Source organism: Cyclobacterium sp. SYSU L10401, assembly GCF_010993705.1.
Lineage (GTDB): Bacteria > Bacteroidota > Bacteroidia > Cytophagales > Cyclobacteriaceae > Cyclobacterium.
In genome coordinates this window covers 1-115,343 of sequence record NZ_WOFO01000011.1, presented here as the reverse complement: position 1 = coordinate 115,343, position 115,343 = coordinate 1, and the positions used below count along the sequence as shown (strand labels likewise).

At 42.7% G+C, this 115,343-nt stretch carries 94 protein-coding genes and 1 tRNA gene (1 of these 95 running past the window's edge); 64 read left to right on the top strand and 31 right to left on the bottom strand.

Annotated features, from left to right (window positions below):
- From GL182_RS20720 to GL182_RS20700, 5 genes are all read left to right on the top strand, one after another.
- Positions 1-2,145: the final stretch of a gliding motility-associated C-terminal domain-containing protein gene (locus tag GL182_RS20720; RefSeq protein WP_163381707.1), read on the top strand. 2,223 nt of this gene lie to the left of the window's left edge; the window shows 2,145 of its 4,368 coding nt (coding positions 2,224-4,368); the start codon falls outside the window, past its left edge; the stop codon is at positions 2,143-2,145.
- Position 2,146: 1 nt separating this feature from the next.
- On the top strand, positions 2,147-3,124 hold the full coding sequence (locus GL182_RS20715; RefSeq protein WP_163381706.1) for a type IX secretion system membrane protein PorP/SprF: 978 nt from the start codon (positions 2,147-2,149) through the stop codon (positions 3,122-3,124).
- Between the two features lie 105 nt (positions 3,125-3,229).
- On the top strand, positions 3,230-5,656 hold the full coding sequence (locus GL182_RS20710) for a YfhO family protein (RefSeq protein WP_163381705.1): 2,427 nt from the start codon (positions 3,230-3,232) through the stop codon (positions 5,654-5,656).
- The gene (locus tag GL182_RS20705) at positions 5,653-6,708 is read left to right on the top strand and encodes a glycosyltransferase family 4 protein (protein ID WP_163381704.1); all 1,056 of its coding nucleotides are present in this window, start codon (positions 5,653-5,655) and stop codon (positions 6,706-6,708) included. The genes GL182_RS20710 and GL182_RS20705 overlap by 4 nt, the downstream gene beginning before the upstream one ends.
- Complete coding sequence (locus GL182_RS20700) at positions 6,692-7,546, top strand: FkbM family methyltransferase (protein ID WP_163381703.1); 855 nt, start codon at positions 6,692-6,694, stop codon at positions 7,544-7,546. Before GL182_RS20705 ends, GL182_RS20700 begins: the two co-directional genes overlap by 17 nt.
- Here GL182_RS20700 and GL182_RS20695 read toward each other — a convergent pair whose 3' ends face one another.
- Positions 7,547-8,005, bottom strand: a complete 459-nt coding sequence (locus tag GL182_RS20695; RefSeq protein ID WP_163381702.1) for a T9SS type B sorting domain-containing protein — start codon at positions 8,003-8,005, stop codon at positions 7,547-7,549. It lies immediately after the preceding gene.
- A 341-nt stretch (positions 8,006-8,346) separates the two neighbouring features.
- Here GL182_RS20695 and GL182_RS20690 point away from each other — a divergent pair, with 341 nt between their 5' ends.
- The gene (locus GL182_RS20690; protein ID WP_163381701.1) at positions 8,347-9,840 is read left to right on the top strand and encodes an oligosaccharide flippase family protein; all 1,494 of its coding nucleotides are present in this window, start codon (positions 8,347-8,349) and stop codon (positions 9,838-9,840) included.
- Positions 9,841-9,844: 4 nt separating this feature from the next.
- Here GL182_RS20690 and GL182_RS20685 read toward each other — a convergent pair whose 3' ends face one another.
- Entirely contained in the window at positions 9,845-11,131 is a 1,287-nt protein-coding gene (locus tag GL182_RS20685; RefSeq protein ID WP_163381700.1) for a glycosyltransferase family 4 protein, read from the bottom strand.
- A gap of 72 nt (positions 11,132-11,203) precedes the next feature.
- Positions 11,204-12,670: an NADP-dependent isocitrate dehydrogenase gene (locus GL182_RS20680; protein WP_163381699.1), complete on the bottom strand. Its 1,467-nt coding sequence runs from the start codon at positions 12,668-12,670 to the stop codon at positions 11,204-11,206.
- A 324-nt stretch (positions 12,671-12,994) separates the two neighbouring features.
- On the opposite strand from GL182_RS20680, the gene GL182_RS20675 reads away from it, so the two are divergent.
- The 17 genes from GL182_RS20675 to GL182_RS20595 all read left to right on the top strand — a co-directional run bounded on the left by GL182_RS20675 (position 12,995) and on the right by GL182_RS20595 (position 36,264).
- A complete protein-coding gene (locus GL182_RS20675) occupies positions 12,995-13,780 on the top strand; it encodes an enoyl-CoA hydratase/isomerase family protein (protein ID WP_163381698.1) in 786 nt (261 codons plus the stop codon).
- An 18-nt stretch (positions 13,781-13,798) separates the two neighbouring features.
- Positions 13,799-15,340, top strand: a complete 1,542-nt coding sequence (locus tag GL182_RS20670; protein WP_163381697.1) for a lipopolysaccharide biosynthesis protein — start codon at positions 13,799-13,801, stop codon at positions 15,338-15,340.
- Positions 15,318-15,749, top strand: a complete 432-nt coding sequence (dut, locus tag GL182_RS20665; RefSeq protein WP_163381696.1) for a dUTP diphosphatase — start codon at positions 15,318-15,320, stop codon at positions 15,747-15,749. The genes GL182_RS20670 and dut overlap by 23 nt, the downstream gene beginning before the upstream one ends.
- 327 nt (positions 15,750-16,076) lie before the next feature.
- On the top strand, positions 16,077-17,822 hold the full coding sequence (locus GL182_RS20660; RefSeq protein ID WP_163381695.1) for a tetratricopeptide repeat protein: 1,746 nt from the start codon (positions 16,077-16,079) through the stop codon (positions 17,820-17,822).
- Positions 17,815-18,558 carry a DUF4292 domain-containing protein gene (locus GL182_RS20655; protein ID WP_163381694.1) on the top strand — a complete coding sequence of 248 codons (744 nt, stop codon included), beginning with the start codon at positions 17,815-17,817 and terminating at the stop codon, positions 18,556-18,558. The genes GL182_RS20660 and GL182_RS20655 overlap by 8 nt, the downstream gene beginning before the upstream one ends.
- A complete protein-coding gene (locus GL182_RS20650; RefSeq protein ID WP_163381693.1) occupies positions 18,527-19,819 on the top strand; it encodes a murein hydrolase activator EnvC family protein in 1,293 nt (430 codons plus the stop codon). Before GL182_RS20655 ends, GL182_RS20650 begins: the two co-directional genes overlap by 32 nt.
- 113 nt (positions 19,820-19,932) lie before the next feature.
- Positions 19,933-20,142, top strand: a complete 210-nt coding sequence (locus GL182_RS20645) for a twin-arginine translocase TatA/TatE family subunit (protein ID WP_163381692.1) — start codon at positions 19,933-19,935, stop codon at positions 20,140-20,142.
- A 4-nt stretch (positions 20,143-20,146) separates the two neighbouring features.
- Positions 20,147-21,580 (top strand): Asp-tRNA(Asn)/Glu-tRNA(Gln) amidotransferase subunit GatA, encoded by a 1,434-nt coding sequence (gene gatA, locus GL182_RS20640; protein ID WP_163381691.1) that lies wholly within the window; start codon positions 20,147-20,149, stop codon positions 21,578-21,580.
- A gap of 5 nt (positions 21,581-21,585) precedes the next feature.
- Positions 21,586-22,992, top strand: a complete 1,407-nt coding sequence (locus GL182_RS20635; protein WP_410492722.1) for a transglycosylase SLT domain-containing protein — start codon at positions 21,586-21,588, stop codon at positions 22,990-22,992.
- 82 nt (positions 22,993-23,074) lie between these two features.
- Positions 23,075-24,169: a DUF4837 family protein gene (locus tag GL182_RS20630; RefSeq protein ID WP_163381690.1), complete on the top strand. Its 1,095-nt coding sequence runs from the start codon at positions 23,075-23,077 to the stop codon at positions 24,167-24,169.
- Between the two features lie 38 nt (positions 24,170-24,207).
- Complete coding sequence (locus GL182_RS20625) at positions 24,208-26,472, top strand: NADP-dependent malic enzyme (RefSeq protein ID WP_317167821.1); 2,265 nt, start codon at positions 24,208-24,210, stop codon at positions 26,470-26,472.
- Complete coding sequence (gene ruvA / locus GL182_RS20620; RefSeq protein WP_163381689.1) at positions 26,469-27,071, top strand: Holliday junction branch migration protein RuvA; 603 nt, start codon at positions 26,469-26,471, stop codon at positions 27,069-27,071. The genes GL182_RS20625 and ruvA overlap by 4 nt, the downstream gene beginning before the upstream one ends.
- Positions 27,072-27,153: 82 nt before the next feature.
- Positions 27,154-34,260, top strand: a complete 7,107-nt coding sequence (sprA, locus tag GL182_RS20615; RefSeq protein ID WP_240469911.1) for a cell surface protein SprA — start codon at positions 27,154-27,156, stop codon at positions 34,258-34,260.
- 50 nt (positions 34,261-34,310) lie between these two features.
- Complete coding sequence (gene gcvH, locus GL182_RS20610; RefSeq protein ID WP_163381688.1) at positions 34,311-34,688, top strand: glycine cleavage system protein GcvH; 378 nt, start codon at positions 34,311-34,313, stop codon at positions 34,686-34,688.
- Between the two features lie 48 nt (positions 34,689-34,736).
- A complete protein-coding gene (locus tag GL182_RS20605; RefSeq protein ID WP_163381687.1) occupies positions 34,737-35,075 on the top strand; it encodes a VanZ family protein in 339 nt (112 codons plus the stop codon).
- 72 nt (positions 35,076-35,147) lie between these two features.
- Entirely contained in the window at positions 35,148-35,822 is a 675-nt protein-coding gene (locus tag GL182_RS20600; RefSeq protein ID WP_163381686.1) for an energy transducer TonB, read from the top strand.
- An 82-nt stretch (positions 35,823-35,904) separates the two neighbouring features.
- Complete coding sequence (locus tag GL182_RS20595; protein ID WP_163381685.1) at positions 35,905-36,264, top strand: DUF2237 family protein; 360 nt, start codon at positions 35,905-35,907, stop codon at positions 36,262-36,264.
- A gap of 13 nt (positions 36,265-36,277) precedes the next feature.
- Here the strand turns inward: GL182_RS20595 and GL182_RS20590 are convergent, their stop codons facing one another.
- From GL182_RS20590 to GL182_RS20580, 3 genes are read right to left on the bottom strand one after another with little or no spacing between them, the layout of a single operon-like run.
- Entirely contained in the window at positions 36,278-37,156 is an 879-nt protein-coding gene (locus tag GL182_RS20590) for a YicC/YloC family endoribonuclease (protein WP_163381684.1), read from the bottom strand.
- Between the two features lie 18 nt (positions 37,157-37,174).
- Positions 37,175-40,621, bottom strand: coding sequence for a PD40 domain-containing protein (locus tag GL182_RS20585; protein ID WP_163381683.1), 3,447 nt, complete (start codon positions 40,619-40,621; stop codon positions 37,175-37,177).
- Between the two features lie 31 nt (positions 40,622-40,652).
- On the bottom strand, positions 40,653-41,708 hold the full coding sequence (locus GL182_RS20580; protein WP_163381682.1) for an NAD(P)/FAD-dependent oxidoreductase: 1,056 nt from the start codon (positions 41,706-41,708) through the stop codon (positions 40,653-40,655).
- Positions 41,709-41,764: 56 nt separating this feature from the next.
- On the opposite strand from GL182_RS20580, the gene GL182_RS20575 reads away from it, so the two are divergent.
- From GL182_RS20575 to GL182_RS20555, 5 genes are read left to right on the top strand one after another with little or no spacing between them, the layout of a single operon-like run.
- The gene (locus GL182_RS20575) at positions 41,765-42,418 is read left to right on the top strand and encodes an MBL fold metallo-hydrolase (protein ID WP_163381681.1); all 654 of its coding nucleotides are present in this window, start codon (positions 41,765-41,767) and stop codon (positions 42,416-42,418) included.
- Positions 42,415-43,119 carry a CDP-diacylglycerol--serine O-phosphatidyltransferase gene (gene pssA / locus GL182_RS20570; protein WP_163381680.1) on the top strand — a complete coding sequence of 235 codons (705 nt, stop codon included), beginning with the start codon at positions 42,415-42,417 and terminating at the stop codon, positions 43,117-43,119. Before GL182_RS20575 ends, pssA begins: the two co-directional genes overlap by 4 nt.
- Entirely contained in the window at positions 43,103-46,363 is a 3,261-nt protein-coding gene (porU, locus tag GL182_RS20565; protein ID WP_163381679.1) for a type IX secretion system sortase PorU, read from the top strand. The genes pssA and porU overlap by 17 nt, the downstream gene beginning before the upstream one ends.
- Positions 46,360-47,577 carry a type IX secretion system outer membrane channel protein PorV gene (gene porV / locus GL182_RS20560; RefSeq protein ID WP_163381678.1) on the top strand — a complete coding sequence of 406 codons (1,218 nt, stop codon included), beginning with the start codon at positions 46,360-46,362 and terminating at the stop codon, positions 47,575-47,577. The genes porU and porV overlap by 4 nt, the downstream gene beginning before the upstream one ends.
- Complete coding sequence (locus tag GL182_RS20555; RefSeq protein ID WP_163381677.1) at positions 47,574-48,851, top strand: M16 family metallopeptidase; 1,278 nt, start codon at positions 47,574-47,576, stop codon at positions 48,849-48,851. The genes porV and GL182_RS20555 overlap by 4 nt, the downstream gene beginning before the upstream one ends.
- A gap of 138 nt (positions 48,852-48,989) precedes the next feature.
- Here the strand turns inward: GL182_RS20555 and GL182_RS20550 are convergent, their stop codons facing one another.
- The gene (locus GL182_RS20550) at positions 48,990-49,940 is read right to left on the bottom strand and encodes a glycosyltransferase family 2 protein (RefSeq protein ID WP_163381676.1); all 951 of its coding nucleotides are present in this window, start codon (positions 49,938-49,940) and stop codon (positions 48,990-48,992) included.
- A 98-nt stretch (positions 49,941-50,038) separates the two neighbouring features.
- Here GL182_RS20550 and GL182_RS20545 point away from each other — a divergent pair, with 98 nt between their 5' ends.
- A complete protein-coding gene (locus tag GL182_RS20545; protein ID WP_163381675.1) occupies positions 50,039-50,635 on the top strand; it encodes an IMPACT family protein in 597 nt (198 codons plus the stop codon).
- Here GL182_RS20545 and GL182_RS20540 read toward each other — a convergent pair.
- Complete coding sequence (locus tag GL182_RS20540) at positions 50,628-51,230, bottom strand: 3'-5' exonuclease (protein ID WP_163381674.1); 603 nt, start codon at positions 51,228-51,230, stop codon at positions 50,628-50,630. The two genes, GL182_RS20545 and GL182_RS20540, sit on opposite strands and share 8 nt — an antisense overlap.
- Positions 51,227-52,711, bottom strand: coding sequence for a Na+/H+ antiporter NhaC (nhaC, locus tag GL182_RS20535; protein ID WP_163381673.1), 1,485 nt, complete (start codon positions 52,709-52,711; stop codon positions 51,227-51,229). The genes GL182_RS20540 and nhaC overlap by 4 nt, the downstream gene beginning before the upstream one ends.
- Positions 52,712-52,908: 197 nt before the next feature.
- Here nhaC and GL182_RS20530 point away from each other — a divergent pair, with 197 nt between their 5' ends.
- Complete coding sequence (locus GL182_RS20530; RefSeq protein ID WP_163381765.1) at positions 52,909-53,388, top strand: DUF962 domain-containing protein; 480 nt, start codon at positions 52,909-52,911, stop codon at positions 53,386-53,388.
- 112 nt (positions 53,389-53,500) lie between these two features.
- Entirely contained in the window at positions 53,501-55,516 is a 2,016-nt protein-coding gene (locus tag GL182_RS20525) for a cation:proton antiporter (RefSeq protein ID WP_163381672.1), read from the top strand.
- A 222-nt stretch (positions 55,517-55,738) separates the two neighbouring features.
- Here the strand turns inward: GL182_RS20525 and queA are convergent, their stop codons facing one another.
- Positions 55,739-56,788 (bottom strand): tRNA preQ1(34) S-adenosylmethionine ribosyltransferase-isomerase QueA, encoded by a 1,050-nt coding sequence (gene queA, locus GL182_RS20520; protein WP_163381671.1) that lies wholly within the window; start codon positions 56,786-56,788, stop codon positions 55,739-55,741.
- 114 nt (positions 56,789-56,902) lie between these two features.
- Here queA and GL182_RS20515 point away from each other — a divergent pair, with 114 nt between their 5' ends.
- Positions 56,903-58,150: an ABC transporter permease gene (locus tag GL182_RS20515; protein ID WP_163381670.1), complete on the top strand. Its 1,248-nt coding sequence runs from the start codon at positions 56,903-56,905 to the stop codon at positions 58,148-58,150.
- 30 nt (positions 58,151-58,180) lie between these two features.
- On the opposite strand, the gene recA is transcribed toward GL182_RS20515, so the two are convergent.
- On the bottom strand, positions 58,181-59,242 hold the full coding sequence (recA, locus tag GL182_RS20510) for a recombinase RecA (RefSeq protein WP_163381669.1): 1,062 nt from the start codon (positions 59,240-59,242) through the stop codon (positions 58,181-58,183).
- A 173-nt stretch (positions 59,243-59,415) separates the two neighbouring features.
- Between recA and GL182_RS20505 the strand changes: the two genes are divergently transcribed.
- The 3 genes from GL182_RS20505 to GL182_RS20495 all read left to right on the top strand — a co-directional run bounded on the left by GL182_RS20505 (position 59,416) and on the right by GL182_RS20495 (position 62,125).
- Positions 59,416-60,225, top strand: a complete 810-nt coding sequence (locus GL182_RS20505) for a DUF3108 domain-containing protein (protein WP_163381668.1) — start codon at positions 59,416-59,418, stop codon at positions 60,223-60,225.
- A gap of 142 nt (positions 60,226-60,367) precedes the next feature.
- Positions 60,368-61,057, top strand: a complete 690-nt coding sequence (locus GL182_RS20500) for a response regulator transcription factor (protein ID WP_163381667.1) — start codon at positions 60,368-60,370, stop codon at positions 61,055-61,057.
- Positions 61,058-61,060: 3 nt separating this feature from the next.
- Entirely contained in the window at positions 61,061-62,125 is a 1,065-nt protein-coding gene (locus GL182_RS20495; protein ID WP_163381666.1) for a sensor histidine kinase, read from the top strand.
- Between the two features lie 795 nt (positions 62,126-62,920).
- Here GL182_RS20495 and GL182_RS20490 read toward each other — a convergent pair.
- Complete coding sequence (locus GL182_RS20490; protein ID WP_163381665.1) at positions 62,921-63,244, bottom strand: nucleotidyltransferase domain-containing protein; 324 nt, start codon at positions 63,242-63,244, stop codon at positions 62,921-62,923.
- Complete coding sequence (locus GL182_RS20485; RefSeq protein ID WP_163381664.1) at positions 63,241-63,660, bottom strand: nucleotidyltransferase substrate binding protein; 420 nt, start codon at positions 63,658-63,660, stop codon at positions 63,241-63,243. The genes GL182_RS20490 and GL182_RS20485 overlap by 4 nt, the downstream gene beginning before the upstream one ends.
- Positions 63,661-63,981: 321 nt before the next feature.
- Here GL182_RS20485 and GL182_RS20480 point away from each other — a divergent pair, with 321 nt between their 5' ends.
- Positions 63,982-64,695, top strand: coding sequence for an RluA family pseudouridine synthase (locus tag GL182_RS20480; protein ID WP_163381663.1), 714 nt, complete (start codon positions 63,982-63,984; stop codon positions 64,693-64,695).
- 144 nt (positions 64,696-64,839) lie between these two features.
- On the opposite strand, the gene GL182_RS20475 is transcribed toward GL182_RS20480, so the two are convergent.
- Positions 64,840-66,033: a DUF4221 family protein gene (locus GL182_RS20475; RefSeq protein WP_163381662.1), complete on the bottom strand. Its 1,194-nt coding sequence runs from the start codon at positions 66,031-66,033 to the stop codon at positions 64,840-64,842.
- A gap of 874 nt (positions 66,034-66,907) precedes the next feature.
- On the opposite strand from GL182_RS20475, the gene rplM reads away from it, so the two are divergent.
- From rplM to tsf, 4 genes are all read left to right on the top strand, one after another.
- The gene (gene rplM / locus GL182_RS20470) at positions 66,908-67,351 is read left to right on the top strand and encodes a 50S ribosomal protein L13 (RefSeq protein WP_163381661.1); all 444 of its coding nucleotides are present in this window, start codon (positions 66,908-66,910) and stop codon (positions 67,349-67,351) included.
- Between the two features lie 13 nt (positions 67,352-67,364).
- Complete coding sequence (rpsI, locus tag GL182_RS20465) at positions 67,365-67,751, top strand: 30S ribosomal protein S9 (RefSeq protein ID WP_163381660.1); 387 nt, start codon at positions 67,365-67,367, stop codon at positions 67,749-67,751.
- Positions 67,752-67,797: 46 nt separating this feature from the next.
- Positions 67,798-68,559 (top strand): 30S ribosomal protein S2, encoded by a 762-nt coding sequence (gene rpsB / locus GL182_RS20460; RefSeq protein WP_163381659.1) that lies wholly within the window; start codon positions 67,798-67,800, stop codon positions 68,557-68,559.
- A 111-nt stretch (positions 68,560-68,670) separates the two neighbouring features.
- A complete protein-coding gene (gene tsf / locus GL182_RS20455; RefSeq protein ID WP_163381658.1) occupies positions 68,671-69,501 on the top strand; it encodes a translation elongation factor Ts in 831 nt (276 codons plus the stop codon).
- A gap of 638 nt (positions 69,502-70,139) precedes the next feature.
- On the opposite strand, the gene GL182_RS20450 is transcribed toward tsf, so the two are convergent.
- From GL182_RS20450 to GL182_RS20435, 4 genes are all read right to left on the bottom strand, one after another.
- Positions 70,140-70,556 (bottom strand): NUDIX domain-containing protein, encoded by a 417-nt coding sequence (locus GL182_RS20450; protein ID WP_163381657.1) that lies wholly within the window; start codon positions 70,554-70,556, stop codon positions 70,140-70,142.
- A 165-nt stretch (positions 70,557-70,721) separates the two neighbouring features.
- Positions 70,722-71,219: a hypothetical protein gene (locus GL182_RS20445; RefSeq protein ID WP_163381656.1), complete on the bottom strand. Its 498-nt coding sequence runs from the start codon at positions 71,217-71,219 to the stop codon at positions 70,722-70,724.
- 102 nt (positions 71,220-71,321) lie between these two features.
- Positions 71,322-72,170 (bottom strand): lysylphosphatidylglycerol synthase transmembrane domain-containing protein, encoded by an 849-nt coding sequence (locus GL182_RS20440; RefSeq protein WP_163381655.1) that lies wholly within the window; start codon positions 72,168-72,170, stop codon positions 71,322-71,324.
- Positions 72,151-73,104: a glycosyltransferase family 2 protein gene (locus tag GL182_RS20435; RefSeq protein ID WP_163381654.1), complete on the bottom strand. Its 954-nt coding sequence runs from the start codon at positions 73,102-73,104 to the stop codon at positions 72,151-72,153. Before GL182_RS20435 ends, GL182_RS20440 begins: the two co-directional genes overlap by 20 nt.
- 194 nt (positions 73,105-73,298) lie before the next feature.
- On the opposite strand from GL182_RS20435, the gene GL182_RS20430 reads away from it, so the two are divergent.
- Positions 73,299-74,393, top strand: a complete 1,095-nt coding sequence (locus GL182_RS20430) for a Gfo/Idh/MocA family protein (protein ID WP_163381653.1) — start codon at positions 73,299-73,301, stop codon at positions 74,391-74,393.
- Positions 74,394-74,471: 78 nt separating this feature from the next.
- Positions 74,472-76,136 carry an ArnT family glycosyltransferase gene (locus tag GL182_RS20425; protein ID WP_163381652.1) on the top strand — a complete coding sequence of 555 codons (1,665 nt, stop codon included), beginning with the start codon at positions 74,472-74,474 and terminating at the stop codon, positions 76,134-76,136.
- A gap of 78 nt (positions 76,137-76,214) precedes the next feature.
- Here the strand turns inward: GL182_RS20425 and hpf are convergent, their stop codons facing one another.
- The 3 genes from hpf to rpsU are packed head-to-tail and all read right to left on the bottom strand — an operon-like array spanning position 76,215 to position 77,687.
- Positions 76,215-76,520 carry a ribosome hibernation-promoting factor, HPF/YfiA family gene (gene hpf / locus GL182_RS20420; RefSeq protein ID WP_163381651.1) on the bottom strand — a complete coding sequence of 102 codons (306 nt, stop codon included), beginning with the start codon at positions 76,518-76,520 and terminating at the stop codon, positions 76,215-76,217.
- 31 nt (positions 76,521-76,551) lie between these two features.
- Positions 76,552-77,436 carry a tyrosine-type recombinase/integrase gene (locus GL182_RS20415; RefSeq protein ID WP_163381650.1) on the bottom strand — a complete coding sequence of 295 codons (885 nt, stop codon included), beginning with the start codon at positions 77,434-77,436 and terminating at the stop codon, positions 76,552-76,554.
- A gap of 56 nt (positions 77,437-77,492) precedes the next feature.
- Positions 77,493-77,687: a 30S ribosomal protein S21 gene (gene rpsU / locus GL182_RS20410; protein WP_073095989.1), complete on the bottom strand. Its 195-nt coding sequence runs from the start codon at positions 77,685-77,687 to the stop codon at positions 77,493-77,495.
- A gap of 157 nt (positions 77,688-77,844) precedes the next feature.
- Here rpsU and galE point away from each other — a divergent pair, with 157 nt between their 5' ends.
- Both galE and GL182_RS20400 read left to right on the top strand, forming a co-directional pair.
- Positions 77,845-78,870 carry a UDP-glucose 4-epimerase GalE gene (galE, locus tag GL182_RS20405; RefSeq protein ID WP_163381649.1) on the top strand — a complete coding sequence of 342 codons (1,026 nt, stop codon included), beginning with the start codon at positions 77,845-77,847 and terminating at the stop codon, positions 78,868-78,870.
- A 12-nt stretch (positions 78,871-78,882) separates the two neighbouring features.
- Entirely contained in the window at positions 78,883-81,162 is a 2,280-nt protein-coding gene (locus GL182_RS20400; protein WP_163381648.1) for a GH92 family glycosyl hydrolase, read from the top strand.
- Positions 81,163-81,334: 172 nt separating this feature from the next.
- Here GL182_RS20400 and GL182_RS20395 read toward each other — a convergent pair whose 3' ends face one another.
- The 4 genes from GL182_RS20395 to GL182_RS20380 all read right to left on the bottom strand — a co-directional run bounded on the left by GL182_RS20395 (position 81,335) and on the right by GL182_RS20380 (position 86,486).
- Entirely contained in the window at positions 81,335-82,270 is a 936-nt protein-coding gene (locus GL182_RS20395; protein WP_163381647.1) for a hypothetical protein, read from the bottom strand.
- 277 nt (positions 82,271-82,547) lie between these two features.
- The gene (locus tag GL182_RS20390; protein WP_163381646.1) at positions 82,548-85,073 is read right to left on the bottom strand and encodes an ATP-dependent Clp protease ATP-binding subunit; all 2,526 of its coding nucleotides are present in this window, start codon (positions 85,071-85,073) and stop codon (positions 82,548-82,550) included.
- An 84-nt stretch (positions 85,074-85,157) separates the two neighbouring features.
- On the bottom strand, positions 85,158-85,793 hold the full coding sequence (locus GL182_RS20385) for a WbqC family protein (protein WP_163381645.1): 636 nt from the start codon (positions 85,791-85,793) through the stop codon (positions 85,158-85,160).
- Positions 85,794-85,856: 63 nt separating this feature from the next.
- Positions 85,857-86,486, bottom strand: coding sequence for an L-threonylcarbamoyladenylate synthase (locus GL182_RS20380; protein ID WP_163381644.1), 630 nt, complete (start codon positions 86,484-86,486; stop codon positions 85,857-85,859).
- Positions 86,487-86,703: 217 nt separating this feature from the next.
- Between GL182_RS20380 and mltG the strand changes: the two genes are divergently transcribed.
- The 13 genes from mltG (at position 86,704) to GL182_RS20315 (ending at position 98,950) form a co-directional block, all read left to right on the top strand.
- Positions 86,704-87,750, top strand: a complete 1,047-nt coding sequence (gene mltG, locus GL182_RS20375; protein ID WP_163381643.1) for an endolytic transglycosylase MltG — start codon at positions 86,704-86,706, stop codon at positions 87,748-87,750.
- A complete protein-coding gene (locus tag GL182_RS20370; protein ID WP_163381642.1) occupies positions 87,750-88,178 on the top strand; it encodes an acyl-CoA thioesterase in 429 nt (142 codons plus the stop codon). The genes mltG and GL182_RS20370 overlap by 1 nt, the downstream gene beginning before the upstream one ends.
- The gene (locus GL182_RS20365; protein WP_163381641.1) at positions 88,175-89,125 is read left to right on the top strand and encodes a YihY/virulence factor BrkB family protein; all 951 of its coding nucleotides are present in this window, start codon (positions 88,175-88,177) and stop codon (positions 89,123-89,125) included. Before GL182_RS20370 ends, GL182_RS20365 begins: the two co-directional genes overlap by 4 nt.
- Positions 89,126-89,295: 170 nt before the next feature.
- Positions 89,296-89,380: transfer RNA gene (locus GL182_RS20360), tRNA-Ser, on the top strand.
- A 239-nt stretch (positions 89,381-89,619) separates the two neighbouring features.
- On the top strand, positions 89,620-90,870 hold the full coding sequence (locus tag GL182_RS20355; protein ID WP_163381640.1) for a site-specific integrase: 1,251 nt from the start codon (positions 89,620-89,622) through the stop codon (positions 90,868-90,870).
- Entirely contained in the window at positions 90,830-91,339 is a 510-nt protein-coding gene (locus GL182_RS20350) for a hypothetical protein (protein WP_163381639.1), read from the top strand. Before GL182_RS20355 ends, GL182_RS20350 begins: the two co-directional genes overlap by 41 nt.
- A 57-nt stretch (positions 91,340-91,396) precedes the next feature.
- Positions 91,397-92,368, top strand: a complete 972-nt coding sequence (locus GL182_RS20345) for a hypothetical protein (protein ID WP_163381638.1) — start codon at positions 91,397-91,399, stop codon at positions 92,366-92,368.
- 126 nt (positions 92,369-92,494) lie between these two features.
- On the top strand, positions 92,495-92,779 hold the full coding sequence (locus GL182_RS20340; RefSeq protein ID WP_163381637.1) for a helix-turn-helix domain-containing protein: 285 nt from the start codon (positions 92,495-92,497) through the stop codon (positions 92,777-92,779).
- On the top strand, positions 92,776-93,120 hold the full coding sequence (locus tag GL182_RS20335; protein ID WP_163381636.1) for a hypothetical protein: 345 nt from the start codon (positions 92,776-92,778) through the stop codon (positions 93,118-93,120). The genes GL182_RS20340 and GL182_RS20335 overlap by 4 nt, the downstream gene beginning before the upstream one ends.
- Positions 93,107-94,645, top strand: coding sequence for a bifunctional DNA primase/helicase (locus tag GL182_RS20330; protein WP_163381635.1), 1,539 nt, complete (start codon positions 93,107-93,109; stop codon positions 94,643-94,645). The genes GL182_RS20335 and GL182_RS20330 overlap by 14 nt, the downstream gene beginning before the upstream one ends.
- Before the next feature lie 420 nt (positions 94,646-95,065).
- A complete protein-coding gene (locus tag GL182_RS20325) occupies positions 95,066-95,257 on the top strand; it encodes a hypothetical protein (RefSeq protein ID WP_163381634.1) in 192 nt (63 codons plus the stop codon).
- A gap of 204 nt (positions 95,258-95,461) precedes the next feature.
- The gene (locus tag GL182_RS20320) at positions 95,462-96,436 is read left to right on the top strand and encodes an AAA family ATPase (RefSeq protein WP_163381633.1); all 975 of its coding nucleotides are present in this window, start codon (positions 95,462-95,464) and stop codon (positions 96,434-96,436) included.
- A 3-nt stretch (positions 96,437-96,439) separates the two neighbouring features.
- Positions 96,440-98,950, top strand: a complete 2,511-nt coding sequence (locus GL182_RS20315; protein WP_163381632.1) for a S8 family peptidase — start codon at positions 96,440-96,442, stop codon at positions 98,948-98,950.
- 319 nt (positions 98,951-99,269) lie between these two features.
- Here the strand turns inward: GL182_RS20315 and GL182_RS20310 are convergent, their stop codons facing one another.
- Positions 99,270-100,205, bottom strand: coding sequence for a helix-turn-helix transcriptional regulator (locus tag GL182_RS20310; RefSeq protein WP_240469910.1), 936 nt, complete (start codon positions 100,203-100,205; stop codon positions 99,270-99,272).
- Positions 100,206-100,814: 609 nt separating this feature from the next.
- On the opposite strand from GL182_RS20310, the gene GL182_RS20305 reads away from it, so the two are divergent.
- From GL182_RS20305 to GL182_RS20285, 5 genes are all read left to right on the top strand, one after another.
- The gene (locus GL182_RS20305; RefSeq protein ID WP_163381631.1) at positions 100,815-102,023 is read left to right on the top strand and encodes a reverse transcriptase domain-containing protein; all 1,209 of its coding nucleotides are present in this window, start codon (positions 100,815-100,817) and stop codon (positions 102,021-102,023) included.
- Positions 102,024-103,244 carry a hypothetical protein gene (locus tag GL182_RS20300; protein WP_163381630.1) on the top strand — a complete coding sequence of 407 codons (1,221 nt, stop codon included), beginning with the start codon at positions 102,024-102,026 and terminating at the stop codon, positions 103,242-103,244.
- The gene (locus GL182_RS20295; RefSeq protein WP_163381629.1) at positions 103,241-105,469 is read left to right on the top strand and encodes a response regulator; all 2,229 of its coding nucleotides are present in this window, start codon (positions 103,241-103,243) and stop codon (positions 105,467-105,469) included. The genes GL182_RS20300 and GL182_RS20295 overlap by 4 nt, the downstream gene beginning before the upstream one ends.
- Positions 105,470-105,520: 51 nt before the next feature.
- Complete coding sequence (locus tag GL182_RS20290) at positions 105,521-107,728, top strand: ATP-dependent RecD-like DNA helicase (RefSeq protein ID WP_163381628.1); 2,208 nt, start codon at positions 105,521-105,523, stop codon at positions 107,726-107,728.
- A 265-nt stretch (positions 107,729-107,993) separates the two neighbouring features.
- A complete protein-coding gene (locus GL182_RS20285) occupies positions 107,994-109,229 on the top strand; it encodes a DUF7017 domain-containing protein (RefSeq protein ID WP_163381627.1) in 1,236 nt (411 codons plus the stop codon).
- A gap of 141 nt (positions 109,230-109,370) precedes the next feature.
- On the opposite strand, the gene GL182_RS20280 is transcribed toward GL182_RS20285, so the two are convergent.
- The 3 genes from GL182_RS20280 to GL182_RS24170 all read right to left on the bottom strand — a co-directional run bounded on the left by GL182_RS20280 (position 109,371) and on the right by GL182_RS24170 (position 111,981).
- Positions 109,371-110,414, bottom strand: coding sequence for a DUF1566 domain-containing protein (locus tag GL182_RS20280; RefSeq protein WP_163381626.1), 1,044 nt, complete (start codon positions 110,412-110,414; stop codon positions 109,371-109,373).
- A gap of 651 nt (positions 110,415-111,065) precedes the next feature.
- Positions 111,066-111,803 (bottom strand): hypothetical protein, encoded by a 738-nt coding sequence (locus GL182_RS20275; RefSeq protein WP_205603702.1) that lies wholly within the window; start codon positions 111,801-111,803, stop codon positions 111,066-111,068.
- Between the two features lies 1 nt (position 111,804).
- The gene (locus tag GL182_RS24170; RefSeq protein WP_205603701.1) at positions 111,805-111,981 is read right to left on the bottom strand and encodes a hypothetical protein; all 177 of its coding nucleotides are present in this window, start codon (positions 111,979-111,981) and stop codon (positions 111,805-111,807) included.
- A 364-nt stretch (positions 111,982-112,345) separates the two neighbouring features.
- Here GL182_RS24170 and GL182_RS20270 point away from each other — a divergent pair, with 364 nt between their 5' ends.
- On the top strand, positions 112,346-113,125 hold the full coding sequence (locus tag GL182_RS20270; RefSeq protein ID WP_163381624.1) for a LuxR C-terminal-related transcriptional regulator: 780 nt from the start codon (positions 112,346-112,348) through the stop codon (positions 113,123-113,125).
- 197 nt (positions 113,126-113,322) lie between these two features.
- Positions 113,323-114,081: a LuxR C-terminal-related transcriptional regulator gene (locus GL182_RS20265; protein ID WP_163381623.1), complete on the top strand. Its 759-nt coding sequence runs from the start codon at positions 113,323-113,325 to the stop codon at positions 114,079-114,081.
- A gap of 375 nt (positions 114,082-114,456) precedes the next feature.
- Here GL182_RS20265 and istB read toward each other — a convergent pair whose 3' ends face one another.
- The gene (gene istB, locus GL182_RS20260; RefSeq protein ID WP_163381622.1) at positions 114,457-115,131 is read right to left on the bottom strand and encodes an IS21-like element helper ATPase IstB; all 675 of its coding nucleotides are present in this window, start codon (positions 115,129-115,131) and stop codon (positions 114,457-114,459) included.
- A gap of 94 nt (positions 115,132-115,225) precedes the next feature.
- The coding region (locus GL182_RS24165; RefSeq protein WP_240469620.1) for an ATP-binding protein at positions 115,226-115,343 on the bottom strand (118 nt) is incomplete at its 5' end.

Here is a 115,343-nt window from a genome sequence, read left to right as displayed (position 1 = left end):
ACTCATGAAGGGGTGTATGGAGTAAGACTGAGCGACAGTAATCCGGAAACCTGCCTCAACGAAACCCTGGAGTTTACCATTGACGAGGACAGTCTGAACCCTGAACCGGGGGAAGGACAGGTAGCGACGGTCTGTAAAGGAGAAATCGTCGATCTATTTGATTTTCTGGAAGGGCCCTTCAATGATTATGGCACCTGGTCGGAGATAAGCAATAGCGAAGCCTTGATAGGAAACACCTGGTCAACAACCAACCTGAGCGAAGGTAGCTATACTTTTGAATACAGCATCACAGGCATTTGTTCTGGTGAAAGGTCCACCCGGGTCACCATTAACCTGAGTGAAGTACCTCCACCACCTCAGGGTGGAGCACTACAGGAATTCTGCCTGCCGGGAGCATATACTATTTCATCCCTTTCTGCCACTGGAGAAAATATCAGGTGGTTTTTATCCCCTGAGGGGGGAACCGCCTTGGCTGATAATGAACAGCTAAGCTCAGGGGAAACTTATTATGCGGATCAAACCATAGATGGCTGCCCCTCAGACAGGAGATTGGCTGTGCAGGTTTTCGTTTATCCGGAGGTAAGCGGTTATGATATCGGGCAGGATCAAACCTTATTTCAAATGGAAGTGCCCGACAGGCTGATAGGTGAGGTACCCGAGGGTGGCACCGGTGATTTCACCTTTCAGTGGGAGATTAAAACTGAAGATGGGGATTGGACCAACATAGCCGGCGCAACAGACAAGGATTTTTCGCCACCTCCGCTGATGAACAATACCCAATTCAGAAGAATCACAACAGCGGGGGTCTGTGGGGATTTTATAAGTAATGAAATTACCATTAGGACGGCAGTTGCTCCCATTATAGCAACCAATGATGACTTTGGTCCGCTGATAAATTATGAAAGCCACCTGCTCTCATCGGTTTATGAAAATGATAGCCTGAAGATGTTGCCCGTGGAGGCCGACAAGGTGAGCCTGTCCATTCTATCCATCAGAGATGAAGCCGGAAACGAACAAAGCCTTGTCTATGCTTTGGATGAAAATGGGGTTTTGAGCCTACCGGAGGATACACCCCCCAACACCTATATATTGACTTACCGGCTTTGCCAATCTGATGTTCCAGAAAATTGTGACGAAGCGGAAATGCAAATCCAGGTAGTGGGTATTGAAATGGATATAGAGAAAACTGTCAGTCGCAGGCAGGCAGTTGTGGGCGAAATGGTGGATTACTCCATTTCACTGACCAACAACAGCACTTTTGCTCTTGAGTCCGTAGCAGTAACTGAATTGCTTCCTGAAGGCCTGATACTACTTTCGTCCGATCCTGCCCCCACTACAGGTGACAGCTGGATCCTCCCCCAAATGGACCCGGGTGAAAACATCAGGTTGGAACTATCCGTTATGGCCGCTGCAGAAGGAACCCATACCAATCAGGTCCAAGTCAATGTGGAAAATTTTGACCAAACCATAGCTAGTGAGCCTCTTGAAGTACGCCCCAAAATGATTGACCTGTCGGTTCTTAAAACCACCCCCACAGAGACTGTAAGGGATGGGGATAATTTTGATTACCAAATCCAAATCGAAAATAATGGATTGGATGCCGCAGACAATGTGCGCATAGTGGATTTTCTACCCTCCGGATTGCAATATGTAGGTGCAGAGCTGCTCAGTGCAGGATTACCTGAGGAACCAACATTCAGTCAGGACGGACAGGAACTCCTGTGGGAAATCACCTCCTTTCCGGTGGATGCCAGCCTGCAGATCACATTGACTGTTACTGCCATCAGAGATGGAAGGGTTAGGAATAGGGCTGAGGTAAGCGGGGAAGGTGTAGATACCGAACCAGAAAACAATACATCGATAACAGAAAAAAATATCCTTTCTCTTTTTATTCCCAATGTAATTAAACCGGATTTTGATGGAAGGAATGATACCTTTGTCATAGAGGCCTCCCATAAGTTTGAGCGGGTGGCACTGCTGATCTTTAACCGATGGGGTGATTTGGTTTTTTCTACGGAAGATTATCAAAACGATTGGAATGCAGCGGGTTTGTTATCCGGAACTTATTATTACCAGGTAAAGGGAACTGACTTCAGTGGAAATGAAAAAGAATATAAAGGTTGGGTGCAGGTGATTAAAGAATGACATGAATTTTTCTTACCATACTTATATTTTAACAGCAATTATTGGGTTTTTCTTGTTCCAAAAACCCAGTCAGGGGCAACAAATGCCCCAATATAGTCAGTACGTTTTCAATGCGCTCCACATCAACCCGGCTTATGCCGGCTATAAGGTGGACCCGTTTGTGCAGGCCACTTACCGGAGCCAGTTCATGGACTTTCCCGGATCCCCCAATACCATTTCAATTTCAGCAGACAAAGGAAACCTGGAAGAAACCATGGGCTATGGTTTATCCATCATTGCTGATGAACTGGGACCGTACACCACCCAATCGCTTCTCCTTACCTACGCTTATAAGGTAAGGCTTACCCAGGACAGCTATTTGGGACTGGGGATAAGTTCGGGGGTTTCAGAGCATGCGCTGGATGCCGGAAAACTTCAGCCAGATGATCCATCCGATCCGGGAATTCCCCAGGGCCGTGTCAATGCATTTACCCCCAATTTAAATGCCGGAGTATTTTATTATACCCCCAATTTCTTTTCCGGAATAAGCGCCTTTAACCTGGTAGGACAAAACAGCCTTAAAAACAGTGACTTGTCACTGGCTACAAACAACTATCACTTTTATTTTCAGGCAGGAGGATTATTACCGGTTTCGAGTGGACTGTCCTTCAAGCCCTCAATTTTAGTAAGGGAAGATCTCAATGGGCCCAGCAGCTATGATATCAATACCATGTTTTTATTCAACGAACAATTCTGGCTGGGTGCAGCCTTCAGGTCTGCCGTAATGAAGGGAAATATGGATTTCGGAGACCTTCCTTCCAACAGAACTGCATTGGTCATGCTCTTTGACCTATTTATCACGGAGGAGATCCGTTTCGGTTATGCCTATGATTTCAACCTCAACAGCAAAAACAACTACCGGAATAACAGCCATGAGTTCTCATTGGGTTATTACATCAATAACAAATGGCTGAAAACCCCTTCTCAAAGGGTTTTTTAAGTACCTTCCTCTTCAGCTTATCCCTTCTGTTACCCATTAATCCATTGAAATTTCTTAATTTGCAGCTTATTAAATTAAGCCGACCTAAGACCAATATCCCGGATCATGAATGTTAATTTAAAAGAAGCTGTACTACCCCATTTTTTGGCCATTCTCTCCTTTTACCTGATTGTGATCATTTACTTTTCCCCGATCGTGTTTGAGGGGAAAATGATTTTTCAATCGGATATCCTGCAGTGGGAAGGATCCGCAAAGGAATTATTGGAGCATAGAGCCCGTACCGGAGAAGAAGCGCTCTGGACCAATAGCATGTTTGGCGGGATGCCTGCTTATTTGATTCACCTGGATCCCAAGGGTGACATTACCAATACCCTGATAAAAATATTGACCATTGGGCTTCCGCATCCGGTCAGTGGACTTTTCTTCGGCATGGTTTCCATGTACCTGCTTTTGATGGTGTTTAAAGTCAGGCCAGTCATAGCTGCTTTGGCATCCTGGGCATTCGCTTTCAACACGTTCAACTTTTTGAGTCTGGAGGCGGGACACAATGCCAAAATCTGGGCGGTAAGCATCGTGCCACTGATACTGGCCGGCGTGCATTTGGCATTTTCGAGCAAGAAACTTCTGGGGCTGAGCCTGACCGCACTCGCAGTATTGCTCCAGTTAAAGTTTAATCACTTGCAGATCACCTATTATACCCTGATCCTGGTGTTGATCTATGGCATGGGCCAATTGGTAAAGGCCTTCCGGGAAAAGCAATTGATTAATTTCTCCAAAATAACTGCCCTGCTTCTTGCAGGAGCTATATTGGGAGGATTGGGAAATCTGGCAAGGTTAACCTCCGTGTTGGAATATGGGAAATATTCGATACGGGGAGAGCGTAACCTGCCGCAAGCGGAAGAAAATGACTCCGGCCTGGACCGGGCATATGCTTTCAATTGGTCCAATGGCAAACTGGAAACCTTAACGCTGCTGATCCCCAATTATTTTGGTGGGGCCAGCCAACAGGCCTTGCCTGAAAATTCGGCAGCAGAGAACGCCCTCCGAACCCAGGGAATGGAGCCCCAGCAAATCAACCAATTTGTGAAAAACGCTCCCACCTATTGGGGGGATCAGCCGTTTACCGGGGGCCCCATTTATGGGGGAGCCATCATGATATTTCTTTTTATTCTGGGCATATTGTTTGCCCCTCCCCTCTATCGGAATGTATTGCTGGCCATGACATTGGTTACCTTGATGCTCTCCTGGGGAAAAAACCTGGAATGGTTTAATTACACCCTGTTTGATTACCTGCCGGGGTACAATAAATTCAGGGCTGTATCCATGGCCCTCGGGATCACCTTATTGGTCATCCCCATATTGGGTGCCCTGGGTTTGGAACAATTTTATTTAAACCGGGAAGCGGTTAAAACCAAAGCTACCTTTTTTAAAGCCCTGGGCATTACAGCCGGCTTGATCCTGCTGGCAGTGGTATTTGCCCATTGGTCTGGTTTCGGGGGTACCGATAGTAGCTACCCGGATTGGTTACAAGCTGCTTTAAAAACAGATCGAAAAAGCCTGCTCTATGCAGATACTTTCCGCTCCGCTATGTTTATCGGTGCAACTGCCTTGCTTTTGAGCCTGGCCCTGTTTAAGAAAATGAAAATGGAATATGCCATCATGGCCACAGGCCTTTTGCTGTTGGTAGACCTTTGGGGAGTCAACCGCAGGTACCTGGATCAGGATAGTTTTACGGAAAACCCAAGTGAGCAGCACTTTGCAGCCACTCCAGCCGATGAAAAAATCATGCAGGATCAGGGGTATTTCAGGGTACTGAACCTACAGAACCCTTTCAATGATGCCCGAACCAGTTACAGGTTCAATAGCATCGGAGGCTACCATGGAGCCAAAATGAGCCGGTACCAGGACCTGATTGAGCGGATCCTTGATCCGGAAATAAGTGCCTTTGTAGAAAAAGCACAGGAAGGGAATTTTGACTATGCCGGCATACCGGTTTTAAACATGCTCAATACCCGGTATATCATGGCAGGCCGAGGTGAAAACGCTGTTTTTAGAAATCCGGAAGCCAACGGTGCTGCCTGGTTTCCCGAAGAAATCATTCCGGTAAGCAATAATGAGGAGGAAATCAGCACCCTTTCAGCCCTGGACACCAAAAGTACCGCTACTTACCCTTCCGCCGATGCCGCAAATACACCCGCATCCGGTGCCGGGAAGCTTTCTCTTGAAAGCAATGGCCCTGATCAGCTGGTATATTCCGGACAAGTGGAGAGGAAAGGACTGGCTGTTTTTTCTGAGATTTTTTATTCCGAAGGATGGCAGGCGACAGTCAACGGACAGGAAGCAGAAATCCACAGGGTAAATTATCTACTGCGCGGCCTTGTGCTTCCTGAAGGAGAAGTAAGGGTGGAGATGAGTTACCAGCCTCAGGCTTATTACCTTAACAGGACATTATCTGCCATATTTCAATATGCTGTTTTAGGGTTGGTTTTATTTGCAGGCTATATGGATAGCAAAAAACATCCCCAAACATGAAAAAGATGAAGGTGCTGTTTGTTGCTCCATTTTTTCCTTCCTTTGTCCTGAGCGATATTCAAATTTTAAGAGAAAAGTTTATAGTTTATGTCAATCACTACCCCTGGCAGCACAAGTACCTGGCTCCGCTCTTCTTTTTTCTCCAGTTTTTTTCCATTCTAATAAATTTAATCAGGGTTGAATCATTTGTTATCAGTTTTGGAGGGTATTGGTCGGTTTGGCCAGTGCTGCTGGGTAAATTATTCGGAAAAAAAACATGTATCATTTTACACGGTACGGATTGCGCTTCCATACCGGAATTAAATTATGGGAGCCTCAGGTTACCATTGTTAAAAAAGGCTTGTCTCATTTCTTACCGACATGCCAGCTGCCTGTTGCCGGTAAGTGAATCCCTGACCAGGACTTACCTGGAATTTGATCCGGAAATACAACATAAATCTCAGGGAATTCAAGAGCATTTTCCGGCAATTAATACCCGGATCATTCCGATTTATAATGGATTTGATCCTGAATTATGGCCTTTTGAAGGGTTTGAAAAAAAACCGGCAGGTACTTTTATTGCTGTAATGTCAAGCCCTCAGTACCAGCTAAAAGGAGGAGACCTTATCGAGGAAATCGCCAAAATGTTTCCGAATCTGGATTTTAAAATTGCAGGCATGGATGCCCCTGGCAATTCCTGTCCGGCCAATCTCCACTTTCTAGGAAAAATACCCCAATACAAATTATCCGAAGAGTATCGTAATTGCAGGTATTACCTGCAGCTTTCATCTTTTGAGGGCTTCGGTTGTGCGCTGGCAGAAGCCATGCTTTCCGGGTGTATTCCTATAGGTTCTTCCGTAAATCACATACCCTCCATAATTGCCGGATACGGATTGATTCTAGCTAAAAAAGACAAGCATTTGCTTCAGAAGGTTATCAAGCAATTAATTGCCCTGGATCAACCTGAAGAAATGTCCCGAAAGGCACGGCAACACATCATCAAAAATTACCCACTGTCTCTGAGAAAAGAAAAACTTTCCCATTTGCTCAATTATCATGAGGAACCAATTTGAAAAATTTCTAAGCAGTATTTCCCGTGAACTGTTCCGTATCCCCGGGGGATATTTTGTAGTACTGTTTTTGAAAAATTTATTTCCCAGTCCCGAAATTCCTGATTGGAGAACCTTTAGCTTTCGGGGAATGGTATTCAAAGTAGACCTGTCAAAAGGAATGGGAAATGCCATCTATTGGCGTGGAGCTCACGATTGGGCACCATTATTTGTGTTGGAAAGCGTATTGAAAGCAGGGGATACATTTATCGACATCGGTGCCAATCAGGGGGAATACACACTTTGGGGTCTCAGGAAGGTTGGACCTAAGGGAAAAGTAATCGCCTATGAACCCTCGAACTACCTGTTCCAGCAACTTGAAGAAAACATTCGACTGAATCCCTCCTATAAAGAAGCAGCCATTGGCCGTAAACTAGGCTTGTCCAATCAACCCGGAAAATTGAACCTCTATGCCAAACCCGGAACCAATGAGGGTGTAAACAGTATCTTCCCCTCGGATGAACATGATGTCTTTCTTAATGAAATTGAATTGGCTACCCTGGATAGGGAGGTGGAAACATTGGATTTAAAAAGCGTAGATTGTTTGAAAATAGACGTGGAAGGTGCTGAATGGCATGTCCTCAAAGGAGCTGAACAAACAATAAGAAAGTTTAAGCCCATAATCATTACCGAAATCAATCAGAGTTCCTGCAAAGCCGCCGGTTACGACGCATTGGAAATTCTGCACTTTCTAGAAAATCACCACTATAAATTATTTACCATAGGGATTCGTGGTAAATTGATGCCCCTAAAAATCAAATCCATTCCTGAATTTACGAATATGGTCGCATTCCCTATTTGACTATTTTACTAAAGAAAATGGCCCTGTCTTTTGATTTTCTACCCCTTTCTTATCGGTGTAAATAAGTTTGTAAAGATAATTGCCAACCGGCATTTCAATTCCTTTATGTCGCCCATCCCATCCTCTGCTATTAACGTCCGCAGTAAAATACAGGAGTTCTCCCCACCTGTTAAAAACCCAAAACTGAATGTTGTTTAAATCGGAGAAAACCGGAAAAAAATAATCATTGGAATCATTCCCATTGGGGCTGAAAGCAGTTGGAACCCGAATAAAAAAATCAGTTATTTCCAGGTATTCTTCATAAGTAGCCACACAACCATTTTCATCAGAAAAATCAAGTGTGGCTGATGAACTGTTGACCGTCTCCGGATCGGCATCCACATCTACAAACACCATCATCCCATCATTCATCAAATCCTCCTCATAGTCCAATAATGTCATACTGGTGTTACCAATCATGGCGAAATCACCATTAACACTGTAAATAGACCGGGTAGGTGAGGCAACTGATGTCCTCTTAGAAAAATCAATTCTGACCTGAGAGAATAAACTGCAACAAAATGCAAAAAACAAGAAAATAAAACATCTTAAAAATTTCCTCTTCATACAACCCTTACCCTAAAAATCAAATGCTGTCAATTCAATTTTGATTTACAATAATAATACATATTCTTTCTTTTCTTATCACTTGTTAAATTAATTTTCTAGTACAGAAATAGGTTTACGAAAAAACCACTAATTTGGTCCAAAATTGCGAGATACCGGATACCTTTACCTGAAAACAAATATGCAGTACTTCTTTGAGTAAATTAGCCAAACAAAGCATCCTGACCACCATTTCGGCCTATTTGGGCGTGGTGATTGGGTATTTTAACCTCCTTTGGCTTCTGCCCTATGTGTTGGAACCCGCACAAATCGGTTTGTTCAAAACCATACAGGACATGGCCTTGCTGATGACCCCCTTTGCACAAATGGGTATAGGCAATGGGATTACCCGGTTTTTTCCCCAGGTAAAAGCAGAAAAGTTTTCCTTCTTCACCTTTAGCTTGTTTCTGGGTTTTATTGGTTACACCGTTTTACTATTGGTCTTCCTGCTTTTCAAAGCACCTATCAGTGCCGCATTTGTTGAAAGATCTCCGGAGGTCAATGAATACATTCAGGTGGCGCTGCTCATCACTTTTCTTTCGGTCGTCAATACCTTACTCGAAGCCTTTAGCCGATCCTTTTTGAAAATCGCCATCCCTTCCCTGATCAGGGATGTATTGCTGCGTCTGCTAATGGGTTTGCTGGTAATCGGGTACTTTTTCGACTGCTATCCCTTTTACCTTATGATCTGGGGGATGACCCTGGTCTACTTACTTACCCTCCTGAGCATGGCTTTTTATATGAGGAGAACGGGCATTTTTCAGCTTCATTTCAATTGGAGCCGTATTCCGGGGACATTTAAAAAGGCTTTTTTTCAGTACAATATCATCACCATGCTGGGCACCGCCGGCGCATTACTGATCATGAAAATCGACAGCTTGATGGTCAGTTCCATGATAGGCCTGGACGCCAATGCCATTTATACCATTGGCTTTTCCATTGCTGTGGTCATTGAGATGCCCAGAAGGGCTATTTCCCAGGTGGCAATGCCTGTGATTTCCGAAAAATTTGCTGCCAACCAACTGGAGGAAATAAACAGCCTTTATAAAAAAATTGCCATTCATCAGTTGCTGGTTTGCGGCCTGGTGTTTTTGCTGATATGGGTAAACATCGACAGCCTGTATCATTTTGTACCAAACCGTACCGTGTATGAAGCGGGTAAGTGGGTGGTATTGCTCATAGGGTTGGGCAAACTCAGCGATGTTTTGTTTTCGGTTAACGGCGAAATCATCGTTTTTTCCCGGTTCTATACCTTTAACATTACCGCCACCCTGCTGATGGCGATGGCGGTAATTTTGCTCAACCTGCTATTTATTCCCCTTTACGGAATAGAGGGTGCTGCGCTTGCCTCCTTTCTGGCCATGTTTTTTTACAATCTCATTAAATTCCTATTTGTCAGGATCAAGCTGGGATTTAATCCTTTTACCCCAGAAGTGTTCCTCCTGTTGCTAGCCGGCGGAGTGAGTTGGGCCACCTCCTACTTCCTTCTTCCTGCAACAGATTGGGTAATCATCGATTTGATGCTTCGCAGTGGATGGGTGATTTTGGTCTACCTGGGCATGGTGTATTGGTTAAAGGCAGCTCCGGAAGCCATGGATTGGGTGCTCAACAAAATAAAATCAGTATGGGATTCCTATAACCACAAATAGCCGGCTACCTCTTTTCAAATCTTTCCAGCAATTCCACCAGATTTTGGGTGAGATGCTTTCTGCTGTAAGCCAGAATATTTTCGCTCTTTCCTTTTTCTGAAATTATTTCAGGGATATCGGATAAGAAGTGGAGCAGGCCGGCGTCATCCTCATGCCTGTAGACCTCCCCTGCGCCTGCCTTGTAAATAATCTGGGCCGCATCCCCTTCAGGGTCTCCCAGTGCCAGGATTTTCCTGCCGGTAGCCATGTATTCAAAGAGCTTTCCAGGAATATTCCCTTTGGCATTTTTGGTATGCGTTAGGATCAGCAGCAAAACATGGGCTTGTTCATAGAAACCAAAAACCTCCTGATGACTTACATAGCCGGGAAGGTAAACATGATCCCCTAACCAGTTGTCTGCTTCAATAAGGTCTTTCACCGATTGGCTGACCTTTCCTACAAAGGTAAGCCTTACTTTCCCCGGGCTTTTACCAAAAACTTGCTTCATCGCCCTTAAAACCGGGACAGGGTCCCTGATACTATCAATCACCCCTGAGTATACGATCTCTACTACACCCTGCACAGGTGAAACTGCCGCAAAATCTTTGGGTAAATCCTCCGGGTCAAAGCCATTGGTCAGCAGCTGTACGTTTTTCCCGGACAGCTTTTCCATCTCGGATTTAAAAGTCGGAGAAATGGTAAGCAGGTCATCTGCTTCCCTGAATACAGCAGCTTCCAGCTTTCGGTGCTGCTTCCTTGCCAAAGCAGTAAGTTTCAAGCTGTCTAAAAACTCCCATTCCGTCCAGGGATCCCGAAAGTCAGCCAACCAGGGTAAGCCGGTTTTTCTTTTCAGGCCCCTTCCGATCAGGTGCATGCTGTGTGGTGGACCTGTGGTAATGATGGCACTGAAATCATTTTGCTCGCAGATATCGGCAAGGAATTTAACCGAAGGACGGACCCAAAAAATTCTAGGGTCCGGGATCAGCAAATTCCCCCTCATCCATACAGCCAGTCGGTCCAATAAGGAAGGGGCTTCTCTTTCCAGGATCACAGACGTATCCTTTAAATTTTTTCCTTTAAAGTGCCTGAAAAGCTGGTAGGGCTCCCAAATGGGAAATTTCAGCACCTCTGTTGAAGGAGGTACTTCCTTTTCCAGGGAGGCGTCCAACATGCCAAAATCCGGGTTTTCAGGCGTAAAAATGACCGGTTGCCAGCCAAACTCCGGAAGGTATTTGGAGAACTTCAGCCAACGCTGGACCCCAGATCCTGCACTTGGAGGCCAATAGTACGTAATAATCAAAACTCGTTTCATTCCACAACGCAATAAAAAGACATGCAGACCCAAAAGTAGCCTGCATGTCTGATGCCCCGAAAGCTTACAGATTTATTCCCCCTGTGCAAGAGAAAAGCCCCTTACCCCGTCAAAAGTGTAGAGGTGTTCGGTTTTGATAAAATCAAAACCAAGCTGTTGTACTTGCCGGAGTACCTCTATGACCTGCTCATGCGAAATGGCTGTTTCGTCCGCATTGAAAAACCTCACCCGCCAGTGGTCAGAGCAAAAGGTTTCTTTCATACCATCGGGATAAACCCGTACCCCTCTGTTGGTGATCAACTGCATTTTCAAACCACCTGCATTAACTTCCCTCAGCCTGTCACCAATGGTGTTGGCATTCCGGTCTCCTTCTTTCCAATCTATGAAAACATCCAGTCCGATAAGTACTTTTTCTGCAGGTTTGACCGGCCTCAGTGCCAGGGCAGCCCGGGTTTCCGCCTCACTACGTACGGCTTTGGCAAAAGCTGCTTTTTTCAGGTTGGAAGGCTCCCGACCCAGTCTTTCTATCACTGCTGCGGCAAATTCCTGGGTTCCTACTTTTCGTTTACTAATACCCTCCTGGTAAATATCACCGGTATGGATCCCATCTTCCAGCGTTGCCATCCAGGCATTGCTGATTTTCTCAGCCACCTCCGGCTGCCCGATATGCACCAGCATCATCACCGCTCCATTCAAAAGGCCCGACGGATTGGCCATGTCCATTCCTGCAATGTCGGGAGCAGAACCGTGAATGGCTTCAAACATGGCCACCTCTTCACCCACATTGGCAGAGCCTCCCAAACCTACAGAACCTGTGATCTGGGCTGCCACATCGGAGATGATATCCCCGTACAGATTTAAAGTGACTATCACGTCAAACATTTCAGGTTTGTCTGCTATCAGTGCGGTGCCTATATCGATGATCTTATGGTCCGTTTCAATTTCGGGGTATTCCCTGGCCACCTCGTTAAACACCTGATGGAAAATACCATCGGCCATCTTCATGATATTGTCCTTGGTCATGCAGGTTATCTTTTTCCGGTTATTCATCCGGGCATATTCAAAAGCATACCTGACAATCTTTTCACTTCCTGGTCTGGATATCAGTTTCAGACATTGATAAACTTCATCGGTCTGTCTGTGTTCGATGCCGGCATACAGATCTTCCTCATTTTCGCGAATGATGACCATATCAGTTTTCGGAAAATGGGTCCGGACAAAGGGTGCAAAAGCCTTACAGGGCCGTACATTTGCATACAAGCCCAATGTTTTCCGGGTAGTCACATTCAGACTTTTAAAGCCTCCACCCTGGGGAGTGGTGATAGGAGATTTCAAAAAAACTTTCGTATTCCGTAGAGATTCCCATGCACTGGGAGCGATACCTGAACTAATACCCTTCAAATAAACCTGTTCGCCGATTTCAATAACCTCCGGTTCAATGGCTGCGCCAGCTGCTTCCAGGATAGATAAGGTGGCTTTCATGATTTCCGGGCCTATACCATCTCCGTAGGCAACTGTTATTTTTCTTTTTTCGGACATAAAGACAATCTTTGAATTTTCAATTTAGTTTAAGATAGTACAAAAATAGGAAATATTGGTACACTACCTTTCCATGTCCACTTTAATTATAGAAAGACAAGGGGAAATAAATGAAGGACAAGACAATAGAAAAAAATGGCAACAGGGACTACCTGTTTCATAAAACAATTCCATATTTTATCAAATAATTTTTTATGGATACAAGATGCATTTTAGTAGACATTTTATTCAGAACTCCTTTTTGAACACACATGATTTTTAACCGAATCTTTTGTGATTGTTCGTGCTCCTCGTATATTTGGAGCTAAACATTGTAGAATTGGAATGGCTGAACAAAAAATTATTCTTTCCGAAACCAAAGATGGAATACTTTACCTGACCATCAGCAGAGAGCCCAAACTCAATGCCTTAAACTTTAACACTTTAGAGGAATTGAAAAATATTTTCAATGAGGTGAATGACAACAAGGCAATCAGGGGCGTGATCATTACCGGGGCAGGGGATAAAGCCTTTGTAGCCGGAGCTGACATCAATGAAATTTCCGAGCTCAATGAACTCAATGCAAGAAAGTTTGCTGAATTTGGCCAGGAAGTATTTGAAATCATTGAATCCTGTCACAAGCCGGTGATTGCCGTGGTGAATGGATATGCTTTGGGGGGGGGATGCGAATTGGCAATTGCCTGCCACATGAGAATAGCTACTTCCAATGCGAAATTTGGACAACCGGAGGTTAACCTGGGCATTATTCCGGGCTATGGAGGCACCCAACGATTGACCCACCTGATCGGAAGAACCAAGGCCACGGAAATTCTAATGACAGGGGATATGCTGGATGTCAATGAAGCCAAGGCATTGGGACTCTTAAACCATGTAGAAGCCAGCAAAGATGCGGCTATCGCCAAGGCAGAAGAGGTATTGAAGAAAATCATGAGCAAAGCCCCCCTATCCATAGGGATGATTGTGGACTGTGTCAATGCGGTATATGCAAGTGATGAAAACGGCTACCAGATTGAGGCCAATAGCTTTGCCCGGTGTGTCAAATCTGAAGATTACCGGGAAGGCACAAAAGCATTCCTTGAAAAAAGAAAACCTAACTTTAAAGGGGAATAATCCCCTTTTTTATTTTTTATGGGCCTGTTAAAAAAATTAGCCGGGCAATCCGCAGTTTATGGCATCAGTAGTATCCTGGGCAAATCCATTAATTTTTTGCTGGTACCGCTGTACACCGGCTACCTGGCTAAAGAAGATTTGGGGTCCTTTACCTTGCTCTATGCCTTGATCGCATTTCTAAATGTAATTTTTACTTTTGGAATGGAAACAGCCTATTTCCGCTTTGCCACAGGCAAAGGTTTGGCTCCCCAAAAAGTCTATCAAAACGCACAGTCTCTTGTCAGTCTGGTTTCACTTATTCTGGGTGCCTTGTTATACCTTTCTGCCGAGCCCCTCAGCCAAATATTTGACTTTCCGGGAAAATCCCATTTGTTTCAGTGGACCGCCATGATATTAACCATTGATGCACTCATGGCCATTCCCTTTGCGAAATTAAGGTTGGAAGGGAGGTCGCTTTCTTTTGCCCTGGTTAAATTGCTGAACATTGTTTTAAATGTAAGTTTTAACGTTCTTTTCATTGTTATTACTTTCCATATTATTCAGGGCGACATCCTGCAGCAGTTCCAACCCTGGGTTGCCTCCTGGTTCAGGTCCGATTGGGGAGTAGATTACATTTTGCTTTCCAATGTATTGGCCAATTTCCTGATTTTGCCCCTATTGTGGAAGCTGGTAGGCGGGTGGAAGTTTGAACTTAAGAAAGTAATCCTGCTGCCCATGTGGCACTACGCCCTGCCGCTGCTTTTTATGGGGCTGGCAGGAGTAACCAACGAGGTATTTTCCCGGGGATTGTTTGAATATGCCCTCCCGGAGGATTTCTATCCCCAGCTCAGTCCAAGGGAAGCAGGAGGGGTTTTTGGCGCAAATTTTAAACTGGCCATATTGATGAGCCTGATCATACAGGCTTTTAAATATGCCGCCGAGCCATTTTTTTTTCAACAAGCTGAAAACAAAAACAATCCAAAACTTTTTGCCAGGGTAATGCATTGGTTTATCATATTCTGCTCCACGTTAATGGTAGCAGTGGCCGTAAACCTGGATTTGATAGGGCACCTATTCTTCCAGGCCCCAGGTTATGCCATAGCTTTACCCATGGTCCCGATTCTCCTAATGGGCTATTTAATGCTTGGTGTCTATTATAACCTGAGTATTTGGTTTAAAATCACCGATCAAACCAAATACAGTTTTTACATTACATTTTCAGGCGCAGTCGTCACTGTATTGGTCATCCTTACCCTGGTACCGGTACTTGGATTTATTGGGGGCGCCCTCAGCACGCTGGCATGTTACCTGACCATGGTGGTCATGTGCTATTATACCGGACAGAAATTCTATCCCATTCCCTACCAAACTAAAAAAGGAATCGTTTACCTGCTTATCTCATTTTTATTCAGCTATGCCGGCTTCCTTTTGGACACCGGAAATTTGTTGGTCAATTTTATAGCTCATAACGCTATTCTTATCGTCTATCTGGGGTTGATTTTCCTGATGGAAAAAAAGGAAGTATATTCGCTTTTTCAATCCATTTCAAAACAACGGCATGAAAATAAACGTCATCAATAGGTCCAAGCACCCACTTCCTGCTTATCAAACCCCTCTTGCTGCGGGTCTTGACTTGCGGGCAAACATAGAAAGTACCGTAGTATTAAAGCCACTAGAAAGACAATTGATTGGTACAGGCCTTTTTATTGAACTACCTGAAGGATATGAAGCCCAAATCAGGCCAAGGAGTGGTCTTGCCTTTAAGTACGGTGTGACGGTTCTCAACAGTCCCGGCACCATAGATGCGGACTACAGGGGTGAAATTAAAGTTTTGTTGATCAATAATTCCAGGGAGGATTTTACCGTTCAGGATGGAGAACGCATTGCCCAAATGGTCATTGCCAAACATGAACAAATCAGCTGGAATCCCCAGGATGAATTATCCGAAACAAGTCGGGGAGGTGGAGGCTACGGAAGTACCGGTAGGTAGATCAGGTTGCAAGTCACTGGCTTAACGGCCAGGCATGGGGAACCAAAAACAAAAGTTAATTGTATCTCAAATGAATATCAAACCCAATTTGCCATCAAGTTTGTCGCAAGCAACACCCAGTGGGATGCCCCGATAACTATCGGGGGGAAAGCATGCAAGATTCTCTGTCTGCCGACAAGCAGGCATATGACCGCTAAAAAACGATAATAATCATATGAAACAGCGATCCGTTGACAACACTTTCACCTGCCTGGGGTTTCTACCAGAGAATGAGTCCCATCACCTGTCTCAGTACCTGCTGGGAAAATAAAAAAATGCCCTGAAGTAATGAAAAGCATCTACAGAAAAATTTTTACCTGGCTCCTAATCCTTTTGGTAATCGGCAGCTATGGGCTTGAACCGGCTATGGCTCAGAAAAAGATGAGCCGGAAAGAAAGAAAAGCCAAGAAAAAAGAAATGATGGCCAGCAGGTTATTTATAGAAGGTCAAAAAAACCTGATGCTGGAAGATTTTGAAAAAGCCTATTTTTATTTCAACAAGGCATTGGAGTTCAATGACCAGGAAAGTGCCATTTATTTCAAATTATCGGAAATGATGGTGCGCGCCAATCAGCCTGAAAAAGCATTGGATCTGGGCAAACAGGCTTTGGAACTGGACCCTGAAAATAAATTTTATCACCTGCAAATCGCTGAAATTTATACCAAATTAAACCAAAACAAAGAAGCCGCAGAGGTCCTTGAAAACTTAATGGAAAGGGACGGTAACTATCAGCAATACATTCTGGATCTGGCTTCCATTTATCTCAATTCCAAGGAATTTGATAAAGCCCTGGAAGCACTTGACAAAGCAGAGGACTACTATGGCGTAGTAGAGCAGCTTACTGCTCAAAAGCAAAGGATTTATCTCCGAAAAAACAATTTGGAAATGGCCATCAAAGAGGGAGAGAAATTGATTGATGCCCACCCCGGTAATGCCCAATATGTTTTGGCTTTGGTGGAAATTTTGTTTAATAACAACAAAACCGATCAGGCATTGGACTTGATTCTAAAATCCTTGTCCTCTTATCCCAATCAGCCTGAATTGAAAATGGCAGCCCACACGCTTTACAAGGAAAAAGGTGAATTGGAGCTAGCGGGAAGATACATCAGAGAGGCATTTAAAAACCCGGACCTGGAAGGAGAAACCAAGGTCAGGGCTTTCTCCGGCATAAGCTCTGAAATCAAAAGTTCGTCCAGGGACCAACTCCTTGAAACCCTTGCCAAAGAGATGGAAGCCCATCATCCAAATGATCCCGAGGTACTCCTGGCTCTGGGAGAATGGAAATTACAAAGGAAACTGGTAGATCAAGCCATCTCATTTTTCAGAAAATCTCTCAGCTTAAAAAACGACAACGAAGAGATTTACCAAAAACTTCTTCCCTTAATGTTTGAAAACCAGTACCCATTCACGGAAATTATAGAAGTGGCAGAGATGGCGACAGAAGTTTATCCAGAAAAGCCCGAATTTTGGTTCTTTCTGGGAACGGCACAGTTGGGTGAAGAAGAACATGAGCCTGCCAGGACAGCTCTGGACAAAGCCTTGGAGCTGAATGCCGGGAAAAATTCACAACTTGATCTGATGGCCAACGGTCAGCTGGCTGATGCGCTTTATGCCCTTGGAGAAAAGGAAGCTGCTTTTGATGCCTATCAAAAAGTTTTATCACAAAATGCCAATAATGAACATATTTTAAATAATTATGCCTATTTTCTCTCCCTGGAAAAGAAAGAACTCGATAAGGCCTATAAAATGTCTTCAAAATTGGTGTCACGATTTCCTGAAAACCCAACTTATCTGGACACCCATGCCTGGGTTTTGTTTCAGATGAGCAGGTATGAAGAAGCCAAAACCTACATGGAGAAGGCAATCAAGCACCTGGATACACTTAGTGGGGTGATCCTCGAACATTATGGAGATATTCTGTTTAAACTGGGAGAAGAAGATGCTGCCCTGAAATACTGGAACAAGGCCAAAGAGATGAAAGAAACCTCCGAATTTCTGACGCTAAAAATAAAAAACAAAACATACTATGAGTAAGGGTAAGTTATTGGCTTTCTTATTGGGTATCCTGTTGGTTTGGTCCTGTGCCAGAAAACCCATGTCCTATAGCAGCGGTACGGTCATGGAGCAATTTGAGCCTTCTTATCTGGACTATAACTACCTGACGGCAAAAGGGAGGGTTACGCTGGAAGAGCAGGACGGTAAGATCACCAAGGGCACCCTTAATATCAGGGCAAAAAAAGACAGCATCATTTGGTTCAACATGTCACCGGGACTGGGGATTGAAGCAGTGAGGGGCTATATCAGCACCGATCAGATCAAAATCCGAGACCGTATCAATGGGCAGAAAATAGATATGGGTTATGAAGAATTCCAAAAAAAGTATGGGGTTCCCTTATCTTTCTCCCTTTTCCAAAACCTGCTTTTCGCCAACATCCCACACGAATTCAGCTACCGGGATCGTTTGATTAGGGTAGGTAAAATTTTCGAACTTCGACAGGAAAGGGAAAACATACAGTACAAAACCCTGGTAGATGCCAGTCACGGTAAGGTATCTCAGTTGGAAAGTGAGGCATCCAAAAACCGGTCGGGAAGCCTGTCGGCTTCGTACATGGATTTCAGAGATCTCAACGGGCAACCATTCCCCTATCAGGCCATCATAAAAATGGTACTCAGTTTACCACAAAAACCAAATACCAATTTCTTCATGAATGCAGAAATGGTAAAAGTAGAACTAACGAATGACCCACTCAGTTTTCCATATAACTTTTAAATTAAGGTCTGGCACCTTTTGTTTTTTACTGGTTTTTCTTTTGGTATTTGGTTTAGGCAACCTCCCCCCTGCCCTTTCACAGATTACCGCAGACAGGGCAGAACTTGAAAAAGAGAAAGAAGCTATCCAAAAAAGACTCCGGGAGTTTGACACGGTATTGAAAAAAACCACCAGTGAAAAACAAAATTCCTTAAGCGAACTCAGGGCCGTAAATCAAAAGCTTGAAGCAAGAGAAACCTATATCGCAACCCTTAATAAAGAACTGAGAATTGTAAACCAGGAAATCAAGCAGACCTCCAATCAAATCCAGCAATTGGAAGAAGAATTGGAGACCTTGAAAGCAGAATATGCAGAGATGATTTACACCTCATATAAGCTAAATCAGGGGGTCAATCTCATCACTTTTATTTTTTCTTCTGCTACTTTCAAACAGTTTTACATGCGCTTGAGGTACCTCAAACAATACAGCGATGCCAGAAAAAAGCAAGTGGAGCGAATGGAATTGGTAAGCATGGACCTGACGAAAAAACAGAAAGAACTGGAGCGGCAACGTTCTGATCAAATGGCAGTACTCCAGCAAGAACAAGAACAGAAGAAAGCCCTGGCTGCCCTGAAGACAGAACAGCAACAACTGGTCAATTCGCTCAGCGAAAAAGAGGAAGAATTAAAAAAAGAAATTGCGGCCACAAAAAAACAACAGGAGGAGCTTAACCAACTTATCAAGAGGGTGATAGAAGAGGAAATCAGGCTGGCAAAAGCAGCCGAAGAGGAAAAAGCGGAAGAAAAAACCGAATCAGCCGATGCCCCTACTGAAAGCCTGCCAGCGACCCCTACGGCAGCCGCCCTTTCTGCCTCATTTGCCAACAACCGGGGAAAGATACCCTGGCCGGTCGAATCTGGATTCATATCCAAAAGATATGGCACCTTTCCCCATCCTACCCTCAAAGGCATCACTGAAACCAATGACGGGGTGGATATTCAAACCAACAACAATGCTCCGGTAAAGGCTGTTTTTGCAGGAGTGGTGACTAAAATTACCACCGTGCCAGGTATGGGAGGCACCATTATCATCAAACATGGCGAATTTTACACCATGTACAGCCGTTTAAAAACCATTTCGGTAAAGTCGGGACAGGAAGTCAATACTTCCACCACGATCGGCACTGTATATACCGACAATCAGGGAGTGTCCGCCTTGCATTTTCAAACATGGAAAGGATTGCAAGTAATGGACCCAAGTATTTGGCTTTCTAGCAAATAATGCTTAAATTTTAGTATATTTATAAAAAAAGATTACAACATGCTTTAAATTCTTTGCGTTAGAAAAGCATGGTTATATATTTGTAATAATTTCAAAATCAAAATAAGCAAAACATGAATACATTGGGTTTCATACAAAACATCGGAGGGGGATCGCTAGTGATCATCGTTCTGGTAGTCATTCTTCTTTTCGGTGCCAAAAGAATTCCTGAATTGGCCAGAGGTCTTGGTAGAGGTATCAGAGAATTTAAAGATGCCACCAAAGAAATCCAGGATGATTTGGAGGAAGGATTGAAAGATGACAACAAAAAAGCAAAAAAATAACACGTTGGAAAAATTCCGCTCATTTGATGAGATAAGAAAATCGCTGGAAAATAAGGAAACAGATTGCAAAGCGATAGTAAACCATTACTTAAAAAATATTGAAACGAAGGCGCATTTAAACGCCTTCGTTGAAGTTTATGGCCCTTCTGCTTTACAACAAGCAGCCGCCATTGACGAAAAAATCGACAAGGGTAAAGCCGGTAAGTTAGCCGGCATGGTAGTAGGTATCAAAGATGTACTCTGCTATCAGGGGAATATTGCCAACGCTTCAAGTAAGATCCTCGAAGGCTTTGAATCCCAATTTACTGCCACAGCCATACAAAGGCTTATTGATGAAGATGCCATCATCATTGGCAGGTTAAACTGTGATGAATTTGGCATGGGATCTTCCAATGAAAACTCTGTACATGGAAAAGTACTGAATGCCATTGACGAAAGCCGTGTACCCGGTGGTTCTTCCGGAGGTTCGGCGGTGGCCGTTCAAGCCAATTTATGCACGGTATCCCTGGGAACAGACACCGGCGGTTCGGTCAGGCAACCTGCAGCCTTTACAGGGGTGATTGGAATTAAGCCCACCTATTCCAGGGTGTCCAGGTTTGGACTGATTGCCTATGCTTCCTCTTTTGATACCATAGGTGTTTTTTCGAATAATGTGAAAGACAATGCGTTGGTACTTGAAACCATGGCGGGACCTGACGACTATGACAGCACCTCCTCCAGAAAACCCGTGCCGGCTTACAGTGGGTTATTGCATTTTGACAAGCCCGCCAAAATTGCCTATCTCAAAGAGACCGTTCATTCAGAAGCTTTGCAGGCAGAAATCAAACAAAATACCCTGAATGTACTCGATAGATTGAAAAATGAAGGGCATGTAGTAGAAGAAGTGAATTTTCCCCTCCTTGATTATGTTCTACCTACCTATTACATCCTCACCACCGCCGAGGCAAGCTCGAACTTATCCCGTTTTGATGGGGTAAAATACGGTTACCGAAGCCCAAATGCACACAATTTGGAAAGCATGTATAAATTGAGCAGGTCCGAAGGCTTTGGAGAGGAAGTAAAAAGGAGGATCATGCTGGGTACATTTGTATTAAGTGCTAGTTACTATGACGCTTATTTTACCAAGGCACAAAAAGTAAGGAGATTAATTAAAGAATTTACAGAGGATTTATTGACAAAATTTGATTACATTGTCCTGCCGACAACACCAAGTACAGCATTTAAATTCGGGGAACATTCCAATGACCCGGTTGCCATGTACCTGGAGGATCTTTTTACAGTGCAGGCTTCTGTTTCCGGCGTGCCTTCCATATCTATCCCCAATGGAAAAGATAAGGAAGGACTGCCAATTGGCCTTCAAATTATGGCCAATTCTTTTAAGGAAGCGGAACTCTATGCTTTTGCCAATTATTTGACAGGCTCAGGATTAAATGAATAACTATGATGGATATGATGAGGGATGGATTTTTCTACAAAGTGATGGGGATGATGTGTATGACAGGCTTATTTTTACAGCAAGCCATAGCACAGGATGCCTCAGTATTGCTGGCAAGTGAAGGGGAAGAAGCGCAGGAAGTAGTGCTGCCTTATTACGATTACGATCACATTCCGGATTTTACTTATGAGGAAGTGGAAAAGCGGGTTTCCGAGATGGAAACGGATATGCCGTTCGAATTGAACGAAACCATTTTCGCATTTATTGATTATTTTACCGTAAGAAACAGGGATTACACCCGCATGGTTTTGGCCAGACAGGACATGTATTTCCCCATGTTTGATGAAGCACTGTCCAAACATGACATGCCGGAAGACATCAAATACCTGGCAATCATTGAATCCGGCTTAAACCCCAGAGCCAGGTCCAGGGTGGGTGCAATAGGTTTATGGCAATTCATGCCCGCTACAGGAAAGGAGTTTCAGCTTTATATCAACAGCCATGTGGATGACCGGATGGATCCCGAAAAGTCTACTGATGCCGCTATTCGATACCTTAAGGCTTTAAACAGAAGGTTCAACAGTTGGGAATTGGCATTAGCGGCCTACAACTGCGGACCTGGAAACGTCAATAAAGCCATACGCAGATCCGGCGGGAAGCGGACATTTTGGGGCATATACAGGTACCTTCCCCGGGAAACCAGAAGTTATATCCCTCAGTTTCAAGCCATCATGTATGTATTGAGACATGCGGAAAAACATAATCTGATTCTCGAGGAACCCGCCTATTCCGTAGAACATGAAAAAGTAAATCTGGGCACAGGTTTTACTTTTGACAACCTGTCAAAACATACCGGCCTTTGTTTGGAAGACCTGGAATTATTAAATCCTTCACTGGTGAGAGGTGAAGTGCCCGAATTTGGAAAAAACATTTCTTTGAACATTCCTAAATATCAACACGCCTACATTACCGAGAACATCGATTGGCTGGTAGATTCATTGGAAATTACCAATCAGCGGTATTTGGCTTCCTTACCGGAAAAGGAGGAGAAACCCCTGCATAACATCAACTATAGGGTGCGCTCAGGTGATGTGCTCGGAAAAATAGCCCAGACATATGGGGTGAGTGTGACGCAACTCAAAAGCTGGAATAACCTGTATTCAAACACGATCCGCATCGGTCAGGTACTTCATATTTACCAGGACAGTGACACCTTTGAGAAAAGTATCGCTTCAGCCCAGCAACAAAGCCACATTTCAGAAGGCAATGCAGGTAAAATGTACACGGTACAGCCAGGTGATTCTTTATGGCTTATTTCCAGAAAACTGGATGGGGTAACCATCGATCAATTAAAAAAACTGAACAACCTGAACAACAATCAAATCAAGCCCGGCCAAAAGTTAAAAATAGGTTGATTTAAACTATATTTTTAATTTTATTTTTTCCATTTGGCATTTTTCCCTAAATTAGGCCTGTTACAACTATAAACTAATTAATATGAGTTTAAGATATTGTGTACTGGTCTTACTTACAGGGCTTTTTCTATTTGCATGTGAGAATAGTGGAACTAATGGCTCATCGAGTAATAAACCAAAGGCCCGCGGATCCTTAGGAGAAATATTATTGGTCATTGATTCTGCCAAATATGCAGGCCCGGTAGGAGATGCATTAAAGGAAGTTTTTGAGGCCAGTATTCCGGGTATCATCCGGGATGAATCCATGTTTTATACCCGTAAAGTGGACCCGAGGAAATTGACCCGTATCCTAAAGATGGCCAACAATATGGTCTATGTCACCACCTTCGATGATCAAAAGCCCGGTAGCAGGAACATCAACAGTCAGTTTACACCTGAATCCATTGATATGAGCAGATCAGACTCTACCTTGTTTATGCTTAGAAACAATGATGAGTTTGCCATTGGGCAGGAAGTCTTGTATCTTTTCGGACAGAATGAAGAGGAGTTGATCAGAAATTTAAAATCAAATAAGACCCAACTTCAAAATTTATTTATCAATAGAGAAAGAGAACGCCTGGCCAAAGCATTGTTCAATAGGAAAAGTGGTGAAGCCAGCACCAAATCTCAGGAAAAATTCGGCATTACCCTCAACCTGCCTGCCTCCTACCAGTTAGCAATGGAAGAAGAAAACTTTTTATGGTTCAGGCAACCCACCCCCAGGACTGATAAACCTGACATTAGCCTGTTTTTTTACCAAACGGATTACACCGATGAAGCACAGCTCTTCCCGGAAAACATCATCGAGTTTAGGAATGAAATCACCAAAACAAGGATTTTTGGAGACCCTGCTAAGAAAGAATCCTATATTGTCACCGAAAGGCTGGAACCACCGGTTTTTAAAAATACGCAGATAGATGGGAAATATACTGTCGAAATGCGGGGAGCCTGGAAAACCAATAACCTTTCTATGGGAGGGTCCTTCCTGTCCTACACCATAGTGGATGAAGAACAGGGTAAAATCTTTTATACAGAAGGGTTTGTATACTATCCCAATGAGGCGCACAGGTCTTCCCTGAGAGAGATTGAGACCATTTTAAATGCCACCTCATTTGAAAAAAACGCCGAAGAAAACTAATTGCTGCTTGAACCATTTTTCCCAAGTTATACCCCATCATGAAGATAAGAAAAGAAGATGCCTTACATTATCACCAATTCAAAAAACCGGGAAAAATCGAGGTCATCCCCTCCAAGCCACTCTCCAGCCAGCTAGATCTGGCACTGGCCTATTCTCCCGGGGTAGCCGAACCATGCAAGGCCATTCAAGAGGTTCCGGATGATATTTATAAGTATACGGCCAAAGGAAATCTGGTAGCGGTCATTTCCAATGGAACAGCGGTATTGGGCCTGGGAAACATAGGTCCTGCAGCCTCCAAGCCGGTAATGGAAGGTAAGGGCGTCCTTTTCAAAAAATTTGCGGGGATAGATGTTTTTGATTTGGAAATTGACGAGAATGATCCTGAAAGCCTGATAAAGATTATCCGTTCCCTCGAACCCACATTTGGTGGCATTAACCTGGAAGACATCAAAGCTCCGGAGTGTTTTATCATTGAAAAAAAGCTGAAGGAGCTGATGAATATACCGGTCATGCATGATGACCAGCATGGAACGGCCATTATTTCAGGAGCGGCTCTTTTGAATGCCCTGGAAATGATTGGTAAAAAAATTGAAAACATCAAACTGGTAGTAAGTGGCGCCGGGGCAGCCGCCATCTCCTGTGCCCGGTTTTATGTAGGATTGGGAGTGCGCCTGGAAAACCTCATCATGTGTGACATTGAAGGAGTCATCAGACAGGACCGACCGGGGCTTACTGAAATCCACCAAATGTTTGCTACAAACAAAGACATCCACCATATCAGTGAGGCCATGATCGGGGCAGATGTATTTTTAGGGCTTTCTGCGGGCAATATCATCAGTCAGGATCAGGTACGGACCATGGCAGACAATCCCATCGTATTTGCCCTGGCAAATCCCACTCCGGAAATCAGTTATGAAGAAGCCATGGCTGCCCGTAAGGACATCATTATGGCTACAGGCAGGTCTGACTTTCCCAATCAGGTCAACAATGTGATCGGCTTTCCCTACATTTTCAGGGGAGCATTGGATGTCAGGGCCACCGGTATCAATGAGGAAATGAAACTGGCAGCAGCCTATGCTATTGCCAACCTGGCCAAAGAACCTGTTCCCGACATTGTCAATAAGGCATACGGGGAGTCCAAGCTGGCCTTTGGCAAAACCTACCTCATCCCAAAACCCCTGGATCCCCGGTTGATCACCACCATAGCGCCTGCAGTAGCCAAGGCTGCCATGTCGTCAGGGGTAGCCAAAACCCATATACAGGATTGGGAAGCCTATGAACTCGACCTGCAGGAAAGGATAGGCATTGACCAGAGATTGATGTCACGTGTCATCACCAGGGCAAAGAAAGACCCCAAACGTGTGGTATTTGCAGAAGCTGACAATACCAAAATACTGAAAGCAGCACAACTAATCCGGGATGAAAAAATCGGGGAACCTATACTGCTGGGTAACAAGCAAAAAATCAAAAAGCTAATTCGGGTCAATTCTCTGGACCTGGAGGACGTATTGGTCATAGATCCCAACGAAGAAAAGACCAAAATCAGAGCATTTGGTGAAATTCTCTATGACAAAAGAAAACGCAAGGGTCTAACCCCCTACGAATCCAGAAAATTGATGAAAGACCGGAATTATTTCGGTGCCATGATGGTGGAAACAGGCGAAGCAGATGCCCTGATTTCCGGGCTTACCAAAGATTATCCCCGGACCATCTTGCCCTCTTTACACATCATAGGGGTGAAAAAAGGAGTGGACAAAGTGGCTGGCATGTACATCATGAACTCAGATAAAGGCCCGTTTTTCTTCGCAGATACCACGGTAAATGAGGACCCAAGTCCGGACGAGTTGGTGGAAATCATTGGCCTGACTGCCAATGGGGTACGGTTTTTTGACATTGATCCAAAAATTGCCATCCTTTCCTATTCCAATTTTGGCTCAGCAAAAGGAGATGTCCCCACCAAAACCTCACTCGCCACCCTGAAAGCAAAAGCCCGCTTTCCGGAGCTGGTCATCGAAGGAGAAATGCAGGCCAATGTTGCCTTGGATGAAAGCATACAGAAAGAGAATTACCCCTTCAGCGCATTGATCAACAATAAAGCCAATACATTGATTTTTCCTGATCTAGCTTCCGGCAACATTGCTTACAAGTTGGTCGCCGAAATAGGCAATGCAGAGGCCATCGGGCCCATACTTCTGGGCATGAATAAATCGGTTCATGTATTGCAACTAGGGAGTTCCGTACGTGAAATTGTCAATATGGTCGCCATTGCAGTAGTGGATGCCCAAAGCATAGAATCAACATGATAGCTTACCTAAAAGGAAAATTAGCCCATAAGGACCCGACTTTTGTGATCATTGATATCCATGGTGTGGGTTATGAGGTAAAAATCTCCCTTAGCACCTATGGTATGGTGAAAGAAGAAGAGCAAGTCATGCTGCATACTTACCTGCACATCAAGGAAGATGGACATACCCTCTACGGTTTCAAAGAACTTCCTGAAAAAAGAGCATTTTTAGCCTTGATCTCCATCAACGGTGTAGGGCCAAATACCGGGCTTATGATCCTGTCTTCTCTATCAGTAGAAGAACTGGAACAAGCCATTCTCCACAATGACCATGCGACCATCCAACGGGTAAAAGGTATCGGGGCGAAAACGGCTCAGCGGATCGTACTGGAGCTTAAAGATAAAATCAAAAAAGAAGGCATGACCGGTGGAGAGGGTACAACTGGCGGCTTCATTCCCAACAGCAATAAATTAAAACAGGAAGCGTTACAAGCCTTGATCACACTTGGATTTACCAAAGCTCAGGCAGAAAAAAATATCACAACAGTTTTGAAAAAAAGTGGTCCCGATGTTTCATTGGAAGCATTAATTAAAGCATCTTTAAAGTCATCATCATAAACAATCAACATTGACCTTTACTTTCTCAAATACTTTTTGGAGAATAAAGTCATTTCATCAGCACATCATTCTTTGTGGGGGAATGTTATGTTTGATGTTCGGTCTGCCTTTGCCTGTGGCCCATGCCTTTCAAGAGCCGGCTGCCAGTCCTTCGGACACCTTACCAGGCCGATTGGACACCCTGTCCAAGAGAAAGGATTTGCCTTCATTTTTGCTCTGGGATGACCTGTCTACCAATCCGCTATATCCTTCCCAAAATCCTTTTTTACGCAAACAATCCCCCTTTCTTCTTCGGCCTCAAATGGACCAAAGGATAGAAGTAGAAGTGGATACTGCGGTAAGATACCGGATTTATCAAAACCTGGATTCAGGAGCTTTGGATCCGGGGTATTCCATGGATTATGAAGATTACTCCCGCATGCAGGAAATGCGTATCCGGCAGGAATACTGGAGGAATAGATCCCGGGGCCTTGATGGAGAAAGCGCGGTAGGAGGAAGAGGATTGATCCCTCCTATTACTATGAGTCCTACCTTTGACAGGATTTTTGGGGGCAGTGAGATCACCATTGTTCCCACAGGAAATGTGAACCTGGATTTTGGAGGCATATTCCGGCGCATTGACAACCCCTCCATACCCATCAGGCAGCAAAGAAATGGAGGCTTTAATTTCAACCAGCAAATCCAAATGAGCGTCAACGGCATGCTGGGTCAAAAGGTACGTATCGGTGCCAACTTTGACAGCAATAATTCCTTTGATTTTGAAAATCAACTCAAGGTAGAATATGCGGGTTTTGAAGAAGACATTTTAAAAACCATAGAAATCGGAAATGTCAGCATGCCGGTACAAAACAGCCTGATCCAGGGCGCACAAAACCTTTTTGGGGTAAAAACCCAAATGCAGTTTGGCAAGCTTTTCATGACGACAGTAGCCTCCACCCAAAGGGGACGGAGGGATGAAATCGTATTGGAAGGAGGAAATCAGGGCCGCCCATTTGAAGTAAGGGCCTCTGACTATGATGAAAACCGGCATTTCTTTCTGGGGCATTTCTTTCGCAACAATTTTGAAAATTGGTTGAGAGGCCTTCCACAGGTACTCTCCGGGGTGCAAATTACCCGACTGGAAGTGTATATCATGAACAGGGCCAATAATACACAAACCCTGAGAAACTTCGCTGCATTCATGGACCTGGGAGAGGGGCAGCGAATCTACAATCCTGAAAATCCGGGAATCGGCCAGGGAAATCCACAATCACCTGCCGCCAATAATGCCAACGAACTTTTCAGCACCCTCAATAACAATTCCGCTTACAGGGATTTCGAAACCGCTGCCAGTGCCGTCAGTTCAGATCTGGGGCTGGAAAGAGGTGTGGAATTTGAACAAATCAATGGGGCCCGCAAGCTGGCTGAAAATGAATACAGCTTTAACCGGCAACTGGGGTATTTTAGCTTGTCCAGAAAACTTCAAAATGATGAAGTCATCGCCGTTTCCTATGAATACACCTATAACGGTCAAAGCTATAAGGTAGGAGAATTGTCAGAGGATTACCAAAACCGGCCGGAAGACAATGTGATCTTCCTCAAGATGCTGCGGCCAGCCAGGATCAATACCCGGATTCCAACCTGGGATCTGATGATGAAAAACATCTACAACCTCAATGCCAATCAAATTCAAAAAGAGGGTTTCCAGCTGCAGATCATCTACCGGGATGACAGGACGGGTCTGGACAACCCCAGTTTGCTGGAGGGGCAAAATGTCAAAGATATTCCGCTCATTCGGCTACTGAAACTGGACAAGCTAAACCCTCAAAATGACCCTTCGCCAGACGGGAATTTTGATTATGTGCAGGGCCTGACCATCGTTCCTGAGCAAGGCCTGGTCATCTTTCCGGTGTTGGAGCCATTCGGAAATACCCTGGAAGAACACTTTCTGCCTTCAGAAGTAAACCTCAAGGATAAATTTGTTTACGACACCTTGTACCGCACCACACAGGCAGATGCAGAACTGGTTACCCGCCTAAACAAATACTTTTTAAAGGGCAGCTTTACTTCCGGATCGGCATCTGAAATCATGCTGCCCGGACTCAATATCAGTGAAGGTTCCGTATTGGTCACCGCTGGAAATATCCCGCTGACTGAAGGCGTAGATTACACGGTGGATTACAATATTGGCCGTGTTGTGATCATTAATGAAGGCATTTTACAATCCGGAAAACGGATCAGTGTGAGTTTTGAGAAAGCCGATTTGGTATCCTTTCAGACCCGTAGTTTGCTGGGCACAAGGCTGGATTATATGGTCAATGAAAACTTCAATATAGGAGGTACCTTCCTTTACCTGAATGAGCGGCCCAATATATCCAGAATTGCCACAGGCAATGAAACCTTAAGGAATTCCTTATGGGGCCTGGATGTAAACTATGATGAAGAATCCCTGTTCCTTACCAAGCTGGCGGATGCCCTCCCCTTTACAGAGACCAAGGAAGCTTCATTGGTACAATTCAATGGGGAGTTTGCCCACTTGATTCCAGGCACCTCCAACCAGGTAGATGGAGAAGGGGCTTCCTACATTGATGACTTTGAAACGGCCATCATTCCCTTTAACCTGGGTTCCGCCCCGCAGACCTGGAAACTGGCTGCTACCCCTGCCACTGAAGATAATGAATTTGACGAAAGCCAGATGACCGAAGACCGGCTGGGCAATGCTTACAAAAGAGCCCGGCTTTCCTGGTATAGCATTGACAATGTTTTTTACCGCCCGTCCGGAAGGGGAGTACCATCTAACATCACCAATGATGACCGTAGAAACCATTATGTCAGAAGGGTGCTGCCCCAGGAGATTTTCAGAGGAAGAAACAGGGATGTCCTGATCACACCGGAGCCCCTGTTTGAAATGGCTTTCTTTCCACATGAACGGGGCATGTATAATTTCAACCCCTCACTTGATGCTTCAGGTCTATTGCCCAACCCCAGAGAAAATTATGGTGGGGTGACGAGGGCCATTACTTCTGAAGTAGATTTCGACCGAACCAACATCGAATACATAGAATTCTGGCTGATGGACCCTTTTATTTCAGGTCCAAATGGGAGGGTACTGGACGGAATATTCAATGAGAACAATACCACCGGAGGAAAATTGGTGTTCAATTTGGGAGAAATCTCAGAAGACGTAATCGTTGATGGTCGACATGGTTTTGAAAATGGACTCCCCGCAGACGGATCGGAGGACAGAACGGTTGCCAATGAATGGGGCAGGATTACTAATCAGCAATTTCTGACGCCGGCTTTTGATAATTCACCTGAAGCAAGGGAAAACCAGGATGTGGGCCTGAATGGACTGAGCAGTTCCGATGAGGCCAGCTATTACGAAGACCGGTTTCTCAATAGGTTGAATGTGACTCCTCAGACCATGGAAAGCATCATGGAAGACCCTGCAGCAGATAATTTCCAATATTACCTGGATGAAGAATTTGATCAAAATGATGTTAAAATCCTGGAGCGGTACAAAAAATTCAATGGCCTGGAGGGCAATACCCCCATCACTGATAACACCAATTTATCTTATACACCCTCAGGATCCAATGTTCCTGACAATGAAGACCTGAACAATGACAATACAATCAATGAAGTAGAAAGTTATTATGAATACGAGATAGATCTACGGCCAAATGGTCTGCGGGTGGGGGAAAACAATATTGTTGATCGGGTTACCCATGTTGAAAATGGGGAGGAAGTTGATTGGTACCTGTTCCGTATCCCTGTAAGACAACCAGACGCTTCCTATGGAAATATTTCTGGTTTTAAGTCTATCCGTTTTATTCGAACCTATCTTACTGACTTCCAACAGCCCGTGGTCATGAGAATGGGGCACTTTAGACTGGTAGGCAGCCAATGGAGGATCTTCCAGGAATCACTTTTTGATAAAACCTTTTCTGAAATACCGGAACCAGACAATTCAAACTTTACCGTGGGGGTAGTCAATATTGAAGAAAACGGTCAAGGTGGGGAAAACCAAAGCCCCTATGTTTTGCCACCGGGAATCTTCAGAGACAGAGACAATACCTCTACGGTCGAACGGCAGCTCAACGAACAATCTTTAAGACTCTGTGTAGACAACCTGCAAAGCAGAGATTCCAGAGCGGTTTATAAAAATGTGAGCCAGGACCTGGTGCAGTACGGAAGGCTGAAGATGTTTCTCCACGCAGACAGTCAGGATGCCAATGATGGGGAGCTGACAGGTTTTTTGAGAATAGGGACAGATTACACAGATAATTATTATGAGATTGAAGTACCCCTGAACATCACCCCAGCCGGTACCCGGGATCCCAGGCAGATCTGGCCCCTGGAAAACGAAATCGATATCGCCATCGATGAGATTGTTGGGGTAAAAGCAGAAAGAGACAACAACCAGCGACCCCAAAACCTCCCCTACTCCATTCAGGTCCGGCAATATAAAGTAACCGTTGTGGGCAGGCCCGAGTTAAACTTCATCCAGGGCATGATGATAGGCATCCGGAACCCAGGAGAAACCGGAGGCGCCAGCAAATCGGTTTGTGTATGGGCCAATGAATTGCGTGCAACGGATTTCAATAAATCTTCCGGATGGGCGGCCAATGCCAGGCTAAATGCCCAGATAGCAGATGTGGCAACGGTATCTTCCTCCATCAGACACAATACCTTTGGCTTTGGCGGTTTGGAAACCCGCCTATCCGAAAGGGCCAGAGAGTCCACGACTCAGTATGATATTTCGGCCAATATCAATGTAGACAAAATCCTTCCAAAAGGCCTTGGACTCAGCATCCCCATGTACCTGAGCGTGGAAAATTCCACCACCAAGCCGGAGTTTGATCCTTTAAATCCCGATGTCCCCTTTGAAATAGCCTTGCAGAAATTCCAAAGCGATGCGGAGCGGGAAGCTTATCAAAACCTGGTATTGGACCAGTCCAAAAGAAAAAATTTCAGCCTCAACAATGTAAGGAAAATAAAAAACCCGGATAAGGAAACAAACCGACTTTATGACCTGGAAAATTTTTCCTTTTCTTATGCCTATGGCTCCGTCAGACAAAGCAATATTCAGTTGGAAAGCTATAATTTTGAAACCTACAGGGGAAGTATCGCTTATAGTTTTCAACCTGATCCACTTATCGTAGAACCCTTTAAGCAAATGGGATTCCTGAGAAGTGACCACCTGCAGCTGATACGTGACTTTAACATCAACTTCGCTCCCAGCCTGGTGTCGGCAAGGATGGATGTGGACCGGAGATTTATGCGCACCCAAAACCGGAACGATCAGTTGAGTACGGCAGGAGTGGATCCCCTTTTCCAAAAGAGTTTCTACATCAACCGTTTTTACAGCCTCAACTGGGACCTGACGGAGAACCTGTCGTTTGATGTAAATTCCAGTGTCAATGCCATAGTAGATGAGCCTGAAGGAGATCTGGACACGGAAGGAAAATTGGATTCCTTGAGAAACAACATCAAAAACCTGGGAAGGACCACCAATTACAACCAGCAGGCAGTAGTCAATTACCAATTACCACTGGACAAATCCCCTCTTACTGACTGGATCAGTGCCGATGTACGGTATGAAGCAACCTACAGCTGGATTACGGGAGCCATAGGGCAGCGGGATACCCTGGGAAATGTCATTCAAAATACCAGGGACAGATCCATCTCCGGAAAGGTAGACCTGGTACAGCTTTACAACAAAAACAAAAGGCTCAATGCTTTAAATGCGCCTAAGCGACCGAATATTCCCGGAAGACCTGCTGCGCAAGATACTTCTACTAAAGAAGGGGAAGAGGAGGAAAAGGAAATTTCTACAGAAGGCTTTGGGGCTGAATTTTTGAGGTTTCTGATGATGGTAAAGGAGGTCAATTTCAGGTACCAGATCACTCAGGGAACATTCTTACCGGGTTACCTGCCCAATACGGGGCTATTAGGTATGGATAGGAGTTTTTTAAATCCGGGATTGGGATTTCTTCTCGGCAGCCAAAACAGTGATATCCGGTTTGACCTGGCCAACCGCGGCGTCCTGGCGGCCAGTACCTCCCTTACCCAGGCATTCCGTCAAAATGAATCCAGAAACCTGCAGGTGAGTTCAGTAGTGGAGCCATTGAAGGATTTTAGGATAACGCTGGATTTTCGAAAGAGGGAAAATGGGGATTACAGCGAAATATTTCGCAGATCCGGACCGGGAGATGATGATTTTACCTCAGTCAATCCCAACAGACTGGGATCATACAGCATCAGTTACAATGTCTTGAAAACGGTATTCAAACGGCAGGACACCCAAAATGTATCTCCACTGTTCACAGACTTCGAGAATTACCGGGGCATCATACAGTCCAGGCTGGAACTTGAAAATCCCGGCGGAGCGTACAATATCAATGGACAGCATGTATTGGTACCGGCCTTTCTGGCCGCCTACTCCGGACAAGCGGCCACAGCCATAGACCTCAATCCATTCCCCAAACTTCCTTTACCCAACTGGAGGTTAGAATATCGGGGACTGGCCCGCTTACCCGCATTAAGTGAATTCTTCTCATCTATTAACCTGACGCATAATTATACTTCTCGCTATGAAGTCAGTAATTTTTCCAATGCCCTGATTTACCAGGAAGGATTGGAATTGTACAATACCCTCCAGCAGTTGCCCTTGCCAAGTATGACAGATGAGTTTGGCTCCTATATTCCCATATTTATTTTGAACCAGGTGGTCATTTCCGAGAGATTCGCCCCCCTGATAGGTGTAGATTTATTGACCAAGGACCGCATGAATATCAGTTTTGAATACAATACGGAAAGGAACATCGGTCTGAATTTCTCGAATGCACAGGTAACCGAACAAAACAGCCAGGATTTTCGCTTCGATCTGGGATACACCAAGGCCGGGGTAAAAGTACCATTCAAGATACAGGGAAGGCAGGAGGTGCTTAACAATGACCTGACCATCCGGATTTCCACCAGCATCGTAGATACCAATACCGTGCAAAGAAAAATTGAAGGGGAAAACACCCTTACCAATGGAAACCTTAACATACAGCTGAGACCAAGTATCGGATACGTGGTCAATCAGAAGCTCAACATTCAATTTTACTTCGATCGAACGATCAATGACCCCAAAGTATCCACCGCATTCCGCAGAAGTTCCACCTCCTTCGGCGGGCAATTGACATTTAATTTGAGTGAATAATTTTGTCCTATCCATAATCATCGTATTTTTGAATTGCTAACTGACAACAAATGAATTTTCCAAAAGAACTACAATACACCAAAGACCATGAATGGGTCAGCCTTGAAGGCAATATTGCTACCGTGGGTATTACAGATTTTGCACAGAAAGAACTGGGGGATATTGTTTTTGTAGAAGTGGATACCGTAGGAGACAGCCTGGAAACTGGTGATGTTTTCGGAACGGTAGAAGCTGTAAAAACAGTTTCTGATCTTTTCATGCCTGTTACCGGTGAAGTGATGGAAGTGAACGAGCAACTCGAGGATTCCCCGGAATTGGTCAATGATGAACCCTATGGAGAGGGATGGATGATCAAAATCAAAATTGAAGAAGGTGCCACTCTTTCTCTTTTATCTCCGGAAGAATACGCAGCGGTGGTTGGACAATAGATTGCTTTGAAACATCCATTATTTCCTGCCCTGATTTGGTCATTTGGCATGGCATATGCACTATTTACTCCCGGTAGCGATGTACCTGATATTCCCAAATTTTACGGATCGGATAAACTGATCCACTTTGGAATGTTCGCAGGAATGGTGTTTCTATGGAGCAGGGTGATCAGGCGGAAACTGCCGGAGAAAAGTAAAAAAACTAAAAAATATTTTACTAATTACTTAGTTTTATGGATAATTATCGCTATATTTACAGAGTACTTGCAAATACTTGTTCCAGGCAGGTCCTTTGACTACCTGGATATTGTGACCAATATATTGGGAGGAACTATCGGTACAATAATTTTTGTTTACCTGAATAAGAAGGGTAGCATTCTTGTATAAATAAAAATTATTTGTTATGATTGTTACTTGTAATTTAGAAAACCGAATCAACAAATAAAAAGGAGTTATAACATGGAAGCTAAAAAAACACCCAAAGCTGATCTGACCAAGAAAACAGGCATGTTCCTGAACCTTGGCTTAATGATCAGTGTCGGTCTGGTTCTGTTTGCCTTCGAATACAGGTCTTATGATGATGGCCTACTCAAGGACCTGGGATCGATCGATGATGATTTCGAAGAACTACTGGATATTCCAATTACGGAACAGCCACCACCACCGCCACCTCCGGTAGAGCAACCTGAAATTAAGGAAATCCCTGACGAAGTTGAAATTGAAGAAAAAATTGACGTTAATTTTGACGTAGACGTTCAGGAAGAGACCGTGGTAAAAGAAGTGGAAGTTTCGGAAGCTCCTGTAGAAGAGAAAGCAGATGAAATTTTTGATGTGGTAGAAAACATGCCTACTCCTCCGGGAGGAATGGAAGGCTGGAACAAATACCTGTCCAATAACCTGAAGTATCCTACCCAGGCTAGAAGAATGGGTATTGAAGGTACGGTATATGTAGTCTTTGTGGTAAATACAGATGGTTCCATCCAGGATGTAGATATCCTCAGGGGTATTGGCGGAGGATGTAATGAAGAGGCCATGAGGGTAGTAAGAAATGCCCCCCCCTGGGAACCCGGTAGACAAAGAGGTAGGCCTGTAAGGGTGAAAATGAGACTTCCTATCAGGTTTAAATTGAGCTAAAATTAGTTATACCATTAGATAAGTAAAAATGCCATAGATGAATGATCTATGGCATTTTTATTTTCACAATTAATTTTCACCCATGGCAAATAATGTTTTTGGTCAACCACTCCAACCTTGTTGTTTCGAACCCATGACAGGCTATTTCAGGGATGGGTTTTGCCGGACCGGTACAGGAGATACAGGCACCCATACTGTCTGTGCCATCATGACTGAAGCCTTCCTCGAATTTAGCCAATCGGTAGGCAACGATTTGAGTACCCCAAGGCCAGGCTTTGATTTTCCCGGACTGAAACCAGGTGACCAATGGTGTATCTGCCTGACAAGGTGGCTGCAAGCCTACCATGAAGGAATTGCTCCGAAGGTTGTATTGGAAGCTACGCATGAAAAAAGCCTGGAGCTCATTGATTTGACGGAATTGATCAAGTTTGCAGCCAGGTAAAAAAAATCTTTTTTTAAAGTATATTTAATGCCTGTTCCTTGATTTTTTCCAGTTCGTCCTTCATGTTGATCACATGATGTTGGATGGCTGCATCATTGGCTTTGGACCCTATGGTATTGATTTCTCTTCCCATTTCCTGACTGACAAATCCCATTTTCTTCCCTTCCGAACGACTGGAATCCAACACAGTGGCAAATAGCTTCAAATGGGTATCCAGTCGTACAATCTCTTCAGAAATGTCCAATTTTTCCAAATAATAGATCAGCTCTTGCTCAAACCTGTTTTCATCAAATGCCTGCTCTTTTACCCATTCTGAAAAATTGTTTTTGATCTTACTCATCAGCCGTTCTTTCCTTTTGGGCACCAGGTCCTGAATATGTTCCAGGCTGACCTCAATTAAATTCAAACTCTCCCGGAATTTTCTCATCAACACTTCTCCCTCCTTCTTTCGGAAATCATCACAATCTTCCAGGGCATTTAACAACACTTCTCTTACTTTCTCCCAGGATGCTTTGGAATCTGACTTTTCGTTATTGGATAAAATCACATTGGGCGATTGCAGTGCCAGCTTAAACAATTCCGGTGTATCGACTCCCACGGAATTTGCCATTTCTGCATACTTCTGAAAATACTTTTCAAATAATTCATCCTGAATCACGATAGGCAAATCATCCTCTTTCTTCGAAATGAAATCAACGGTCACATTCACTTTGCCCCTCTCCAGCACAGCCGAAACAAGGGTCTTTACTTCTGTTTCCTTATCCGAAAATTGCTTGGGAGACCTGAAGCTGAGGTCAAGAAACTTGGAATTGAGGGTTTTAATTTCTACCTGTATGGAATAATCCTGGTCTTCATAGGTAGCCAGACCAAAGCCTGTCATCGATTTTATCATTTCAAAAAGAATTGCTAATTAAAAATTATACCCTAAAGTTACATAAAATCTGGTCTTTTCTACCGTATAATTCCTGATAGGCCTGGCGGCATCCACTTTCACATAGTAGTTGAGCAAAACCGTCCTGATACCTGCGCCGTAACTCTGTAACCAGGGATTGTTGAAATTATTCAAAGTGATCACAAAAGGAGAGCCTTCTGTATTGATAATTTCTGTATTCTGGTCATTTACCCTCTCCCAGGGAGCAGAATTGGTCCAGGAAGAACCTGCATCATAAAAACCTACCAATTGAAAGTTTCTGACAAAATTGGAAGTGATATTTCCTCTGGACAGGTAGGAAAACAAAGGAATCCTCAATTCCGAACTGAAAGTTATCACGTTATTTCCCCTTATCTCATCGTAATCAAAACCCCGTAAATCCACAAACTCAGAAAACAATAAGTTGGAATTTTCTACCCCCTCTTCATTGCGGACAGGTGAAACCTCGGGCCGGTTGGTAGGTGGTTGGTGAAACTGATTAAACAGCCAGTTGTCCATGCCACCCACCAGGTATTTTTGCGGGTTATTGCCGAAGAAACTACCTGCAAATAGCCTGGTGGCAAGGGTAATGTTTTTATGAATCTTTTGATAATTTCTGAAATCAAGGTAAACATTGCTAAAAGATCGTTCAGAAAGGTTAAGCCCCTGGTAATGTACCATACCTATTTTACCCTTGAGCCCCTGCTCCATATATAACCCCAGCTGTCTGGTTTTATCAACCACCAATTCGGCCCTGGCCCCGGTATAATTGATATCCAACCGACTTTGTGGTCCGTCGCCTCCTCTCAGAATGGAATCAGGATTTAAATTAAAATATTGAGACTTGGCTACGAAGGGTGACAAACTTATCCTGGTATTGACAGATAAAGGATAGGACACACCGATCTCTGATTTGGAAAGCACATATTTCTGTTCGGTCAGATCACCCTCACTCCTGATCAGAGATCTTCTATCAAATCTACCCCTAAAATCCAGTCGGTATTTCAGGTACTCATATTCAAAATATACATCACTTCCTGAACTGAAATCCATTGCGGTCATAACTCCCCCTCTGATGGAATGATTGTCAAGCAAATCTGTCATTCTGCCATTAAGATTGATACCAAAACCCCGGAGGGGATCTACTACAAATGAGGTATTCAAACTGGTCGTAATAAATTGGGGGATATAATCCCTGGGTCCTTGTACCCTTTTGACCATGTTCTGCTGTCTGAATGCATCCAAAATATTACTCCTCCTCTCGGCCAGGGGGACATCCTCTTGCTCATCCCTGGAAGACTCCTGTCCGTACAAGGGGGGTATTGTATCGAAAGTGTAATTGTCTGTATCTAATCCTCCTTCTCTTTCAAACCGAAGCCTGTCTACATTAATGGCGCCGGTCATGGGTGTTTCTGTTTGGGGCAAGGTATCCACACGGCTTGGCTCCGAGTCCTCCAACGTTGGTGCTGAATTATCCTGTTCAACCCTTCCCAGCATCAGGCCTTCCAGGTTGATCCCCACCAGGCTGGTGTCTGCTTCAGCCACACGGGGATCTGCATCATCATCTTCACTGATGGGATCCGGGGAAAGATCACTTTCCATATCCTCCTCTGCTTCCTCTGCTTCCTCTTCCCGCTGAATTCTGCGGTTCGAAATCCTTTCATTGAGCATCTTGGCCTGCTTCAGCTGAATCCTCGGGGTACTGGGCGTAAACTGGTCCATATTGGGAAAAGTCTCCAGAACCAACCGGCTTTGCCGGCCATCCCTGACGGAATAGGCCCACTTATTGTTTTCCACATCATAGTCAAAAGACTCCAGGCTCTTGTTAAAGGCTGATACCTGGCTGGAAATATTACTTCCCAGCCCCAGTCTCATGATATTGGTGATGCCGCTCTGCTCGCTAAGGTGAAGGATAGTAGCATTATTCAGTTTTCTTGGAAGCAGGTTAATGTGGTTCAGATTGGTTAACCGCTTTTCGGATATGGAATCTCCCAGATTCAATTGAAACAGGTTGTAATAATCCGGAAGGTTGTTCACATCTATCACTCCGGTCATTAAACTATCTGCCAAATCTGCTTTATTGGAAGAATAAATGATGGTGGAATCATTCAGGTAAATGGGGGTACGGTTATCAAATACATCATTGGTGAGTCTCCTTCCCTGTCCCCTCATATTCAGGGTATAGATATCCGTTTGCCCGTTATTGATCGCAGAAAGCACCATGGTCTGACCGTTCGGAGCAAAATCCAGATCCAGAATTTGGGTTATATTTCTCAAAAATATCTTGTCCTGGCTGCTACCATCTATTGCTCTCATCCTAAGGGTCGTCACGCCTCTTTTAAAAGTAGCAATCACCAGGTTCATGGTATCTCTCCAGGCGATGGCCGGGCTTGTATAATCTGCGTCCTGTTCGTAGGAAGAATAGCCACCTCTGAGGATGATTTTTTCCCTGTCATTGGCCAGTTCCCTGATTTTTACCCTGAATTTTCCTTCTGTATTCTGTATGTAGGCAAGGTGTTTTCCATCCGGACTAAAACTTAATCCTGAGATGGCTCCAAATTTGTTTTTGGGGGTAGAAACAATGACATTGCTTTCATTCAGGTCCTTGAAATTTTGAAATACATCGTTGTTGATGTCCGTATAAAACTCATTCCATTCAATAGTAAAATCCCTGAACCTTCGGCCCAGGGTATTGGAAATACTGTTTTCCTCATTCCTATTGATCCTGCTCAGGTTAAGAATACTTGAAATATACCTTTTACCATATTTCTCTACGATATAATTCCAAATGGATTGGCCTACCAAACCCGCCTCTTCATTTTGCAATTTGAAAAGTTTGGGGTTTTCATTGTCCCTCAGGTAATGCCGGACAAAATCATCCATCTCCCGACTCCATCCTTTGGCAAGGTACAAGGCTGCCCCATCGATAAACCAATCCGGGAAATTATTTATCAGGTTTGCCTGAAAAGCATCCGATATACTTGAGCCATACAACATCTCCTCAATGATGATTTTAGAGGTATTGTATAACAACTCCTTCTTAAAGGACTCCCAGGAGCCGGAATAGGCCACCTCTGCCAGCAGTTTACTGAAAAAGGTTTGCCCATCCACTGTAAATGTGTTGTTATTGAGGTTCAGGTTACTCTCCAGTAACTCCTGGTTGGAATTATAAATAAAAATTTTAGGCTTGGTATATGCTACATAACCGATAGATTGTGTCAGATTGTCAAACTCCCCCTCCAAAAAATCAATTGCCCTTCTGGCATTGGTTTGCCCTCCATCATAATAGTAAACCTCAAAATTATTGGAGGTAAAAAAATACCAATCCTTTTCATTGTGTTGAATCCTGTTTTTACCAAATCTTTCCTGATCAAATTGCGCCCATAGCGTTCCGCTATTGCTACAGAAGATCAGTAACCAAATAAGTGCTAGATTTTTAAGTCTCATTTACCTGCCTTAGAAATTATTTGCCAATATCTTAAATATACTTAAAAAATCGATTTATGTTCACTTCTTTTTGAGGTTCCTCCCCTAAAACCAAAAAATCCACCATTTTATTACTGAAATAGGGAGCCAGCGAAACTCCCTTGGCACCCAAACCTCCGAATACATAAACGTTTTCCTCTGATGGATGTTTTCCCAACATGGGTCTTCTGTCTGGAGTCGCCGGCCTGATCCCCACCTGCTGGTCCAAAACCTCCAATACCTTCCCCGGAATCAACTGTTCCAGTTTACTTAGAATTTCATTTCTCCCTGCGGCAGTGGGTATCAGATCTACCTGTTGGTTGTCATAAGTAGAACCTACCTTACCCACACCCTTACCCATATCAATTCTAAAAACTCCCCTGTTAATGATCTCTCTGGAACAAAAGTCCTGCCTTACCGTGAGGATTTCACCTTTGACCGGAGTAAAAGGAAGCCAATTGAAAAAACCGCAATCTTTTGCTTGTATGCCGTTAGTGAATACCAGGTTTTTTGCCTTTAAATGCCGGTACTCCCAGGTACCCTCCCTGGTCCTGTTCAATTGAGAAGCGGAAAACTTCCCCTCCGTCAGCAAACCTTGTTTTTTTGCCCATTCCCTGTACGCAAGGAGCAATACCCTGATGTCCAGGTATCCGGACTTCTTCAATAAAAGTCCACCCAAGGCATCGCTAACTCCGTAAAATTGCGGCCGGCTGTAGACCTTGTTGATAAAACCCATAAATTGTTCGTCGGCACTTTTTGACAGCCATTCATTTTGCTCCTCGAAGGAAATGAATGGCCGGTAGATCCCAAGGGGATGCAGAAACTTTTGATTTAAAAAACGTTCCATTTCCTGATAAAACGGTTCGATTTCTTCAAACAATGTATCTGCCAGCCAGGTTTTCACCATTTTTCTTCCTGTGATAGGGTTATACAAACCGGCAGCCACCCTGCTGCTGCTGGAAGGATGACCATCATCCATCAGATGGACCCTGCAACCGGCCTGAAGGAGTCGATAAGAGAGCACCGTGCCGGCAAGCCCCTGTCCAATAAGTAAAAAATCCGCTTTCATGCCTAAAATTAAATCATTCTTTGTTATTTTGAACCTGGAACTGCTATCAATTTACCATGCTACAGATTAAATCCTTTACATTCAACCCTTTTGCAGAAAACACTTATGTGCTTTACGATGAAACCGGCGAAGCCTTGATCATTGATCCGGGTTGTTATGAAAAGCAGGAAAAAGGCGCATTGTTTGACTTTATTGCTGATAAAGGGTTGCAGCCTGTGAAATTAATAAATACCCATTGCCACATAGACCATGTGTTGGGCAATGCTTTTGTCAAAAATACCTACGATATTCCCCTTTGGTACCACAAAGAAGAAGAACCTATCCTGCGGGCAGTGGGCAGTTATGCGCCGAATTATGGTTTTGCACAGTATCAGGAAAGTAAAGCTGACCATTATATCAAGGAAGGGGAATGGATTAAATTTGGAAACAACCAACTGCTTTGTATCTGGGTACCGGGACATTCTCCGGGACACCTGGTATTTTATAATGAACCCAGCCAGCTTTGTATTGGCGGTGATGCCTTGTTTAAAGGAAGTATCGGCAGAACCGACCTCCCCGGAGGTCATCATGAAACCCTGATTCAAGCCATAAAAAACAAACTTTTCGTACTCCCTGATGAGGTTATCGTTTATCCGGGCCATGGCCCGGAAACAAGCATTGGAGAAGAAAAGAAAACCAATCCCTTTGTAGGGGAAAATTCTGCGAATTGAACATTAAAAAACATATCCCCAACACCCTTACCTGTCTGAATTTATTGTCAGGCATGATTGGTATCCTCTATGTGGTTCAAAATGGACCTTATTATGGTTTTTATTTTATTTTGGCAGCGGCTGTTTTTGATTTTTTTGATGGATTTGCAGCCCGATGGTTAAAGGTCCAAAGTGATATTGGCAAACAACTGGATTCTCTGGCCGATTTGGTTACTTTCGGTGTATTGCCTGCGTTTATTGCCTTTTTTTTAATCCAGTCCGGACAAGGGCACCCCGTCCTACCCTACATTGCCTTCCTGATTGGCATCCAATCTGCCCTCCGGCTGGCCAAGTTCAATATCGATGATCGACAGGAAGACCAGTTTATCGGGCTACCTACCCCCGCCAATGCATTGTTTTTTTCTACCCTGCCATTACTGGCAGAAGCAGCACCATTCCTTAGTGACCTTTTGCAAAACCCCTGGTCGCTGTCAACCATCACCGTAATATTTTCGTTATTACTCACGGCTGAGATTCCTTTATTGGCATTAAAATTCAAGGATTTTAGTTGGAAAAATAACCTGTTCCGCTATCTGCTGGTAATGATCTCTGGCGGTAGCCTCATTTTTTGGGGCTGGGCGGGAATTCCCCTGGCAGTTTTGGCCTATATTCTGCTATCAATGATAAATAACAGATTGGAAAAGAATGAGGTGGAAACATGACCTTTCACAGATAACATTTTTGACGAGTGTACTCTTTTTGCTGAATGCTTTATCTTTATTTTCTCAGCAGTATTATAAATTCCCTGTAACAAAAGAGGGAGTATACCAAATCAGCCAGGAACAGGCACTGGCCTGGGGTCTGGGTGAACTGGAACAGATCAGCATCTACGGGGTCCCGGGAATGCTGCCTCAAAAATTAGATAGCCATTCGTTTGAACTGAAAGAAATCCCTCAAAAAAGGATTGGAAACAGTATTTACTTTTTCCTGAGCCAGGCCGATCAAATTCTAATTGAAGAGGGGCTGACCAAATTCCAGCCGCATCTTTATACCGATTCCCTCTACTTTTTAATTCAGACGGGGTATTCACCGGAGAATTTTGTTAAAAACAGTTCACCAGAAACCTTCCCTGATCCGGAGTCCGCAGCTCATCAGCCATTGTACAGGTACGAGCATTTTAAAATTGAAGAAGACAATATATTGACCTCCGGAAGGGCCTGGTACGGGTACCGCACCTTCAACAATAGTAGTGAGACCATTACCTTTACTAAACCTATACCCAGTCCGGATGGCCAAATTTCTATTGAAGCGCGGGTAATGGCCCAATCCTTTGGTGAAAGCCAGTTTCGCTTTGCCTTAAACGGGGCCACTTTAGGCGAAATCGATGTACCCTCCATTCCCAATAGCAGGTATGCCATCAAGGGAAGGGAGGCCACCTTTGAAACCCGGGCATCCTATCCCGAAAACGGCGACCAACTTAACTTGAGGTTTACCTATTCCTCCACCAATCCAAATGGAGCCGGATTTCTGAATCACATTCTCCTCGGGTTCCCCTACCTGGGCCCAGATTGGCAGAAAGGAGTCTACTACAATACGACAGCAAATGTGTTTCCGATTCACGCTGCTTCTTTCCGGTTTTGGGACATCAGTAATTTTCATGAGGTAAAGGAGCTTAATCCTGATCCTACCCTGCAAACCCAAGCGAGGAAATTGGTTGTTTTTGAACCGGAAAACACCCCTGAAATCCATGAGCCAATACCCGTGATTGACCGGTCTCAGCTTTTTTCCGGGTACCCTGAATTGATCATCATCAGTCCTGCGGAACTCCAGGGGCAGGCCAATCGGCTGGCTGAATTCAAAAATGCTATTGGTTTGTCCACTGCCGTTGTAGCCCTTCAGGACATCTACCATACTTATGGCTATGGCAATCCGGACATTAGCAGCATCAGAAATTTTCTGGCCCATCAATGGCAAGAGGGGGGAAATCTTCAAAATGTTTTGTTTTTTGGTAAAGGAAGTTTTGACTATAAAAATAAATTAGGCGGCAGACCCAACCTTGTACCCACCTATAGTTCAAGAAATAGTCTGAATCCACTGACAACCTATGGTTCGGACGATTACTTCGGTTTTTTAGAACCCGGAGAGGGAGAATGGGAGGAAACCGACTCCGGCGACCATCTGCTGGACATAGGGATAGGTAGAATTCCTGCCATAAATGCACGGGAAGCCGCCATAGCCGTAAACAAAATCATCCAATACCAGACAGGCAATCCCGGTCAGTGGAAAAGAAAGTTGCTCTTTATCGCTGATGATGGAGACAATCACATCCACCTGAGTGATGCAGAAAACCTGACCACCTTCCTGAATAAGGATTACCCGGAATTCGAACTCAGAAAATTATATCTGGATAATTTTGCACAGGTACGGGAAGGGGATATCCAGACCTCACCCGAAGCCAGGGCTGCATTGGCACAAGAAATAGAGGAAGGGCTGCTGATGGTCAACTATACGGGCCACGGCAATGAACTGAGTTGGGCAGCTGAAAATTTGTTCAATGTAAGCGATATAGCCGACTGGCCGGAGACCGATCGATATCCGATTTTTGTCACTGCTACCTGTGAGTTTGGAAGACACGACAGCCCCTTCCTTAGATCAGGAGCAGAAGAGTTGTTGTTTGCTGCCAACAAAGGCGCCATCGCTGTATTGAGTACCGGCAGACCGGTATTCAGCAGTGTAAATTTTGCGCTAAATGAAGCTTTTATTGAGGCTGTGTTCAGCGAAAGGGGACAGATGAGCCTCGGAGAAATTTTCAAACATACCAAAAACAACAGCCTAAATGGTCCATTGAACAGAAACTTTTCCTTGTTGGGCGATCCTTCCATCCAGGCAGATCTTCCGGATCTGAAAGCCAAAACAAGCTCCTGGCTGGACATGACCTCGGAGCTTGAAGTGGATACCCTGTCAGGGCTGCAACAACTAAAATACCGTGGAGAGATTCAGGACCCCCTTTCCGGTGCCAGAATCAACCAATTTGATGGCCATTATGAGATCAGGGTGGAAAGTTATCCCAAGACCAGCGAGACCCTGGGAGATGAGGGGCCCTCCACCACTTTTCGGAAATTCAACCAAATCTTATTCAGGGGGCAGGGCCAGGTAAAAAATGGATCCCTTGAAGGAGACTTGATGTTGGGAAAAATGGACACCGATGCAGTTGCCACTGGAAATGTTAAGGTATATGCCCTGGAAAAGGAAGGGCAAAAAGAAGCTTTTGGAGGAATGGAAATCCTATTGGGACCAAATGGCGAATCCATCAAGCCCGAAAGTGAAGGTCCGGAGATTGACATCGTTTTTTATGACAGTCTGGAAAATCCACCGGTCATAGCTACCAAACAAAGTCCTGTCTGGGTGTACCTGAGCGACCTGTCCGGCATTCAGGTCAACCAGCCTGAAGGCATCCTCCTCCAGCTCAACGAGGCTGCACCAGTATCACTTGCCGAACAATATAGCGCCCTTTCAGGTAGTTTTCGTCAGGGATATATCAAAACACTGATCAGCGGCTTGCAGGAGGGACAAAATACACTCACGATTACAGCCAGAGATCTTCTGGGAAATGAACGCACCTTTAGCAAAGGAATCGAAGTCCGGGGAAGCCAAAAGATGCAATTGGAGGAGGTGTTGCTTTACCCAAATCCTACTTCGGACAGGGTTAATTTTGAAATTATGCATAACCGGCCCGGAGAAAATTTAATTTTGAATCTAAAGGTGTTTTCTTCCTTCGGGGGTGAAATATTTTCATTGCAGCGGCGTTTCCCAAAAGCTGAACGGTCTATAATGGACATTCAATGGATATTTTTACAAAGCAAAACCAAATATCCGGCAAAAGGAACTTATCTTTACGAAATCAATCTTCAATCTGAAGAAGACGGTGCTTCAGAAAGAAAGGGAGGCAAAATTATTATTCAATGAAAGTGAACACAAAAATTCTTCCAGCTTTAACTTTTTTATTGGCTTTCGCTGCGAATCAACTAGAAAGCCATGCACAAATTTCCATTCCTCAACTTTCCGGCCAAGACCAAAACAGAAGGGTGATCATTACCGCTGTTCCCTTTCTCAATTTTGCTCCGGATAGCCGCCATTCCGCCATGGGTGATGCAGGTGTGGCCACTTCTCCGGATGTCAACTCGGCGCATTGGAATGCTGGTAAACTGGCATTTATTGAGGATGACATGGGATTCTCCTTATCCTATTCCCCCTGGCTGGGGCGATTGGTGCCGGACATGTCTCTGAATTACCTCACCGGATACAAAAGGATTGACAATGTTTCTGCCTTTGGCATTGACCTGAGGTATTTTAATATGGGGGACATACAGTTGACCGATTCCAGGGGTAACCCGCTCGGGGATTTCAGTCCTCGGGATATTGCTATTGGAGGAACCTATTCCAGAAAACTTTCAGATGATCTTTCTCTTGGTATCAGTGCCCGGTTTATCCATTCCAATCTTTCCGGAAACCTGAGTTCTGCAGGAGGCAATGAAAGCAGGCCCGGAGTGAGTGTGGGCACAGATGTTGGCATTTACCATAGCTCAGAAATCATCCTTTCGGATAAGGAAGTAGACTTTTCATGGGGCATAAATATTTCCAATATTGGTCCCAAAATCACCTATAACAGTGCCGAGGACCTGGACTATCTTCCTACCAATCTCAGAATAGGATCGGCCCTTAGCATACCAATCGATGAAATGAATACCATTACCTTCGCCCTGGATCTCAATAAAATGATGGTCCCCACCCCTCCCGTCTATGAGGTAGATGATAATGGACAATTGGTATTGGATCCCGACACCAACCAACCGAATATTGAAGCAGGACTAGACCCCTCGCGGCCTTTGCTAAGCGGCATGTTTGGTTCCTTCTTTGACGCACCTGATGGATTCGGAGAAGAAATGAGGGAGGTGATGATAGCCTTTGGTACCGAATATTCCTATGACGATAAATTTGCTGTCCGTACAGGCTATTTTTATGAAAACCCCAGCAAAGGAGGCAGAAGGTATTTCACCATGGGGGTAGGGTTTAAATTTAACCGGCTGGGATTTGATTTTTCTTACCTGGTGCCACAGGTTCAAAATCACCCCTTGGCCGAAACGCTGAGATTTTCATTATTGTACAACCTGGAAAGATGAGTGTAAACCGAAGCCAGGCACCGGCATATCACATTCCTGAACAAATCGATCTGACGCCCCCGGAATACCGGAACCTGGCAAATGGTATTCCCTTGTACTATATGCCTTCTCCAAATATTTTGGCAGTGAAGGTAGAAGTCATCTTTCCGGTGCATTATTCGGAGATAATACTTAAAAATCCCTTGCTGCCCTCTTTTATGCTTCACATGTTACTGGAAGGTACCAGCGACTTGAAATCCGAGGCCCTGGATGACTTTTTTGATTTTCACGGTTCCGAAGTAGAGGTGGTATCAGGATATGAAAGACAGGGGCTCAGTTTATTGACTACTCAAAAACACCTGAAAGAAGTTTTGCCGGTTTTCAGGACCTTGTTTACTGCTGCTGAGTTTCCGGAGAAATCCCTGGTGAAAAAGAAGTCCCAGAAAAAACTGAGCATCAGTATACAAAAGGAGCAAACTTCTGCCCGTGCCAACCAACTGATCCGATCCAGCCTCTTTGGCAAGGACCACCCTTTTGGTTTCCAGGCCACTGCAGATGATGTGGATGCCATCAGCAGAAAAGACCTGCAAGACTACTACAAGAACGGCTTTTTATCAAAACCTCAATTATTTGTCACCGGGAATCTGTCCGACAGTGACCTGGTATCCCTGGGGGAATATTTTGAGGATTTACCCTTGATACCCGAAAAAATAGATTTTTTCCCCATTTCCCAGACCAGGCAATCCAGGCAGATCGAGAAAAAGGCGGATGCCCTGCAATCCAGTATCAGGATTGGCAAATGGATGGTGCCAATGTCCCATCCTGATTACATGGCGCTATCCGTATTCAACACCCTGCTGGGTGGTTATTTCGGAAGCCGACTGATTAAGAATATCCGTGAGGAAAAAGGTTATACCTATGGAATCAATAGTTTTCTGGGCAGTCTCAACGGATCAAACTATTGGATAGTAGCGGCTGATGTGAAAGGTGGGCATGGAGAAGAAGTGATTCAGGAAGTTTACAAGGAAATCTTACGGTTGAAGCAGGATCCTGTACCGGATGAAGAAATTGAAATTATCCGGAATTACCTTGCCGGAAACCTTTTGGCCAATTTCAGTAGTCCCTTCGACTTGATGAGCCATTTTCAGCGCGTGCATTTTGAAGGACTTGATTTTTCCTTTTATGCCCGGCAATTGGCCTTTATCAAGAGTTTTGAAGAAAAGGATTTGGTAATAATGGCTGATAAATATTTTGATTCGGAGGGAATGCAGGAAGTGATTACCGGTATGATTTAGTAAGCACCCGTAAATCCTAAATTAATCCTCTATTCAACTGATAAAGAAAAGGTAAAACCAGTCAGGTTGCGTCTACTCAAAGTTTCTTGTTGGTAGAAAATCAACAAGAAAACTAACAGGTTTTCAGATTTCAGGGACTCACAAACTTTTACTCTTCGTCCAGTAGCTATACAGATTTGAAATATCCAGCCTGCAGGTATGCCATAACCGAAACAAAATGTAATGGAGGCTTATCGGGGAAAATTTCCGGTATAGCTTTAAAAACTGCCCGGCAACCTTGAAATTGGCAGAGGCCAGGGCATGCTTGGTTTCATGCAGTAACCTGAATCTCAAGGCTTCCTTTTCCTCCTTACCTTCCAGCATATCGTATATTTTTTCACACACACGGAAAGTAGAAGGCAACAAGGCAGAATGCTTCACCTGATATTGTTGGGTCGAAAGGGAGCCTGGCAATTCCCTTTTGAAAACCCCGGTAAAATCTCCATAGACAAATGGATATTTTCTGGACATACGGACCAGGATGTCAAAGTCCTCGTAAGAGAGGTCCTCATCATAGCCCCCTTCCTTCAATAAGGAACTGGCATCCATGACCAGTGTCACAGAACTGATGACATACTTTTGTACTACGGCCGAAAAAACACCTCCCTGGGGAATATTTCCAGCATGCCTTGCGGGATAAAAGGGCTGTTGAGACCCATCGGGATACAGCAACAGGGCATTACAAAAGTATACCTTAGCGCCAGATCCCTGCAGCTGCTCCAGAGCCCGGGATATATGTAAAGGATGTAAAAAATCATCCGCAGCCAGGTCGATCAGGTAATGGCCGTTGATAGATTTAAAGGCCGCATTAAAGGCCTGGCAATAATTTACCGGCCGCTCATAATACCGGTGCATGATCGGAATCTGCTCACCATGTTGCTTTATCCAGTCCGAAATCAGCTTTTTCGAACCATCGCTACTGCCGTTGTCGATAATATAAATTTCGACTGCCGGGTAGGATTGTTCCAAAACACTATCCAGGGCCTGTAAAACATAGGAGCCCTGGTTGTGGCAGGTACAGATCACGGATACCAGTGGTATATGCTGCATTTTTACAGTCAGAGTCTAAAAGCTGTAGAAGTGTATCAATCAAATGACTAATTTAGCAAATGTTCACCGACTCAACCCATTAAAAGCAAAACATCCTCATGAGCGACACCTTCCGGACCATTAAGGCAGCTTCAACAGGAATGTATAAAGAAAAGGGCAGTAAGTTCCTGTCTTTTGCCTACCCGGTTGAAAACGAGGCTGGGGTGCAGCACATCCTGGACCAGTTGAAAAAAACCTACCACGATGCCCGTCACCACTGCTATGCCTATATTTTAGGAAAAGAAATGGATATCTTCCGCACAAATGATGATGGAGAACCACACCACAGCGCCGGAGATCCTATCCTGGGACAACTTCGGTCCCATGAACTCACCGATACCCTCATCGTAGTTGTCAGGTACTTTGGAGGCACCAAACTGGGAGTAGGCGGTCTCGTTCAGGCATACAAAACCGCAGCTGCTGCAGCCATTGCTTCAGGTGAAATAATCACCAAAATACTGATGACTGAACTGACCATTTCATTTGCCTACGAGGCAATGGATCAGGTGATGGGTACCATTAGCCGAAATGACCTGAAAATTACCCATCAGGCCTTTAGTAGTAGCTGTCTCATCAAATTGGAATGCCGGGCAAATATACAAGAAGAGGTGAAAACCCTGTTAGCAGCTATACCCTCGCTGAATGCCATCACATAGAAAAGATATCGTCCAGGTAACCTTGCTTGTACAGTTTCAGGAATATTTCCAGGCAGGCCCAGGCGTCCGTTGCTGCATACAGCAGCTGCTTGTCTGTCAGTGCCAACGCCTCCCAGTTGGATACCTGCTCAGATTTGGAAATGCGAATACCCAATACCATGGCACTCAGGTTCCTTACCCCCACATTCAGAAAACCAACCCGCTTCAGTTCTTCATTAAGGTCAAAAAAAGTATCGGGAGCAAACCCTGGAGAAATCTTTTTCAAGGCTTTGATATCATCCCGAACGGCTGCACCCACTTTGATAATTTGAGCGCTTTCCAGCACATTTCTGGCCTCTTTGGGAAAGCCCATCTCATTCAATCTGATCAGGTAAGCACGCTCTCTGGTAGCCAACTGCAGCAAGGCGACATCATAGCTTACCCCTCTTCTGAATGCGGGCCGGGTTTCGGTATCAAAGCCCACAAACTTTTGGGAAACCAAATCGGCCTCCATATTCCTCAGGGTTTTCTGGTCTTCAACGAGAATAATTTCTCCTTCAAAGGCACCCAATTCCATCCCATTCACCTCCTGCTTGCTGATTTTTAATGGTATCATGCCAAAACTTCTTCTTGCTTAATGGTTTCCATTTCTTCTTTGGTATAATAGTTAATCCCCCAATTCAGGTAACCAAACAAGATGGTCATAAAGGGACTGATAATATTGAAAAAACAATAAGGTGCATAAGTCAGTGTAGCCACTCCCAAAACCGATGCCTGGGTAGCTCCACAGGTATTCCAGGGAATGAGAACCGAGGTCACGGTAGCACTGTCTTCCAGTGTCCGGCTTAGGTTTTCGCCTTTTAACCCTCTTTTCCTGTAAATATCAGAATACATCCGGCCTGGCACCAGGATGGCCAGGTACTGATCGGAAGTAGTGATGTTAAAAAACACACCTGTTCCCGCTGTGGCGGCAATCAATGACCCCACAGAGTTAACTTTGCTGATTACTGCCTCAGCGATGACTTTTAACATACCACTTACTTCCATGATTCCACCAAAAACCATGGCACAAATAATCAGCCAAACGGTGTACAGCATGCCTGCCATTCCGCCTGTGACCAATAATTCATTGACTATATCATTGGATGTGACAATGGCGGTATCTCCGAAAAGCGATCCCATTACAATTTGGAAAGTTTGCAATGCCGCCCCACCTTCCCTATCGCCAGCGAGTTCTCTAATCACTTCCCCCTGAAAAATCACAGCAAATAATGCTCCCAACAGGGCCCCGGCCAGTAGCGTAGGTATGGCTGGTACTTTCTTGATGATAAGCAAAAGTACCAACACAGGTACGATAAAAAGCCAGCCATTGATGGCAAATGTATCGGAAATCACCCTGGATATCTCCTCCACCTGGCCTATGGTACCGGCTGGTTGTCCCCAAATCCCAATAATTCCAAATATGACAAGGGTAATGGAGATGGAGGGAACAGTAGTTTTGACCATGTGCCGGATATGGGTAAAAAGATCCGTACCTGCCATGGCCGGAGCCAGGTTGGTGGTATCAGACAAGGGAGACATTTTATCTCCGAAATAGGCTCCTGAAATAATGGCTCCTCCAATGATGCCTTCTCCAAATCCCAAGGCCTTCCCTATACCCAGCAAAGCCACCCCTACCGTGGCTACCGTCGTCCAACTGCTTCCCGTGGAAACGGATACCACCCCGCAAACTACACAGGCCGCCAGCAGAAAAATGGTGGGATTCAACACCTGAAGCCCATAATAAATCATGGCAGGCACGATACCACTAATCATCCAGGTACCGGCCAGTGAACCGATTAAAAGCAAAATCAATATAGAGGACATGGCTGAAGAAATGCTCTTGACAATACCATCCTGTACCCTATCCCATTTTACACCCAGTCTAAAAACGGCTATCAACCCAGCTATTCCTGATGAAATCACCAGAACCAACTGATTCGAGCCCAAAAGGCCGTCCGTACCAAAGACATTTATGTTGATGGCCAAAAGGACAATCAGGAAAATAATCGGAAATAAAGCTTCCCCTAAGGAAGGTTTTTTTGAAGGACTAGTCATTTATCAATCATGTGGCATAGAAAAGCTTAAAGTTAAAAAAAAATATGAATTTACGCTCTTCACAGACAGAACTCTTTCATTATTGGCCTAAACGAAGAACATATCCGAATAAAATTTTAAAATAAAAGACTGTTGCATGTATATCATTTTTTTTAACTAACTTAATGCAAATTATCAAACGCACAAATACCTTGATCATGAGGAGGATTGATCATCTCTTGGAGGAGTATGGGTTCAGCCACCGACACCCTACTAACAAAATCATTCACTGGGTTTGTGTCCCTGCCATTTTCTTTAGTATAGTGGGCCTGATTTACAGTATTCCAGCCGGACCCATGCTTGAATTCAATTCGATTTTGGGAGATTTTGCCAATTGGGCCACATTGATTTTATTGCTGGTTTTCTTCTACTATTATTCCCTTTCTCCACCACTGGCATTAGGGATGTTGTTGTTTTCCGCAAGCTGTCTGGCGCTCTCCAGCTTCCTGAGCTTAATTTTGCCTTTCCCTTTTTGGTTATTTTGTATACTTCTCTTTGTATTGGCCTGGATACTTCAATTTTACGGACATAAAATTGAAGGTAAGAAACCATCTTTTTTCAAAGACCTTCAATTTTTATTGATTGGACCTGCCTGGTTGATGCATTTCATTTACAAACGGTTAGGCCTTGCTTACTAACCACAGGGCTACAAAATCTATGAGTCAATATCCCCGGTCCTACAGAAACCCCTTATTTTTTTGTTATATTTTGATTAACTTGTTAACCATTGATTTTTAACATAACGATCAAATGAACCCTTTTATATTAGCAGCAGCAGAATTACCTCTCCTTTCAGATATTGTGGTCATTTTTGGATTGGCCACCCTGGTAATCCTGCTTTTTATGCGGCTGAAACTGCCCACCATTATAGGATACCTGCTTACAGGTGCCATTGCGGGACCTTATGGGCTTTCTCTGGTCGATGCTTCTACTGCAGTGGAAGTACTTTCCGAAATCGGTGTGATCCTCCTGCTTTTTGTCATAGGTATGGAATTTTCGCTGAAAAGCCTGATGGCCATCAAAAAAGCGGTTTTTATTGGAGGAAGCCTGCAGGTAACCCTCACCATAGCCGTGACAACGATTATTACGTATTTTTTTGGTTTTGATTGGAGCAAGGCGGTATTTTTTGGATTTCTGTTTGCCTTGAGTAGTACTGCCATCGTCCTCAAACTTCTACAGGAAGGAGGCCAAATCAATACCCTTTCAGGCAGGACCACCCTGGCTATTTTGATTTTTCAGGACATCATCATTGTTCCCCTGGTCTTGTTCACCCCCATGCTGGCAGGAGAATCAGACAATATCCTCCTCTCCTTATTTTATATGGCTTTAAAAGGTGGATTGGTAATCATACTGACCATCATCAGTGCCAAGTACCTGATACCCCAGCTGCTCTACCGTGTGGCCAAGTCAAAAAATGAAGAACTTTTTCTACTAAGCATTATTGTTACTTGCTTCGCAGTAGCTTATGCCACATCCTTGCTGGGGCTTTCTCTTGGATTAGGGGCATTTTTAGCAGGCTTGATCATCAGTGAATCCGAGTACAGCCACCATGCTACCGGTAAGATCCTGCCTTTCAGGGAGATTTTTCTCAGTTTCTTTTTTGTTTCAGTTGGGATGCTTTTCGACATCAGCTTTCTGGCAGACCACATCCTGATCATTCTTGCCCTGGTGATGTTGACATTTTTGGTAAAATTTCTGATTGTATCGCTTTCCGTTAAAGCCATAGGCAGCAATTTTAAAGAGTCATTTATTGTCGCATTTTCGATTTTTCAAGTGGGTGAATTCTCCTTGTTGTTGGCCAAGGAAGGATTGAAATATGAGCTATTAGACAACACCACCTACCAATATTTTCTGGCCATATCGATCATTACCATGATCATCACTCCTTTTGTCCTCAAAAAAAGGGAAAACCTTGCCTGCCGGGTTTTGAATATTCCGGTACCCAAAAATTTCAAAGCCCGGTTTGGCGATAAACTAGACTTGCCTGCCGGCGAAATAGAAACCGAACAGCTCAGTGATCACCTCATTATCATAGGATTTGGCTTGAATGGACGCAACCTGGCCAAAGCTGCCAAAAGGGCCGATATTCCCTACGCCATTATTGAAATGAATCCGGAAACAGTAAGGGTGGAAGCCGCCAAGGGAGAGCCCATCATGTATGGAGATGCGGCAAATGCCGTGGTACTCGAACACGTTAAAATCCATAAAGCCCGGGTAGCGGTTATCGCCATTTCCAATCATGAATCCACCAAGGGAATCATTATCAATATCCGGGCAGCCACACAAAATGCCTTTATTATCGTGCGTACCCGGTACGTAAACGAGATAGAAGCGATGCTGAAATTAGGAGCTGATGAAGTAATCCCTGAAGAGTTTGAAACCTCAATTGAAATTTTCACCAGGGTTCTGAACAAATACCTGGTGCCCAAGGGTGAAATTGAGGATTTCACCCATGATGTCAGGTTTCACAACTACGAAGTGTTCCGGACTTTAACCAGTGAAAATGGCAACACCATCACGCTGGATGTACCGGAAATCAACTTTGCTGGAGTAAAGGTAGAAAAAGACCATGGCTCCCTGATAGGTAAACCTATCAAGGACATCAACCTGAGAGAGCAGGTTGGTATCAACATGGTGGCCATCAAGCGGGATGGAAAGACAGAAACAGACATCACCGGGCATACGAAAATTAAGCTCGGTGATATTGTATATGTAGTGGGACGGCCTGAGGCCCTGGAGAGGTTTGAAAAAGAAGTGAGTATTTAAACTTCGATGGATATACCTGCCCCAATGGATAAATGTTATTGGGGCAGTCAGTTCTTTTTTAAGGAAAACAGATACAGAAAAAACAGGTCAGTAAATCTCCATTAAAGGGGGAGCCTGCCTTGATTTTTGTTGATCACAACATTTCCTGATGGATAATCTGGGTTAAAACCAAAAAAACCCGTAGAAAATACTTTTCTACGGGTTTTTTTGGTTTTTTTAAACTTAAATAATCAACATGGCATCACCATAACTGAAGAATTTGTAGTTTTCTTTGATACCTTCCTGATAAGCTTTCATGATCAGGTCATAGCCACCAAAAGCAGAAGCCGTCATCAATAAGGTAGACTCGGGCAGGTGAAAATTGGTGACCAGTGCGTTGGCAATTTTAAATTCATAGGGAGGAATGATAAATTTATCCGTCCATCCACTGCTGGACTTAAGCCGCCCATTGGCGGTAACCGAAGATTCTATGGTTTTCAAAGAGGTGGTTCCGACTGAAACGACCCTTTTCTTGTTGTCCAGTGCTTTATTTACCAAATCTACGGTACCCTGAGGGATATCGTAATTTTCAGAATCCATTTTATGCTTGGTAAGGTCTTCCACATCTACCTGTCGGAAGGTTCCCAGACCTATGTGAAGGGTAATAGGACATACTTCCACCCCTTTGATCTCGAGTCGCTTCAACAGGTGCTGGGTAAAATGTAAACCTGCAGTTGGAGCCGCCACGGCCCCCACATGTTGGGCAAAAATGGTCTGGTACCTTTCCCTGTCAGCATCCACTACTTCTCTTTCGATAAATTCTTTCAGAATAGGCGTCTCTCCCAGTGTATCGATGGTTTTGTAGAATTCCTCATCTGTACCGTCAAATAAAAACCGAATGGTACGCCCTCTGGAAGTGGTGTTGTCAATCACTTCTGCTACCAGGTCACTATCTCCAAAATAAAGCTTGTTGCCTACCCTGATCTTTCTGGCAGGATCCACCAATACATCCCAAAGCCGAAGTTCCTGATTCAGCTCTCTCAACAGAAATACCTCGATTTTAGCACCGGTCTTTTCCTTGTTACCATATAGCCTGGCAGGGAAGACCTTGGTGTTATTGGTGACGAATACATCACCTTCACCAAAATATTCGATGATATCTTTAAAAACCCGGTGTTCTATTTTACCTGTATCCTTGTGAACCACCATTAACCTGGATTCATCCCGGTTTTCGGGAGGATACAAGGAAATAAGCTTTTTGGGAATTTCAAATTTGAAATCTGATAACTTCATGTGTATGTATTTTGGAAATAACGAGTAAACGTAAATATCGTAAAAAATGCAAAGTTAATAAGAAAATAACCTAATTCTACCTATATTGTCAAATTGTTTTAAATCTTCTCCAATTTGATCGTATTAAGGCTACTCTGGGAAAGTTTTCGCTTTGCAATGCAGGCATTGAAATCCAATTTAACCCGCACCATTCTTTCATTGCTGGGGGTGACGGTTGGTATTTTTGCCATTATAGCGGTTTTTACACTGGTAGATTCTCTGGAAAGAAACATCAAGGATAGCTTGACTTTTTTGGGTAGCAATGTGATCCGGGTAGACAGGTTTCCTTTTTCTTCAGGTCCTCAGGAATACCCCTGGTGGAAATATTTCAGACGCCCTCCAGGAAATTATTCCGAATTCACCTTTCTGGACGAACGCCTCGGCAGTGCTTCCGGAGTAACCATCTTTGCCAACACGAGAACTACCGTAAAGGCTGGCAGCAATGCCTATGAGATGGCCAATCTGGATGGTGTGGTGCACAACCATATCGAGGTGTATGATATTCCCATACAGGAGGGCCGTTTTTTTACAGAAATGGAAATCAATGCTTCCCGAAACGTTTCCATAGTTGGAGTGAAGATAGCCAATGCCCTTTTTCCGGGTCAAAGTCCCATAGGCAAGGAATTTAAGATCAAGGGATTAAAATTCATCGTTGTCGGGGTGCTGGAAGAAGAAGGGGAAGGTTTGTTTGATACCCCCTCCAAAGACGAAGCGCTGATGGTACCCTACGGAGCCTTCAACAAACTGTTTTATGTAGGGAAAAACGGCATAGAGCCTACCATTGCCGCAAAAGGAAGGGACGATGATCCGGGATTAGTTGCCCTGGAAAATGAAATGGCCGGACTCCTAAGAGCCAAAAGAGGGCTTAAACCCACTGAAGAAAATAATTTCGCATTGAATAAATCCGAATTTATCCAGGATGCCGTCGGTTCCATTTTTTCGGTTATTTCCCTGGCTGGGTGGGTGATTGGCGGCTTTTCCATTTTGATCGGCGGATTTGGGATTGCCAACATCATGTTTGTTTCGGTCAAGGAGCGTACCGGGATCATTGGCATACAGAAATCATTGGGGGCAAAAAATTATTTTATCCTCACCCAATTCCTTTTTGAAGCCACCTTCTTAAGCCTTATCGGAGGGTTTGCAGGTTTAATGATTGTATTTGGAGCCACCTTCATTTCTCTGGGCAATCTTGAAATCATCCTTAGCTTTAAAAACATACTCCTCGGAGTGGGTCTTTCCTCTGCCATCGGCATTGCTTCTGGAATTATTCCGGCATCCATGGCTGCAAAAATGGATCCGGTAGATGCTATCCGAACGGCCTGACAGCTACCTACCGAAAGGATTCAGCATCCCTTATTCCTCATTTTTGACTTCGTTTTTTGCTTTAGCGCCCGACTTGCCCTTTTCTTTGCTTTCCTTGAGAATACCGGCCTTTTCCTTGATCTTTAATTCCAACTCATCCATCAATTCAGGATTATCCAGCAGCAGGGTTTTGACGGCATCCCTGCCCTGACCCAGTTTATTGCCCTCATAGGAAAACCAGGACCCGGCTTTTTTCACGATTTCAAATTCTACTCCCAGGTCAATGATTTCTCCGACCTTGGAGATGCCTTCTCCATACATGATGTCAAATTCCACTACTTTGAAAGGAGGAGAAACCTTGTTCTTTACTACTTTTACCTTGGTCCGGTTGCCAAGTATATTGTCAGCCCCCTCTTTTATCTGCCCGATTCTTCTGATATCCAGCCTCACCGAAGCGTAAAACTTCAGGGCATTTCCCCCGGTGGTCGTCTCAGGATTACCAAACATTACCCCTATCTTTTCACGAAGCTGATTGATAAAAATACAGGCACAGCCGGTCTTGTTGATCGCCCCTGTCAGTTTTCGCAGGGCCTGAGACATCAACCGGGCCTGAAGCCCCATTTTTGAATCCCCCATTTCACCTTCCAGTTCTCCCTTCGGTACCAGGGCGGCCACAGAGTCAATCACAATGATATCAATGGCTCCTGAGCGGATCAGGTGCTCGGTAATCTCCAGTGCCTGCTCCCCACTGTCCGGCTGGGAAATCAATAAATTCTCTATGTCAATGCCCAGTTTTTCTGCGTAAGACTTATCAAAGGCATGCTCCGCATCAATAAAGGCGGCCAGTCCTCCGGCTTTTTGCGCTTCAGCGATGCAATGCATGGAAAGGGTCGTTTTACCGGATGACTCCGGCCCGTATATTTCTATGACCCTTCCTCGGGGCACTCCACCTATTCCAAGAGCCATATCCAGACCCAGGGAACCGGTGGAAATGGCAGGCACGTCCAGTACCACATTGTCGCTCAATTTCATTACGGTACCTTTGCCGTAGGTTTTTTCCAGTTTATCCAGCGTGAGCTGAAGGGCTTTTAGTTTTTCAGTATTTGCACTCATGGTATATATTCAAATCGTTCAATTGATAATGTGAAAGTAAACATTAGCCAGTTCAATACCAACTGTGGATAACCATTGTTTTTGTATTTCGTTAGACTACATTTGGATAACTAAACGCTGACTGTTGATACTCAAAATGGTATGGACTTTGAAGATAGCCTACTAAAAAACACATGAACCTGTACCTACAATCCATAATAATTGCGGTTTTAATGCTCTTGCAGGCACCTGAGAAGGAAAGCCCTTCCCTGAGAAAAAACCAGGCTTTTACCAAAGGAGAGGAACTCACTTTCAATGTCAGCTATTTCTTTCTCAATGCCGCTGAAGCCAAAATGGTAATCTCTGATCAGGTCCATCAAATCGATGGCCGCCCGGCCTACAAAATAGATGTTTTCGGACGTACCCTAAGCATTTTCAAGTTGTTTTATGTCAAGGACAATTGGGGAAGTTATATAGATACCGCCCAGATTGTTCCTTTTCGGGCCTACAGGCACATTGAAGAGGGTAACTACCGTAAGCATGAAGTAATTGACTTTGACCATCAAAAGCAGTCAGCCGAAGTCAAATTGTTTGACAGGGAAAATGAAAACCTGACCAAGGTGGAAAACTTCGATATTCCTAAAAATGTACAGGATATCGTAAGTGGGTATTACCTGTTGAGAACCATGGATCTGAATGGGCTGAAAAAAGGAGATGAACTGGCCATCAAAGGTTTTTTTGATAAAAAAAATTATAACTTAAAATTAACATACGAGGGAATGGATGATGTTTCTACAGAAATCGGGGATTTCAAAACCCATGTTTTCAGTCCCACCCTTCCCAGCAACAAATTATTCAGGGGCAAAAAACCGGTAAAAATATGGATTACCGCAGATGCCAATCGCATCCCTGTGAAAATCAAAGCCAGCATGATGGTGGGCTCCATCAACATGGATATCGTATCGGCTAAGGGGCTGCTTAATAATAGCTTGACGCAAAATTAATACTAGGGTAATACCTGGCGTTTTTTAACAAAATCTTCTTTGGTTTCAGCCCAAAACTTTTCCTGAATTAAGCCTGTTTTTTTTTATTATCCCTACCTTTGGTTTGTAATTTAAATTACTATTGTCTTTAGGTAACAAAGCAATGAGTGAAAAACAGAAATTAAAGGTTTTGGTAGTAGATGATGAAGAAGACATCATCGAAATATTAACTTACAACCTGGAAAAAGAAGGCTACGAGGTGAGCACCGCTAATAACGGGGTCAAAGCTGTGAAAAACGCCATCACCTTTAAACCTGATGTCATTTTATTGGATATCATGATGCCCAACCAGGACGGTGTAGAAACCTGCCGGCAACTCCGGGAAATACCTGAACTGAAAAACACCTTTATTATCTTTCTAACCGCCCGGTCCGAGGAATATTCAGAAGTGGCCGCATTCGATGTAGGTGCCGACGACTATATCCACAAACCCATCAAACCCAGGGCGCTGATAAGCCGGATAGGTGCCCTGTTTCGCAGGGAAACCAAAAAGGAAACAGATTCCAACCAGGTGGCTGTCAGGGACCTGATCATTGACCGGAGCAGTTATACCATCAACAAGGATGGTAAAGTAATAATCTTGCCCAAAAAGGAATTTGAGTTGCTTTATTTTCTGGCCAAAAACCCAAATAAGGTTTTCAGCAGAGATGAATTGCTGAAAAACATTTGGGGGGCGGATGTATTTGTGCTGGCCAGAACCGTGGATGTACATATCCGGAAGGTGAGAGAAAAAATAGGTGATGATTACATATTTACGGTCAAAGGGGTAGGCTATAAATTTAATTTGCATTGATCCATGGTTAGTACCTCCAGGGGAATCGCTTTTATATTGTCTACATCGATTGCGGTATTATTGGTTGCCTTTTTGTCCCTTATTGAAGGTACCGGAGGTCTGGTCTTACTGGCCACTGCGGCCCTTTCCTTTTCCATCAGCTACCTGTTGATCCACCTTAGTCTGGAGTTTCTGGTGTTTAAGGAGATCAGCAATATCTACAATGTCCTGGAAAAAATTCAGAAGAAGGATGTTTCCATCAAGGCTACTAAAAAGATGAAAGCCTCCCTTTCTCCGCTGAAAAGCTTGCAGTCCAATATCAATGCTTATGCAGCTGCCAAAAACCGGGAGATCGAAACCCTTCAAAAAAACGAAACCTTCCGGAAGGAATTTATTGCAGACATTTCGCATGAGTTGAAAACCCCCATCTTCGCTGCGCAGGGCTATATCCATACCCTTTTAGACGGTGCGGTGGAAGACCATACGGTACGGGATAAATTTTTGAAGCGGGCAGCCAAAAGTCTGAACAACCTGGATAACCTGGTTCAGGACCTGATCACCATCAACCAGATAGAAAGTGGCTTTATCCGCTTTCATCCGGTAATTTTTGATGTAAAGAATTCCATTCTGGAAGTCATCGAACAGCTGGAAGGAAAGGCCCAAAAGCGGGGTATCAAAATAGATTTCCAGTACGAAGCGGACAGTACGTATATTACCTTCGCCGACAGGGATAAAATCTACCGGGTACTACAAAATCTGGTGTCCAATGCCATCAAATACAACAAGGAAGAAGGCAAAGTAACCATACAATTGAGCCATAATAAAAACCACCTGAGTATCGAAATCAAGGACCAGGGACCAGGCATCCATCCAGAGGATTTGAAACGCATCTTTGAGCGGTTTTACCGGGTAGAAAAAAGCCGTTCCAGGGAAAAGGGCGGCACCGGTCTGGGCCTGGCCATTGTCAAACATATCCTGGAAGGGCACAAAAGTAAAATTTCGGTTAGTTCCATTGTAGGAAAAGGTTCGGTTTTTAGCTTTGACCTGCCGATAGGGAATAAAGAAGTATCTCTGGGAAAGAAAGCGTAAATCGGGAGTAAGTTTGAATAAAACAGGAGCCTGTTGATTTGCGCTATTCAATAAAGACCTGAGATTGGGTTATGAGTGTCAAAAAACCGATTAAATCGTCAATGGCAACTCTTTTAGGTCGGTTTAGGAGCTGGTAAAGGGTGTGGCAGCCTCGTCCGGCTAGAGATCCCCACGGCTTTCACCGCTCCAAACCCTCTCTAAGTCTACCGAAGACATATTTATTAAATCACTGAATTTCAACATATTAAAAACACTCATTATCATCAAACTTCTTAGTTTTGAAAAATTTTAAGTCTATTGGTGACGTCAATAAATCCACTTTTTAAAAAAGTAGTGCCTATAACAAATGAAGATTTATATTTAAATTCGCAAAGAGCGCAGGTCCGACAAAAAACCGGGGTGCGCAGGAGGCTTGTGGGAGGAAGGATTTTTTTGTCTTGATTTTTTGGTACTTTTTCATCAAAGCCTGTCCCGAGCAGCGCAGCGAATCGGGAGAAAAAGTACAGAGAATTAAAGGATGAATAGGTGATTTTATGCCATAATCATGATACAACGAATAACTCTATATTCCCATATATTGTAAAAAACCATCGTCTTCCTGATTTCTGCGTTTAAAAAATGTCAGGTTTCACAGTGATGGTAGAGCCCAGCATCAGGTAAGAATTCAAAAGAAGTAACAACTAACGAATTGATATATGGGACGTTACCGAAAAAATCCCCCTCTCCCCCTTAAAAAGGGGGATTTGCCTATTTACTCAGGTTAAAGGGCTTTTGTAGCATCTCGTCCTTCTACAACTACTCCTTTTCATAAAACAGCTTGCCTACCCGATCAATATGATTCAGCAAATCGGCATTTTTAATTTTATGCCGAATGGATATATCAATTTGGTAGGGAAGCAACAATTCATCCAGTTCGGTATGAATTTGGTTAAGCATGGTTAGTGTGAGTAGCCTGCCTTCCAGCGTCAGGTCAATGTCAGAACCCTTCCGAAAATTTCCTTTGGCACGGGAACCGTAAAGAATGGCCTTTTCGATCTCTGGGTACCGGGCAAATACCGATTGTATGCTCTCAATGGACTTCGCAGACAAGCCTGTATCGGAAATGCTTAGCGTAATCATAGTTTTTCTAAATCTATTTTTCCCATTTTGGCCATGAAATCAGCAAAGCCTTTGAAATACTGTGCTGTGATTTTCTGGGCTATCTCAGCAGCAATCTCCTCATTATAGGTATGACTGCTCATGTTTCGGCTTTTTATCATATCCATCCAAATCTCCCCATCCTCAATTAACCCGTTTTTAAAAGCTTCCCGGGTGGCATCTCTCGATCCACGGATTTCGGGATTCCCCTGGTAGAAAAAGAAATCTTTCATCACTAGCCAGGCAAGCTCGTGGGTGTATTCAAAGGATTGTATGAGGCCTTGTTTTTCTAATTGGCTCAATTCCCGCGTATTGGCAAGTCGTACCGCCGCTTCAAGCTGTTTTAATGCTTTTCTGAAATTTGAAAACCGTTGTTTCCAGCGTACGTCATTTTCCATGGTAGCAATTCACTAATAGCAATTTAATGGACCTCAGATTTTTTTTGTAGCCCTTCCAAAGCACCTAAAGGTTATTGTTACATGGGACAATAACTCAACCCGGAATTGAAGCAGGTAAATTAATCATTTCGGATGGGGAAACAAACGGCAGCCATGCCTTTTCCCTGGTTTTTATCGGAATATTACATTGTTATACCTTATCCTTTTGGCAGTCAATTGCCCTTTTCGCATCAGAAAACCAACTAAAATCCTGACCCTTTCTCCCCTTTTGATTTTTTTATACCCGCTAATTTCGGAACTTCGGGCCGAAATAAGGGAGGCATGAAAAAAATAGACTTTACATCACTGATACTGCTGGAGACAGAGGACTATATCATCGTCAACAAACCACCTTACTTCGCCACCCTGGAAGACCGGCATGAGGCGCAAAACATGCTTGCCCTGGGGAAGGAGTATTGGGAGGACTTGCAGGTCTGCCACCGGCTGGATAAGGAAACCTCCGGCTGCCTGGTCTTTGCCAAAAACCCCGAAGCTTACCGGCATATTGCGTTGCAATTCGAAAACCGAACCGTAGAGAAAGTATACCATGCCGTAGCCGAGGGCATTCACGATTTCGATGGAGTGCTGGTAGACCGCAACCTGACGGCCAGCAGCAAGGGGATTGCCCGCATTGCGGCACAGGGAAAACCGGCGCAAACCCTTTTCAAAACCCTGAAAACCTATTTTTCGCACAGCCTGATCGCCTGCAAGCCCATCACCGGCCGGCTGCATCAGATCCGGGTACACCTGGCTTATCTGGGTGCTCCCATTTGCGGGGATACGCTGTATGGAGGTAAACCGCTGTACCTGTCCCAGCTCAAGCGGAAGTTTAACCTGAAAAAAGACACCGAGGAACGGCCGATCATGCAGCGGGTGTCCCTGCATGCGCAGTCCATCAGCTTTCAAGATCTGGACGGTGAGCCCATCACCGCAGAAACCCCCTATCCCAAGGATTTTGCGGTGTTGATCAAGCAATTGGAAAAGACGAGTAAGTAGCAGAAGAATTGCATGTGACCAACAAAATAAAGTTATCTTTCTTTTTGTCAGCCCGCTCCTAATTTTAGCATTGGGTGTTCCTACAGCCTGAATGAAAAAACGAAACTACTACGAAAATCAATACAAAGTACCTGCTAGCCATTTTCATTTCTCCAAATCAAATTGTACGACCTTATACCTCAATTGACTTTCATCAAAATCCGGATGAAATTCATTATTTATCGAGACATACAATCCTTCCTCTCCTACAAAATGATTGGCATGTCCGTATACCTCATAAGAATCAAAAAGGTGATGCCCAAGGACATTCAGTTCCTTATCAAATACCGTGATCCCCGTATAGGGTCTGGACCAGTTAAGGTTGCTGAGGTCCTCAACAGATAATTCCTCTCCCGGCTCGAACCCAGGGAAGAAAAACCTGTAAAAAACATCCCGGTAGGGGTCAAATAGCAAGGTACCGTATCGATCGTGGATTAAACGGGACATATCCGCTTCTGCAGCACTGGAAGGAAGGGAATTAATAACCTGAAAGCTGCTGATTCCCGGAGAGGGGACCGGTTTCCGAATGACTATTTCTCCTGAATGCATATCAAAAACCTGAATTTCATCGTGGTAGATGGGTGCCAGATATAGTTTATCTTCCCGTTTCGCCCAGGAAAAGTCTGCCCTTCGTTTCCCTTTTTGCCAATAATCCGAAGGATAATAAACCTCGTACCACCGCAAGGAATCGGCATCCATATCATAACTGTATATCAGGGGGTGGTCAAAGATCGCTTCAGCATTCATTTTGTGGTGATCCGTAAAATGGGGCTGGGTGCCAAAAATCAAGTTCTGATGCTGAAAAAGAGGCCTTTTTTGATTCGCCTCCAGCAGAGGAATATTCAGGCGTTCGTCTTTAATTTCCTTTTTGAACAAAAGCTTACCATTGAAATTCATCAGGCCTATTGCCGGGGGAGAAAAGGTAAACCAGATGGAATCTTTGGCAAGAAGCGTCCCACCCGTGGGGCCGCGTAGATTATCAGGCCCTTCCATGGGTACATGGATTTCATGGAGCAGCCTACCTTCCGGAAACTCAAAAAATTGAAGGCTCTTTTTGATGCCATTAAAAAGGAACAATACGTTCGCAGAATCTGATTCCACCAATTGAATAGTTCCTGGGTTGGTAAAAACCGAATCCGATATATCCATGGTAAGTACCTCTGACCGGCTTATCCGAATATTGCTGGTATCTGTTTTACAGCTTGGAAAAAAAATCAAGAAGAGCATGGCACTTACCAAGCCGTGAAAGCTTTGCCAATTCAATTCTATTTCCCATTTTTTTTGGTTGTTCCAATGCATAAAAAATAATATGGGGAAAATAATACAAAAGAAAAATAGATTTCTATTATTTTTATTGTCTTAGTTAAACTAGGACTAATGGGTTTGCTGATTAAAACAAAAAGGGTTAACCCTCTCTGGGAGAAGTAAAAAACTTCACCCTCCTATCCATTTTGGTATGCCAATGAGGCATATGAAATTACGGTTTTACTTTACTTAATAATTAGACCTGTCAGGTTTTGAAACCCTGACAGGTCTTTGCGCTGGCCTAGCTGGGTTTCTGGTTTACCTAACGGATAAAGTATTTCCTAATTCTAAATTGGATATCATCCGAGATGCCTAAATACAAAGCTTGGATTTACAGTGGGGAATTAATCATAACATCCAATGTTCTTTTACCTGCACTTCCCATCTTTAGTGAATCGCCCAGGAAACTATTAAGCGGGTGGGCCGGCACAAAACCGGGGGTGCGGCAGGCTGCGGGCAGAAGGATTTTTGTGCCTTGATCTTTTGGTACTTTTGGATCAAGCCAAAAGTACATATGGAATTGCGGTACTATAAAAATTAAACCTTCAGTCCTAGGATAAAGATAGCCAGAGTGGGGAGCAATTTGTCATAAGGATCAAAATGGCAGTGGTATTGTCGAAAAACCGTTTCAGTGATTGCCCGCCTACCAGATAATACCAGTAGTAACGAGGACCATGTTCCTTTTAGGCATTGAGGCCTGCCAAGTCTCTGAAATCACAATTGGAGCCCATCCTGAAAGCGTATTCTTGTGAAAATAAGGCAGTAAACTTTAGATTTCTTTGCAATTAATGGAATTTACTTCTATCTTTGTGTCCCTTTTTGAGGGTGAAATGTATTTAACAAGCTAATAATTAAACATTTACACACAGTGAATACTTTAAGCTATAAGACCATATCAGCAAATGATGCCACGGTGGATAAAAATTGGGTGGTAGTGGATGCCCAATCTCAGATACTGGGTAGATTTGCAAGTGAAGTGGCGAAAATGTTGAGAGGGAAACACAAACCAAACTTTACCCCTCATGTGGATTGTGGTGACAACGTGATTGTCATCAATGCCGAAAAAATCAGGCTTACCGGAAGGAAGTGGAATGAAAAAGTATATGTACGCCATACGGGCTATCCCGGAGGTCAGCGTATTGCTACTCCCAAAATCCTGATGGAAAAAGCCCCCAGAACTTTAGTAGAAAAGGCCGTAAAAGGCATGTTGCCTAAAAGCAGGCTGGGTAGGAAAATGTACACCAACCTGTATGTTTACGCCGGCTCGGATCATCCCCACAGCGCTCAGAAACCAAAAGAAGTAAAACTTTAATGCTAGCCCGTAAATGGAAGTAATTAACAAAATCGGAAGAAGAAAAGAATCTGTAGCCAGGATTTACATCAAGGCCGGAAATGGCAACATCACGGTAAACAAAAGGGCATTGGACAAGTATTTCCCCTTTGAGTTGCACCAGATCGTGGTGAAACAACCTTTGGTATTGGTGAATGAAGACGGTGCCTATGATATCAACATCAATGTTGATGGTGGCGGCATCAGTGGTCAGGCAGAAGCGATTCGCATGGCCATATCCAGGGCCTTATGTGAAATCAACGAGGAGCACAGAACCCCCTTGAAGAAGGAAGGATTTCTTACCCGTGACTCCAGAATGGTGGAACGTAAGAAAGCTGGTCGACGAAAAGCAAGAAGAAGATTCCAGTTCTCCAAGCGATAATTTTGGAATTTATCTCCCAATCGAACTATCAAATCAATATTTATAAATGGCCAATATAGAATATAAAGACTTACTGGATGCTGGTGTTCACTTTGGACACTTAACAAGAAAGTGGGATCCTAAAATGGCGCCCTATATCTTCATGGAGAAGAATGGGATCCATATCATAGATCTAAACAAAACGCTCGTTTGCCTTGAAGAAGCATCCAACGCAATCAAGCAGATCGTACGCTCAGGCAAGAAAGTCATGTTTGTAGCGACGAAAAAACAAGCCAAGGACCTGGTAGCAGAAGAAGCCCGAAGGCTGAAGATGCCTTATGTTACTGAAAGGTGGCTGGGTGGCATGATGACCAATTTTGCTACTATCAGAAAATCCCTGAAGAAAATGTCCACCATTGACAAAATGTCAAAGGACGATGCTTACAGCAACCTGGCGAAAAAAGAGCGGTTGATGATCAGCCGTCAGAGAGATAAACTGGAAACCGTCCTGGGAGGAATTGCTGACCTAACCAGGCTACCGGCAGCCCTGTTTATTGTAGATATCAAAAGGGAGCACATTGCCCTTTCGGAAGCCAAAAAACTTGGTATTCCCGTATTTGCATTGGTAGATACCAATTCCAACCCCAACGAGGTGGATTTCCCTATCCCTGCCAATGATGATGCTTTTAAATCCATTTCATTGTTGGTGAAAGCCTTTGGTGCTGCCATCGAGGAAGGTTTGTCAGAACGCAAGAAAGACAAAGACGAAGCCAAGCTTTCTGAGGAAGAAGAAGCAAAGAAAGCAGCTGACGCTGAAACCAACGAATAATCCACATTGACATCATATATACAGAAATTGGACACTGGCTTTCGCCTGCTGTTCAATTTTTGTTTTACTGTCAATACCTAACGATATATCAACATTAAAAAAAATAAAGCAATGGCGATAACTGCACAAGAGGTAAATAAATTGAGACAAAAGACCGGTGCCGGCATGATGGATTGTAAAAAAGCCCTCACCGAAGCGGAAGGAGATTTTGAAAAAGCTATTGATATCCTTAGAAAAAAAGGCCAAAAGGTATCTGCCTCCAGGGCCGACAGAGAAACCAAAGAGGGTGTGGTCGCCACGCATGTCAGTGCAGATGGCAAGACCGGCACCCTGATCTCCCTGACCTGCGAGACCGATTTTGTGGCTAAAAATGATGAATTCAGCAGCTTTGCCAATGCCATATTAGAAGCAGCAGTTAAGGCCGATGCAGACACCATTGATGCTGTCATGGCCCTGCCCTTTGAAGGCATTACCATTGGTGAAAAAATCACCGAAATGACTGGTAAAATCGGGGAAAAAATTGAGGTTTCCCATTTGGAAAAAGTCTCTGGCGAGCTGGTGGAACCTTACATCCACTCCAATGGCAAACTGGGCGTACTCGTAGCCCTCACCAATACTGGTGGAGCAAACGTTTCTGAAGCCGCTAAAGATGTGGCCATGCAAATTGCTGCCATGAGCCCAGTAGCCGTAGACAGGGATGGGGTAGATTCCTCCGTGATCGAAAGAGAAATTGAAGTTGGCAAAGACCAGGCCCGGCAGGAAGGTAAGCCTGAAGCCATGCTGGAAAAAATTGCCATGGGCAAATTGAATAAATTCTATAAGGAAAACACCCTGTTGAGCCAGGCTTTTGTTAAAGACAATAGCCAAACCATCGCCCAATACCTAGACAGTGTAAGCAAGGGATTGACCGTATCCGATTTCAAGCGGGTATCTATCGGTTAATTGTCCTGAAAAAATAACTTGTTAAAAAAACCTGACCCGAATCGGTCAGGTTTTTTTTTGAAATTTTTCTCAGGACCATTCCTTGAGGTAGGTTCCACAATGGGAAAAACCTGGTGCAGGAGCAGGAAAGCAATTTCCCTTAAAAAAAGCTTCAGGGGATTTAATGAAGAGGATCAAAACCAGGGCATGTTTTCAAAAGAAAATCCCCCTGTCTCCCCCTTAAAAAGGGGGATTTTGTCTTGGTGCGATTTCGTATGTGCGCTCTTACCTGCTGGTTTCGGTGGATAAAGGATCTTAGAGGAATTTACAAAAACCCATTATCAAAATTCGCTGTGTGCTTTGCGCCTTCTTCGCATTCTTTGTGATTATTATTTTAATCCGTGGTCTAATGTGTACAAAAAATAGTCTGTTATAAATTTAAGATGCACGTAAAAATTAAATCCATTCACTTGCTTAAACCATAAGAGAAAGGGGGAATTCATCGGCGATTGATTTAAAATGGTGCCCTTACTTGCTGGTTTTGGGGGAGGACGATTGCTATGGTATCTGCAAAAACCCCCTACCATAATCCTTTGCGTGCTTTGTGCCTCCTTCTTGTCCTTTGTGACTATCCCTTTTTCTTTCCGCAAAAAGAACCCTTATTCAATCAATCCGGCCGTCTGAACCATTTTGAGGTGGTCAAAAGCCAGTTCTGGCAGCCCGGAAAGTGGAAACCACTCAGCCTCGCTGCTGTCTGACCCTGCTCTTGGGCTAAGCTGCTCCTTCAGGGAAAAGTAAAAGGCCACACTTACCATCCAGCCCCGGGGATCCCTGCCCTTTTCGGCAAAGACACCCAGCATTTTTCCTTCGGGCAAATCCAGGTTTGTTTCCTCTTTCAGCTCCCTCCTGCAGGCATCCAGGGGTAGTTCATATTCCTCTACAAAGCCCCCTGGCAAAGCCCATTTTTCTTCAAATGGCGGGTTTTTTCTTTTAATCAGCAAAATCCGATTTTCCAGTACATCATGGACAACAGCGTCGGTACTCAGGGCAGGTCGGGGATAGTCGTATTGGTACATTTTTATGGCGGTTGGTATGGTGGTCCTCTATTCCAAAAATCGTGCAATTTTTAGTTACTAAAAAATGGAGCCGTGGGTAATATAAAGAACCTGGGGACTGAAAGCGAACAGCAGGGAAAAAAGGCTACCCTTCCCCAAAAAGGAAAGGTAGCCTTTATCTAAGTTTTATTCTGTTTCAAAATCAATTTGAATGATATACGGTCTTGGTTCTCCTTCGGAACGCTGATCTAGATCTTCTCCTTCGGAATCAGTCGCTTCGTAAGAAAACACATCACAGCCGCTAGCATTTGACAGGGTGACTACAAAATCAAAGGTTACCGACTCGTTTTCAGTCAATACCAATTGAAATTCCGTATTGCCCTCCAGGCTTTCTTCTGCTGCCTCCATGGACTCAATAAAAGGTTGCTCATCAGAGGTTTCGTCCGCCTCCACAGTAAGTTCAACCCAATCGTTGTTATCCTGATAGAACAGCTTGAAATCTGCCAATTCGTAGTCCGAATCCTCGTCCAGCAGGTTATTTTCTTCAAGATCAGTAATCATCAAGCGCAGTGGTTCCAGGGTTTGGTCCGTACAGGGTTCCTCATCCTCATTGCAACCCACCAAATTCATCATAAGCAAGCCTGAACCCAATAAAAGCGTAATTTTTCTAAGTGTAGTAATCATTTTCTTGATTTTTTTTGGTTAACTAAAACAACTGAGCGCTCATTGTCCTCCATACGGGATAAGGTCCCGGAATGCTACAACACTACCTCGAAAAATTTCTTTTTATTCCCTGTACTTAAAAAAAATGCCACTGAGTGAAGTCATTACAGTCACTATAAAAAATAAAAGGCTAAAGGCTACCGCCACATTCTCGTTAATGCCCACATAATCGTGGGCCAGCACAAAAACCAATTCCCTTGCTCCCACCCCACCTATGGTCAGGGGCAGGACAGAGACGGTGCTGGACACCAGAAACACAAAAAGGTACGGGATATACTGCTGCCCCACCCCTAAACTCATGAGTATAAAAAAAGCACTGAAGAGTTGCAATACCTGGTTGAGAAAGGAATATCCGGTGCTGGATGGAATAGATCCCATAAATGACCTGAAAAACAACAACATGACCAGGTAAAATCCAAAAGGCAGCAACAGGAGGCCAAGCCAGCCCATCCAATAAAAAGAAAGGGGGAAGTCCAGGCGAATATTCACAAACAGCATCAGCGCAAACATCAACCATAGCAATACTGCCAGGCCGTTGCCCCGGTCCAGCAAAACACAATTGATCAGCTGCTTTACTGGTTTTTGGTGCAACTTGTTGAGCAAATACACCTTATAACCATCGCCGCCAATTCCCCCCGGCAGAAACAGGTTGTAAAACATGCCTATGGCATAGAGCTTTAGGTTCTTTGACTCCGGTATTTCCAGGCCTATGTCTTTGAAATATATATTGAGCCGTATGGCACTGAATACTTTTGAGATGATAAAAAACAACCATGCCAGGAGCAACCAGCCCATATGGGCAGATTGGATGACCCTCCAGGTGGTTTTAGTATCGATTTTATTGAAAACCAAATACAGGGCCGCTCCCGTAAGGAGAATTTTGAGTAAAAGTTTAATCCTCTTTTTTACCATTTTGATGAATGGCTTTCACAGTATAGGTTTTTTTATTTTGTGACTCAAAATAGGTCCTGACAATGATTTCGGCCACTATGCCGGTAGTGATCAACTGAATACCTCCCAGCACCAGAATGGAACCTACCAATAAAATGGGCCTTCCCCAGATGTCCTCTCCCATTAGTTTTACCACCAATAAGTAAAAATTGACCAAAACTCCCAGGGCCAGAGACAGCAACCCCAGGGTACCAAAAATATGGATGGGACGCTGAAAATACTTTTGAAAAAAAAGCATCAGGATAAGGTCGGCGATCACTTTAAAGGTGCGGCTCAGGCCATATTTGGAGGTACCATGAATCCGGGGATGGTGTTTGACATCCACTTCCGTCATCCTGGCTCCTTCTTGTTTGGCCAGCACAGGAATAAACCGGTGCAGTTCACCGTATAAACCCATGTTTTGGGCAATTTGTGCTTTGTAGATCCTCAAGCTACAGCCATAATCTGAAAGGTACACCTTGGTGGTGTGCCTGATTAGCCAGTTGGCCATTTTACTGGGCAACTTCCGAAGCACAAAACCATCCTGCCTGTTTGCCCTTCTGCCTGCCACCACGTCCCAGTCTTCCGTTTTGGCCATGTCCAGCATCATGGGGATATCACTGGGGTCGTTCTGCAGGTCCCCGTCCATGGTCACAATATATTGACCCCGGGAATGGTCTATACCCGCAGCGAGCGCCGTAGTCTGCCCGTAATTCTTATTGAAAACCAAAATGCGGGTCTTGTCATTCGCCTCGGCTCTCATTTTAGCCACCGAACTATCCGTAGACCCATCATCTACCAGAATCAATTCATAGGAAATGGATGAAAGAGAGGCGTAAATTGCCTCAAGTAAGGGGGAAATGTTGCCTTCTTCGTTAAAAATGGTAACAACTACAGAAATCTCAGGTTGGGCCATGATTCAAAATTTAGGCGAAATTACGTTTTTTTAAAAGCTGCAACAAATAGGTCAGGCAAAACCTGTCCTTCATCATTGAATTTCAAATCCTGCTCCTGACCTGTCCATTATTTGTCCTGCCATTAAAATTCCCTATATTAACTGCATAATTAAAATGATGATACCCATTTGATCAAACCAAAAAGATAAACCTGATGAACTTACAATCCCGAAGAAATGCCATCAAAACCCTGGCGCTGGGAAGCAGCCTGGCTTTGGTAAATCCTTATGAGTTGCTGGCCCGAAACAAGAAAGAAAAAATTGGCGTAGCCCTGGTAGGCCTGGGCTATTACAGCACCGACTTGCTGGCCCCTGCACTCCAGCAAACCGAACATTGCTACCTGGCTGGTATCGTTACCGGCACTCCCTCCAAAGCTGAGGCATGGAAGGAAAAGTACCAGATTCCGGAAAAAAACATCTACAACTACCAGGATTTTGACAGCATAGCAGACAATCCCGATATTGACGTGGTCTACGTGGTATTGCCCCCCTCCATGCATGCGGAGTATACCATCCGGGCTGCCGAGGCAGGAAAACATGTCTGGTGCGAAAAACCCATGGCCGTCACCAGCCGGGAATGCCAGGACATGATCAATGCCTGCAAAAAAAATAAGGTGCAATTGACCATTGGCTACCGGCTACAGCATGAGCCCAACACCCAGGAGTACCGGTCCATCATCCGGGACAATAAGTTGGGAAAAGTGGCCTATGTGGATTGTGCTGCCGGCTATACGGAGAACAGAACGGATCACTGGAAGCAGAAGAAAGAAATGGGCGGAGGGGTGATCTATGACATGGGCGTTTATTCCATACAGGGAGCCCGGATGGGTACCGATATGGAGCCCATTGCAGTGGTGTCGGCCAAAGCGATTTCTACCCGTCCGGAAATTTACAAGGATGGTTTAGCGGATGTGGTAGAAGCCAAACTGGAATTTCCAGGAGAAATTTATGCCGATATTAAAACCAGTTTTGCCGAGAACATCAATTATTTAACGGTGGAATGTGCTGAAGGAAACATTGAAATGAAACCTTACTCTGCTTATGCAGGCGTGAAAGGAGAAAGTCCCTTAGGAGAAATCAACCATCCCTACCAGGTACCCTGGCAACAGGCCAATCAGATGGACGACGACGCCCTGGCCATTCTTGAAAACAAGCCGCCACTGGTTCCGGGAGAAGAAGGTTTGCGGGATATTAAGGTGGTAGAAGCTATTTTGAAATCAGCAGAAACCGGCAAAAGGGTAAAAGTTTAAATTGATATTTACTTTTGGGAAGAAAAATCTTCCCAAAAGTTTAATTTTTTTAATTTTGGGCATCCCAATTTTTACTCCATGAAGCTACCCCAAGAATGGATCAACGGCTATCAGTTGCCCATGGCAGCCTTTCTACTGCTGATAGGTCCTTTTGCCCTGGACTTTCACCTGCATTACCCCGATGAAATGTACTATACGGATGCCGCTATTCGTATGATGCAAAACGGAGATTACCTTACCACCTATCTGGGAGATGGCATGCTGCGCTTCAAAAAACCCATACTCACCTATTGGTTTGTATGGACAGGATTCAACATCTTTGGGGTTTCTGCGCTGGGATCCCGGATACTCTTCCTGCTGGCCGGGGCAGCCATCATTCCCCTGGTCTATCAGGTTGCCCGCCTGAGTAGTACGAACAAAAACCTTCCACTATGGTCCGCCTGGATAGCAGCAACCCACCCGGTGGTCATATTTAGTAGCACCCGTTCCATTCCGGATATATTACTGGCCTTTTTCATGACTAGTGCAGCATTGGGTGTCGCAGGCATAATCCGTTATGGGAAAACAGCCCCTAAAAAATACCTCTGGCTGCTTTACCTGAGTCTGGGGCTGGCTTTTGAGGTCAAGGGACTTCCTGCCGCCGCCCTGGGATTGATAGCCCTTGGCTATTTATGGCTCAATCCCTGGAAGCCCATCCCATTAAAGAAGTTATTACACTTTCCCTCCATACTGACCGGTATAATCATTGCGCTGTTTTGGTTTGTGGCCATGTACCTCAAATTTGGTCCGGTTTATCTGGATTCATTTTTTGAAGATCAGGTCGGCATGCGGGTGGGAAGCCGGGTCTGGCTGATTGCCCGACATTTTTTATTTGCCCTGGTGTTGATGGTGATTTTATTTTTCCCCTGGTTCTTTTTTGGGATTAAAAAAGTGAAAGAAACAGCACTGGCTACCTTTCGGGAAAACCGCGCCTTCATTGGGTTTATTCTGACCTGGGTGCTGTCCATCCTACTTATGACAGCCCTGGTTTCCAAATTTTATGAAAGGTATTTGCTCCCGGTGACTCCCCTGGCAGCCATTGGCCTGGCTTGGCTATTGGTAAAAAAATGGCCGGGGACCCATCCAAAAGGATGGAAAACCTGGACCTGGATCCTTATCGGACTCAATGGCTTCATCCTCCTGGTAGCCTTATTTGCCAACATTGGACTAGGTAGTCCAGTCTGGGTCTTGATCCAATGGACTGCTGGCTTACTTATGGGTATACTGCTCGCCAGAGGGGTGCAAAAAGGAAGTCATCCACTGGCTTTGCAAGGCTTGTCCATTTTGTTGATATTCTTTAACCTCTCTCTGGTCTCCCATCCATTGTCCATCCCCCACCAGGGCCGGCAGTTCAAAACGTACCTGGAAAATCATCCCATTCCTCCAGGCAGTCCTATTGCCTTTTTGGGACATGTTCATTATGGCAGTAAGATAAGAATAGGACTGGGAGAAACGCACCATGTCAAAACTTTTGGCAGGTTGGAAGATATTCCCGATAGCTATTCGTATATCATTTGTGACCAGACAAATAAAGAAAGGCTAGCTGACCATGCCTACAGCATACAGCTTGCCAGCCTGAATTGGGATCCGAAATATGTGGATAAAATGATAGGAGCCATTCTGAGGGGAGATACTGAGGCGGAAAAATTAAAATGGGGAAAAAAATATTATTGGGCGGAAAAGGTAAACCAGCCTGTAGACTGAATCAATAATTGAGCTGGGTATAAACGCATAAAAAAAGCTGCCCGGGGGCAGCTTTTAAGGTATTATAAAAGCGGGTTGCTATTGCTTGGCCAGTACCAGTTTTTCCTTGTATTTTTTGATCTGCCTTCTGAGTGCCTCTATAGAATCATCTGCAGCTGCTTCAAAGGAGTCGTTTTGGCTTTTCGCAAAAAGTTGTTTTCCGGGTACATTCAGTTTGATTTCCACGATCTTATTTTCACTTCTATCATTTTTATCCAGTCTCATAAAAACCTCTCCGTCAATGATCTGATCATAGTAAGTATCCAGTTTATCGGCCTTCTTCTGGATAAAGTTGATCAATTTCTGATCGGCGTCGAAATGAATTGAATGCATTTGTAATTTCATAATAATCAATGTTTAAAAGTTTGACTTTTATTTACGCTTTAGGATGTGCCTGTTCATACACAGCCTTAAGTTTCTCGATAGAATTATGGGTGTAAACCTGGGTAGCGGCAAGGCTTGAATGACCCAAAAGGTCTTTTACTGCATTGAGGTCAGCTCCTTTATTAAGCAAATGGGTGGCAAAAGTATGTCTCATTAAATGGGGACTCTTTTTGGTGGTCTGAACAAAAATTTCAAGGTATTTCCTGACAATCCGGTAAATCATCATAGGATAAGCTGCTCTCCTGTTTAATTTAACGATAAAATAATCATTTTCGTCTAATAATGAAAATGTTTCTTTAAATACTTTTTGATAGGAAATAATATTTTTTTGCAGCCCCAAGGAAATGGGAATGATTCGGTATTTCTTCCCTTTTCCCAATACTTTTATTTGAGCATTACCCAGGTCCACTGCATTCCATTTCAACCCGATCAATTCTGACAAACGCATCCCGGTGAGGTAAAGGATCTCCATGACCATGCGGTCACGCTGCCCTTCAAAGTCAGGGTTGAAATTGGCTTCCCGGAGTAAATCAACCATCTCTTTTTCCTGGATAAAGGCTGGAAGCTTTCTGCCCTTTTTGAGGGATTGAATTTTAAAAGTCGGGTCTCTGCTGATGATTTCGGATTTCAATAAAAACTTATAAAAAGACCGCAAGGTGGCCATTTTACGGTTAACGGTGGCTACCGAATGCCCCTCTTCAATCAGGTCTACCATCCAGGCCCTGATTTCGGCATGTTGTGCTTCCTCCGGATTTTCCATACCAAAAGCCGTGCGAAGGAAATCTATAAAGGTTTCCAAATCTCTTCGGTAGGCCAATACCGTATGTGGGCTGGCCCTTTTTTCGTTTTCCAGGAAGCTTATAAATGAAAAAAGCATATCGGTGATTTAATACACCAATATGCTCAATACTTTTATGAAAAAGAAAGGTTTTGTTATTTTCCTTCCTGTTCCTGCATCCTTTGTTTGTAGGCGGCTTTTATCACTTCTGTTCTTCTGGTAATAGAAGGCTTTTCGAAATGCTGCCTGCTTCTCAACTCCCGGATGACTCCGGTCTTGTCAAACTTCTTCTTGAAACGCTTCAGCGCTTTTTCGATTGATTCGTTCTCTTTTACGTTTACTACGATCATATAATACACCTCCTTTCAGCCTGCAAAGTTAAAAAAAGTAAATGATAATAAAAAGGATTCGTGCTTCATAAAGGAATACCAAATCCGGCAACTGATATTTACTTACTTTTTCGACAGGTTTATTTTTCACCGTATGGATTAAACTTTATCTTTGGTCATGGAAAAAATTTTAATCACCGGGGGTGCCGGTTACATCGGTTCCCACACTGCGGTAGCCTTGTATGAGGCCGGTTACCAGCCCATTATCATCGATGATTTTTCAAATTCTGAAAAAAGTGCCCTGGAAGGCCTTCAAAAAATAACCGGTAAAGAAACGCCTTGTTATATGGGGGACTGCAATGACCAGGAGCTGATAGAAAAAATATTTTCCGAGAATAAGTTGTCCGGTGTGATCCATTTTGCTGCCTATAAAGCGGTAGGTGAAAGTACCCAATTGCCACTGAAATACTACAAAAACAACATCAACTCCCTGCTGGTACTGTTGGAGACCATGGCAAAGCATGAAGTAGCCAACCTGGTTTTTTCCTCTTCCTGCACCGTATACGGACAACCCGACGAGCTTCCGGTCAAGGAAAGTACGCCGAGGAAGGATGCCGAAAGCCCTTATGGAAACACCAAAAAAATCTGTGAAGATATTTTGTCAGATCAGGTAAAAAGTAAGGCTGCCCTTTCGGCCATTGCCTTACGGTACTTCAACCCCATTGGCGCCCATGCTTCCTCCCATATAGGGGAGTTGCCCATTGGGGTACCTTCCAATCTGGTCCCTTTCGTCACCCAAACCGGAGCCGGCATACGAAAAGAATTGACGGTATTCGGTAATGATTACGATACCCCTGATGGCACCTGCATTCGGGACTATATCCATGTGATGGACCTGGCCGAAGCCCATGTAAAAGCCATCAGCTACCTGAAGGATCAAAAAGCCCCGTTTTATGATTGGTTAAACGTGGGAACAGGAAAAGGAAATACCGTCCTGGAAGTGATTGAGACCTTTGAAAAGGTGAGCGGCAAATCGCTCAACTATTCTGTGGGTCCGAGAAGACCCGGTGATGTGGTAAAGGTCTGGGCAGACACAGAAAAAATCAAGCAAGAATTAGGGTGGACGGCCCGCTTCGATCTGGAAGATGCCCTCAGAGACAGTTGGAACTGGCAATTGAAATTAGCAAGCCACTCCCCATCATAAAATTCAAATAACATGCGGTCCTCTACTTTCCGAATAGCCTTTCTTTTTTGTTTGCTTCCCCTTTTATCCTTTCAGGGCAAGCCAGATCCCCAGCCGGTGGACCTGGTTTATCCCATGCTGGATGCGGCCAACTCCCGTTGGTTTTATTTCAGCTCGGCCACCCGGCCATTTGGAATGGTCAACCTCAGCCCTGATCATGAAATAGACGGTGCATGGAATAGTGGATACCGGTATGATGCGGATACCATCAAAGGGTTTAGCCACATTCATGCCTGGCAGCTTTCCGGAGTTTCGGTGATGCCAGTAAGTTACACCGATGCCCCTGAAAAACTTATCGGAGATTACTATTCTGCCTACAGTCATGAAAAGGAAACCGTAAAAGCAGGGTACCATAAAGTCTTTTTAGACCGGTATGGCATAGAAGCGGAGCTTACTGCCAGTCACCGGGTAGGCATGCACCGGTACCGGTACCCCAAAGGGAATCAGGCCGGCATATTGTTTCACCTGGGAGGCAACCTGGGGCCCAGTGCCATGGTGGATGGGCAGCTAAAACAAACAGGAAAAAGAAAATTGGAGGGACAAGTCACCAATTCTCCCACCTCGAGAAGACCCAAGCCCATTACAGTCCACTTTCAGGTAGAATTTGACCAGGATATTGAAAGTTTGACCAGCCACGATAGCATGCCCCATATCATTGTAGGATTTGGGGAAAGCCAGGGAAAACTTTTGCAAATGAAAGTAAGCCTCTCCTATACCCATCCGGATAATGCTACTGAAAATATGATGACCGAGCTTCCCCATTGGGATTTTGATCGGGTGGCAGCAGACACACGGGAAGTTTGGAATGATTTACTGAGCAGGATTGAAATCGAAGGCAATACCGAAACCCAGCAAAAAAGGTTCTATACCGACCTCTGGAAAGCCCTGCAGGGCCGCAGGACCATTAGCGATGTCAACGGGGCTTATCCGGACCATACCGGGGATACGTTTCGGATTGGGCAGCTGCCTCTGAATGATGAAGGAAAACCGCTATTCAGACATTTTAATTCAGATTCTTTCTGGGGCGCCCAATGGACCATTGCTGTTTTATGGGCCCTGGTCTATCCCGATATCGCTGAGGAGTTTGCCAACAGCTTTATCCAATACTACAAGGATGGTGGGCTGATACCCAGAGGACCTTCAGGCGGTAACTATACCTATGTGATGACAGGTGCCTCTTCTACCCCCTTCTTTGTAGGCTTGTACCAAAAGGGCATACGGAACTTCGATATGGCGACTGCTTACGAAGGATTAAAGAAAAACCACCTGCCTGGGGGGATGATGAGTAAATCCGGTTATGAACACCAAACGGCCAATGGTGGCAATGTGGAAGATTATATAAGTAAGGGATATGTACCCTACCCTAACCCCAAAGGCAGGTTTGGAGGACATGAGCAAGGGGCTGGCCAAACGCTTGAATACAGCTTCCAGGATTGGACCCTGGCCCAGCTTTCCAGGGCTTTGGGTAAACAAGCAGATGAAGCATTGTTTTTGAGTCGGTCAGCACACTATAAAAATGTCTATGATGCCCAATCCGGCTGGATGCGACCTAAAGATGAGAATGGACGTTGGATGGATCCTTACGATCCTTATGACTATGGGAAGGGTTTTGTAGAAGCCAATGGGGCTCAATTTACCTGGTTTGTACCCCATGACCTACCGGGACTGGCCGACTTAATGGGAGGCAAAGAAAAGGCTGCTGCCAAACTCAACCGGCAGTTTGAAGAGGCGGAAAAACTGGGTTTCACTTCGGGAACTTCCCATGCGGTAGAAACCCATCCAGAGTACCGCAGGATACCGGTAAACTATGGAAACCAACCTTCCATGCAAATGGCTTATGTTTTCAATTACCTGGGTCGGCCGGATTTGACCCAGTATTGGAGCAGAAAAGTGTTGGACAAGGCCTTTTCAGCTTTGACCCCTCATTTGGGGTATAATGGTGATGAGGACCAGGGCTTGATGGGATCTTTGGCCGTGCTGATGAAGCTGGGGATTTTTCAAATGAATGCGGGAACCGAGGAAAACCCCCTATATGAACTGGGAAGTCCCATATTTGATAAAGCGGTGATCCGGTTGCACCCGGATTATTATACCGGGGAAACCTTTACCATCCAAGCCGCAAATAACCGGCCCGACCATTTCTACATCAAAAGTAAAGCTTTCAATGGGGCCGAAGTAAAAGGCATAGGCATCCGCCATGAAGCATTGGTAAATGGGGGTATATTGCAATTAGAAATGGGGACTGAGCCCTAAAACCTGAATACCAGAAAGACACATCCTGAAACCCGCAAACGTGACAGGTTTTCATAACCATTCATTCATCAAAAAACTATGTGAAGGTGAAACCTGAGAGGTTTTAACCTTTCTGTCCTGTCCAGCTCATGGAATAGGAATTTCTTCACCAGCCTATCATTGACAGCCTGGATCAATCTGGTTTCAGGACTTTATCATAGCGATAAAGTACCGGTTCCACCCGTAATTTTTTTTCACTCAGGGTAAAATAGGCTTGCCCATCAGGAGTAAATGCAATGGCCTCCCCTTGTGGTTCAGGCTCATAAGGCAATAACCTGGGCTGGCGTTGCAGCGTCTCTGCAAGGGTTTCGCCAGGGTTACGGCTCCAGTAATAGACCACCCAATAGTTTTTGATAACTACTTGTGTCCCATCTGCAGAGATGTCACCTCCCACCGATAGGGTGATGGGCAGGCGCATCACTTCTTCCATGGTTACGCTATTGCCATCTATCAAATGGGCGGCATCCACTTTATACAAGGTATTACTGGCGTCTCTTTTGGTCAGAATATACAAGTCACCTGACCAGGGGTCCAGGAGCATGGTTTCGGCATCCTTGCTCCCGTCAGGATAGGTTAGTGTAATTTTTTCGGGAACCATAGGAAGGCTTTCCTCGAAGGTCAGGTCTTTTGGTTCGGGAATTCTATAAATGATCAACTCCTCGTGCTTGCTGAAATTATCACCAATGTCGCCAATATACAGGTAGGACTCCCCGGCTACCGGACCCGGTCCAATGGCCATATCCTCCCAGTCCCTGTTCCTTATCCCTTCCAGAAGAATGGTGCCAAGGTATTGACCCAGGGTATCCAATACATAAATTTCTGGTGCACCATCGCTGTCGTTATGAACAAATATACGTCCAGGATACTTTTGGGAAAGGGCCATTCCGCTGGTTTCATCAATAAACCTTTGTTCTATCTGGCTGATTTTCCTGGGGCCAGAAAAAATGGTGTATTCTACCTGGGGATTGATTCTCACATCATACTTTTTTTGCAGCTTTTCAGAAAGCAAAAATGGAATAATGGAAAAAAGGAATAAAAGCTTCAGGAGCATTTCAATAAAAAAACTCATATCAGCATGAATTTAATGCAAATATTATCATCCAATAAAGTCAATATGACAAGATCCCAAATAAGGACTCAGACATACAAATATACCTTTTTGTATTTTGAATAAAAATTAATGCGTTTAAAATATTATGACTGAGACTACTACCGGTATAGAACAAAGACCGGTTGATGGTCAGCAGCCATGGGAGAATTAAAGCAAATTTTGTTCCTAAAAATAAAAGGGTGGAAAATAATGCCACCCTTCTAATATTTAATTTTCAAATGAAGTCCGATTGGTATCAATCAGCTTTTTCTTTCTTGGTTACCCGTATGTCCAGGGCATCACCACTACCCGGATAATCAGCAATGATAACATCTCCATCAGATAGTTCCCCTTTCAGAATTTCTTCAGCCAAGGCATCTTCCAGGTATTTCTGGATGGCCCTGTTGAGCGGTCTGGCACCATATTGCTTGTCATAACCTTTTTCGGAAAGGAAATCCTTGGCTTCATCTGTCAGCTCAATGACATATCCCAAATCGGTAATTCTGGCGAACAACTTTTTCAGATTGATGTCTATGATCTGATGGATATGGTCTTTGGTAAGGGAATTGAATATCACCACATCGTCCAGTCTGTTCAGAAATTCCGGACTAAAGGCTTTCTTCAACGCATTTTGAATGGTCGATTTCATCACCTCGTCCATGTTTTCTTCCTTGGCTTTGGAGGCAAATCCTATACCGGCACCGAAATCTTTCAGATCCCTGACCCCAATATTGGAAGTCATGATGATGATGGTATTTCTAAAATCAACCCTGCGTCCCAGTCCGTCTGTAAGAACCCCATCATCCAGAACCTGGAGCAGGATATTGAAGACATCAGGGTGCGCTTTTTCTATCTCATCCAGCAGCACCACAGAATAAGGTTTTCTCCTTACCTTTTCCGTCAGCTGCCCGCCTTCTTCGTATCCCACATAACCAGGAGGAGCTCCTACCAATCTGGAAACAGAGAATTTTTCCATGTATTCCGACATGTCAATGCGGATCAGGGCATCTTCCTTGTCAAACAGGTAGATGGCCAGCATCTTGGCCAATTCTGTCTTACCAACCCCGGTAGGTCCAAGGAACACAAAGGAACCAATGGGTTTTTTGGGATCCTTTAAGCCTACTCTCGTTCTTTGAATGGCTTTGGTCAATTTTTTGATGGCTTCATCCTGTCCCACCACTTTGCCTTTCAGCTCTTCTCCCATATTAAGGAGCTTAGCACCTTCATTCTGGGCAATTCTTCTGGCAGGAATACCGGTCATCATGGCTATCACTTCAGCTACATTGTCCTCTTCTACGGTATACCTCTTGGTCTTGCTGTCTTCTTCCCACTTGGCTTTCGCATTCTCCAGTTGTTCCAGAAGCTTCTTCTCCTTATCCCTAAGCTGTGCTGCTTCTTCGTATTTCTGGCTTTTGACCACGCGGTTTTTCTCCACTTTGATCTTTTCTACCTCTTCCTCCAGTTTAAGGATATTCTCAGGCACATGGATATTGTTGATATGCACCCTTGCTCCGGCTTCATCCAGGATATCGATGGCCTTGTCAGGCAAAAACCGGTCTGAAATATACCTGTCAGACAGGTTTACACAGGCCTGAATGGCCTCGGGAGTATAGTTCACATTGTGATGATCCTCGTATTTATCCTTGATGTTCTCAAGGATCTGAACCGTTTCTTCCGGTGAGGTGGCATCCACCATCACCATTTGGAACCTCCTTGCCAGGGCACCATCTTTTTCAATGTACTGCCTGTACTCATCCAGGGTAGTGGCTCCGATACATTGTATTTCTCCCCTGGCCAATGCCGGTTTGAACATATTGGAAGCATCAAGTGACCCGCTTGCCCCTCCTGCTCCTACGATGGTATGCAACTCATCAATAAACAGGATGACATTGGGTGACTTCTCCAATTCGTTCATCACCGCCTTCATGCGTTCTTCGAACTGACCACGGTATTTGGTACCCGCCACCAGGGATGCGAGATCTAAAGTGACCACTCTCTTATTAAACAGCACCCTGGAAACTTTCTTTTGGATAATCCTCAGGGCCAAACCTTCTGCAATGGCGGTCTTACCCACCCCAGGTTCACCAATAAGTATGGGATTGTTTTTCTTCCTTCTGGAAAGAATCTGTGCCACTCTTTCAATTTCCTTTTCCCTGCCGATAATAGGATCCAATTTATCATCTTCCGCCATGCGGGTAAGGTCTCTCCCAAAATTATCCAGTACAGGTGTTCTTGATTTCTCCGCACTGCCTTTGGATGAACTTGAAGATCCACCGGAGGCACCAAACAATTTGGATCCTTCTTCATCGGAATCATCTGCTTCAGTTCCTGATCTGGGAGATTGGTCCGTTTGAAATTCCAGCATTTCTTTAACAGAGTCATAGGTAGCATCAAATTTTTGCAATATTTGAGTGGCTATATTGTCCTCATCTCTTAAGATAGATAGCAATAAATGCTCCGTGCCAATCAACTGGCTTTTGAATATTTTAGCCTCCAGATAGGTAATCTTTAATACTTTCTCAGACTGTCTGGTCAAAGGGATATTGGCCAGATTTTTAACGTTGTGATTGGCTGTACCTTTCACTGCCCTCTCCACAGAATTTCTCAATTCATCCAAAGGAACGCCAAGCTTTTTAAGAATGGAAACAGCCACCCCCTCACCTTCACGGATCATTCCTAACAAGAGGTGCTCTGTACCGATGTAATCATGACCCAATCGCAAAGCTTCTTCGCGACTGAGGGAGATCACCTCTTTAACTCTGTTTGAAAATTTTGCTTCCATTATATCCTTTGTTATGGTATTATTTCGAATATTTGATAAATGTTATCAAATTTGTTTTAAAAACACAATACTTTTACATATTGTTCAATTACTTTTTTCTGATCGGTTTAAAATGGTTTCAGCCATTGGCCCTTCACAGAACAACAAATCCACAATAGACAAGTTAGGAACAAAGTTTAAGCCAAATATTTGCTGATAAGTTTGAGGGACGTAGATTTTATCCCTGTCAATCAGCCTTTTGGGATGAATCAGCCCCCTAATATCCCTGTCCGAGGCATTCATATCTTTTTCTTCTCTGACCTGTAACCTGACATTCCGAGCCAGAAATTTAAGACAAAGTGTCAGTAGTTCCCGGTTCAAGTCGATCAGAAAAGCATGCTTTCGTAAATATACATGCTCCAGGTCAGAATAAAAATATTCGAAAAAAGGTGCCTTGCCATAAGCGCTTTGGAGCCCCCTTAAATGAACATTCAACCATTTTTGATTGTAATCTATTCTGAGGTCCCTGATTACCTGCTTTTTTCTTATTCCGAATACCGGAACGCTCAATACTTCTTTCTTATTTGCCAGCAATACTTCCGCTTTATTTACATAGGATTGCCTCACTATCGGTGTATCTGATGGAATGATCAATTCCTTACATGCTTTTATGGCCACAAAATAAGACAAGGGCGGCAAATAGAGTGAATCAGAAACAACTACCGGAAAGTTTTTCTTCATTTTCTCCCTTTTGCTGTAAGTTAGGCCTTAGAAATTGTTCAGACAAAAGAAAACTGATTTTCCTCAAATAATTTCATTTACCTCACCTAAGCCCTCTCTCAATACTTCAATTTGATCGCCAGTACAGTCAACGACGGTAGAGGCTACATTGTTACCATAACCCCCGTCAATTACTATGTCCACCAGGTCTTTAAACTTTTCATAAATCAATTCCGGGTCTGTACTGTATTCAATCACATCATCCTCATCCCGAATGGAAGTGGTCAGTATAGGCTGACCCAGTTCTCTCACCAGGGTACGTGGAATGCTGTGATCAGGGACCCGTATACCTACTGTTTTCTTCTTGTTATTCAGCATTTTAGGCACCTTGTTGTTGGCATCTAAAATAAAGGTAAAGGGGCCGGGCAAAGCTTTCTTCATCATTTTAAAAACCGGCGTGCTCAAAGCCCTGGTATATTCAGAGATATTGCTGAGGTCATAGCATATAAACGAAAAATTTTGCTTTTTGGGTTTAACTCCCTTTATCAAACTTATTCTTTCTATGGCTTTCTGGTTAAAAATATCGCACCCCATTCCATAAATGGTGTCAGTTGGATAAATGATTACCCCACCCTGTCGCAGGACATCCACTACCTGTTGTATTCTTCTGGGGTCAGGATTTTCAGGATAAATTTTTATAAATGCCGCTGCCATTTTAAAATAAACTAAGAGGGAATCCCCTTTTTTATGGATTAACTATTTTTAAATTAAATCAATTAATCAGCAAAATGAAAGCCACAGCCCCTTTTTAAGCCGATTTTATTTTTCCTAAAACCAAGTACCTGATTAAATAGTATATTTGTAACAAAATCAGGAGTCCAATACCAGGTCAAGGCTTGGTCTGTTATAAGTTTGAAATGTAATAAAAAATATGCTTACGGATAAAAAAAAGAAATATTTACTGGTAGGGTTGGTGGCATTTTCCGTTTTGCTCACTTCGTTGAGCTTTTATTTTTATCAGGCTTTTTTCTCTCCCAACACCATGGTAGACAGGGAGGAACCTGAAGTTTTGGAAATTTATTCGGGAAGTTCTTTCAGTCAGGTATTGGATAGTTTGATTGCCAAAGACATCATCAATGAAGTAGTGACATTCAGTTTTGTTGCCAAAATAATGAAGTACCAGGAAGCAGTCAAACCGGGACGTTTTACCATTCAGCCGAAAATGTCCAACCGCGAATTGGTGACTTTGCTCCGCTCGGGACGACAAAGTCCCGTCAACATCACTTTCAATAATATCCGGTTTCCTGAAGAGCTGGCGGAAAAAATAACTTCTAATCTGGAAATGGACAAATCCTCTTTTCTGGCATTACTTGAGGATAAGGAGTTTATTGAGAAATATGGCTTTGACTCCAGGAATATCATGGCCATGTTTATTCCCAATACCTATGAAGTCTATTGGAACCTAAGCCCTATGGATTTGTTTGAACGCATGTACCGGGAATATGAGAAATTCTGGACTGCCGAAAGAAATGAAAAGGCCGATAAACTGCAAATGAGCCCAATGGAAGTGGCCACCCTGGCTTCCATTGTTCAGGCTGAGACGAACAAATCCGATGAAAGACCACTTGTAGCAGGTGTATATATCAATCGGCTGGAAAGAAATATCCCTTTACAAGCCGATCCCACCCTGCTTTACGCTTTGGGCGACTTCAGCATCAGGAGGGTACTCAACGTGCACAAAGAGGTAGAAAGCCCCTACAACACCTATAAATATGCCGGACTTCCTCCCGGCCCTATTAATTTGCCGGAAATCAGTTCCCTGGAAGCTGTATTGAATTACACCGACCACAATTACATTTATTTCTGCGCCAAAGCTGATTTTTCAGGATACCATGCTTTTGCCACCAACCTGAGGGATCACATGAACAACGCCAGAAAATACCAAAATGCCTTAAATGCTTCGAAAATCTATAAGTAATGTTTACATACGAACACAAACTTAGGGTAAGGTACGCAGAAACAGATCAAATGGGATATGTTTACTATGGGAATTATGCCGCCTATTATGAAGTGGCCAGAGTAGAGGCACTGCGCAGCGTGGGATTTTCCTATAAGGAAATGGAAGCGAACGGCATCATGATGCCGGTGCTGGAAAACCACAGCCAGTTTTTACTGCCTGGTAAGTATGACGAGCTATTGACCATCAGGGTTAGCATCAGGGAAATGCCTGGTATTAGAATTCGTTTTCATTATGAGATATTTTCAGAGGCCGGTCCACTGATCCATGAAGGGGAAACCCTGCTGACCTTCCTGAAAACGGATACCCACAAGCCTTGCCGGCCTCCCCAAAAATTCATGACCCTTATCCGTCCTTATTTTGAACCTTCTCCTAATACATCGATGTGAAAAAGTGGGTAAATCATCTTATCGACAGGTTACATGATCAGGCTTTGCGGCTTAAACCCGTTCACTTTGGTAATCCTGATCAAAACCTCTACGATGTTGGCAAAATATTCCTGCACCACATTCAGAAAGATGATGTATTTGAAAGGGCCAGTGCCATGGCTTTTAACTTCACAGTGGCCATGTTTCCCTTGTTGCTATTTTTGTTAAATACCATACCCTTTATCCAATTTTTCATTCCTGAGGTAACCACGGCCAATATCCTGATATTTGTCCGGGATATTTTGCCTGACAACATTTACAATGAGGCTGCTCCTACGATCATGGATATCGTCAGTAAGCCCAGGCAGAGTTTGTTGTCCCTGGGTTTTTTCCTGGCCTTGTACCTTTCTACCAATGGGGTGATATCCATGATGAATGCTTTTAATGCGGTGTACCGGACGCGGGAAAATCGTGGTTTCTTTCGCACCCGCCTGGTGGCCGTCAGTATTGTGGTGGTATTGGTATTAAGTATTTGCGGGGCCGTATTGGTAATGCTGGTGGGAAGCAACCTGTTGTACCGCTTTTCGGAGTTTGACTTTGTCAGCAATTCCATCTATTATTACTCGCTTGCTTCATTCAGGTTTTTCGTCCTTTTGATACTTTTTATCATAACCACAGCCTATATTTTCCGTTTTGCACCTGCTGTACATGACAAGTGGAAGTTTTTTTCAACCGGCTCTGTGGTTGCCGGTACATTAATCACGCTGGGGTTTTTTCTATTTACTTTTTACCTCAACAATTTTTCTACCTACAACAAACTCTATGGTTCGATCGGAACGATGATAGCGGTGATGTTGTGGTTATGGATAACTTCAATTTTGGTATTGGTAGGATTTGAGATTAATGTAAGCCTGGACAAGGCCCGTGACAGAAAACAGCGAAAAAAGCAGGTCGTTCAAAACCAATAAATTAGCGGCATTTGATTTTTTTTACCGCCCATAGATTTGAATTAATTGGAATTAGGTCTACCTTTGCAAACCGAAACACATCAAAGCATTGAATTTAAGGTGCGGAAGATTACCGAATAAGGAGGAGTATTTCTTTTGTAGGTAGTCGTTTGTTTCAAAAAAGGATAAAAAGAGGAGTGGCAGAGTGGTCGAATGCGGCGGTCTTGAAAACCGTTGAACCGCGAGGTTCCGGGGGTTCGAATCCCTCCTCCTCTGCTTTTAGTCAATCAAATGTTTCGAAAAGCCCCTAATTTTAGCGATTAGGGGCTTTTTTTATTTTGTATCCCCCCAATCTTACTTACTATTTTCCTATTTTTTGCGGAATAATCGAGACCCATTGATTTTTCCATCGAGACCTATTTTTGGATTGGTGATCTTTTTGGTGATTGTGGAAAATCACTGGTTTTGACATCATACGGAGTCTAATTTTGTGCTGTAGACCAAAGCAAACTCTTATGGATGTTCCTGTTTTAAACTTCTGGCTGAATAAGAAAAAACTTAACAAGAAAGGACTTGCACCAATTTACCTTCGAATCACCCTTAACGGAACCAGGACTGAGGTAAGTTCAAAGATTGCTATTGATCCCAAAAAATGGGATGAAAGAAGTAGCAGAGTTAAAGGAAAGGATCCTCTGGATATCAGGAAAAACAAGCAGCTGAATGAATTGACAACAAAGGTCTATCAGGCACTCGATGAGCTCCAGCAACACCGGTTTAATATAAATGCATCCAACCTTAAGCTGGCCATGAATGGAGAGCTGTTTCAGAAGGTAAAACTCCTGGACTGCTATAGTCTCTTCATTGACAACCTAAAGGCAAGAGTTGGGTCAGATTATTCCGAAGCTTCATTGGAAGTCCACAGTATCACCTTCCAGCAGATAAAAGATTTTTTAATCAGCATCAATATGGAAAACCTGGCCTTGGATGATTTTGGGAATGTATTTTTTCAAAAATTGGAGTTTTATCTCAAAAAGGTCAAGGGTAACAAGCACAACACGGTTTACAAAAAAATCGAACGTGTCAAGGGAATGCTAAAATGGGCCTTTGACATGGAGTATGCCAGCAAGGATTTGAGCAGAAAATTTAAAATTAAAAAACAGCGGAAAGAAATCATTTTCCTCACGACCGAGGAACTCGAAAGGATAAAGGAGATTGATTCCGTGGAAAGGTTAAATGTGATCCGGGATACTTTCCTTTTCTTGTGTTATACCGGCTTGGGCTTTCGAGAGATTGCAGGATTGAAAGAAGAGCACTTAACAAGAAACATTCATGGTGGATATAGCCTGGTTTTGACGAGGCATAAAACACAAAAGAACATACCAGAAACCCCATTGCTTCCCCAGGCACTTGAATTGATCCAGAAATATGAAAAACACCCTGTTAGATTAAACCAAGGAAAACTATTGCCTGTGCTCTCCAACCAAAAATTCAATGCCTACTTGAAAGAGATAGGGGTATTGGCAAAAATTGAAAAGCCGATTACCACCCACGTGGGACGGAGGACCTTTGCCACAACCATTGCACTCAAGAACGGCATGAGCATGGAAGTCTTGAGTAAAACCCTAGGCCATAGCAATATGAGGATTACCCAGGAATGTTATGCGGAATTACAGAATGAAAGAATTAGGGAAGAGTTTGAAAAAATTTCAGAAAAATTAAAAATAAGTGAAGGATCAGTCATCGATATTCAGAAAAACGCTAATTAGTTTTCAAGGAATTGAAGTTCCTGTAACTATTTGGACTTTTGACCATGAGCTAAATGCGATAAAAGGAAGCCCAAAAAACACAGATTTTTTAAGGTTAACCTCTTCACCGTGTACAGTAATGGAAGTTAATATTAAAAGGGTAGAAAAAATTGAGCCCTTGAATGAGATCCGGCATAAACGTAGTCCAAGCTTGACTCACGCAGAGCGTTTCATTCATCAGCCCAGTTACTATTTTCGCGATTATTCATGCATTCCTCATCCATTTTCGGTGGAAAATTGCTTGCTTGCATTTAAGAAAAAAAACGAGAAGAGTTTGGTTTTTAAATTCCCTGATAATCGAATTATGGCTGAAGATCTGTTTTTGACATCAATTTCATTATATAAGGAAATTATTCCTACCTCTGAAAAACTTTTACGGAACATTCCATCCCGGAAATTATTTTTTGCTGAATTTCTCGTTTCCAAATAAAAATTTACCTTGCATGCCAAATTACATTTTGTGACCATTTTTAAAAGAATTACCAAAATGAAATACGAGGATTTGGTGAGTCAACTTGAAAAAGTGAGAATAGGTAAAACAGTGGAAGACCTTATTGATTATGGTACTGATGCATTAACAGATGATTGGGTTAAAAACAAATTTGACGATTGGGAGAGAAAAATAAGTGACTTGCTCGATAGAATCCAATCAGTTAAAGCTGAGTTGGAAAATTCTATATGCTGTAAATCTACATTATTAACTAATTCCGAGAAGTCGAACCTTAAAAATCAAAGTGCTGATCACCTGCCCCAATTTGAATATAAATCATTTTCCGAAGATCTTTTTTTTGATCCTTTCGGAAATTCCAATGACCAGTTTAGTGATTTTCTTGAATCGGGAAAGGTATTTTTTCTAAAATGGGAAGATGAGAAAACAACAAAAATTGAAGTGGAACAGGGCTTAAAAAGTTTCCAGAAACAATTGGATTCCTTTCCTTATTTAAAATGGTTGGATGAACAAATGGAAAATACCAGAAAGTGTAGCGATTTTTATGATTCCAATAAAGATAAAGAACCTTTTGTTTTAGGTAAAAATCTTGATACTATTCCATTTTTTGGCAATCAAGATTCGTTTATGACTTTTATGTATTTAATGACTGAAGGCGATTTTTTTCTGGCGGGGAAGCATACTGATAGAGAAATATTGAAACAGCATTATTTAGATAGGAATAGAAGAAATGAATTTGAAAATTTCGCCACTATTACAAAAAAGGAATTTTCTCAACTTTGTGCAAGATACTTTCACTCAATTGAGTTGGTCCCTGAAAAAAATAACCTGGATCAAATTCAAAAGAAATTCTTCAATCCTAAAGCTCTAATAAGAAATATGAATAAATCCACTGGAAAAGAATTAGATACTAAAACGCTCAATGAATTGATTTCTAGATTTTCCCAGATTATTAAAAATTTGGAAGGCTTTAAAAATGAAAAAGAACATTATAACAAGAAATTTAAATAGTAAAATTACTAATTTTTTTTACTTGTAAGCCGGAAATTGTTTCCGGTTTTTTTTTGCTCAACTAATCACCAAAATCCCCACCAAAGATTTCTTTTTGCTCTTTTTGTTTTGCCCCAACTTGCAGGCATGAAAGAAAATAAGATCATTTTGATGGAATACGAACACCTCGAAGAACTAGTAAAGGATGTTCGTGAAGTAAAAGAATTAGTGAAAAGGCAAAAGCAGGAAAGGCTGGTTCCCAAGTTACTGCGGACAGATGAGGTCAAAAAAATCCTCAAACTAAAAGATAGTTCGCTAGCCACCCTTAGGCAAAATGGCACTCTCCCTTTTACAAAGGTGGGAGGCACGATCTACTATTTACTACAGGACATTTTAGAGTTAATCGAAAACAATTATTCAGGAAAAGTATGAGAAACACATTAGATGAAATACTGAAGATCCGGTCACTAGAAGTGTACGACTTTTACATCGCCCATTTGTACCAAGAAAAGAGGGTTATCCCTAATGAAAATATAACCAATCCCTTTTTATATCCACATATTCAGAAAAACCCATCCTTTGAGGTATATAAAGGATACGACGGAAGCTACTTTTTCACTGATGTCGAAACCGGAGATATAGGCGACTGCATCAACTTCGTCCAAAAAATGGAAAGAGTCTCACGAATGATAGCAATGGTCATAATCGATGACTGCATCCTCGTACCTATTTCACAAAATCTAAAATCAGAATATTTGTATGAACAGTTTTAATTTAATTAAGCACCTTGGGATCTCAATAGAAACTTATAAATCTTATGGAGTGTCTGGTAGAGAGCCTGACGGAGAACCCTTCCAACTATACTTTCCATACACCGATGGAACCACTAGAGTATTTAACCCCCAAAGATACAAGTGGGAAACAATAGGTAAAAAAAGATCTGATGTTTCACTATTCGGTTTTAACCAACTTCCAAAAGTTGGCGAAAAAGTAATTATTACAGAGGGTGAAATCGCCGTATTGACTTTCGCACAAATGGGGATTAAAGCAATTTGTTTAGCCCCGGAAAATACAGACTTAAATTTTTCCATTGTAAGGGACCTTAAAAAGCGCTTTTCCGACGTGATTATATGCTTCAATCGAAGTAAAACAGGAATTGAAAAGTCAAGAACAATTAGTGAAAAATTCGAATTAATCAATTTTAGCTTGCCCAACAACTTCAGGGGTAAGGACATTAATGACTTCCTTCGCGAAAGAGGTTCAAAAAAAGAAGTATTCAAATTATTAAATATCGCCATTCTTGAACACAAGGAGCAAAAGTCATATGGTACAGCTGGAGAAATAATTGAAATGTCAAACAAGGCCCCCTCAGATATTATGAAAGGAATTATCCCAAGTTTAAATATCATTGGGATTATGGGCGGATCTGATTTGGGAAAAAGCCTTTTTTGTTTACAGTTCTGTATTTGCTACATTCTTCAAAGAAGATTTCTTGACTTAAAGCTTAAAGGAAATAAGAAAGTATTGATTTGCTCAACGGAGGATGATCATAATTCTTTAGGGAAACGATTGAATCAGATGATGAAAAAACTCTCTGACAATGAAAAAGTCATAGTAAAGAAGAATCTCTTATTTGAAATGGAATCTGAAGACCTGGAAGGAAAAATCCGTAACAAATTGGAGCTAGATCCTGAAATAGGATTTATTCTAATTGATCCTCTAAGTGAATTTTTGGCAGGTGCTGATATGAACAATGCCGGATCCATAAGATTAAAAATGCGGGAATTAAAATCCATCAGTCAAAAATATAAAGTATGCGTAGCATACATACATCATGTAAGTAAGCAGGCTGAAAAATCGGGAAAATTTGGAAAGAGTAATTCGAATGGGAGCCAAAGCATAGAGGCCAAATCAAGAGTTTTGATAGAATTGAAAAAAAGCGGTAGAGGTGAACTTCAAATTGCCATTGTAAAAGGCAATGATATTGATTCTCGGTTTAAGTTTCCAAACGCAGGCAAGATTATTAAATCAAATAGAGATAGCCATTGGTTTGAAACTGTCAACCGACGCTTTGTTGCTTCAAAACCCATAAAGAAGAAAAAAAAGATCGATTGGGCAAGGGTATTCGGCGATCATGAAACAATGAGAACTTCTGAAATTATTTCAAAACTTAAGGAGATTTACGGAGGGTCGACAAAAACCCATGAAAAAACGATATCAAAAGAACTTGGTAATTATAGAGTAAAAGTGGGTGTGTATAAAAATCCAAGTAAAGTAAAGCCAAATAAAGTGAAATAGAACAGGAGTCAGCCTCTTTTTTAGATAATTATTATTTGTGATCCTAAACGAACAAAATCAAATCCAGATCACTATCTCCCCCTCCCCCCCTTTTTATAAGAAAGGGGGGGGAGGGGGAGTCATATTGATTGTGACGTTGACAATGGGCAAATGACTTTTTCATACTAAGAGGGGTGTGGTGGTTTAAAATTGAGTAGGTATGGTATTGTTTTTGGGAATTTATTTGGGCCGATTGGGAGGAAAAGATTTGAAAATAGTACTATAATAAATCAGTTTCAGCCAGCGATTCCCTGAGACTGTCGATTGTATAAAATCGAAAAAGTAGAGAATGGTTAATTGTTGTTGGTTTTATTTACCAATATCAAACCCCTTAATTTATTTGAAGGAATTTACTGTTTTTAACCTTATTTGCCATGGGGGATGGAAGACCCGAAACATAGAAGGTTATTATTTGATCATGAATACTATTTCCTGATCATTATCAATTTCTATTGGAATACCGGTGAATTAGCCATAGACATTTTGTTAGGTTTCTATAGCCTGCCGGGTTTTAAAATACCATTCGGAGAACCAAAAATATTTGTAGCCAGAGCAGGAATGGACCATGGTTAAGAAAAAACCTGAAGTTGTTACCGGAAGGGTTACGAATACTGCATTAACCAGGATCATATGCTAATTAACCCTTCCTACAGCCTCAGGTGAAAATTAACTGAAATATCAAGCAACCTTGAATCCTGCAATGTGTCTGAAAAATACCCGTTTCAGATACCCAAAAAAATCATTTTGCCATGATTCAGAAATCTCTATATTTGATTTATGGGAGCGACAGAACAAATAAAAAGTTTAATCAAGCATTTTGGAGAAGGAGATGATGAGCGATTCATTTCATCCGCCTTGCAGATTGCTGCCGCTGAAGCCCAAAAGGGACATACCACCCTCGCTCAAGAGCTAAAATCTCTTATCGACAAAGCGAAAGCCAAACGAAGCCATCCATTTGTGGACCGGAGCAAAACCGTTCCAATTCTTCCCAGTCAGCGGGATTTAAAGGAATTGTTGGATGTATTCCAGCCAGTCATCAAGCTTCGGGACATGGTTTTAGATACCGATACTCAATCCTCCCTAAAAAGCCTCATTGACGAGCAAAACAACTGGCAACTCCTTCGTCAGTACAATCTTCAACCCAAGCGTAAACTCCTACTCACAGGCCCTCCGGGTTGCGGAAAGACCATGACGGCACAGGCGATTGCAGGTGAATTGGGAATTCCCGTATTTATTGTCCGATTAGATGGCCTCGTTTCCAAGTTTATGGGAGAATCCATTGCCAAATTGCGGGTAATATTTGACGCCATGGTTAATCATCGGGGAGTTTATCTTTTTGATGAGTTTGATTCCATTGGAAGTCGTCGAGACCAAGGACAGGATGTAGGAGAGATCAAGCGGGTACTTAACTCATTCCTGATCAATATCGAAAAAGATCAAAGTAACAGCATTATTATTTGTGCCACCAACCTGTCAGAAATGTTGGATAAGGCACTTTTCAGAAGATTTGACGAAGTAATCGAGTTTCCTTTGCCTTGCGAAAGAGAATTCTCGGCTATGCTGGAAAAACAACTTCAGGCTTTTGAATTTGAAACGCCTGTCAACTTTCAATCCATTTCAAAACAGTTTTTAGGACTTAATTTTTCGGACATCGTTCGTTCTTGTGAAGATACTATCAAAGCCATGATTTTGGGTGGCAAAACCAAACTCAATCCTCAAGACTTGATCGATGCCCTTTCTAAAAGAAAGTAATCGATGGCCCAGGAACCCAAAAGACATTTAATCGGAATAGAAAGGTATGCAACTGGGCAAGACTATACCTACCCCCGTACCGTTGTAGCTCCTTTTACAATTGTTCCTAGAAATAGAGCAATCCATGGAAATCGAATCAAAAGCCAAATCGAAGCTATTAAAGATCAATTTGATCTCGACCAGGAAAAGGAAGTCTCCGAAGGCTTGATAAGAGATGAAGTAGTTTATGTGGAATTCTATTCTGCCTGGGGATTTGACTTAAAATTTGATCAACTTCACTCCGACTCAAAAGGACATTATCAAATCCTGAAGATCACAAAAGAAATACGGGAACACCAAGGTAAAGAACAAATGCGGTTTAAGGTCTTGGTGATGTTATCGAAGCAGGGTATTGAACATTTCTTAACTAAAGTAAACGACTACCTAACGAGAAATTATAGAAACCTCCCAGGTGGCAATCCGCTTTCTCAAAATTTAATTGCCAATCTTGATGAAATCCGACTAGCAACTCTTCAAGCATTTTGGGTTGATATTGACTCAAATTCTTTTCCAGATTTCGATCAAGAAGTTTGGTGGGAAGTTTGGTTTCGAAAGTCTGCCTATGAGAAAGGCAAAATTGACGGTCAATTAGAAATCGCTGGACTAGACTTCAATTCGAAAGAATTGTCTTTTCCTGAGCACGTTATCCGAATGGTAAAAGGAACGGCAGAACGATTGGCTTCTTCCGTTTTTCTTTTAGACAGTTTAGCCGAGTTGAGAAGACCACAGGAAATCAATGACTTCATTACATCAGAGGAAACCACCTATGAAACGGAGCAAGCCTGGTTACAAGATTTATTATCAAGAACAAATCTTGTTCCAACCAATGAAGGAGGCCAAACGGTATCTGTATGTCTTTTTGACTCAGGATTAACACATCGCCATCCCCTTTTGGAACCTTTGGTCAAAGATTCAAATTTACATTCATGGAATCTGGATTGGGGTGTAGAGGATACTGCAAATGATGGTGGTCATGGTACCGGAATGGCAGCTTTGGTCTTGTTTGGGGATTTGACAGATGCTCTGGCCAGTACAGCACCAATCAGGATAGTACATGGCATAGAGTCGTTTAAGATTGTTCAACCCGGAGCTCATACAAGAAAAGAACTTCATGGAGTAATTTACCTTGATGGAATTTCAACAGTATCCATTTCAAATGCTGGTGTGAAAAGGGTCTTTTGCCTTTCAGTGACCAATGACGGGGTGATTAAATCAGGCCGTCCGAGTTCGGCTTCAAGTACCTTAGATCGCATTGCTTTTGGGAATGCCTTTGAAACTGCCGATCCACAGTTAATTATGGTCAGCGGAGGAAATGTAATTTTGGCGAATCATAAGGAATTCCCAAGTCAAAATTTCATTGAAAGTATCCATGATCCTGGACAAGCCTATAATGTGGTGACCATAGGTGCTTTTACAGCAAAAGACCGATTATCAAAAATAAGTAGATATAGTCCGATTGCTCAATTGGGGGAAATGTCTCCTAGAAACTCCACCTCAGCTATGTGGGAAACCCAATGGCCAAACAAGCCGGATTTAGTGCTGGAGGGCGGTAATATGGTTACAGATGGACATTTCTTAAACTCCCATAATGAATTAGACCCAATATCTATTGACAAAAATTTTTCAACGAGGTTATTCCGTCCCTTCGGAGGAACAAGTTCGGCTGTGGCTTTCGCTTCAAAAATGGCTGCAGAGATTCAATCAGCATATCCACGTTTCTGGCCAGAGACCATACGAGCATTGATGGTTCATTCGGCGGAATGGACACCCCAAATGTTAAGTGGAATAAATATCAAAAATGAAGGACAAAGGCGTGCTCTTTTACGATCCGTAGGGTATGGCGTCCCCAATTTAAATCGAGCACTTTATAGTGCTGGAAACGCACTCACCTTGATTGCTCAGGCACATATCAAACCTTATCAGTTAAATGGCGGGACTGTCAAATACAATGAGTATCATTTGTTCGACATTCCTTGGCCAACTGACATTTTACAAGATCAATTATTTGATCAAGATGTTAGGATCAAGGTTACTTTGTCCTACTTTATCGAACCCAATCCTGGAGCAAGGGAATATGCAAAAAGCTTCTCGTACCACTCACACGCTTTGGATTTTAAATTGATCAAGGAGGGTGAAACACCTTCAGAATTTCGAAGGAGGGTTTCAGCTGCTGCCGAAACAGAAGATGAGGAGGAAAAACCCAACCTCCAAGACGAGGATTGGACAATTAAAGAACGAGTTCGATCCAAAGGGTCGATCAAAAAAGATTTTCTGAATACCAATGGAGCCAGGTTGGCAAAACGAAATATGCTAGCAGTTTACCCGAAATCAGGTTGGTATCGAAGTAGAAAAAGCTTAGAAAAATATGACCAGGAAGTAAGATATTCTTTGATTATAGGTATTGAGAGTCCCTCTCAGGAGGTCGACATTTATACCCCAGTAGAAAATCTGGTTTCAATATCTATTTCAACTTGACCGAGTTTTAAAGGAATTACGAAAAGCTAGAATTTAAAGCTTCCTTACTTTACCAAGTTTAAAGAACTTTAAAAAAAAAGTAAATGACCCATATGGTTGATTGGATATCCCGGTGATACTGATGACCTACCAATTCAATGAAATGGAGACGATTTATAAGGAAATCAGTGGTGGAAATGCTAAACTCGCATAACCGATTTAGCTTATCGAAGAGAAGTCCTTTGGTAACAGCATAAAGAAATTCTATCCGGAAAAATACACATTTGTGGATTTTCCGACCCGCAAAGCCAAAAGAAAAGAGATTGGCTTTCGTCAATGCTCAATATAGATGACCAGCTGATTTTAGCCGCTGAGAAATCCGTTCGCAGAAATCCTGCGGAGAAATTACTCGGACTTGCTCTCCGAATGATAGAACCAATCTCTCTAACTCAAAATTTGGAATGACATTTATTCTAACTTCAAGTCCACTTGGATCATTCTTGAACTTCTGACTGGGATGTAGGGGTTTGGTTATTACATAAGGTGCCACTTCGGGAGAAAATCTCAAGGCAACTTCTTTAATGCCGATTCCTTCCGGCCGGGTGACACCTATTAAATCGTAGAAGTATTCTTCCCAGTCTGTTTCTGATGGTATGTATTTCAAACGTGTTTCTGACAGTGACTCTATCCTGTCTAATGCAAGATTCCAATTAGGTACCAACTTGTCCGAATTAAGACCAAAGACGAACCACCGATTGTTATACTGTTTCAAATAATACGGATGAAAAGTGATTTGGTAGTAGATTGAACTTTTAAAATCTTTGTAATTGGCTATTAAAACCCGCTCGTTAATTATGGCATTGAATAAGGGCATTAAAAACTCAATTCCTTTGAGATCTACATTGCTTTCAAATCTGATTACTTCATTTTTTCGATCAATCAATCCAAATCTGGATTCTAACATCGGGATCATTTCATTAACCCATTCAAACTGTGGAGTGCCTTTAAAACGAGTAAAAATCTGAAGAGCCGATTTGATTTGTTCTGCTTCCGCATCATTTAAGGGCTGGTTGCTGATTGAAAACGATAAATCTTCATAGCGGTAATACACTTTCCTGCTATATTGAAATCTACCGAGTGGAATAGACCACCCTTGTTCACTTTCCATAAACCGGATGTCATCAAAAAGTTGCCTCCGCCGAATTCCCTCGTTGCTGGGGTTAAATTCCATTAATGCTTTGTTGCATTCCTCTAGCAAGTCTTCCCAAAAGAACATCCTTCCCGGATTTCTGAAACATCGATCAAGGACCTGATACCGAATTATTGCATTTTTTGTTACTCCCATTTTATAGTGCAGATCTAATGCACACAAGTTACCGTATTTTGGCACCATGGAAAAGCAATTGAGAAAAACTACCCAAAATTACAAAGATGTAAACCATCGCAAGGGGTTTACCCAGGCGACTGAACCCATAGCATGTCCCAGGTGTAACGGGACAGGTTATTTACCGCAATACGCTCACGTGGAGCATGGTGTTTGTTTTAGATGTCGAGGAAAGAAAAATTGACCGTTTTGATTTGAATATTTTAAACAGTGCGATTCTACTGCACAATATTTTTATTACTTTGCAAACTAAGTTCTTTGAAACACCTGCCAAAAGGTATTGATTCGTTGGTGCTGTTCCGGGTAACTGGAAACTGATCGGCACCTTTTCCCAGAAAGTTCTGGGATGAACGTTCCTTAGGAATGATCAAGCTCCTTAATAGGATTTAAACTTTTCTGGTTTTGAAGACGATGATATGTTTGATAAATAAAAATACCACAGATTCTTCATACCAATAGAATATCCGGCAGGTGTTTTCAAGGAATTTTATTTTACTGAAAATGAAAATAGGACACGAACAGACCGAACGTATCAGAAAACAATTTAAAAACCTGCAAACCCGGCAGGATTTGGTGGATCTCTTGAGTGAAGCCAAAGACATGATGTATGAGGATAAAACCAAGCCATTTAAGTTAAAAACCCTGACTTATTACGCTAATCCTGAAAATTGCAAATTTAGGTATAGCACATTTTTCGTCAAAAAAAAATCTGGTGGGCAAAGAACCATTCATGCTCCCACCAAGGGATTAAGATCCGTTTTGAGATCCTTAAATTATGTATTGCAGTGTATGCATGTACCCCATCAAGCGGCAACAGGCTTTGTTAGGGACAGGTCTATCGTCGACAATGCACAAAAACATGTGGGACACCATTATGTATTAAACCTTGATTTAAAAGATTTTTTTCACTCATATGACCGGAATAAGGTAAAATTGGCATTTATGTATTCACCGTTTAATTTAAGAGGTTGTACAGAAAAAGAAAAATTGGCTTTTTTCCTGGCTTGTTTGTGTACACACCCATTTGAAATCGAAGGAGCAACCAAAACATTATTGCCACAGGGTAGTCCAACTTCTCCGACCATCACCAATATTCTCTGTGAGCGACTGGACCGAAGATTAACCGGCCTTGCCAATCGGTTTGGTGCGACTTATACCCGTTATGCAGACGACATTACATTTTCCTCACCCCACAATATTTACCAGGAAGAGACCAACCCATCTCTGAATCCGAAAGGTAGCTATGAAAATTTTAGGGCAGAATTGGAAAGGCTTATAGAAGAAGAAAAATTGACTATTAACCCTAAAAAGACCCGATTACAAAAGTCAGGATACCGTCAGGAAGCCACCGGACTGATTGTCAATGAAAAAGTAAATGTAAGAAGAAGGTATGTAAAGCAAATCCGCATGTGGCTGTATTACTGGGAAAAGTATGGATATGAAAGGGCTGAGCAGATCTTTAGAAGCGACTATATGATTGATAAAGGACATGTGAAAAAGGGCAAGCCGGATCTGATGAATGTGTTGGATGGAAAACTTGAGTTTTTAAAAATGGTGAAGGGGAAAGAGGATGGGACTTATAAGGGGTTAAAGGAGAGGTTTTATGAATTGATTGGCCATGAAGACCCTATCAATCGAGTGCTAAATGTTTGGGAGACTGAGGGTATCGACCAAGCTATAAACATTTATTATAAAGACAAATTGGAGTAAATGGCTAAAAATAAATATGATTTCATAAAAGAACTTCTCGAGGATAAAAAGCTCAATCAAAATCAACGAGAAAGGATTCTTGAACTTGCTTCAAAGGAAATTAGCCTTGAAGGAAGTCTAGAGGAGCGTGTTCAAAAAATTGAAGAAATCATAAATAATAAAATTCCAAAAAGCAACGACCTTAAAACTAACAAGCCCATAAAGACCGAAGATTCAAGCTTGCCTAAATACATCGACCCATATCATTTATACAAATTTCTATTTGAATATAATCAGGATCCTGTTCTGCGTTCTACCTGCCATGATATTGATTCGGAAGAACTGAACAAGATTAACGACTACTGCGATTCTGACTCCTATGATTTTAAGAAGCATTTAAAGAAAATCATAGAAAACTTTGAGCAACTCGAAAAAAAATATCGTGCTCCAAAACAGGTGAAAGGTCTTATTCGCGGATACCTTACTGGGAAAGACTGGTATGGAAAACAGCTTAAGCAAGGTTGGTCATCAGCTGGAATAGAAATTAATTGGTCTTCAAGTAAATTAAATGAGTGGGTTACCAAAAACCCAAATATTCCACCTAACCTTAACGAGAATATAGCCGGAGATCAAGAAATTGAGTTATTAGTTATAGAGCCTCAGATAAATTCACCAATCACTCATGATCCTATTCAAAGTTTTACTCAGCTAGTCTTACACTATAAAAACTTATTTCATCTAAAAAGTGGCAGTCAGGGTTTACGAGCAATTTTAGATAGAGTAAATTCTAATAGAAAGTGGAATGAGAAGGTGGAGTTTGGAATTATTGATCAAGAGTTCCCTAACAATCTTGAGCATTTTACTAATGTTGACACGCTAATTCAAGCATATAACAAATTTCTCCAACTAATCATTGATCAATACCAAGGTGATGAAAAACCAAAAGTAAAACTCCGCTTTTATGAGGAGAAGCAGAGAGTTCACCTATCTATTCACCATCTTAATGGACAATACAACAAAACAATTCAAAATTGCATGGACCGTCCTTACGGACGAGACTATAAGAATTTGATTAGTTTACAAATTAACGGTTTATGCAACCTCTATTTGAAGGCAGATTTTGGAAACGAAGAATTTGGAGCTATTAATTTATGGGATGGGAAAAAGCTTGAAGCAGAGAAGCTACCAATCTTCACAGGGGTTGAACACATACTTGAATTTCCAAAAATAAAAGAGTCATGATTTACCTGATAGACGATAAAAAGTCAAGACAAAAAGATTTTGGATGGACTGAGGAAAAGTTTGCTCAATATGCTAGCTACCTTACACCACTGTACAATATTGATGATGTTGCCAACATTGGAGAGAATCTGTATAATGATGGAAATATAATTCTATATCATGAGTCTTTCCTAGATTTTACAGGTCATAGAGATAAGGCTGTAGAGCAAAGAAATAAACTGACAGAAAAGGTTGACGCAATTAATGGCCTTTCTGTTGCTTTTTTTAGTGGAAGCCAAAGCTCCAGATCTCTGCATGAGAATGTGGCCCACGTACCGGTAGCCATTCTATACCAAAACCTAGAAGTCTTGATTCATCAAGATAAGCAACAAAGTAAGCACCTTAGATACCTTCTATTCGGAGAGACTCCAGAGATAGAGGAAAAGTTAAACGAAAAACTTACTCAAGCAAATAAAGAGATAGAAACAGATGCTGCAGTTTTTTCTGGAAACAATTTATTCATTCGTACAAACTTGAAATATATACAAAATGCAATCGAGAGTGCAACAGAAAGAACGATATTTAATGATGTTTCAGATGAAAATCTCTCTGAAAAGATAAATGAATGGTTAGGTAAAATAGCATATGACAATATTTTCATCCCCCTCTGTTTTGGGCAGACTTTATCTGATTATAATGGATTGAGATTAGCCACCCATATTCGTTGTAATCCTTCACCGAATCAATTAAAAAGAATATTCATTTACAGCTTTGTTGGCATTGACTACTTATTGGATAATGAATATTTCAATATACTTAAGACCAAGAATGTTCAACTAGTAGCATACAGTAAAAAAGCATTTGAAGCGGCAGTAAATGAGGATTTTACATTTCTCCAACAAGATGATCTATCACAAGAGATTAACAAGCTAAAACTAGATCCGCCATTAAATTATGTTGATTCCCACTCAATAGCTAATGAATGGGCTATTCATCAATGGGCAAAAACGGTTGGGTGTGATGAGACAGATGAACTTGCAAAGGTTTTTCAAAATATTGAGACTAATCTTTATTTCAAATACCTAAGAACTACAAATCCTATTTCAGAAATTGATAGAATTTCTCCTGAGAAATTAAAAATCAATTGCGAAGGCAAGCCAAAAGCATTATTGATTGATGATGAGGCAGAAAAGGGATGGTATGAAATTTTCGCATACCTATTAGGCGATCTGAATGAGATTTATATCGATTATCTCGGTGACGATTTTAAAAACAAAAATCAGGAAGAGGTCATTGACAAATCAATGCAGAAAATAACAGAAGATGAAATAGATGTAGTTATCCTGGATTTCCGACTTAACCCTAACGATTTTATAGGCTCAAACCCAAAGGATATTTCAAGTATTCGATTATTGAAAAAAATCAAGGGGCTTAACCCAGGTATCCAAGTCATTATTTTTTCCGCAACCAATAAAATCTGGAATTTACAAGCCTTACAAGAAGCAGGTGCTGATGGCTTCATATTTAAAGATGGTAACGAGAATATTCATCCAAGCATAAAGTTTTTGGCAAATGAGCTGACATCTAGCTTACATAAAGCTTCTACATTAAAGCCAATATATAAATCGTTCGATATTATAAAAAATAATGCAATAAACTTAGGTGACACATTTAAGATTAACTTAGCAAATAACCTATCAATTTGCTTTGAATTACTGCTAAAGTCTTTTGAAACGACAAAATATATAAACTACGCTTACCTCCAGTTATTCCTCATAGTAGAAGAGCTTATTAAAGAGGATTCCGTATTTGAATTTGGTAGTAATTGTTATGTAGTAACCCCTTCTTTACGTTATCTAGTTTTATCCCAAAAAGATCCCACACAAAAGAACTCTGCCTACAAATCTGCTTTGACTTGGTCAAACGGTCACTATAAAGTTGGTGAGTCAGAATTTAAAAGAAGTATTGATACGAATTTTAAAATGTCGTCTATCCTTCTGTTTCGAAACGGATTACCAACTTCAGGAAGCGAAAACTGGTCTAAAATTTACTCTATTCGCAACAAAAAAGCTGCTCATCCTGAAGTTGGAATTGTTGAATTTTCAGAAATTAATATGCTTTCTAAATTTTTGGAATTCATTCTTGATGAGTCAAACATAAACCCCATAGACTCAAACCAAGCTTTGACGGAACTTTCACCTGATGAACAGGTAGAAAATTTAAAAAAAATTTGGGGAGCTAAGTAATGCAGATACACCTCACAGATAAAAACAACCTTTGCATGAAATAATACAGTGATGAAAATCTTCGACCACTTCCAACATATCAATCTCACCAATGACCAATGCAATGCTTTGGAGTCGTTATCTGTTTTTCTAACAAGTGATGAGAGGGTGTTTATCCTTCAGGGATATGCAGGAAGTGGTAAGACTACCCTTTTGAAGGGCTTGGTGGAATACCTTCAATCCATTGAGAAGAAATATCAGTTGATGGCTCCTACTGGTCGGGCTGCAAAGGTTATCAATCAGAAAACCGGATTTGAATCTACCACCATTCACAAGGGAATCTACAGTTTTGAAGAGTTACAGGAAATAAAACAAGGGGAAGACGAGAATGATGTGTCATTTCTCTATCAGTACAAAATACGAAACAATCCGGAGGTTCATGATTCTGTATTAATCGTGGATGAAGCTTCCATGGTCAGCGACATCCTAAGTGAAGGTGAGTTTTTCCGTTTTGGAAGCGGCCATCTACTGCGTGATTTAATTACTTATGGCAGAATACAGGATGTCACGACAACCAGTAAAATCATTTTCATTGGAGACCCTGCACAGTTGCCACCTATCGGAATGAATTTCTCCCCTGCACTTGACCCACAATATTTGAGCGAGACATATAAGGTTTCCGTTTCACAAGCAGAAATGAAGGAAGTGAAACGACAAAATGCCAATAATGGAATTTTGATTTCTGCCACTAAAATTAGGCGGTGCTTAACTTCCGACTACTTTAATGATTTCGATTTAAGAGAAAATGGTCGTGATATTTTTAATCCGCCTTATCAGGATTACTTAGAAACATATAAGGCGCAACAAGAGCAGAAAATCATTATTTGCTGGAAGAACAAAACTGCTCTTGATTTAAATAAAGTCATTCGCAGGGATAGGTTCGGTGATGACCTGCCCATTCAGGCATCTGATACCGTTATAATCGGTGGCAACAACTACCAGTTAGGAATAATGAATGGAGAATTTGCCGTTGTAGCAGAGGCAAGCCCATCGGTTGAAAGCAGAGATGTTAGTTTTTACACCAAAGGAGGCAAAACTCAAAACGTGAGATTAACATGGATAAGGATCAGCCTTGTTTTACCTGATGAAAACAACCAGCCGAAAAATGTAAGTGGATACATTTTGGAGAATTATCTCCACGGTGACAACTATCTAAAACCCGAAGAACAGAGGGCGCTTTACGTAGATTTTAAAAACAGGCACCCCAAACTTAAAAAAGGGACGGAAGAATTCAAGGAAGCCATCATCAATGATAAGTATTTCAACTGCATTCTTTTAAAATATGGTTATGCTGTGACATGTCATAAAGCCCAGGGCGGTGAATGGAAAAGTGCATTTGTTTTCTGGGACAGAGGTACACAAGCCAACTTCAACTTTTATGAATCAGAGCAGAATCGCTCAGGAAAAACCAACCCTGACTTTTACCGATGGGCCTACACAGCCGTAACCCGAGCATCCCTAAAGCTATTCTGCATAAATCCTCCTTACTTCTCATCCTTTTCAGGAATGAACTTTATTGATGTGAATGTTCAACAGGCTTTCAATCAATTAACAGGGCAATCAAATCCGACAAGTGAAATCAATATCAGTGAGGCTTTGCCAGAAATGGAAAAATTTGGCTTAGCCGATGCACCATTGACCATTCAAGATCATTTCATTCACAGATGGTATAATCTGCGAAAGCAATACATAGATATTGAAGCATGGCAAAAATTTGGGTATGAAATCCGCTATATTTTCAAAAGAGAAGACCAAACTGCAGCATTTAAGTATTGGGTAAACGGGAAGAACGTTTTTAAACCCAATTTTCAAAAGCTTCCTGCCCAAACCAATTCAGATGAACTATTCGAAACGATTTCAAAGATTCTTGAAAATTCGCCTCAAGTCATTGTAAACAGAAATAATGCGGAAGGCATTTTGACCCAGATTGGATTTGATGTTGCCTTAGAGGAAGAAAAACCATTTTTAAAGTACTTATTTGATCAGCTCAGCCAAAATTTAGATGAAGGGGAAGTTATAACAGATATTCAGCACCTTAACTATCGGGAGCGCTATACCATTGAAAAGAATGCCCAGTCATGCGCAATCGACTTTGAGTACAATAAGGATGGATTCTTTGGACGAGTACTTCCGTTAGAAAACAAATGCAACAGTTCTGAAATCCTTGAAAAAGTTAAAGCTATTGTTAACCGTCTAAAAGAAGCTGATTATGTCGTTTAAAGAAATAAAGGAACTTCGAAAAGTCGGAAAACTTGAAGCGGCTTTACAAATGGCAAATCAGGCTTTGGAAGCAGAACCGGATAACATCTGGAATAAGCGGGCTGCTGCATGGGTTTATTATGATTATCTCAAAAAGTTTTCTCAGCCCGATTCATTTGATGCCTTCAAGGAAAATCTAATCAAGATTAAAGATTTGCAATTACCGGAAGATGAAAAAATGGTATTTGACAACTCAGCTTGGCAAATAGGAAGTATTGTGTTCGGCTTGCAAAAACAGGAAAACGTTGATTATGGGAAAATTAACGAACTCTTTGATATTATCAAGGAATTTCATATCACCAAACCGTCAGAATCGTATTCGTTCATTTACAAGGCTTTCCACAAAGGATACCAAAACTGGTCAAAGTATCTGGAATTTGCCGACTGGTGGAATTTCGAAAACTTTCGTACAGAAGATTACTTAAAAGAAGAGTTTAAGGAAAAAAAAATAATGTCAATTGCCGAACAGGCCTTTATAGCTTATTCGAAAAAGCTAATAGAGGGTGAAGCCGTTGATCCTTTTGGACAGAAAAGGGCAGTTGATAAAGAAAAGATCAGGACATTTTTACCCCAATTGGACAAAATAATTGATGAACGCCCCGAATATCAATATCCGCCTTACTTCAAGGCAAAGTTACTATTGGTATTAGGTGATGATGAAAATATCCTCTCTTCTTTTTTACCTTTTGCCAAGCAGAAAAGAAATGACTTTTGGGTATGGGAAGTGATCGCGGAAATATTTCCTGATGATAAAGAAATTCAGTTTGCATGCTACTGTAAGGCATTGAGCCTGAAAACACCCGAAGACTTTCTGGTCAAGCTCAGGCAGACATTTGCAGGTATGCTTGTGGAGAGGCAGATGTACAATGAGGCCAAAACCGAAATCCAAAAGGTGATATCTACCAGAGAAAAACATGAATGGAAGTTGTCAAATCAAATAACCCAATGGACCGAACAGGATTGGTACAAGTTGGCCACTGCAAAAAAGAATAACAGAGAACTTTACTTAAAGTATTATAGAAAGGCAGAGGAAATATTGTTTCAGGATGTAAAGGAAGAAGTCATAGTGGTGGAGTTCGTTAATAAAAATAAAAGCATTTTGAACTTCGTGAAGGACAAACAAAAATTTGGCTTTTTTAAATATTCTGGTCTTATGGAAACTCCGCAAATTGGGGATCTACTAAAAGTTCGGTTTAATGGCGAAGGTCAAAGTGGGTTTTTCAAAATATTGACTGCCCAAAGAGCTGAAATGCACCAAAAAACCGACGCAATTAAATATTTTAAAGGAGCCTTTAAAGTTGTCTCACCACAGAATTTTGGATTTGTGGAGGACGTTTTTATTGAGCCAAAATTTACCCAAGAAAGAAACCTATCTGACGGACAGTTGCTTAAAGGAAGAGCAATTTTATCATTCAATAAAAAGAAAAATGAATGGGGATGGAAGGCAATCGAGCTCAAATAGCCAACGCTTGAACCAAACAAAGGTGCACTGTCGCTCGTTCACTCGACAATACCGGCTGAATAAACGGACTGACGAAGAATGATTTAGATAAATAGATTCACCCCGTGAGAAAACAATGCTTTTTTCTCACGGGGTGAATAGTTAAAAAGCCCTAACTGCTCGAACATGGCGATTGCCGTACTTATTGAAGGCGTACTGACTGCCATTGTAGAAGTTCTGATTCCACGCCCACCCATTGTTGAAAGCGAGCTCTGTAGAACTCCAATAGGGGTTAAAAGCAAAACCGCCAACATTTCCAAATTCAAGGGCATTTCCTTGACCAATATTTTGGTACATTAAGTTCAACTCATCTTTGCTGGGTAAATACCAATCATCATAACCACCTAAAACTAAATCATTACAGATAGATGCGGCATAGCTTCCAGCTCCCTGATTATTTACAATGGCTGTTGTATTTGCCTGCCCTGTGCCTAAAGCTGTGCCTGTTGCCCCTGTTGTTGTGAAAATTCCGTTCCACCATTGAATACCTGTACTTTGGTCGCTTGGAGCAGCTATTATGCCGTGGGTTTCATTTGCCACATAGCCCGGGTCACCGTCCTGTAAGATATAGGCAATGATACCGCCCTGGTATTCCATTCCTATTTCCAATGATTCTTCAGGACAAACAGGGATTAAGGAATACCTTTCGCTAAATGTGATTGGCTGGCCTAATCCTTCTTGTACAATGCTAAAGGTAACCTCATCACATCCGGCCCAGTCTTCAGCAAGCGGCACCGTATGGCTGACCGTGCTGCCTGAGATCACACCTGTGTATTCAACTTCATTGCCATCAATATCAATAGTAATGGTGGCTTCTGCATTTGAAGATCCGGCAGTGATGGAATACGTCACATCCACTACAAAATCTGTTTCAGTGTTATAAGCTTCGTAAATTACTGATTTTGTGTTTGGGCCAATGCTTAGCGTAGCCTCGTCTGAAACAGGGTAGAAAGTTTCACTTCCAGATTCAATACAATCATCCTCACAGGATCCGGCCACAGCCTGTGCTATCTGCAATTGTGCAAATTGCAAATCTGTTTCTGATAAATCATCTGATTCAGGGCCTAAGCTACACGAATACATAACACCCGCAGCCGCAAATAACATCATGCAGGTTTTTAGTTTGATAAAATGAAAATTTTTCATACTAAATTATTTAATTTTCCCTACTCGTAAGACTTTTCGGAATACGCCCCGTTTTTTAGAGTGGATTCTGGACTCCACTGTTTAATTTCTTTTTTGTCGCTTTGTGTAATTAACCGATTGTACCTGATCAGTGGAAAGAACCTTTGAAGAAACAATTTCCGTCGATTTTTTAAATATCTTAAGAACAGAAAGTGCCAAAATCTGAAAATCAAGCGGTGAAATTCTGGATAAATAGGCGGAATCCGAGCAGTAAAGAGACTGACCTTCAATCGATTGAATTTTTTAAAAGATGTATTTTCGGACATTTGCAAGATATATCCGTCGTATTCTGGTTGGTGTTTTGTACCATCATAGCTATATGTATTTGACACTTTAAGTCACTTAAAGCAGGCCGGTCCTTATGAAGACCGGCTCATTTTTATTTCTATGGGCCTTTTTTACTTAACTTAATAGCATTGAGGGAAAGGGACAGAGTTCAGCTAACACTCCCTAACTGGCATTTCCGGAAAGCCCATGCAAAGAAAGTGAAAGAAATAAAGTTTGATGATCTGAGAAATCTTAATAAATATGAATTGAAAGGTAAACTAAAACTTGGAGCTTACATTTTTTAGAAAATATAATTGAATAGCCCCGACGTGATCTATAAATCTATCATTCTTTAAAATGAAAGGAAAGTGCTTTATCTCCTTGACCCACGTTCGGTCCGTCATCTTGTTCACATTCATACCCTGCCCTTTCAAATTCGCGCCTTATATCATTTTTATTAAACTGAATAAACCTGCCAAATTGAACCTCTAGTTGCCAAGGACCATTTGGCACTAAGTTTGAATTTGATCCAGCATGACAGTATACAATATTTGTCCCCTTCTCACTCACAATCCGATCCTTCTCATGCCACCAAAATCCGACAACACCTGTGTCCTTTATCTTTTGTGAATCCCAATGAACCAAAATCGTGTTACAAACACCTTTTACCAAATCATTATTAGAGGTATTCTTGAGCCATGATAAGGCCTCAAAAGAATTTTGAAAACGTGGTGAACGTCGTGGTGGTTCAATTTCCTTCGTTTTAGTGGTTTCCACTTTCTTTGTTTTTTTCTTAATACTTTCCTTGCATTTACAAATTATTATAGCTTCAAAATTACATGAGGTTTTATTACCGGTTCCTGATTGAGATTGTTTATAGGTTGTTCTTTCCCAGTCTACTCCACCAACTGGACCGCAAAAAGAATTTGCCGTATTTTTGAAATTTTGAGTTTGCAAGTTTTTTTCCTCTTCACAACTACCCCAGTTTTCCTGAACGTAAACTTTTGTACAATTTTGGTTTTCTTGTGAGTAAGCAATAAAATGTAATTGAAACAAAATAAGAAAGCAGGAAAGACTTTTCAACCTATTGTTTCCATTTTTTTTTTTTTGCTTTATCACCCTTTAAAATTTTCTTTTTCTTATCTTCACAAGCATTACCACTAAACTCCCAGGTTCCCTCATGGGTACAAATTTTTTCATTTCCTCCGACGCAGATAGAAGAACCTTCACTGTATTCGACACCCTTGTAAATACATCCCATAATTAAAATTGTTTTAGTTACACATTTTGCCGTAGATAAAACGTTTGAATTTTACCTTCAAGGCACTATCTATTCTACATATAAAATATTTTGTTTAAATGGGGCAATAGTTAATTCTATTTTAGAATAAATTAAGATTCACCCCCAACAATTCGGTTATTCTAAGGAGTAATAAATGTATATGGAAAAGGTTAGTAGCGCAATACTCAAAAAGCAGTATATTATGTGAATAAATTTAAATTAAAACAAATCATAGGAAGCCCGATATTTTCTTTGTTTAAAACCATTTTTGGTTAGGAAAAATATTCAAAATTAGGTATCTTAAAAGTCAGAGCAAATTAAGTTACACTATTCCCTCACTAAGATGCCTCAAGAAGGAACTTTACTTAATTCCGCAGTTAAATATTTTCGGAAAGTTTCCAGTACCGGACATTTACCCGAAGCCGTCGAGGAATTGAAGAAATTTCATCAAAACCGTAGCCATTCACTTGACCTGGGTCCTGCATTTTATGTAATAATAGACTATAATGACTTTAGTTATAGATTTGTATCTAAAAGTTTTACCGAAATTCTCGGCTATGATACTCAAACTTTATTGAATGGTGGATTTCCATTTTTTAATAGTGTCATAGGTCCGGATGAAATTCAGCCAACAATTAATTTGTGGGATGTAATTACCGATTACCTTAAAAATTTGCCTAATCCAGTGGTAAGAAAGTGTTTTTTTTTAGTTGATTTTCATTTCAAGCACAAAAATGGCAACTACCTACATATGCTGCAACAGACTGTCATACTTAAAACATCCTCTGAAGGCCGCCTACAATATGAACTAGTCAAAATAACCGATATCACTCACTGGCAAAAACAATCTCCGATGTGTGGCATCATTATTACTCCTGACCCAAAGGATACCCTAATATGTTTCCCCACCGAGGATATACAAATTAAAGGACTGGTATTTTCAAAATCAGAATTGCGGATCCTCGAATTAATGGCTATGGGGGATAGAAGCAAAGAAATTGCTAAAAAACTAAAGCTGTCTTCCCACACCGTTGATACGCATCGCCGGAATATGTTACACAAAACGCATAGCAAAAACACCTCTGAACTTATTCGGTTCGCTTATCTGAGCGGAAATCTATAAAAAGTGAAAGGGTTTCTTCTTTATTGTTTGGCTGGTGCTATCCTTAATTGACCTAAATTTCGGAAAACCTTCTAGTAGTAATGAATATAATACTCAAAAGAAAAAATACACCTATGAAACGGGTCTAAACATCTCATTTTGTTTAAAATATAAATTATGGCTATTTTAGTACTATCCATCTTATTTAGTTTTTAGCTATGGGGCACATTACCGACAAATCAACCGAAATTGCAACAACCGAGGTTCCATTAGAATATGCTCACATGGTGGAACCCTATCTATTAAAAAGACTTGACTTTGGACCTTCCTTCTATTTTATTTACCATTTCAGTAGATCAAAATATGTTTATGTTGAAAGTCGAATAGAGCTAATTCTGCAATTCACCCCAGGAGAAATGATGAGCAGCCAAAAGAATTTCTTCCTCTCTAGAATGCATCCCGATGACCTGCATCAACATCAGCAGGCAATGAAGGAATGGCAGAAATTCTTTTTCAGAATACCGATTTCCGAACGAAATTATTACTCCACCAGTTTTGACTTCAGATTTAGAAAAAAAAATGGGCAGTACCAACGCATGCTTCAACAATTGATTTTCATAGAACATGATTCAGAAGGAAATCTTTTGTACAGCCTGGAAAAGTGCACCCTTATCTCTCACTGGGAAAAAACCAAAGATTTGGTGCTTTGTGTATGCGGACCAAATGCAAATAAAATTTTGATTTCCAATCACACCAGCCGGTTAAATGGGAAAAATAGTTCAATCTTCACACCTTCTGAAATTCGTATCCTAAGACTACTTTCAAATGGGAAAAATAGCCTTCAAGTGGCCAACCAACTTAATATATCCATACACACCGTGAATACCCATCGTCGCAATATGCTTCGAAAAACCGGCATAACTAGCACCATCTTATTGGTTAAATTTGCGAAAAACAAGGATCTTCTAAACAATTAAAGGGGCTTTCAAGTAAAATTGTTTCGCCAATAATCTGGAAAGATCCATTATTCTTAATGTTTAATGGAAAGTTTATTTAGCGATTATTACCAGGTTTCATGAATTTGTTATTGGATATATGGCAAATTAAAGTAATGAATACGTATTGGACAATCCAGCATATTGACGCCTGGGAGCAGGCCCAAAAGAAAGGGGTATAAGCCGGAAATGCAGCTTGGGCATATAAAGAATTTCATGTAGCCTATCAATGGATAATCGATCAGATGGAAAAACGGATAGCCTGTTGTAGATTCCGATGATGTTGACCACCGATCCGGCTATCCTGACCACTCTCCGCAGGAGCCCTTCAGTTATCTTTTTTCAGCCACTGTAAATCTATTTCTTTTTTCTTAATGAATCACCTTTCAGCTCCAATCTGTGTGCGTTATGGACAAGTCTGTCCAGGATTGCATCGGCCACCGTACTGTCTCCTATTACCTCAAACCATTTTGCAACCGGCAACTGGGATACGACTATTGTTGATGCCCTTCCATGTCGGTCTTCTATTATTTCAAGAAGTGCCATCCGTGATTGGGCATCAAACGGATGGATACCGAAGTCGTCAAGGATAAGCAGGTCCTGTTTTTCAATCTTTGATATTTCCCTGATATAGGATCCATCCGCTTTGAGCATTTTGAGCCTTGGGAAGAGTTTTCCGGTGTTGAAGTACAGGGTTTTATGTCCGTACATGCATGCTTGGTTTCCCTGGGCGGAGGCCAGGAAACTTTTACCCGATCCTGTGGCCCCTGTAACAAGTATGCTTTCCTTTCTTTTGAGGAAGGACATATCGGCCAGTCTCATGAACTGTGTTTTGTCCAGGCCCCTCTGTGCGGAGTAATCCACTTCTTCCACTGACGCCCGGTAACGGAATTTTGCGGTCCTGAGGAGCCTTTCCGTTTTTCTGTTTTCCCTCTCCTCCCATTCTGCCTGCAGCAGCAGGTTGATAAGTTCGTCTGGCAGAAGGTCATGGTGGGAGCTGCTTTCCAGGATTACCCTGTAGGCTTCCAGCATCCCGAGAAACCTCTGGATATTCCGGTCGGACCATGCCAGCGTTTTCGGTCAAATGGTGCCACTCTAAAAGATGCTGCAAAGTAGTGAAAATTTTTTATTCTTCTTTTAAGATCCCCTTTCTCATAGACTCCCCTTTTAGGTTGATTCGATGGGAGGAATTTACCAATCTGTCAAGGAAGGCATCGGCCAGCGTCCCTTCTCCACCGAAGAGA

What these genes read in the sequence shown, in the direction of transcription:
- rpsB (WP_163381659.1), top strand. Translation starts at nt 67,798, where the DNA reads ATGGCCAATATAGAATATAAAGACTTACTGGATGCTGGTGTTCACTTT.
- GL182_RS20325 (WP_163381634.1), top strand. Translation starts at nt 95,066, where the DNA reads ATGGAAGACCCGAAACATAGAAGGTTATTATTTGATCATGAATACTAT.
- hpf (WP_163381651.1), bottom strand. Translation starts at nt 76,520, where the DNA reads ATGAAATTACAAATGCATTCAATTCATTTCGACGCCGATCAGAAATTG.
- GL182_RS20295 (WP_163381629.1), top strand. Translation starts at nt 103,241, where the DNA reads ATGATTTACCTGATAGACGATAAAAAGTCAAGACAAAAAGATTTTGGA.
- GL182_RS20270 (WP_163381624.1), top strand. Translation starts at nt 112,346, where the DNA reads ATGCCTCAAGAAGGAACTTTACTTAATTCCGCAGTTAAATATTTTCGG.
- GL182_RS20335 (WP_163381636.1), top strand. Translation starts at nt 92,776, where the DNA reads ATGAGAAACACATTAGATGAAATACTGAAGATCCGGTCACTAGAAGTG.
- istB (WP_163381622.1), bottom strand. Translation starts at nt 115,131, where the DNA reads ATGCTGGAAGCCTACAGGGTAATCCTGGAAAGCAGCTCCCACCATGAC.
- rpsI (WP_163381660.1), top strand. Translation starts at nt 67,365, where the DNA reads ATGGAAGTAATTAACAAAATCGGAAGAAGAAAAGAATCTGTAGCCAGG.
- GL182_RS20450 (WP_163381657.1), bottom strand. Translation starts at nt 70,556, where the DNA reads ATGTACCAATACGACTATCCCCGACCTGCCCTGAGTACCGACGCTGTT.
- GL182_RS20495 (WP_163381666.1), top strand. Translation starts at nt 61,061, where the DNA reads ATGGTTAGTACCTCCAGGGGAATCGCTTTTATATTGTCTACATCGATT.
- GL182_RS20430 (WP_163381653.1), top strand. Translation starts at nt 73,299, where the DNA reads ATGAACTTACAATCCCGAAGAAATGCCATCAAAACCCTGGCGCTGGGA.
- nhaC (WP_163381673.1), bottom strand. Translation starts at nt 52,711, where the DNA reads ATGACTAGTCCTTCAAAAAAACCTTCCTTAGGGGAAGCTTTATTTCCG.
- GL182_RS20605 (WP_163381687.1), top strand. Translation starts at nt 34,737, where the DNA reads ATGGCATATGCACTATTTACTCCCGGTAGCGATGTACCTGATATTCCC.
- GL182_RS20265 (WP_163381623.1), top strand. Translation starts at nt 113,323, where the DNA reads ATGGGGCACATTACCGACAAATCAACCGAAATTGCAACAACCGAGGTT.
- GL182_RS20645 (WP_163381692.1), top strand. Translation starts at nt 19,933, where the DNA reads ATGAATACATTGGGTTTCATACAAAACATCGGAGGGGGATCGCTAGTG.
- GL182_RS20425 (WP_163381652.1), top strand. Translation starts at nt 74,472, where the DNA reads ATGAAGCTACCCCAAGAATGGATCAACGGCTATCAGTTGCCCATGGCA.
- GL182_RS20315 (WP_163381632.1), top strand. Translation starts at nt 96,440, where the DNA reads ATGGCCCAGGAACCCAAAAGACATTTAATCGGAATAGAAAGGTATGCA.
- GL182_RS20380 (WP_163381644.1), bottom strand. Translation starts at nt 86,486, where the DNA reads ATGGCAGCGGCATTTATAAAAATTTATCCTGAAAATCCTGACCCCAGA.
- GL182_RS20680 (WP_163381699.1), bottom strand. Translation starts at nt 12,670, where the DNA reads ATGTCCGAAAAAAGAAAAATAACAGTTGCCTACGGAGATGGTATAGGC.
- GL182_RS20310 (WP_240469910.1), bottom strand. Translation starts at nt 100,205, where the DNA reads ATGTTCTTTTGGGAAGACTTGCTAGAGGAATGCAACAAAGCATTAATG.
- rpsU (WP_073095989.1), bottom strand. Translation starts at nt 77,687, where the DNA reads ATGATCGTAGTAAACGTAAAAGAGAACGAATCAATCGAAAAAGCGCTG.
- queA (WP_163381671.1), bottom strand. Translation starts at nt 56,788, where the DNA reads ATGAAGTTATCAGATTTCAAATTTGAAATTCCCAAAAAGCTTATTTCC.
- GL182_RS20480 (WP_163381663.1), top strand. Translation starts at nt 63,982, where the DNA reads ATGAAAAAAATAGACTTTACATCACTGATACTGCTGGAGACAGAGGAC.
- recA (WP_163381669.1), bottom strand. Translation starts at nt 59,242, where the DNA reads ATGAGTGCAAATACTGAAAAACTAAAAGCCCTTCAGCTCACGCTGGAT.
- sprA (WP_240469911.1), top strand. Translation starts at nt 27,154, where the DNA reads ATGTTATGTTTGATGTTCGGTCTGCCTTTGCCTGTGGCCCATGCCTTT.
- galE (WP_163381649.1), top strand. Translation starts at nt 77,845, where the DNA reads ATGGAAAAAATTTTAATCACCGGGGGTGCCGGTTACATCGGTTCCCAC.
- porU (WP_163381679.1), top strand. Translation starts at nt 43,103, where the DNA reads ATGAGGTGGAAACATGACCTTTCACAGATAACATTTTTGACGAGTGTA.
- GL182_RS20545 (WP_163381675.1), top strand. Translation starts at nt 50,039, where the DNA reads ATGAGCGACACCTTCCGGACCATTAAGGCAGCTTCAACAGGAATGTAT.
- GL182_RS20485 (WP_163381664.1), bottom strand. Translation starts at nt 63,660, where the DNA reads ATGGAAAATGACGTACGCTGGAAACAACGGTTTTCAAATTTCAGAAAA.
- GL182_RS20500 (WP_163381667.1), top strand. Translation starts at nt 60,368, where the DNA reads ATGAGTGAAAAACAGAAATTAAAGGTTTTGGTAGTAGATGATGAAGAA.
- ruvA (WP_163381689.1), top strand. Translation starts at nt 26,469, where the DNA reads ATGATAGCTTACCTAAAAGGAAAATTAGCCCATAAGGACCCGACTTTT.
- GL182_RS20590 (WP_163381684.1), bottom strand. Translation starts at nt 37,156, where the DNA reads ATGATAAAATCGATGACAGGCTTTGGTCTGGCTACCTATGAAGACCAG.
- GL182_RS20340 (WP_163381637.1), top strand. Translation starts at nt 92,495, where the DNA reads ATGAAAGAAAATAAGATCATTTTGATGGAATACGAACACCTCGAAGAA.
- mltG (WP_163381643.1), top strand. Translation starts at nt 86,704, where the DNA reads ATGCTTACGGATAAAAAAAAGAAATATTTACTGGTAGGGTTGGTGGCA.
- GL182_RS20660 (WP_163381695.1), top strand. Translation starts at nt 16,077, where the DNA reads ATGAAAAGCATCTACAGAAAAATTTTTACCTGGCTCCTAATCCTTTTG.
- GL182_RS20385 (WP_163381645.1), bottom strand. Translation starts at nt 85,793, where the DNA reads ATGAAGAAAAACTTTCCGGTAGTTGTTTCTGATTCACTCTATTTGCCG.
- GL182_RS20400 (WP_163381648.1), top strand. Translation starts at nt 78,883, where the DNA reads ATGCGGTCCTCTACTTTCCGAATAGCCTTTCTTTTTTGTTTGCTTCCC.
- GL182_RS20445 (WP_163381656.1), bottom strand. Translation starts at nt 71,219, where the DNA reads ATGATTACTACACTTAGAAAAATTACGCTTTTATTGGGTTCAGGCTTG.
- GL182_RS20655 (WP_163381694.1), top strand. Translation starts at nt 17,815, where the DNA reads ATGAGTAAGGGTAAGTTATTGGCTTTCTTATTGGGTATCCTGTTGGTT.
- GL182_RS20305 (WP_163381631.1), top strand. Translation starts at nt 100,815, where the DNA reads ATGAAAATAGGACACGAACAGACCGAACGTATCAGAAAACAATTTAAA.
- GL182_RS20530 (WP_163381765.1), top strand. Translation starts at nt 52,909, where the DNA reads ATGAGGAGGATTGATCATCTCTTGGAGGAGTATGGGTTCAGCCACCGA.
- GL182_RS20555 (WP_163381677.1), top strand. Translation starts at nt 47,574, where the DNA reads ATGAGTGTAAACCGAAGCCAGGCACCGGCATATCACATTCCTGAACAA.
- GL182_RS20695 (WP_163381702.1), bottom strand. Translation starts at nt 8,005, where the DNA reads ATGATTGGTAACACCAGTATGACATTATTGGACTATGAGGAGGATTTG.
- GL182_RS20300 (WP_163381630.1), top strand. Translation starts at nt 102,024, where the DNA reads ATGGCTAAAAATAAATATGATTTCATAAAAGAACTTCTCGAGGATAAA.
- GL182_RS20715 (WP_163381706.1), top strand. Translation starts at nt 2,147, where the DNA reads ATGAATTTTTCTTACCATACTTATATTTTAACAGCAATTATTGGGTTT.
- GL182_RS20290 (WP_163381628.1), top strand. Translation starts at nt 105,521, where the DNA reads ATGAAAATCTTCGACCACTTCCAACATATCAATCTCACCAATGACCAA.
- GL182_RS20625 (WP_317167821.1), top strand. Translation starts at nt 24,208, where the DNA reads ATGAAGATAAGAAAAGAAGATGCCTTACATTATCACCAATTCAAAAAA.
- GL182_RS20415 (WP_163381650.1), bottom strand. Translation starts at nt 77,436, where the DNA reads ATGCTTTTTTCATTTATAAGCTTCCTGGAAAACGAAAAAAGGGCCAGC.
- GL182_RS20650 (WP_163381693.1), top strand. Translation starts at nt 18,527, where the DNA reads ATGACCCACTCAGTTTTCCATATAACTTTTAAATTAAGGTCTGGCACC.
- GL182_RS20585 (WP_163381683.1), bottom strand. Translation starts at nt 40,621, where the DNA reads ATGAGACTTAAAAATCTAGCACTTATTTGGTTACTGATCTTCTGTAGC.
- GL182_RS20685 (WP_163381700.1), bottom strand. Translation starts at nt 11,131, where the DNA reads ATGAAACGAGTTTTGATTATTACGTACTATTGGCCTCCAAGTGCAGGA.
- GL182_RS20700 (WP_163381703.1), top strand. Translation starts at nt 6,692, where the DNA reads ATGAGGAACCAATTTGAAAAATTTCTAAGCAGTATTTCCCGTGAACTG.
- GL182_RS20575 (WP_163381681.1), top strand. Translation starts at nt 41,765, where the DNA reads ATGCTACAGATTAAATCCTTTACATTCAACCCTTTTGCAGAAAACACT.
- GL182_RS20330 (WP_163381635.1), top strand. Translation starts at nt 93,107, where the DNA reads ATGAACAGTTTTAATTTAATTAAGCACCTTGGGATCTCAATAGAAACT.
- GL182_RS20370 (WP_163381642.1), top strand. Translation starts at nt 87,750, where the DNA reads ATGTTTACATACGAACACAAACTTAGGGTAAGGTACGCAGAAACAGAT.
- GL182_RS20525 (WP_163381672.1), top strand. Translation starts at nt 53,501, where the DNA reads ATGAACCCTTTTATATTAGCAGCAGCAGAATTACCTCTCCTTTCAGAT.
- GL182_RS20600 (WP_163381686.1), top strand. Translation starts at nt 35,148, where the DNA reads ATGGAAGCTAAAAAAACACCCAAAGCTGATCTGACCAAGAAAACAGGC.
- gcvH (WP_163381688.1), top strand. Translation starts at nt 34,311, where the DNA reads ATGAATTTTCCAAAAGAACTACAATACACCAAAGACCATGAATGGGTC.
- GL182_RS20355 (WP_163381640.1), top strand. Translation starts at nt 89,620, where the DNA reads ATGGATGTTCCTGTTTTAAACTTCTGGCTGAATAAGAAAAAACTTAAC.
- GL182_RS20490 (WP_163381665.1), bottom strand. Translation starts at nt 63,244, where the DNA reads ATGATTACGCTAAGCATTTCCGATACAGGCTTGTCTGCGAAGTCCATT.
- GL182_RS20345 (WP_163381638.1), top strand. Translation starts at nt 91,397, where the DNA reads ATGAAATACGAGGATTTGGTGAGTCAACTTGAAAAAGTGAGAATAGGT.
- GL182_RS20705 (WP_163381704.1), top strand. Translation starts at nt 5,653, where the DNA reads ATGAAAAAGATGAAGGTGCTGTTTGTTGCTCCATTTTTTCCTTCCTTT.
- GL182_RS20540 (WP_163381674.1), bottom strand. Translation starts at nt 51,230, where the DNA reads ATGATACCATTAAAAATCAGCAAGCAGGAGGTGAATGGGATGGAATTG.
- GL182_RS20670 (WP_163381697.1), top strand. Translation starts at nt 13,799, where the DNA reads ATGGGCCTGTTAAAAAAATTAGCCGGGCAATCCGCAGTTTATGGCATC.
- GL182_RS20475 (WP_163381662.1), bottom strand. Translation starts at nt 66,033, where the DNA reads ATGCATTGGAACAACCAAAAAAAATGGGAAATAGAATTGAATTGGCAA.
- GL182_RS20630 (WP_163381690.1), top strand. Translation starts at nt 23,075, where the DNA reads ATGAGTTTAAGATATTGTGTACTGGTCTTACTTACAGGGCTTTTTCTA.
- GL182_RS20675 (WP_163381698.1), top strand. Translation starts at nt 12,995, where the DNA reads ATGGCTGAACAAAAAATTATTCTTTCCGAAACCAAAGATGGAATACTT.
- dut (WP_163381696.1), top strand. Translation starts at nt 15,318, where the DNA reads ATGAAAATAAACGTCATCAATAGGTCCAAGCACCCACTTCCTGCTTAT.
- GL182_RS20435 (WP_163381654.1), bottom strand. Translation starts at nt 73,104, where the DNA reads ATGGCCCAACCTGAGATTTCTGTAGTTGTTACCATTTTTAACGAAGAA.
- GL182_RS20440 (WP_163381655.1), bottom strand. Translation starts at nt 72,170, where the DNA reads ATGGTAAAAAAGAGGATTAAACTTTTACTCAAAATTCTCCTTACGGGA.
- GL182_RS20395 (WP_163381647.1), bottom strand. Translation starts at nt 82,270, where the DNA reads ATGAGTTTTTTTATTGAAATGCTCCTGAAGCTTTTATTCCTTTTTTCC.
- GL182_RS20635 (WP_410492722.1), top strand. Translation starts at nt 21,586, where the DNA reads ATGGATATGATGAGGGATGGATTTTTCTACAAAGTGATGGGGATGATG.
- porV (WP_163381678.1), top strand. Translation starts at nt 46,360, where the DNA reads ATGAAAGTGAACACAAAAATTCTTCCAGCTTTAACTTTTTTATTGGCT.
- GL182_RS20390 (WP_163381646.1), bottom strand. Translation starts at nt 85,073, where the DNA reads ATGGAAGCAAAATTTTCAAACAGAGTTAAAGAGGTGATCTCCCTCAGT.
- GL182_RS20595 (WP_163381685.1), top strand. Translation starts at nt 35,905, where the DNA reads ATGGCAAATAATGTTTTTGGTCAACCACTCCAACCTTGTTGTTTCGAA.
- GL182_RS20280 (WP_163381626.1), bottom strand. Translation starts at nt 110,414, where the DNA reads ATGAAAAATTTTCATTTTATCAAACTAAAAACCTGCATGATGTTATTT.
- GL182_RS20505 (WP_163381668.1), top strand. Translation starts at nt 59,416, where the DNA reads ATGAACCTGTACCTACAATCCATAATAATTGCGGTTTTAATGCTCTTG.
- GL182_RS24170 (WP_205603701.1), bottom strand. Translation starts at nt 111,981, where the DNA reads ATGGGATGTATTTACAAGGGTGTCGAATACAGTGAAGGTTCTTCTATC.
- tsf (WP_163381658.1), top strand. Translation starts at nt 68,671, where the DNA reads ATGGCGATAACTGCACAAGAGGTAAATAAATTGAGACAAAAGACCGGT.
- GL182_RS20580 (WP_163381682.1), bottom strand. Translation starts at nt 41,708, where the DNA reads ATGAAAGCGGATTTTTTACTTATTGGACAGGGGCTTGCCGGCACGGTG.
- GL182_RS20320 (WP_163381633.1), top strand. Translation starts at nt 95,462, where the DNA reads ATGGGAGCGACAGAACAAATAAAAAGTTTAATCAAGCATTTTGGAGAA.
- GL182_RS20710 (WP_163381705.1), top strand. Translation starts at nt 3,230, where the DNA reads ATGAATGTTAATTTAAAAGAAGCTGTACTACCCCATTTTTTGGCCATT.
- GL182_RS20550 (WP_163381676.1), bottom strand. Translation starts at nt 49,940, where the DNA reads ATGCAGCATATACCACTGGTATCCGTGATCTGTACCTGCCACAACCAG.